A 115,343-nucleotide genomic window follows, 5' to 3' on the forward strand; every position below is an offset into this window, starting at 1 on the left:
ACCCAGAGGATCATTACAGCGCTGTTGCGACAATTGCAGGCCAAAGCAACATTTATTTAAGCACAGGCTCGGTGCTGCGTGCGGAGTCCGGCAAAGAATTGCTCCGAATCGTAGCGGATACGTGCGGACGGCATGACACCGTAGGTGGCTCCTGTTCTGCTCAAAGCAACACAGTGCGCTACTCGCACGACAAGTTGTCGATGCATAATTGCCGGGATACCTTTATGCTGCAGCTTGCACAGCACGATGGGGCATATACGAAGCGCGATTTAGCACCGAATATTAACTTTTTCATGAATGTACCGGTTACAGCGGAGGGAGGATTGAAGTTCGATGATGGCGTCTCTGGACCTGGCTGCTACGTTGAAGTTCAGTCGCTGGGAAGCTCCATGGTGCTAATCAGTAACTGTCCGCAGCTTAACAATCCTTGCAATGCCTACAATCCAACGCCGATTCAGGTGCTAATTTGGGATAAATAGAAATTTAAAGGGGTGTGGATACGATGTTTAAAAAAGTACTAATCGCTAATCGCGGTGCCATCGCTGTACGCATAGAGCGCACACTGCGCAAGCTCGGAGTGGCATCGGTTGCTGTTTATACGGGAGCAGACCAAGATAGCCTGCATGTGGATGGAGCGGATGAAGCTGTTCTAATCGGCGAAGGGCCGGCGAAGGAAAGCTATTTGAATACAGAGTTGATTCTGAAAACAGCGCTGGAAACCGGTGCTGAAGCGATTCATCCCGGTTATGGTTTTCTTAGTGAGAACGCGGATTTTGCCCGTGCATGTCGCGATCAGGGGATTGTGTTCATCGGACCTACACCGGAACAAATGGAGATGTTCGGGCTTAAACACTCGGCGCGCGAAATCGCGGAAAAGGCTGGTGTCCCAATGCTGCCGGGAACACCACTCATCACAGAGCTTGAAACTGCGCTTTCAGAAGCTGCGCGGATTGGTTATCCGGTTATTCTCAAAAGCACAGCAGGAGGCGGCGGCATTGGCATGCGCGTCTGTGCGGATGAGGCGGCATTGAGAGCCGCTTACGATGGCGTGCGCCATTTGGCCGAGACGAATTTCAAAAACGGCGGCATGTTCCTTGAAAAATATATCGCCAGAGCACGCCATGTCGAGGTGCAAATTTTCGGCAACAACTTCGGAGAAGTCGTTACGCTTGGCGAGCGCGATTGTTCCATCCAACGCCGCAACCAGAAGGTTATTGAGGAGAGCCCGGCTCCGAATTTATCGGACGATGTGCGTGAGGCGATGTTTGCTTCGGCTAAGCGTCTGGCGGCTGAAGTCGGCTACCGCAGCGCAGGTACGGTGGAATATTTGTATGACCCGGAAACGTGCGAGTTTTACTTCTTGGAAGTAAACACGCGACTTCAGGTCGAGCACGGTGTAACGGAAGAAGTGCTGGGAGTTGATCTTGTCGAGTGGATGGTGCGTGAAGCGGCAAATGAGCTGACCGACATCCAATCGCTCATTCGCATGCCGATCGGTCACAGCATGCAAGCGCGGATATACGCGGAGGATTGCTTGCAGCAGTTCCGGCCGAGTGCGGGGCAGTTGGATCAGGCGGTATTTTCGGCTGGGGCGCGGAATGAAACATGGGTGAGGGACGGCTTAACGGTTACCACCTTATACGATCCGATGCTGGCTAAAATCATTGTCCACGGTACAGATCGTATGGACGCGATTCGGAAGCTGATCGAGGCATTGTCCGAGACGCGTATGTATGGAATTACAACGAATTTGCAATATTTGCAGGCGCTTCTGCAAGAGCAAGATTGCGTAGACGGCAACGTCTTCACGCAGCTATTAAATACATTTGCGCCTGTTGAAAAGGCATTGGAAGTCGTAGATGGCGGCATCCAAACTACGGTGCAGGACTTCCCTGGGCGCATCAGCCACTGGGATGTAGGCGTGCCGCCGTGCGGGCCGATGGACCCGTTCTCGTTCCGAATCGGCAACAAGCTGCTCGGCAACGCGGATGACGCTGCCGGACTTGAAATGACGCTGCGCGGAGGTTCTTACAAGTTCCGCAGCGATTTGTGGTTCTGCGTCACCGGCGCGGATATGCAGGCGGAGCTGGATGGGGAAGCCGTCGCGCTCTATAAGCCGGTATTCGCAGCTCGGGGGCAAGTGCTGAGTTTCGGTGAGGCCAAAGAAGGGATGCGGGCTTATCTATTGGTCAGCGGGGGCTTCGATATGCCGAAAATTCTCGGCAGCTCCTCGACCTTCACGCTGGGCGGCTTCGGTGGACACGGCGGTCGCGCGCTGCGCACAGGCGATGTGCTTGGTGTGAACGCGGGCGGCAGCCCTGTACAAGAAGCGGCTGAACTTGCTGTACAGCATCGTCCGCAAATGACACGGGAATGGACGATTGGCGTCATTCCTGGACCGCATTGCACAGGAGAATTCCTGCGCGCAGAGTACTTGGAGCAGTTGACGGAAACAAACTGGGAAGTGCATTTCAACTCTTCAAGAACAGGTGTTCGTTTGAAAGGGCCGGCTCCGCTTTGGACGCGTGAAGATGGGGGCGAAGCGGGACTTCATCCGTCCAATATTCACGATAATGCCTATGCGATCGGCACATTGGATTTGACGGGGGATATGCCAATCTTGCTGGGTCCGGATGGGCCGAGTCTCGGCGGTTTCGTTTGTCCGGTAACGACGGCTTCGGCTGAATTCTGGAAGCTTGGGCAACTGCACCCGGGTGATTCGATCCGGTTCCACCTGCTGACGCTTCAAGAAGCGGAGGCTTTGCGTGAGGGGCAGGAGGGGAATTTGCGAGCTATTGGCGAGGGGAATTTTGAGGAGCTAACCAGTGCGGCATTGCCTGCTGTTAATAAGGAGATTACGCCGGAGTATCCGCGACTTTTCCATGAAACAGCTCTTCGCAGATTCCCGATCACGATCCGCTGCTGCGGCGATCAAAATTTGCTCGTGGAATACGGAGAGCTTGAACTGGATTTGCTGCTGCGCTTCCAAGTACAGGCTTTGATGCAAGCGATTGTGGAGAGTGGCTCGATTCCGGTGCTGGATCTAACGCCAGGCATTCGCTCCTTGCAAATTCATATTGACCCGACCCGAATCACCGTGAGTGAAGCATGTGCAAAAGTTGTAGAAATAGACGCTGCTCTGCCTCCTCTTGAAGAATTCCGTGTGCCGTCACGCATAGTGCGCTTGCCGCTTTCATGGGACGATCCGGCGACTCAGCTGGCCATTCAACGTTACCAACAAGGAGTTCGGCCCGATGCTCCGTGGTGTCCGAGCAACCTTGAATTCATCCAGCGTATTAATGGATTAGATTCGATTGATGATGTGAAAAAGATTGTTTTTGATGCCAATTACTTGGTACTTGGCTTAGGGGATGTCTACCTGGGTGCTCCTGTAGCCACACCGGTTGACCCGCGTCACCGCCTAGTAACGACGAAATATAATCCGGCACGCACGTGGACGCCTGAAAATGCGGTTGGTATTGGTGGAGCCTACATGTGTGTGTATGGAATGGAAGGCCCTGGCGGCTATCAATTCGTCGGACGTACGATTCAAATGTGGAATCGCCTGCGTTCGACGGAGAGCTTTAAGGCTGGTAAGCCTTGGCTGCTGAGATTTTTTGACCAAATTCAGTTTTATGAAGTGAGTGCTGAGGAACTTCTCCAGCTTCGTGAAGATTTCCCGCGTGGCCGTTATGAAGCGGATATTCAGGAGACGACTTTTGATTTAGGCGAATATTTGCAATTCCTGAGTTCTATTGAAGAAAGTGCAGCAACGTTCCGGGAGCAGCAGCAAATCGCGTTCAACGAAGAGCGGGAGAGTTGGAAGGCGAAAGGCTTGGCGGAGTACGTATCTGAGCAGGAAACGGCAAGTGAACAACCCGAGGATGAACTGCCGGCAGGCACAGTCGCTGTTCGTGGAATTATGCCTGGATCGGTGTGGAAAGTGCTTGTTTCACCAGGTGAGCAAGTGAAGAAGGGGGATCAATTAGCCATTCTCGAGAGTATGAAAATGGAATTCCCGCAGCACGCTCCTTGCGACGGTTATGTCTCGATGATTCAAGTGAAGCCGGGCGATCAAGTTCATGCCGGTCAGCTTATTCTTGGAATTGCCCAATCTGCTTAAGGAGAGGTGTTTGTAGATGACAAAGATTAGGGAGAATGACGTTGATACGGAGCTTCCTCTAGAACTTACAATTTCTTGGCTTCGGGATAAATATGGTAAAGGGGAATTGACTCCGCATGAAGTCATGGCGGCTATTGTACAGCGCGCAGCGGACGACGCGGGCATGAATCTTTGGATTACGCCGCCTTCTGTGGCGCTCATTCAACCCTATTTGGATGCGCTGGCTGAGCGGAATCCAGCGGATGCGCCGCTGTGGGGGATTCCTTTTGCGATCAAGGATAACATTGATCTAGCGGGGGTGCCGACGACGGCGGGCTGCGAGGAGTATGCTTATACGCCCTCGGAGCACGCAGGCGTCGTGGAAAGACTGATTGCCGCGGGAGCAATTCCAGTCGGCAAAACGAATTTGGATCAGTTCGCGACAGGGCTTGTCGGCGCACGAAGCCCTTACGGCGACGCGCACAATGCGCTGCGTCCCGAATTGATCAGCGGCGGCTCGAGCTCAGGCTCCGCCGTCGCTGTAGCCCGCGGCCAAGCGGCTTTCTCGCTTGGCACGGACACCGCAGGCTCAGGCCGCGTGCCGGCTGCGCTGAACAGGCTGGTTGGCTATAAGCCGAGTCTCGGCGCTTGGCCAACCAAAGGGGTCGTACCTGCCTGTGCGAGTTTAGACTGTGTAACCGTCTTTGCGCACAGTTTGGATGACGCACTCGCTGTAGACAGCGTTGCGCGTGGCCTTCACGCGGAAGATCCGTGGTCGCGCAGCGTGAGGCGAGATGAGACTGAACTTCCGCAGACGCTGCTGCTTCCGGATGGTCCGCTCGGGTTCTACGGTCCATATGCCGCGGAGTATGAAGCGGCATGGGGAAGAGCCGTGGAACAATTACAAGAGCTGAATCTCCCTATTGCGTACGTAGATGTAACGATGTTCGCCCAAGCGGCGGCGATTCTATACGAAGGGCCTTGGGTAGCTGAGCGTTGGGCGGCTTTAGGCGGTTTTATTGAGGCCAACCCGGGGATCGCTTACCCTGTGACGGAGAAGATCCTTCGCTCCGGCTCAGCAGCGGAGTATGACGCAGCTTCAGTGTTTCAAGCGATGCATAAGCTGCAGCGCTTCAAGTTGGAAGCCCGCAAGCTGCTGCAGGGTGCGGTGCTTGTTATGCCTACCTGCGGGGGCACATGGACCCGCGAGCAGGTGCTCGCTGACCCGATTCAGACGAATCGGGAGATGGGCCGCTACACCAATCATTGCAATCTGCTGGATTGGTGTGCGGTTGCAGTGCCGGCGGGCGATGCGGCTCCGCTGACGCCTTTTGGCATTACCCTCTTCGGGGTGGCCGAAGAGGAGCACTTGATCTGCGGCGCAGCCGAGCTGATCTTGGCAGGGGCGAGCGCGGTAAGCGAGGCTGCTAGCGCGAGCGAAGGCGCATCGTTGTTTGCCGATGCGGGAGCAAATGCAGCGGTAGCGCAGGCGACGACGCTCGTCGCGGTCTGCGGCTTACACATGCGCGGCTACCCGCTGGAGAAGCAGATGCGAGGCTGTGGAGCGCGGTTCATCCGTGAGGATGAAACCGCGGCGAAGTACAGCCTCGTGAAGCTGCCGACCACGCCGGCGAAGCCGGGGCTCGTGAAGCGGGAGCAGGGCGGCGCAGCGATCGCCCTGGAGGTTTGGGAAATGCCGCTGGAGGCGTTCGGCGGCTTTGTGGCGGCGATCCCGGCTCCGCTCGGGATCGGTAAGGTTGAGCTCCGGGACGGCACGGAGGTCCCGGGCTTTGTTTGTGAGGCTTACGCGGCCGCGGGCGCGGAAGATGTGACGGCGCTTGGCGGGTGGCGCCAAGTAGTGCCGCTGCAAAGCTGATAACGATGTTTTATATCGTTACAGCATAACGTCATCTCAGCAACTGTTGGCTAACGGACTGAGTGGGCTTTATTTGCTGCTTTTGGGTAAGGTTCAGGCATCTAACGGACTCGGGTGACGTTATTGGCTGTGAAGTTGCCTAAAACAGCAGTAAAATGTATAAATAACGTCATCTCAGTCCGATAGCCCCTCAATTATCGCTGAAATGAGCAGAATAACGGCTGCTGAGTCCGTTACGAACGGTGGCTACTTGGATGTTGGTGGTTGAGCGGCTATTGGTGGGTTTATGGATCTTTAACTAGCTTGCTACTATAGATGGAGTCAGTCCGTGCTACTGCGGCGGTTGGTTTATCTTGTGTGATCAGCAACTGTTGGCTAACAGATTAAGTGGGCTTTATTTGCTACGTTTGGGTAAGGTTGGCGCGATAGATAACGATGTTTTACATCGTTACGGCGTGCACTTGGCGCGCTCCGCGTGCGATAGTGATGAAAAACAACGTTACAGAAGCAAAAAAACCCCTTCATGCGAGGGGGTTTTTTGTCGTAGCGGCAGGTCTTATCTACCTTAATCGTGATCGCTTTCTTTATTGCTTGGAGAGTTCATATATTCATTAGGGTTAGTTATTAATTAAGTTGACACTTAATTAAGTGTGTGCTAAATTATTGGTATGATTGATAAAGCCATCCAAGCGATAACGGAACCAAGGCGCCGAGATATTTTACATCTTGTCCGTGATGAGGAGCTGACCTCTAGCGCCATTGCTTCGCATTTTGACATTTCAGCACCGGCAATTTCACAGCATCTTAAGGTTCTTGAAGAGGCTGGACTCGTCGTTGTTCGACGGGCAGGCACCAAACGATTCTATGGCATTAGGAGGGAAGGATTCGCCGAGTTGATGCAATACATTGAGAGCTTCTGGGACGATAGTTTATTGCGCCTGAAAGAAGCTGCAGAAGAGGAGGAAAGAAGAAAACATGGAAACAACGAGCAGTAGTGAGATGATTAAGAAGGAAATTTTTATTGCATGCCGCCCGGAGACCTTGTTCTCGTTTTTTACGGATCCGGATAAATTAGTTCGTTGGATGGGACGCAACGTACTGCTTGATCCGAGCATTGGGGGCAAATTTAGAATCGATTTGAACGGTACTGATATTGCAATAGGTGAGTACAAAGAGATTACCCCCAACGAAAAAGTCGTCATGACATGGGGGTGGGAACGCTCCAAGGCAGTCCCTCCGGGTTCAAGCACTGTCGAATTTAAGTTAACACCTAAAGATAATGGCACTCTGTTAGAGTTCATTCACTACGATCTGCCTGCAACGGAAATTGCAGATCATGTAAAAGGTTGGTCGCATTTTCTGCTACGTATTCAGATGGTGGCCGAGGGCGATGAAGCGGGGGAAGTCCCGTCATCTGAACACGCTTAATGATAGGTGCATTAGAGGCGCGCATGACTATGCGCGCTTTTCGTATTTAATGAGGGGAGATAACCTAGCTCAGGTGACCCTCCCTCTTTTTCATAGTCAAATCGCTCATTCTATCTAGTGGTTATTTCAGCGAATCGCGTGTGCTTATCCCACGCTTCACCCAGCAATTCGTTAAGCTCCCCTCATACCTTTCTTCCCGCGCTGCGTCCATTATTCCTTCTGTTATTCCTCCTGTCATTCCTTCCTCATTTAGTCTCGCCCTTGACCACTCATTCCATCCTCCCGCGCCCCTATGCCATGCCGCCTTCCATCACGCTCCACACCCATCCGCTTTTTCCTCCCTCTTTTTCAAGCGCTATTCACACCTAATACCCACTTATCCACAAAATTACCCACAGTATCAACATGTCCACAAATCATACTGTGCATAAGGCTTCGTGCATTCTGTGCACATATCCACAGGACAAGTTATCCACATGGGAGTATGTACTCAGATCCTATATATATGATACTATTTGGTATGCGTAAGGGGCTGTCAGGTTACATTAATAACCAAATGTGAAGGGATAGGTGGGGCGTCAATGAAGAAGATTTTCAGCATCTATCGGACGGATCTAATTAACTTATGGAGGGTGCCTACAGGCCTGCTCCTTATGGTGGCGCTTGCCATATTGCCGTCTGTGTATGCCTGGATTAACCTAGAGGCGATGTGGGACCCTTATTCCAATACATCGGGGATCAAAATCGCAGTGACAAGCAACGATCAAGGAGCGAAAATTGAGGATAAAACCATTAACATCGGAAACGAGGTTGTGGATAATCTGAAAGAAAATCATACGCTGGGCTGGACCTTTGTGGATGAAGCAACGGCGTTGAATGGTGTAGAACGCGGGGATTATTATGCGAGCTTAATTATTCCCAAGGACTTCTCACAGAAAATTACGAGTATTGTGGATGGCACGATGGAAAAGCCCGAAATCGTCTATACCGTGAATGAGAAAATCAATGCGGTTGCGCCCAAAATTACAAGCAAAGGCGCGTCCAGTGTCTCTCAGCAGATCAGTGAGAATTTTATCAAAACGGTGAGTAACTCGATTTTGACCCGGATGAAGGAGATCGGCATCGATTTTGAGAAGGAGCTGCCGACGATTCGCAATATGGAAGCGAAGATTTTGGAACTGGAAAATCGGCTGCCTGAAATCGAGACGATGGGTGGAAAGGCGCTGGAGTTAGAGCAGAAGCTGCCCGAACTAAAAGAGAAGGGGCGGAAAATCGTCCAACTCGAAGAGAAAATTCCGGACATTAACCGCGCGGCGGATACTGTTTTGAAGATTGAAGAGCGCTGGCCGAAGATTCAGGCGGTTGCGCAGGAAGTGCTGCTTATTCAGCAGAAGCTGCCCGAGATTCAGAAAGCTGCCAGCCGGGTAGCGGAGCTGGACCAGAATTTCGGCAAAGTGGAAGAGGTGCTGAATACAGCCATTGATAAATCTCGCAAAGCCGATGAGATCGTTAGCGCTGCGCTGGACACGCTGCCGAAAATCGACTCGATTGCGACACAGGGAGCGGCTTTCGCTGATGCGCTCACGAATTTTTTACAAAAAAATGAGGCGGCATTCCAGACATTAATCCCTGTGGTAAAGCAGAACCTGACCCTGCTGCAACAAACGGCGGACGCTGTCACGCAGCTTACGGGAATGCTGCAGGACGTCAATATCGACCCGCAAAAAGCGCTGGCGGCTATAGGCTTTTTGTCAGAACGCCTCACGTCCGGCGCGGCAGTGCTGGATAACACAATCGATGTGTTCACGCGTTTGAATGCGAATTTGCCGAACAACCCGTTTGCGGATACCATCTCGCGGTTAACGGCTCTTCGAACGAATATGGCTAACCAAATTCAAGCCTTGAATAAGCTGCAAACGGCCATCGGACGCGGTGAAAAGCCGGCAAAAGACATCGTGAATAATTTGAACACGTTGTCCAAAGAGGCAAGTAGCGCGCTGGGCAGTATTCTCGCCAGATACGATTCGGAGATCGTGCCGAATATGACGAAAGCCTTTGGGCAAATACTGTCCGTCGCCCAGAATGCAGGAAGTGCGCTTCAAACATTGAAGACTCAGCTGCCTAATATCAAAGGGATTTTGACGGATGCGCAAAACGGCATCCATTTTGCCCAGACGCAGCTGGATACCCTGCAAAAGGAACTTCCGGATATCCGGGCGAAGGTGCACGAAGCGTCATCGACGCTTCAAAGCAAACTGGATGCGTTCACCACTGGCATCAATGAGGCGGCTCCGTTCATTCGCAACGACCTGCCGCGCGTAGAGCAAAAGCTGCACACGGCAGCGGATTTTATACGCAACGACTTGCCTGCGGCGGAGGAAGAAATCCGCAAAGTGGCGGATCTGTACCAGACGAAGCTGCCCGAAGTGGAAGATGCCGTCCATCTGGCAGCTAATCTTGTGCGCAGCGATCTGCCGGCATTCGAAGAGGCTGTCCACAAGGCAGCGGACCAGATTCGCAAAGTTCAAGGAAGCGGCAGCGTCGATGAGGTTCTCCGTTTGCTTCAGAATGACATTCAGAAGCAAAGCGATTTTCTCTCTAATCCGGTGCTGATCAAAGAGGATAAGAGATTTCCCATTCCGAACTATGGATCGGCGATGTCACCTTTTTACACAACGCTTTCGTTGTGGGTAGGCGCTATGCTGCTTGTGTCTCTGATGAGAGTAGATGTGGATAACTTGGATGGTTCCTACAAGACGCATCATATCTATTTTGGACGGATGATGATCTTCTTGACCGTCGGATTATTTCAAGCGCTGATTGTCACCCTTGGGGATATTTTTATATTGGGTACATATGTTGTGGATAAGATTTGGTTTGTTATTTTTGCGTTGTTAATAAGCGTTGTGTTTATAACCATCACGTACACTTTGGTCTCTGTTTTTGGCAACATCGGCAAAGGCATCGCTATTATTTTTCTGGTGCTGCAATTCTCCAGCTCGGGAGGGACGTTCCCGGTGAGCACGGCTTCGCCTTTTTTTCAAAAGCTGAATCCGTTCGTACCGTTTACTTATGCGGTTGGGGTGATGCGCGAGGCTGTGGGGGGGATGCTGTTATGGGTGGTGCTGAAGGATGTCATCTGTCTGTGCGTATTCATCGTGGTTTGTTATGTGGTGGCATTAGCTCTGAAAAAACCGCTTAGCGGGTATACGAAACGTGTAGCTGAAAAGGCGAAGATGACGAAATTGATCTCTTAAAAATATTTCCTTGATCCGTGAAGGTGCTCCCTGTTATTCTGATGCGTGTGTTAAGCGCTGTGATATATGGTGGAGTACGGTTTACAAAGTGGAGAAACGGAAAGAATGGATAGCAAGAGACACGAGAACCTGAGGCGATGCCTTGGGTTTTTGTTATGTCAAAATGGAACGAGTATTGCGAAGGATCTCTTTCATAGGAACGGAATCGACAGGGAGAACGGGAAGGGAATACAGTCACGTAGAACTTAGCCTTTAGTCTAGGTTTTATCAAGACTTTTGGCTAACAAAAGACAGTACCTTAGAGCGTTTAGATAAAAAAGCTTCTCCTTTATCATTGAGATAACGTTAAGGAGAGCGAGGAATTGGAGTGAGATTAACATCGTGGTGGTCCTATTGCTTGGCCTGCAGCGCATTGTTGCTGATCCCGTTGGTGGGTCTTATCTATGTTCAGCTGAATCAAGCTGGTGGAATGGCTTACAACCTGGTGACCGATTTGGATCGGCAAATCCCCTTCGTGAAAGCTTTTGTCGTACCTTATCTATCGTGGTATGGCTTTCTGCTTGTCGGATTTCTGTACTTGGCTTTCAAAGATCGTCGTAATTATTATAGAACGCTAATGGAATTTCTGATAGGATTGCTGATTTGTTATGGCATATATGCCATTTATCAAACGACGGTTCCTCGGCCGGAGCTAACTGGCAGCGACCCTCTGCTGCGGCTGGTGGCGTGGGTGTACCGATCGGATCAACCTTTTAACTGCTTCCCAAGCACTCATGTACTGACTTCTTATCTCATGATGAGAGCCTACCTGCGTACGACTCGAGTCGCGACGCGCTACAAAATCATCGTAACCGCTGTATCGCTGCTCATCATCGTCTCCACACAGTTCGTGAAACAGCATGTCCTGCTCGATATTGTAGGAGCTGTTCTTGTGGCGGAAGGTGTTGTTTATGCCATGGATCGCGTGCGAAGAAGCTGGTTGGCGGAGTCGCGCATCAAAGTCAAAGTACGGACACAGCAAAGCAATCTCGAAGGAGGATTAAGGCGATGAAACGCAGAGAGAAATTATTGATTTTGACAGGCAGTTTAGGGGATGGACATAATAAAGCGGCTCAGGCGATCCTTGAGGCTACGAGATTGCATAGGCCTAATGTAGATGTGAAGGTGGTCGACTTTTTGGAGTGGACGCATCCTTACTTGCATGGGGTGGGCAAATACTGCTATATGCAGTGGGTGAAAAGCCTGCCGTCCGTTTATGGCTTCTTGTACCGTAAGACGCGTGATGATAATACTTTTTCCCATATGTTTAAAAAGATGAAATCATTCAGCACGGATCGGATGCTGTCGCTGCTGGATGAGGAGGAGCCGACAGAGGTCGTGTGCACGTTCCCTGGGGCTGCGGCGGCGATGTCGTACTTAAAATGCAATGGATTCACAACGGTGCCAACCGTTACGGTCATGACCGATTATACGGATCATAGCTATTGGATTCATCCGGGAACGGATCGTTATCTGGTCGGCGCTGACCATGTGAAGCAAGCGCTGCTTCGATACGGTGTTCCGGAAGAGCATGTTATGGTTACGGGGATTCCGATTCGGAAGCCATTCACACAGGTGTATGATCGGGCGGAGCTGCGAGATCGGCATGGTTTGGATCGCGAGATGCCGACCGTGCTAGTCATGGGCGGCGGGCATGGCTTGATCGGCAAGCAGTTCAAGTCCGTGCTGCAGTCGGATGAGCTGGCGGAGCCGGTGCAGTTCGTTTTTGTCTGCGGGCGCAATGAGAAGCTCAAACAGCTCCTCGAAGAGGAGCTTGGAGGCGAGAAAACGCGGCATCGCGTGAAGGTGACAGGTTTCGTGGACCATGTCCATGAGCTGATGGCTTTATCGGACCTGATCATCACGAAGCCGGGAGGTCTCACCATCTCGGAAGCGATGGCGTTGGAGCTTCCCATGATGTTGTATAAGCCGATTCCTGGCCAAGAGCAGGAGAACGCCGCGTACTTGGTCAGCTTGGGGGCTGCGATCGAAGTGAAAAATGCACTGGAGCTGAAAAGCCAGCTGCTGGAAGTGATCGCGAATCAATCGCTCTTATCGAAGCTGAAAGAAAACGTGAAGCAGAGTCAACAGCATCAGGATGCTCAGCATATGCTTCGCGCTATTTTTGAGACCCGCCATCATTTCGTCCCGATGGCTGACGACATGCGATTGGCCTATGCCAACGGCTAAAATGGCGGGTGCCTCCCTCTTTTTACCCTTCAAAAACGCCTCTTTTTCGCTAAAAAATGCACGATTTCATAACTTGTCAAGCTTGGTGTCAATAAGTGCTTAATGTACTTGAAAATCTACTTCTGGATGATTTGTTCAGATGCTTTGCTTGACAATTTATCTTTTGTAAAGGTGTTTGGCTTGCAGCTTCTATTTGTCCTCATGCATGGTGACGATGATGTCCTGTGCGTAGTTGCCGAAGCTTTTGCCGAATAAGGTGATGCCTCCGCAGTTGGATGAGCTCTCTAAGGATGCGATGCGGAACTGAATATCCTTGCCGAAGGCGACGGATAGGTCTTGAATCGCGGTATCGGATATTTTGGTTCCGTCCAGGTAGGAGCCGGTAGGACTGACCGTGATGACTTTGAGCAGGCCGTGCTGCGTGTTGCTGCTGCTCCACCAATCAGGCGTCAAGACGCCGCGTTGGGAGCCGAAATCGCCCGGGCTCGTCCAGTTTCCGAGAGGGACGTCGTTGATGTAGAACGAGATATCGGAAGGCCAGTTCTCGTTGAATCCCGGCGCTTCGGAGCAAATTTCAAAAGAAATTTCCAGTGTGCGCAGCTTCTGATTGCTATGAAGGAAGTTTGGAATGCGGTATTCCACATGGCCGCTGGCAAACCATAGAATCCCTGCATGAACATGACCTGGATCTGCAAAATAACGCGGATCATCCAAGACGCCGATCAGCTGGGTCGGAGACGCAAGCCCGCAGGTTGGCTTCACCTCGAAGGAGGTGTATTGGCCGATCGGGATGGCAATTGTATTCGTCGGAAGGTCGAACGGCTTCTTCGGTTTGAACTGTAGGACGGCTTGATCGATTTTCAAGTGGCATATTTTCTGAGTGCCGCGAACACCAGTTGTGTTCTCGGAGGTGATGATGCCGGCTAGCTCAAGCTTCTGAATATGTTTGGTTACAATCGCGGAAGAAATATCAAGTTTCTGTGAGAGTTGTTTGATGTTGAGTGGCTCCTGCCCGAGCAGCTCGATCATTTTCACGCGCGTTTCGGAGGAGAAGCATTCGAGAAAAGCCATATTTTTGGTAGAGACTTCAATTTGCATAAAAGGAACCTCAATCTTTAATGTTTTAGTCAATTGTATAACTTGTAGGTTAATTTAACAAGTTGACATGGGATTATTTCGGAAGTTTGTTATGAACGACGTGGTGAGGCAAGCGGGAAGTGGGGCGCAGGAGGGCGAGTAACGCGTTGCTGCTCTATATTGCACAATGTGCAACATAGAGCGAGCATATTGCGGTAAGAGCAGGCTTTCATTGTATAAAGTGCAATGAAGAAGCTGGAAAAGCGCTGAAAAGTGGCATTTTGGGGTTAAATGGTTGCACAAAGTGCAACGTAGACAGTAGCTGTAGCGGGTAGAGCCCCAAATGGTTGTACTAAGTGCAGCATAGACAGCCGCGCAACCAGTACAGCCCGAAATGGTTGCATAATGTGCAACGTAGGCTGTATTACTCCAAGCAGCTGGCGTTGGGAGAAGCGAGCAGCAGTAGGTGCAAGTTGAAGCTTTTCTTCAACTGCCGAACTACGCAATGCAGCTCTATATTGCACAATGTGCAACATAGAGCGAGCATATTGCGGTAAGAGCAGGACTACATTGTATAAAGTGCAATGAAGAAGCTGGAAATGCGCGGAAAAGTGGCGTTTTGGGGTTATATGGTTGCACAAAGTGCAACATAGCTAACCGCGGCAGAGGGTGCTGCAAGAAATGGTTGCATAAAGTGCATCGTAGGCTGTATTACTCGAGGCAGCTGGCGTTGGGAGAAGCGAGCAGCAGTAGGTGTAAGTTGAAGCTTCTCCTCAACTGCCGAACTACGTAATGCAGCTCTATATTGCACAATGTGCAGTATAGAGCGAGCATATTGCGGAAAGAGCTAACTTTCATTGTACAAAGTGCAATGAAGAAGCTGGAAATGCGCTGAAAAGTGGCATTTTGGGGTTGAATGGTTGCACAAAGTGCAACGTAGCTAACCGCGGCAATGGGTACAGCCCGAAATGTTTGTACTAAGTGCAACATAGACAGCCGCAGCAATGGGTACAGCCCGAAATGATTGCAGTCCCCTAAAGCAAATGTTGCCAAGCTTCCGGCTGCAGCTCATACTGCCGAACGACAGTTCCACGTCCGATTGGGCGGAGTATGTCCTTGGCAGCTAGGCTATGGAGCTGCTTGCGCGCAGTGCGGAAATTGAGCCCGCACTGCGCAATGAGATCCTTAGGTCGGATGGGTCTACCTAGTCGAATAGCCAGCTGAATCACCTCTTTTTCATCCGGAGAAAGAGAAGGGGGCGGGGCACTACGAAGCAGATGAGGACCCACCACCAGCTGGAGCAGCATTCGACAAACTTCCGGGCGGTGCTGGACATCATCTAAAGAAAAATGGATCATTTTCCACCCCATCCCGGTCAAGAAAGTATCCCGATTAAGCGAATAGCTGAATCCCTCACGGTCCATGTCCTTAATGTGACTTTGAAAACCGTCGCACTCAACCCCGAAGCGGCCGTGCGGCGGGAGAAAAGCAAAGTCGAGGAACTGTGACTTACGGTTCCAATCGTAAATTTCGTATTCCGGATGCAGGTCGTCAAAGTTGCCGAATAAGGGCCACCATACGTTTTGGAGCAGTAGCTTCTCCGCGTATTTGTGTCCTCTAAGTAGACGTCCTTTTCGCTCGCCGATCCGATGTGTAAGATGGTCATCCAAGAATCTCTGATGCGCTTGTTCAAATTCCGACATAATAACAGCCTCCTCCTACCTCCTTAAAATAAAAAAACGCCCCGGAGCCTGGCGGCTCAAGGACGTTCTTCGTCATTTCATACTATAGCATCTTCAGCGAAGATGAGGTACTCCAACTTCAGTCAGCCTATTTTCAAACTCCTACTTCGACTTTGACACAAGACTCCCGTTCAATCAATTCGCCGTAAATGGAAATTTTGGATGGCACGCCGCCTTTTTCGATTCTGCGGAGCAGCAAATCAACGGCCTCAAAGGCAAGCTGCTCCCGCTGCACATGAATGGTCGTGAGGCGGGGCCGGACCATCTGCGCGGCTTCAATATCGTCAAAGCCGACGACAGACATCGCGTCCGGCACGTGAAAGCCTCTGGCGGTCAGATGCTGAATCAGCGAAATGGCAAGCCGGTCGTTGGCGCAAAACCATGCGGTTGGCCAAGGGGATTGGCCGCTCATTGCCTCCAGGAACGAAGCTAATTCATCATCAGGAGAAGCGGCCTTATTAGGTCCAATGAGACAGAAGCTCCTATCGATCGCTAGTCCCGCATCGGACATGGCATTTGTGAATCCGAACCAGCGCTCACGGAAGCTTTTGGACATGCTGCCCGCCCCAATGAAACCGATTTGCCGGTGACCTTTTTGGATCAGATGGCTGACGATGCTGCAGGCGCCTTCCGCATTCGCTGTCACAACGGAATCCAGCTGCAATCCGTCGTAGCAATGATCCACGGTGACCAGCGGAGTCTCCAATTCCCTGAGTTTGCTGACATACGCTGGGGTGAAGACGCCAATGAGGAGGATGCCGGAAAACGCAAACTCATGATAGAGATCGGGGAGAATCAACAGTCGCTCCATATCTTTCGTTACCCCGCTAATGATAGCGGTATAGCCGTTTTCCTTGGCTCTTTTTTCAATGGACCAGAACACTTCGTAGTAGAAATTTTTATCGTTCTGGACAGATTCAGGGAATAAGACGAGCAGGTGATTCTGCTTCTTCCTCGCCTTGGATTCCGTCCGGTACTTAAGCTGCTGGGCGGCTTCAAATACACGGGAACGTAGCTCTTCGCTAACGCCGGGCTTGTGATTAAGGGCTAAGGAGACAGCGTTTTTGGAAATGCCGAGCAGATTGGCAATGTCTTGCATGGAGTTTTTGGCGTTCATTTAGCTCAATACTCCTTTAAGCAAAAGTGAATAATTTATAAATTGTAAAGCTTTATAGGTGTGGTTGTAAAGGTTTTATAACTTATTTTGTAACTTTACAAAAATTCGTCGTCAATTCTCTCTGTCAATGAACTTTTCGAGCATTTCCAACTTCTCAGAAGTAAATGGTCCAGAATTGTCGAGATAGAGAATGGAGGCTGGATCAACCGGCCATCGGATCTCACTACGACTTAGGGAGGGGCTGAATTGTTCCCAGTTATCCAATTTCCAAACGTCTAAAGCCGAGCCTCTCCCGCTAATGCGTGAGTGATAGGCTTCCTCAGATGGAAGGTAGACGTAAACAGCCTTAACTGCGACATTCTCCGTGCTTGCGTTGATTGTGGAAAGTTCTTGGTCCAGCCACAACGGATCGTTGATCTCGCGGGTAAATGGTCCGATGACGATGGCGTCCAAGCCTAAGGTCAAATTCTCCAGCGCGGCGTTCATGGTGATGCGGTATCCGAGATCTCGGCAGTGCTGTTTATAAAAAGGGGAGTCCCGATCCTCGGGATCTTTCCCAGCTAGTGACATCAGCGCTACCGCAGCGGGCCGAAGCAAAGTGTCCATGTCTAGAAAGGCGCCCCCGCGCTTACTGGCATATGCTTTGGCTAGCGTTGTTTTGCCTGCTCCAGCAGGACCTATGAAAAAGATGAGTTTACGCATGTTAACCTCCAATATGAAACCTGTGACAGCGAAATAGTTACGATTATTGTAACATAACAGGGATATTCCTTTACTTTTTCATCCAATTTTCAGGTTTTATTAAGGTTTTATTAAGGTTTACGTCATATTTGCTTCATAATTGAGTAGTAACCTATATAGAAAGAGAGAGGGTTAATACCATACTGGAAGGATAGATAGAGATGTCCGGAACCCAAGAAAAGACGTTACATTCGGGTAACAATACCATATCGCCATTCCAATCGAATGACAAAGAATCTACCGCGTATTGGCCAACGACAGGCTGGAGAACGAGCACGCCGGAAGCGCAAGGGATGTTCTCAGGTACGCTAGCTAAGACAGTTGAAATGTTCAGCAGTCAACAGGTATGCAGCATCGCAGTCGTTCGAAACGGCCATTTAGTTGCAGAAGCTTATAATAGTTGTACGCAAGATGATATACCTCAAGATGTGAAGTCCGTCACCAAAAGTGTAACATCAGCACTAGTTGGTATTGCTTTAGCTGAACGGAAGCTGATCAGTTTGGATCAAAAGGTTCGCGATTTTTTCCCTGAACTTGCCAATGACCCTTTGAAGTCCAAAATGACAATTAGACATTTGCTGAGCATGACATCCGGCCTGAATTGGGATAATACGAATGAAATCTCCTCAACCGAGATGATGTATTCATCCGATTGGGTACAGTACATTCTGGATCGTCCTGGATATGCAGAGCCAGGTACCCTGTTTAATTATAGCAATGGTGACGCGCATTTGTTGTCGGCTATAATGCACAAAGCAACGGGGCAATCGTTGTTCGATTATGCCCAGTCACGTTTATTCGATCCTCTTGGCATTACAAACGTGAGCTGGAATTCTGATGGAAAAGATCGCTCCATTGGCGCATGGGCAATGGCTTTAACGCTGAGAGATATGGCTAAGTTTGGCTACCTGTATTTGAAACAAGGCCAATGGGAAGATCAAACGATTATCCCACCAAACTGGATTCGCGATTCCCTGCAAAAGCGAGTAACGCTGAATTACAGCAATGGTACGCAGGGAGGCTACGGACTGCTATGGTGGTCCAAGACGCTGCCCAAAGGAATCGTCAAAGGAAGTAAAAAACAATACGACATGTTCTATGCCTCAGGTTCAAGTGGAAGACGCATTTTTGTTGTCCCTGAGCTGCAGCTGATCGTGGCATTAACCGCTAACTCCCCTGATCCGAATATGCCCGAAAATCTGCTGACTCATGTGCTGCAAGCCATTCGTTCTGATAAGGCTCTTCCGGATAATCAGGAGAACTTTGCCAAGCTGGAGCAAGCTGTGCAAGCTTTTAAAGAAGTAACTGAATAGAACAGGGAATAAGGAAGAAGCTGCCGCGGCGGCTTCTTTTTCTTTGTCCGAGGGTTGAGGTTGGGTTAAAAAACCATCCGTTTTGGCATCCGCTGCCGCTCTTGATGGTTTTTTTGGCACGTTTATGAGATAGTTGGAGGAAAGTGAACGGAAAGGGAGTTATTTAGTGGCATTAAGAAGTTTTACGGATTATCAATTAAGTGAGGATATCGTCCGGGCGTTGCAGAGCTTAGGTTATGAGCAGCCGACGGACGTACAGCACGAAGTGATTCCCATCGCGCTTCAGGAGAAGGATCTCACGGTGAAGTCGCGTACGGGAAGCGGGAAGACGGCGGCTTTCGGGATCCCGATTTGTGAGCTCGTAGAATGGGAGGAGAATCGGCCGCAGGCGCTAATTCTAACACCGACGCGAGAACTCGCGGACCAGGTGAAGCAGGATATTACGAACATTGGGCGGTTCAAACGGATTAAAGCGGTAGCACTATACGGCAAACAGCCCTTTGCCAAACAGAAGCTGGAGCTTCACCAGAAGTGCCATGTCGTTGTAGGTACACCGGGACGTGTGCTGGATCATATTCAGAAGGGCACACTGGATTTGGAGAAGGTCAAGATGCTCGTCATCGATGAAGCGGATGAGATGCTGCGGATGGGCTTCATTGAGCAGGTGGGAGCGATCATCGATGAGGTTCCGACGGACCGAATGACGATGCTGTTCTCAGCGACACTCCCTCAAGACGTGGAACAATTATGTCATCAATATATGCAGAGCCCGATAGATATTGAAATTCAAACTCCGGAAGCGGCGAAGGTTCAGATTGAACACGCGCTGATTACGATGAAAGAAACAGAGAAATTTAATGTGCTTAAGGATGTCTTCGTGACGGAAAATCCTGAGAATTGCATCATTTTCTGCAGGACGCAAGAACATGTGGATGATGTCTTCCGAGAGTTGGATCTTCTTGAATATCCGTGTGACAAAATTCATGGAGGCATGGTGCAGGATGACCGCTTCTTGGTTATGAACGCATTCAAAAGAGGCGAGTTCCGTTTCCTGGTGGCAACGGATGTTGCGGCGCGGGGGATTGATGTGGAGGATATTACTCACGTCATTAACTATGACCTGCCGCTAGAGAAGGAAAGTTATGTCCATCGGATCGGAAGAACCGGACGAGCAGGCAAAACGGGCAAAGCCATCACATTCGTGACTCCGAACGAGATGAAATTTATCCCCGAGATCGAAGATTACCTTGGATTCGAGATCCCGCGCAGAGATGCTCCCACGGAGGAAGAAGTTGCCCAGGGATTGCCGGCCTTTGAGCGGAAAATGCAAGCGACGCCGGTTATCAAGCGAGATAGAAGCGACCAATTGAACAAAGGGATCATGAAGCTCTATTTTAACGGCGGGAAAAAGAAAAAGATTAGAGCGGTGGACTTCGTCGGGACGTTAGCCAAAATTGAAGGCGTGAGTGCAGAAGATATCGGCATCATTACGATTCAAGACAACGTTTCGTATGTGGATATTCTGAACGGCAAAGGTCCGATGGTGCTCAAGGTCATGAAGAACACAACGATCAAGGGGAAACTCCTGAAAGTGCATGAAGCAAATAAGTAAGGGGAGAATATCCGGTAAGCCAACATCACGGCTTAGCGGATTTTTTTTGTCCATCAGAGGGGAACCAGTGTTTAGTGAAGGTTAAAATTTTACTCAAACGAGTAAATTATTTGACTTACCCGACCTGTCCTCCGCAAGGTAGACTATAGGAAACACAACACATGGGGTGAATAATCATATGGCCAACAATACACATACACATTCGAGCACCCTTTCCAATGCGAAAGTGAAACGGAGAAGTTCGACTGCGCAAATACGTGAGGACCTGATCGGATATGCCTTCGTTGCACCAATGGTACTCGGACTATTTGTCTTTACTTTATTTCCAATTATTGCATCCTTCTTCCTCAGCTTCACGGATTGGAACTTTGTTGCCGGTTTTTCGAAAGTGAAATTTCTCGGCTTAGATAACTTTATCAAGCTTGTGCACGATTCCGTTTTCTTACTATCCCTGAAGAACAACATGATTTTGATGATTGTCGTTCCCTTAACACTCATCATTTCTCTTCTTCTAGCGGTTGTTATCGATAAAAAAATCTATTTGAAAGATTTCTTCAAAGTTATTTATTTTATCCCTTATATTTCGAGCGTTGTTGCTGTAGCTATCGTTTTTCAGGTGTTATTTCACCCGACGTATGGTCCAATCAATCAAATCTTGATGGATCTAGGCTTTGCGAATCCGCCGAAATGGCTTGCTGACCCGGATGTTGCCTTGTATTGTGTAATGGGGCTTATGATTTGGATCAGTATCGGATATAACATGATTATTTTCATGGCTGGATTGCAGTCCATTCCTAAAGATCTATATGAAGCAGCGGATATTGACGGGGCTTCCAAGTTTAGACAGCTGATGAGCATCACTGTGCCTCTTTTATCGCCAACAACTTTCTTCCTGCTAGTAACGGGGATTATCGGTACCTTTAAAGCGTTTGACGTTATTTCCGTCCTCACAGGCGGCGGACCTGCAAACTCCACGACCGTAGTGGTTTATCGTCTATACGAAACAGCCTTTGTTAACCTGCAATCCGGTTATGCCTCCGCTATGGCAATTGTACTTCTGTTGCTTGTGCTTCTGATTACACTTGTACAATGGCTAGGACAACGTAGATGGGTGAACTACTAAGAGAAGGAGGAATACCACGATGGACAAGAATCAAAAGTTGAAAAAAATAGTTCTTACATTACTAATGCTTGTCGTTGGCATACTATTTATGTCGCCGTTCCTATGGATGATCTCCGCTTCCATGAAGCCGGAAGCCGACGTGTTCGCTTATCCGATTCAGTGGATCCCTCAGCATTGGAATGTCATTGAAAATTATAAAACGGTTTGGGAAACAAAATTTTCGTTGTACTATTGGAACTCCATTAAGGTTTCAGTATTAACAACAGCGTTATCCGTCTTACTTTCTTCTATGGCTGCCTATGCCTTCTCGAAGATCAAATTTCGCGGTCGCAACGCGCTCTTCGTGCTCATTTTAGCGATCTATATGATCCCGAGCCAAGCCATTCTCGTTCCGCAATTCTTGCTTTTCCGTTGGATCGGGTTGTTCGACAGTCACTTTGGTTTGATTCTATTAGGTTCATTCTCTGTTCTCGGAACCTTCATGCTTCGTCAGTTCTATCTCGGTATTCACGATGAGTATATGGAGTCAGCGCGGATTGACGGTGCGGGACACCTCAGAATTTTCTGGTCGATTTGTACACCGCTTGTGCGCCCGGCTATTGCTACGTATGCGATTCTGCGTTTCATCTGGACTTGGAACGACTATCAGAATCCGTTGATTTTCCTAAGAACAAAAGACCTGTTCACGCTTCCGTTAGGTATCCGGTCTTTCGCAGACTTGAACGGTGAGTTCTACTCGCTAATCATGGCTGCATCGGTATCGGCCATCGTTCCACTGCTGATCATCTTCATCATTGGACAAAAGCAGGTTATCGAAGGAATTTCGATGGGCGGCGTGAAGGGTTAATCCAAAAAGTCAAAATAAGAGTGCATGAGGTTAAAATAGTGCCTCGTGCGCTCCACTGAAGTTTGTTACGATCGGTCATGTAAAGGTTTTCACACAAAACAAAGCTCACTTGGAGGGGTTCCTATGAAAAAGAGTTTACTAGTATTAAGCGGTGTGCTTGCTATCAGTGCTGCACTTGCAGGCTGCGGTAATAAAGCAGAAAAACCTGCTGCAGATAGCGGTGCTGCGGGTGGAACGAAAGCTCCTGTTACGATTAAAGTGCAAGGTTGGTACACAGAAGCGCAAGGGAACTGGAATGCAACGGTTGATGCTTACAATAAGACACACCCGAACGTAAAAGTTGTCTATGAAAGCATGTCCGAGAAAGGCGATTCCCAAGAAGGGATGAAAAAACTTGACCTTCTAGCTGCTTCAGGCGAGCAAATGGACGTTGTGATGTATTCCAGCGCATCCGATTTCGCTCAACGTGTAGGCGCAGGAATCTTGGAGCCGCTTGATGATTATTTGAAAAAAGATAACATTGTTGTAAAAGATGAGTACAAGCTTGATCCGATTGTAAATGGTAAATATTATGCACTGCCAGGTAAAATGATTGAATGGTTCGTCCTCTTGAACAAGGACAAATTGGATGAAGCTAAGCTTCCTGTTCCAACAGAATGGACATGGGATCAATATGCGGAATACGCTAAGAAGCTGACCAAAGGTGAAGGTGCTTCAAAAGCTTACGGTTCCTACTTCCATAACTGGAAAGATTACGCGCTGCTTGGTTTGAACAATGACATGGAGAACCCGTACTTGGTGAAATCCGATGGTACGCAAAACATCGACAACCCGAAAGTTCGCTACTCCCTTGACCTCAGAAATAAAATGGAGAACGTAGATAAAACGTCCGTACCATACTTCGAAGTTGTATCGCAAAAAATGGCTTACCGTGATGTGTTCTACGGCGGTAAAACAGCTATGCTGGCAACTGGTAACTGGATGGTTGGCGAGCTTTCCCTGAATGCGAAATTCAAAACGGTTTTTGCTCCATATCCAAAGTTTGACGCTAAAGATCCAAACGGTTTGACAGAAGTAGGCGCTGACTTCATGGGTGTTGCTGCGAACTCCAAAAACAAACAAGCGGCTTATGATTTCGTGAAATGGTACACAACAGAAGGTATTCAAACACAAGGTCTCTTCTTCTCCGCATGGAAAAAAGCCGATGTTGAGAAAAACGTTGACGCGATTCTGAAAAGCGGTAAACCAGAACAAGTCGCTATGATCGATAAACAATCCTTGCTTGCTACGTTGAAAGTTAACAAAGCTACCAAACTGGTTGTTCCTCCAACTTACGCGCTGCAACAAGAAAAAGAATACCTAACGCAAGTTGAGTTGTTCTTGACAGGCAAACAAGATTTGGAGAAAACCATCCAAACAGCAAAAACAAAAATTGAAGATATCCGTAAGAGCAACGCGAAGTAAGAAGTAACGAATCGCGCAAGATTATTGCTATAATGAAAAGAGGAGGCCTTAGGCTCCTCTTTTTCCCATTTCCAAGGTGCATTCGAAAGGCAGGAGAACGCAGTGCCAGGTTGGCTTCGCAGGTTATCTTTACGCAATAAATTGGTGCTGACGATTCTGATTTGTCTCGTTCTGCCATCGGTTGTTTCCATGAATGTCTCCAGCCTGTTTACAAGAGATGCGGTAAGAACGCAGGTGACAGACTCTTCGCGCGAATCGATGCGGATTGTGAGTCAAATTGTGAATGCCCAGATCAAAAATATGATTTATGTGATGAATTTCATCCAATTTGATGAGGAATTGCAGCCGTCTATCCGGGAATTAGGCAGAGCGAATGAGACAACGGATAAGGGGGATGTGCTGCAATACAAGCAGACGATAGCGAAAAGAATGTCAACGGTGATTGATTCCTTCGGTAATCTGAGCGTGACGGTGTTGCTGCCCAATAAGGAGTACGTTGCCTCCTATACGACTTTTGCTTTTAATCCGACGGATTTTATGAAAAAAAGCTGGTTTAGCGCCGTTGAACAAGTTTCCGGCTACAATGTATTGTGGATCGGGGCTGAGCCCAATTACAGTGAATCCACGAATCAGCCTTATTTGCTGTCGGCAGCCAAACCGCTCCGCAAGAACGATATCACCTATGGGTACGTGATTGTTGGTCTGGAGCTTCGCTTGCTGCAGGACCTTTTCAATCAATATCAAAATAATGAATCTATGGTAATCATTGATGAACAAGGACGCATTCTGGTCGATAAAGATTCCACGACGATCGGTACGAAATTCCCTTATTATGATCAGCTGCCCAAGGAGGATGGCTCTTCTTTTGTGAAGGTGGCGGGAGAAGATTATATTCTGCTCAGCAGTCATGTAACGCCGGAGTGGCAGCTTGTGAATATGAGTCCCTATAAAACAGCGGCACAGAAGATTGAGTCATTTCGAAAAACAGATTTTCTTATTCAACTATTTTTTCTGGTCTTATTTGCCGTTACTTTACTATATATGGTGCGCACGCTCACAAAACCGATTGCGCGGCTTGTCCAAACGGTTGTCCGGATTGAATCTGGTCAACTCGGCGAACGCTCCAACATTACCGGTGTGGATGAAGTGGGCCGGCTGGGGTATGTGTTCGACCGCATGATTGACCGTATTGAGCTGATGCTCGAGGAAAACCGCCGCGAGCAGGAACTTAAGCGCATGGCGGAGCTGGCGATGCTGCAGGCGCAAATTAATCCGCATTTTCTGTTTAATGTGCTGAACTCCATCCGTTTGAAAATCATGATGAAAGGGGATTCCGAGAACGCGGAATTGATCTCCTCCCTATCGTCGCTCCTGCGGATGACCATTAATCGAAATAACGAGTATATTCCGCTGCATGAAGAAATTGAGATCATCGAACATTACGTTCGTCTGTTGAATTCCAGGCACGGAGATCGAGTGAACCTTCGTATTTCGGCGGCTTCCGATACGCTGCTCATTGAGATCCCTCGGTTTCTGCTGCAACCACTCATCGAGAATGCCTACATTCACGGGCTAAAAAGCAAACCTGGAGAAATCACGATTGCCTCCAGAATCTGTGAGGATGGACGGCTTCAGCTCGAAGTCAGAGATTCGGGCGTCGGCATGACAACGGAACGTTTGGAAGAGCTTCGCACACATCTTGTGACACGGCCGACGAAGCATCACCATGCTTCGCGAAGCCCGTCCTTATCCGGTATCGGTTTACAAAATGTATTAGAGCGCCTTCGCATCATCTACGGTCATCGTTTCGATTATGAAATCGCAAGCGGGCCAGATCAGGGAACGCAGATTGTTCTGCGCTTTCCGCAGCAGGCAGGAAAGGAGGGCTAAGCATGTATACAGTCATGATTGTCGATGATGATTTACCTGTGCTTGAATTTTTGAGTTCAGCGATCAAATGGGAGGAATTGGGGTTTCGATTGACAGGAGCCTTTGAAAATCCTCTGGACGCCCTGGAAGCGGGACGGCGGGCCAAAACCGATGTACTGATCAGCGATATCGGCATGCCGGAAATGAATGGACTGGATTTAATCCGCTCTCTCCGTGAGGTGGATCCTCATGTGAAGGCGGTCATTCTCTCCTGCCATGATGATTTTCACTATGCGCAAAAAGCGATGAAGCTTTCGGTGAGCGAATATATCCTGAAAGAAACGATGAATATAAGCAATATTTCGGAGGTGCTTGGCAGACTGAAGGAGCAGCTGGATGCCGAGGATCACGTGCTGTCCAAAAGCCGCAAGCTCGAGAAGGAGGCCGCGCTGCACCGCAGCTCGTCCAAGCGTCATTTTATCCGAAGTACGGTCAATGAGCCGTTGTTTGATTCGGAGGAGTGGAGCCAGCAAGCGGAAGGTTTCGGCCTGCGTCTTGGGCAGCACGGGGTGCTGCCGGTTTTCGGGTATGCCAACCGGGCGAAGGAGGCGAATCAGCGCTTCCAATCCAGGGATTTATTCGACTATACCATTCAAAACATCATAGAAGAGCTGCTCGTCGATCAGAAAGAAATCACGTTGTTCACGTATGATACGGGCGAAATTGTATTGCTGTTCCCGCAATATGGCAGCATGCATGTCAATAACGGCCAGAAGGTCGAGCAGACGCTGCGGCATTTGCAGAGCTGTTTGCAGCAATACGCGAAAGTAGCGTTCTCTTTCATTACGGGAAGTCCAGCCAAGGATGTGCGCTCGTTGAAGGAGCAGCTGAAGCGGATGGTAGAAGGGCGGAGCTCGCGGTTCTACTTGCCGGAAAGCTCCGTCATGAAACTGGAGCATATTCGGGAAGGCTTCGGTGACGGGGGATTGCTGCTGGCCGAGTATGCCCAGACGCTGGATGAGTTTCGAAGCGTAGTGTTCGATGAGCGATCCGATTTGATCGATATGTATGTCTCGAAGTGGATCGATTTCATCCAGTACCATCGGTTTCGTCCCATGGAAGTGAAAGAATGGCTTCTCAAGATGATTCTTGATGTGCGTATGCGGCTTAAATCGCTGCAGCATTACCAGTCGACGTTTTCATCCGAGCTCTTGCATCATGATGTGCATGAACTGTCGTCTGTACGTGAGCTGGAATTGTGGCTGAAGGATTATCTGCAGCAGGCGATTCAATGGGCAGGGCAGGTGTACCGTGAGTCGCACAACCGCGAGATTATCGAGTGTCAGCGGTTCGTCTATAATCATTTGCATATGAAAATATCGCTCGAGGACGCGGCGGCGCATCTGCACCTTCATCCGAGTTATTTGAGCCGACTTTTCAAGAAGGAAACCGGGGAGAACTTCGTGGAGTATGTGACGCGGATGAAGATGGAGAAAGCGAAAGAGCTTTTGGAAATCACGGATAAAACCGTGGAACAAATCGCCGACATGCTCGGCTACGAGAACAAAAACTATTTCGGGAAGCTGTTCAAGGCGCATACGGGGACTGTGCCGAATGCATTCCGTGGGCAGACCAAGGGAGCTCAGCCTTAACCAGCTAACATACAAAACCTGACGGATTAGACGCCGTTAGGTTTTTTTGTTATATAGCCAACCCCCACCTCACACAACGCACCGTATAGCCAATCACCACCTCTCCGGCCAAAAACAAATTTAAAAAACTAGCGAGAATCTCGCTAAGCCTTCACTGAGGGAACTGGAGTCCGCTATTTGGAGGAAAACGAGATGTTTCCTTTCCGAGGGGAACTGTGGGGTCTTATCCGGCCTCCATGGCACGTTTTTTGGTTGAAATCGCCAAAATAAAGGACCGTAGTTCCCCCAGCAGGTGGGGAAGGTGTTTTTTCGGTGAAATAGCGGCCTGTAGTAGTTCCCAATTAAGCAGGCGGGAGAACGATCCAGTGCTGGCAAGACTACCATTTGGCAGAAAACAAACAAGCATAGAGAACGTTAAAGTATTTGTCATCTTACACAAATTTCCTTAACTTTACAAAAAAAATGCACTATCCCTTTTTGAACCATGGTAAAATTAGGGGCGGTACAAGGCTTGTCACATAGATGATAAGGGAGGAATTTGTAATGGGTAAGAGAGCGGGATGGAAAGCAAAAGCGGTAAAAGCGGCGCTGGCTTTAACAGTAGCGCTACCTCTACAAGTGCTGGCTACAAGCAGCTGGCAGGCAGTAATGGCGGAAGGGCCAAGTGATCCGGCACCATTCATTGAAGCGAAAGTAGTCAACGAAAATGCAGGAAAGAAAGTCCTGTTCGACAACACGCATGAACAAACGGCTGGTGCGGCGGACTGGGTCATCGACGGCGCTTTTTCAGATTTTGGAAACGCGTTAGCGAATAATGGCTACTACGTCAAAGAATTGCGTAAAACAACACCCATCACACTTAGCGATTTGAGCGGTTATGACGTTTTTGTCGTAGCAGAGTCTAATGTACCTTATAAAACGAGTGAGCAGGCGGCTCTGGCGCAGTATGTGCAGGGCGGCGGAAGTATCTTCTTCATCGGCGATCACTACAATGCGGACCGCAACAAGAACCGTTGGGACGGTTCGGAAGTATTCAACGGCTATCGTCGTGGCGCGTGGACGAATCCAGTCAGCGGCATGAGCGCTGAAGAAAGCGCCTCATCAGCTATGCAGGATGTAGCTAGCTCAGACTGGTTAGCTACGCAATTCGGCTTGCGTTTCCGTTACAACGCTTTAGGTGATATAAATGCGAACCAAATCGTGTCGCCACAGCAGTCGTTCGGTATAACCACAGGTGTATCGAGCGTAGCGATGCATGCGGGTTCAACGCTGGCGATCATCGACCCGACTAGGGCCAAAGGAATCGCGTACTTGCCGCAAACGAATGAGGCTTGGGCAAGTGCAGTCGATCAAGGTGTTTATAACGGTGGGGGCGTGGCGGAAGGCCCTTTTGTCGCAATAGCCAAGTCAGGTGCAGGCAAAGCCGGATTCATCGGCGATTCTTCACCGGTGGAGGATGCGACGCCGAAGTATTTGCGTGAAGATACAGGCGCGAAGAAGACGACGTATGACGGATTCAAAGAAGTGGACGACGGCGTCCTGCTTGTGAATATGGTGAATTGGCTGGCGAAAAAAGAAAGCTACACAAGCTTCTCGGAAGTAAGCGGCTTGCAGTTGGATCAGCCGACGGCGCTGCTGCCTTTTGAGACGCCGGCTAATTCTACAGAGCCGCAGCCGGAGCCTTGGGCGGCGCCGAACGCCGGCTACAAATGGTATGACCGCAGCACGTTCAAAGCGGGCTCCTATGGTGGTCCTGCTGCGACAGCAAGCGCAGCTTACAGCTTCGTGCATCAAGCAACGCTGCCGAATGCCGTGGACTTCCCTCTGCGAGTTGTCGTAGACAACCTGCCACCGTCTACAACGGTTACGGGGTTCAACGTTGGGATTTATTTGGTTAGCGGCGGCACGCAAATTGCAATGGTTCAAAATGCCGACGGCACATGGCCTACCGCATATGGATATAGTACACAGTTCAGCGTGACCTCGGATATCAACGGTCATGCGACGAAGGATTTGATGGTTCGCGTGAAGCCGGGTACGACGGCTGCGGCGAATTTACGCCTGCGTCAAGCTTCTACGAACCTGAAAACCGAGAGCGTTACCCTGGGCAATGTACCTGCGGAGTCTTTGCCCGAAGAGGAAAACCCGATCCCGGCGAAGATCAATATCTCCGATGCTCGGAGCGAAGCAGCCGGCACATTGGTAACGGTGGAGGGTGTTGTAACGACGGAGCCGGGCGCTTTTGGCGGTCAGGCATTCTACCTGCAGGATGAAACAGGCGGAATCTACGTGTTCCAGAGTCTGAGCGGCTTTCATCAGGGAGATAAAGTGAAGGTTACAGCATCTACGGCTCTATTCAATACTGAGCTGGAGTTAGCGGATCCAGTTGCTATCGAAAAAACAGGTGTAGCGGCATTACCGACGCCAATAGCTGCAGCAGCAGTAACCAATGACAATCAAGGACAATTGCTCGAGCTTAGTGATGTTACCGTGAGCAATATCATCAGCGCTACGCCGGCAGGTTCTTTTGAATTTGATGCTGTAAAAGGTCCCGTGAGCAATCACATTCGTGTTGATGTAAGAACTGGTTTGACCCTGAGTTCATTCCCTTACCAATCGGGACAAACGGTGAACATCAAGGGTGTTGCGGCCATTTTTAAAGGCGTATTCCAATTGAAACCAAGAGGTTTAGGCGACTTCACGGTTGCAGCGGATACAACAGCGCCTGTTACGACTGCATCCTTGTCAGGCTCAGCGAATAGTGAAGGCTGGTATAAAGAAGATGTGACCGTATCTTTGTCGGCGGTAGATGATACGGCTGGTGCTTTGACAACGAAGATCAGCTTGAATGGCAGTGCTGCGGTTCCTTATGAGGCGCCAGTCGTGATTCAAACAGAAGGTACGAATACAATTGCTTACTCCTCGACAGATGCGGCTGGGAATGAGGAAGCTGTAAAATCCTTGCAGGTGAAGCTGGATAAAACGGCTCCGACGGCCGTATTAACGCAGTCAGGTCATGCGGTTGGGGACGTAACGACTGCTGATACGTTAACATTTGTGTTAGCTGGTACAGATACACTTTCAGGTGTAGTTGAGCAGGCGTTGACATTGGATGGCGCTGCAATCAGCAGCGGTCAATCCATTGCAGCAGGCAGTTTAACGCAAGGTACGCACACAGTAGGTTACCGCGTTGTCGATGCAGCGGGTAATGTAACACAAGCGACTGTACCGTTTAATGTGAGCGCGAAAGTAACGTTTAGCCAAGCGACGCTTTCGGCGAATGTGACTTCGCTCAAACCGGGCGAAACAACAGCTACGCAAGTAGCGGGTGTGTTAAGCAACGGTGCGGCTGCTGATCTTAGTGGTGCTGCGATTGTATATAGCACAAGCAATGGAGCTGTAGCGACTATTGATGCGCAAGGTAAAGTTAGCGCGGTGGCAGAAGGTACGGCACAGGTAACAGCCGCTGTTACGTTAAATGGAACAACGGTGCATACAGGCGCTGTAACTATCACGGTTGTGAAGCCATTGTCCTTAGGTGCGCCAGGGAAGCCTGTGTTGTCGGACAATAGCGGCCAAGCAACCGGCTTGAAAGACGGTAACTACACGGTGACAATGAACATGTGGTGGGGCAATAACGGCTCCGTGTTCAAATTGTACGAAAATGGCGTGCTCATTCAGACGCAATCGCTGACAGATGCATCTCCGGCCGCTCAAACGGCTAAAGTAGAAGTAAAAGGCAAAGCTAATGGCACTTATACGTATACAAGTGAACTTATTAATTCTTTTGGAACAACATCAAGCGCTCCGTTGGTTGTGAAGATTACGGATGCAGCACCCGGCAAGCCGGTCCTTTCCCAAGATAACTGGGATGGAGACGGCAATTACAAGGTATCGATGAACATGTGGTGGGGAACGAATGCCACGGAGTATCGTTTGTACGAAAATGGTGTATTAATCGAAACGAAGGCGTTAAACGCAGCTTCGCCTAGCGCTCAAAGCGCGGTGAGCACGATCACGGGTCGCGCTGTCGGCGTGTACGAATATCGTTGCGAATTGGTTAACGCGGGTGGCGTTACTTCCAGCGATAAGCTAATTGTGAACGTGACGAAGTAAGGAGTTACCCAGATAGAGCCTTTAACACCTCAGGGTGTTGGGGGCTCTTTTGTTCTTTTACTGCGTGCGGAGAACCTAACTGCAAAAAGTACATTAAATTTGCCCGTTTTGGCTAAAGAGGTGGAAGAATAGCGAAATTAGATGCATTTTTTACACGTTTTCTTCTAAAAAATCTAGAACTCGCCGAATTACTTGTACGTTTTACATGATTTTAGCATCATCAGCTAGTCCAGATAATCCAAAATCCCGCGAACAAGGGCATATTGAACGATTTTGCCATTGGGGGTGCGGCTGATCGGCTGCAGCCAACCTTTTTGGCATAGCGATTGGAGCAGTCTGATGGCCGTTCGATGATTGATCTCGAAATGCAATTCAACATCTTTGGGGCGAAGAGGTCGTGCTAACTGATGGAGTAGGCGGAGGACCTCTTTTTCAGCCAGATGGGCTCGATGAACAGGAGAGGGGGCCGACTGGTAACGGCTGAGCAGCATGCGAAGTAAGGTCATGCATAACTCGGGCCGATGAGCCACGTCATCGTAAGCGAACGAGATGACACGGAAGCCAAGTGCGTGGAGAAAGGTTTCGCGGTTCAGTTCTTCGCAGTAGCGCTTGCGATCCATATCTTGCACATGGGGGCCGTAGCCTTTGATTTCCCACATGAATTTGAGCTCGCCGGGTAAATAAACGAAGTCGCCAAAGTAAGAGCGTCCTCTCCAATCTAGCACTTCATACTCCGGGTGCAAATGATCGAAATGTCCGTGCATCGGGAACCACACGTTTTGCAGGAACAAAGTTTCCGCATGCAGATGCCCGCGCTCGAGTCTCCCCTTGCGTTCTAATGACCTTCGAGCGGCGTGGGAGGCAAGAAATGACTGATGTTTTTCATGAAAAAGGAAAGAATTTATATTGCGGTCTCCTGTTCGTAATCATAAAAAAACGCCCCTGATTCACCATAAAGATGAATAGGGACGTTCTTCGTCGCATTAGCTCTTATTATAGCGGAAGGGCAGTGCTCTGGCTATTGCTTTTCACACTAGACAAAATTAAGACGCAATGTTAGCTTAATTGAACTACTAAATGAAAGTTGTGATCAAAATGTCCAACCAACTGGCTTCCCAAGCTGGCATGTCCACAGGCCGCTACAGCCGATTATGGATCGTGCTCGTGCTCGGATCCCTAGCGTCCTTCGGGCCGCTCTCGCTGGATATGTACCTGCCGGCACTGCCGAATCTGGCCGGCGATCTCCATACCAGCACCTCACTCGCGCAAATGAGCCTCACCGCCTGCATGCTGGGTCTGTCTATCGGCCAGCTCATCGCAGGATCTGTCAGCGATGTGCGCGGTAGACGCACGCCGCTGCTGATCGGATTGATCCTCTATGCGATCTCTTCGATTCTGTGCATGTTTGCGCCGTCCATCGGCGTGTTCCTAGGCTTGCGATTCGTGCAAGGCTTGGCGGGCGCCGCCGGGATCGTCATTTCCCGCGCAATCGTGCGCGACATGTACGAAGGCGTGGAGCTGACGAAGTTTATTGCGCTGCTGATGCTGGTGAATGGGGCTGCGCCCATCCTTGCGCCGATTGCAGGCGGGCAGATTCTGCAGTTCACTTCATGGCGCGGCGTGTTCCTCGTTCTAGGTGCGATTGGCGTGCTGATGCTGCTAGCTGCAACATGGGGGCTGAAGGAAACGCATCCGCCGGATCGCCGTTCCAAGGGCGGCCTCGCCAACACGCTGCGAACGTTCCGAGGGCTCCTCACAAACCGCATGTTCATGGGCTATGCGCTGACACAAGGGCTCGTCTTTGCCGGCATGTTCGCCTATATTTCCGGCTCGCCGTTCGTGCTGCAGGAGATTTACGGCGTTTCTCCGCAAATATTCAGCGTTTGCTTCGCCGTGAACGGGCTTGGCGTCATCCTTGCCGGTCAAGTGACGGGCAAGCTCGCAGGCAAAGTAAGCGATCACCGCTTGCTGGCAGGTGGGCTGGCCATGGCTGCTTTTGGCGGCCTGCTGCTTCTCGTTGCCGTTCTCATCGGGACGGGGCTTCCGGCCATCCTTGTCGCCTTTTTCTTCATCGTTTCCAGCGTAGGGCCTGTCTCCGTAGCCACTTCCTCGCTTGCTCTGCAAAGTCAAGGGAAAACGGCGGGGAGTGCAGCGGCGCTGCTGGGACTGCTTTCTTTTATCATCGGGGGGCTGGTTGCTCCGCTTGTTGGTCTTGGCGGCAGCCAGACTGCAGTACCGCTAGGCATCATCATTGCTTGCATGGAGATAGGGGCAATTCTTTGTTTCATAGGAATGACAAGGGGCGGAAAGACAGCGTAAACTTTTTGACGGAATGAGATGTGACTTCAAATTTTTTTCACAATTGTCCTGTATACTGAAGCAAATTAGACCAATTCATGAAAAAGGTGGAGTTACAGGATGAAGCTTATTCACAAGAAAGTGCTGGTCAGTACGCTCGCAGCAGGACTACTCATTGGCGGTGGCCTCGCGCTTCAGCATAACCAGGTATTCGCAGATGAGACGAGTACGGTAACGCCTGCACCTCAGAAGGACAAATTCAAGGATAACCATCATAAAGATTTTCGTGGAGGTTCAAATAACCAAGGTCATGGGCCGGCCAAAGGCGGTTTTGAATTCGGTAAAGGAGGAGCTTTCGATTTTGCTGCCATTCTTGGGATTGATCAGACTGTGTTGAAGGATGAGATCAAACAAGGGAAAACACTGGTACAAATCGCTCAAGAGAAAGCGAATCTGACGGAAGAAGCACTTCTGGCCAAATTGACGGAAGCTGAGACTAAGAAGATTGATGATGCAGTCACAGCCGGAAAATTGAAGCAAGAGCAGGCCGATAAAATGAAATCGGGTCTGGCGGATCGCTTGAAAAAAATGGTGGAGTCCAAACCGCATATCATGGATTTCAAAGGCGTACAACCGCGTGGAGGCATGATGCCAGGTGGGATGTTCGGAAATTCCGCAGAAATCGCAACGATCCTGGGGATCACGGAAGACGAGCTTGCTGCGCAGCGCAAAGCAGGGAAGTCTCTGGCTGAAATCGCCCAAGATAAAGGCATCACAGAGGATCAACTGATCGCGAAGCTGAAAGATAATTTAACAGATGAGCTCAAAAGCTTCGTTGAACGCAAAGGCGGAGTACCCCCGAAGAAACCGGGTACTGGTCATGAAGGCTTTAAATTCAAAGGAAAACCAGGTCATCCGGCAGCACCAGAACCATCAGCAACACCAGAGCCACCAGCAACACCACAATAAATGCAAGAAAGGTTGCCTCTATCGATCTCTGTGACCGATGGGGCAACCTTTTTATACGTTTAAATCCCCGTCTTCAAACGGTTTCGCCATTTAACTAACAGGATTCCCGCCAGCACAGCGCACACACCAATTATCGCATAAATCAAAAATTTCTCTACCCACATGAATATCGCCTGCCACTGTTCACCGAACAGGTATCCGATTCCAAAGAAAACAACGACCCATAAGGCAGAACCTGTGAAAGCATACATTGCAAAAACCCGGAATGGAATGCGAATGATGCCTACAAAGTAGAAAATAAACTGCCTGATCCCGGGTAAAAAGAAGCTGAAAAGCAGCACTTTATTGCCAAACTTTTCGTAGTAGCTCCGTGTCTTGTCCAAATGGCTGGGCTTCAGGAACAGCAGTTTGCCAAAACGCTCGATAATCGGCATCCCCAGCTTGTACCCAATCCAATAGGTAATCGACATACCGATGATCGAACCGACCCAGGCGGAGATCATCGCCGGCGCCCATCTCAGCACCCCTTTATAAGATAAATACCCTGTATAGGTCATGGTTGTATTGCCGGGAGGGATCGGAAGCGCGATGACGTCAAGCGGCAGCCCGAGCAGCAGGACCAAGTAACCGTATTGGGCAAATAGTTGTTCGATTAACCCTAGAAATTTCACTGTGAGTTCGCTCCTTCATTCTCATGCTCTAATAGAGGACACGCCATAGATAAAAGGTAGCATAAGCCTCCCAGCCTTTCCAGTTTTCAGCAAGCTGGCGAATTTGGGGGAGTGTCGGCTTCTCGTCTAAGCCAAGCACATGCTTCAGCGCGTTATGCAAACCGACATCCGCAATCGGGAAAGCGGCGGCGTTGCGCAAACAGCGCATAAGGACATAATTGGCCGTCCAAGGGCCGATGCCACGAATGCTCAGCAGTTCTTTCTCGATAGCCGCAAAATCGTTCATCTCCAGCAGCTGTTCCTTGGCCAGCCGGCCTTCGGCCATCATCTGGGCAACGCCGATTAAGTACTCGGCCTTTTTACCCGTGAATTGCAGTGCAGTCAAGGCTTCCGGTGCAAGCCCGGCAATCCGCTCAGGCGCAGGGAACGCCCAATACGTTCGTCCTTGCCAGTCCAGCCGGGTACCGAAGGCTTCCACGAGGCGTCTTTTGAGTGTATAGGCAAAAGTAAGGTTGATTTGCTGTCCCATAATCCCCCAGCTCATCGCTTCGAACAGATCCGGAATTCCCAGCAGGCGAAGCCCGCAAAAATCCTTAGTGACTTGGCCGAGTAGAGGATCGTGTCCAGCCAGCTCATAGAACGGAGCAAGGTCTGTGCTGAGATCAAACCACTCCCACACATAACGGGCGACATTTTCAAGAAGAGCTGGAGTTACAGAGGTATCGGCGCTGGATAGAATACGAATGCGAAGCTGTAAGTTATCCTCACTGTGTACAGCGATCAGCACACGGTTATCCCCAACGAGAAGCAGCTTATAAATATCTGAGTTATCCACATGGAATAAGCATTCATTGGTGGAGCGGGTCAAATAGCCAAGATTTTGCTCATATTGAAAAGGTTCAGGCAGTGGCAGTGTGAAAGAGCTTGTCTGCTCGCTCCATGTAAGAAGGGAAGGGTCAAAAGACGGCATAAGTCATTTCTCCTATAATCGGTTAGTTGGACTAGCTCTATTATCGCTGAAGGCGGCTTTCGTAATCTTGCTTTCTCATCTCGCGTCCCTTACAAGAGAGGACCCGTTTGGGTATACTGAGCTAGTAGAGGGAAGGCACGGGAGGAGCGAAGCCATGCAAGACAGGTATTGGCAAGCTATTATTGGAAATGATGCGAGTTACGATGGCACATTTTATTATGCGGTCACGACAACAGGTATCTTCTGCAGGCCATCCTGCAAATCGAGGGTGCCGAAGCGGGAAAATGTCCGGGTATTTCCTGATCGTCAGACAGCGGTTGCGGAACATTTCCGCCCTTGTAAAAGATGCCGGCCTGATGGCATTCGGCTGCCGGATGAAGAGTGGGTCGACCTAATAGCCGACTATATCAAGGAAAGTTATACCGAGCCGATTACGCTTTCGGTATTAGCCGAGCAATTCTATGCCAGCGTTTATCATTTGCAAAGGACATTCAAACGCTTGAAGGGCGTTACGCCTCTCACTTATCTTCAACAACAACGAATTGAAGCAGCTAAGAAGCTTTTAATAGAAACAGATAAGCCTGTGAATGCCATCGGTGCGCTGGTCGGCGTTGCGAATGCCGCTCATTTTGCCACTGTATTTCAGAAAAAGACGGGTGTCACGCCATCGGAATTTCGTCAGTCTGGCACTACCATCTAACCATAACCGAGGAGGGTTCTTGGATGCAAACAATAGAAGCGAAGACAGCGGCTAAATCCATATATTGGAGCGTAGTTCGTTTATTGGATAATCACTTTTTGATCGCGGCAACGGAAGACGGTTTAATTTATTTGCAATATCAAACGGGAGATGCGGAGCGAGGTATCGTTGATGCAGAAGCGTGGTCCGAATTAACCAAATGGGCTAAACATCGTTTCCCTGATTATGGCTGGATGGAGAATAAGGCCGCATTAGAGCCTTATGTGCAGCAGTTGGAGGAGTATCTGCGAGGCTCACGCAAAACGTTCACATTGCCGCTGGATCTGCGCGGGACTGATTTTCAACAATCCGTGTGGCGCGCATTAAAAGAAATACCGCATGGTGAAACGGTCAGTTATTCACAGATGGCTCAGAAGCTGGATAAAGCTAGTGCAGTAAGAGCTGTCGGTACCGCTATTGGCGCTAATCCGGTTCTCATCGTGGTGCCGTGCCATCGCGTGGTCGGGAAAGATGGCGCGTTAACCGGATATCGCGGTGGATTGGTGAATAAAGAGAAACTGTTGGTTCTGGAAAAGGTCGGGTTGTAAGCAGCAGAAAAAGGAGGAGGAGTACGTATGCAGACTGAGGTGAACCACAAGTCAGCGAAGACGCTGCTCACGAAAGCCAGCGGCTTTCTCGAGGGATATTCGCATACGCTGAACCCTTATACGGGCTGCGCTTTTGCGTGCTCTTACTGTTACGTGAGACAGATGCCGGTGGCTCTGTTCCGCACGGAGGCTTGGGGCACCTGGGTCGATGTGAAGGCCAATGCCGCGGCTCTTCTGGAGAACGAGCTGGCCAAAGCGAAGCGAAAAGGCCCGGTCACGATCTTCATGTCGTCGGCGACGGACCCGTACCAGCCGAGCGAGTATAAGGAGCGGATCACCCGCTCGCTCCTGGAGGTGATGTCCGTGCAGCCGCCGGACTTCTTGTTCGTTCAGACCCGCAGCCCGCTGGTGAAGCGGGACGCGGATTTGTTAGCGCTGCTCGGCGACCGTGTCCGAGTCAGCATGACGGTTGAGACGGACCGCGAGGATGTCCGCCGAGCGTTCACCCCGTCCGCGCCGCCGATACCGGCGCGGCTGGGGGCACTGCGCGAGCTCGCGGCTCGCGGCATTCCCGTGCAGGCCACGATAGCGCCGGTGCTGCCGAGCTCGGAGCAGTTCGCCGAGCGGCTCGCGGGCATCGTGGAGCGGGTGTGCATCGACGATTACTTCATGGGCGATGGCAGTGGGGGCAAGCGCACGGCACGCATCGGCGTGCGCGCGATCTATGACGCGCAGGGGCTTTCGGACTGGTACAGTCCGGATGCGTACAAGCGCGTGCACGAACAGCTCCTGCGGCATTTTCCGCAGGAGCGTGTGTTGGTCAGCCAGCAGGGTTTCCTGCCTGGCTGACGTTAATCCGCTTGCGCCAGCAGGGGGGCGACCCCCGTTTGACTGCGCATGCGTTGTTTGAATTCTTTGGGCGAGCATTGATTATGCCGCTTGAACAGCTTGTAGAACTGCGCCATATTGAGGATGCCAACCTCAAAACTGACTTCCATCATGCTGAGGTCTCCTGTTAGCAGGAGACGCTCGGCTTTTTTAATGCGCTTGTAATTCACGTAATCCACGAAGGATATCCCCATCACTTTTTTGAAATACTTAATAAAGTAATGATAGCTTAAATTGAGCAAGGAGCAGACGTCTTCAACCGTAATTCGCTCGCCAAGATGATTGTCGATATAATCTAGCGCCGGGCGCAAGCGAGCGATGCCTGAATCCTCCGCAAGTGCGGACAGATCACGGTTGTCATTGCGTAACATAAGCAGCAGCAGGTTCTTGATCGCCGCGCTGATGGCAAGCTCGTAACCAATTTTGCGGGACTGTGACTCTTCGAAAATCTGAAGAATAAGGTCATAAGCGGCTTGCTTCACGGCCGGATTGCTCCGGAAAAGCTCGTTGAACTGCTCAAGCGGATGCGTCAGCTCCGAGAAACAATGCAGGTAAGGCATTGTACTCAGGTCAAAATGCTGCTTGAGATCAATTTGGAAAACGATCTGCCGCAAGGGGCCGGCGGAGTATTTGTACGTCCGATGGGGCTGGGAGGAGCCCAACACGATCACATCTCCTGCGGATAACACCGTAAGTTCATGTTTGGTTTGAATAGCCAGGAGGCCTTCCATGACGACCAGGAACTCAACCTGCTTATGCGAATGCCAAAGCCAAGGCGTTGGGACACCGAAGTGAGCGGAGTCGGAGCCTAGCTCCCATATTTTTAGGAAAAGCAGCGGGTTCTGATAAATAACTTCTTCATTGACAATTTCGGAGAAAGCACTATGTGCGGATTCCATGTTTTCGTATACCTCGCTATAGGGTAGGACATTTTTGAATATGTAAAACGACGTTACAGGTAAGGTTTATCAAGAGAAAGTATAACATTGTTTACTTGCCGAGGACACTATTGAATAATAAATAGGCACAATCTTGCCTTTCATTCCGGGAAGGGACGGACTATACTCACATTATGAATGAATACGTTATCTTGGAGGGAATAAGAAGATGAGTCAAAAGCTGAAAGTAACGGTTTGGAACGAGTACCGTCATGAAAAAGAAAGTGAAATTGTACGCGCCGCCTATCCGGACGGCATTCATACAGCAATTGGCGAAGGCATTAGCGGGAATGTAGATGTCACTTATGCGACTCTAGACGATGCTGAGCACGGTTTGACCGAAGAGGTTTTGAATAACACCGATGTTCTTATCTGGTGGGGACATAAAGCGCATGACCAAGTGCAAGACGAGATCGTAGAGCGCGTTCAAAAACGTGTATGGCAAGGTATGGGGCTAATCGTGCTTCACTCCGGACACTTCTCCAAAGTGTTCAAGAAGCTGATGGGCACATCCTGTGACCTCAAATGGCGTGAAGCAGACGAAAAAGAGCGTATTTGGGTTGTTGCGCCAGGCCATCCAATCGTGGAAGGCATTGGGGAGTACATCGATCTTGAAGCTGAGGAAATGTACGGAGAACACTTTGATATCCCGCAGCCGGATGAGTTAATCATGGTTTCGTGGTTCGAAGGTGGAGAAGTATTCCGCAGCGGTTGTACGTTTAATCGTGGAAACGGGAAAATTTTCTACTTCCGTCCAGGTCATGAGACTTACCGTACTTACTACAATGAGCAAATCCGCCGCGTAATCTCCAATGCGGTTCAGTGGGCTGCTCCGTCCACACGTGAGTATCCGAAATACGGCAATCATAAGCCGCTTGAAGAAATTAAAGCGAAGGTTAAAGCTTAAATATGAATCGGGGTGCCCACGAGGTCTTTTTGCAGACTCGCAGGGCACCTTTTTTTATTTCCAGAGTGGGATGTGAAAATAGATGATCAAGAATGTGACCGTTACAACAGAAAAAAGCAGCCCGGCCGCTCGATTCGTATGAAGCAGTCTCATAGCCGCGAACATGAAGAAGTAAAAGGCAATCGACCATATAAAGTTCCACCCATGATGGTAAGTGATTCGGTCGTAAGAATACCACAGATATTCAAGCGCCGAAAAACCGATTACCCACAGGAAATAGTAAATCACTTGGCGGCGTTTGGCCGCAGGAAAGAAAGTGAGATACAGCAGCGTTGTACTTGGGAGCAGCAGGAAAGTGTTAACAAGGTCGGCCGTTTTGTGGTTCAGCAACAAATCAGGGTGAAACGACCAGGTCAAGTACTCTCGACACAGGAAATTGTAAAGCAAATTGCAGAAAGAGACAAAAAGCATAACGTCGTAGTATTTATCCCACTGCTTATAGGCTCGTGAAACAATTGCAGCTATAACGAAAAGTAGATTCGTAATTAAAATCACGTACAAGGCCCCTAGTAATGAGTCGTTGATGTAGGGTTAGTTTCTGCAAGAGTGTAAATTTTTACACGTGCTGGGGGAAGCAGAACTAGAGGGCGTTATTTTGGCTGTAGCCATCCGTTTTCCTATTTTGAAGGAACTGGAGGGTCTTATTTCCCATCACCAAGCTGCTTTAATGCCATTATTGGTGAAATAAAGGCTCATAGTTCCTCTAGATGTGCCAAATAGCGGTTTCTGGAACAAATAGGGGCTCGTAGTTCCTCTGAGTTCTAAAATTCCCGCTATTTCAGCTGAGGGACGCTTCCTAAAGACAGCAACTTTTGAATAGGGCTATAGAGCACACTGAGCGGAGATTGATTATTGGTAAGTAACGCCGAATACTCCTGTTATTTTTACGAATTATATCATTTTTGTGTTATTAACTGGAATTACTACCGCTAATCCGGTTGAATCAGGTGGTTTTCGCTTGCTGCTGAAGAAATAGAGGTAGTTCTTCCAACTATTTCAATCCCCAGACAGGCGAGGCACGAAGTAACGGTAGATTTTCCAGTTATCTCAGCTGAGACACGTTGTTATGCTCATGCCCAGCTTATGTTCCAGCTCCTGCGCCTCCTTGTGCTCAAGCTTCCGCATCTCCTCGTGCTCAAGCTCCCATTCCCACTCCTGCTAACCTCATACTAGCATTCGCCATCGCTCGCATAACGCCCAGCAATAGCGATAAGCCGTCTAACACCATCCCGTAAATGCTCCTCATTCACGAAGGAATAGCTTAAACGGATCCAGGAGCTCATCTCCCTGAGCGGATCGCAGATCACGCCAGGTACGAAGGAGACCGATTGCCGGAGGCACTCCTTCAGCAGCTGCTCAACCGGGATATGGTCCGGAAGCTGGATCCATAGGTTGAAGCCACCCTGTGGGCTAACCCAGCGCCATCCGGTGGAGATTAGCTCCTGCTCTACAATTTCTTTTCGGATCTGCAGAGCAATGCGCAGTTTCTCCAAATGCTGCTGCATTCGAGGAGATTCGAAATAATGCAGGAACATTTTCTGATTGACGAGCGGTGTGCCGTTGTCAGCTAATGATTTGGCGGTGATGAGCGATTGGATGACATGCAGGCCTCCCATGACGGCGCAAATTCGCAGCCCAGGCGCGATATATTTGCTAAAACTGCGGAGATACACGACCCAACCTTCCGTGTCATAGGTCAGCATAGGCTGAGGAGGAGGTTGGTCCATGTACATCTCGTGAATAGCGTCATCTTCAATCAGCAGACAGCGATAGCGTTCAGCTAGTTCAACGAGCTGCTTGCGCTGTGCGGACGGAACCGTATACCCGGTAGGATTATGAAAGGTAGGATTCATATAAAACAGCCGTGGTTTATGCTTCTCCATAAGCTTCTCGAGTTTCACCAGATCATAGCCGTCCGGGTTGATCTCGACAGGAATAAACCGCGCCCCCTGCTGGCGGAAAATATCAAGCGCTGCACTATACGTCGGCCGCTCAACCAAGATCGGATCCATGGGGCGGATATAGATCCGGGAGATGAGGTCGATGGCCTGCTGACCGCCTGTGGTAATCAAAAGATCGCTTGCGGCGAGCTGGAGGTTATGATGCCGAACCATGTAACGGCAGAGATACTCACGAAGCTCCTCATCCCCTTGTGCGTTGGAGTAGGTGCCCATGAGCTTAGGATAAATGTCGAAAACCTTTTTCACATGTTCGGACAAAAAAAGATTCGGCAGCAAGTTGGGATCGATCAAAGCTTGCGAGAATTGGTATGTGACAGGGATTTGCTGGATTTCTGACAGCGAGTTTTTTAAAGCGCTGGACGTTGTGAATGAACGGCCTTTTTCCGCATGCTCCGTCGGGGATTGCTCCTCCGTCTTGCAAGGACTTACGTAATAACCGGATTTCTCTTTGACGTAAACTTTCTGATGCTGCTTCAGCAGCTGATAAGCACGAAAAACGGTCAGCCTATGCACCTGCAGCTCTTCGGCAAGACGCCGGATGGAGGGGAGCTTGTCATGGGCTTGCCACTCGCCGCGATCCATGCGGGTAACCATATACTCATAAGCTTGCCTGAAAAGCAGATTAGCTTCTTTTCCAGATGTTCCTGGCGTCTTCATCCGATTTTCCCCCTCTGTTTACTCTATGATACAACAATCATTAGAAAACTGTTCTAGTGTTACACATCTGATCTGTTGCTTACCTAGTATGATACATACCAAGAGGGGGAACAGTCATGATTATTTTTAATTATTTGCTTATCTGTCTAATTTTTGGCACGACATTTCTGGCGATTAAGGTCGGGGTGGATGCGTCAGCGCCGCCATTTTTTTCAGCAGGCTTGAGGTTTTTTATTGCAGGGATGCTTTTGTTCGGTTGGTTATTGTGGCGGAAAAAAGCGACCCTAGCTCTTTTATTTCGCAAAGAAATGCTGCTAACAGGCATCGGTCTTACATTTGGCACATTCTCAACTTTGTATTGGGCGGAGCAATATGTTTCTTCCGGGATTGCGGCCGTTTTATCGGCTACTGGACCGATTATGATTCTCATGCTCCAAACCTTCGTGTTGCGTCTGAAGACGACAATGCTCTCTGTATTTGGCTGCATACTCGGCTTTGCAGGTATTATCATCCTCTTGCTGCCACAACTTGCGGTATCCGCCAACATCATTTGGGTGATCGGGAGCGTGGCGATTCTGGTCGGAGAACTGTTCTATTGTATGGGAGCTCTATATTCCAAAAAGGTCATTCAGCAATTTCCTGAGGCATCGCCGATTGCGCTGAACGCGGCGCAGATGATATGCGGAGGGTTGCTGCTGCTGATTCTTTCATTTTTTACAGAACCTGTGGACGTTCACAGCTTATTTTCTCCAAAAGCAGCCGGCTCTCTACTGTATTTAATCGTGATTGGCTCTATGGTAGGACATAGTCTGTTCTATTGGTTAGTGGCCAAAACGAATCCGGTTTTTCCAGCGACATGGCTGTACATTTCTCCATTGATTGCCCTGGCGGTGGGGGTCGTGTTTTATGGTGAGAGCATCACTTGGGTCACAGCTGTAGGCGTGGTAACTGTTATTGCCGGGACGATTTGTGCGAATCTGGATAGCTTGAAACCATTGATGCAACGGCGAAAAACGGCGTGAGTGCGAAGAATGGTAAGTCAATTGCGTTCTGTTTCATATGAAACAACATTTATAGAAATAATAACCACAGGAGCACAGGGTTGAACGGAGGCAGCACAAGTTTGATGGAATGGAGCTAAGTGATGGGTCACATAACAGCGTTGATCAGTTCATATTTGCCTGTAGTCATTGCCTTGTTATGCTTGATTGCAGCTTGGTTTTTAGGGGATTGGAGAAACTGGAAGACCTATTATCCAACTATTCTTTTTGCCATCTGCGTGGATTTTCTCATTAGCCTTCTAAGCTATAATTTCTCGCTATGGGAATTTCATAAATCCGCGGTAACGCCTAACCATACCATCGCAGATTTTATGATTGCTTTTACTAATCTACCGTGCATTGTAATGGTGTACTTACACAAATATCCACTTAAGTCGCGTCCGCTGAGACAAGTGGTCTATATTGCCATTTGGTCGGCTGTATTTACCTGCATTGAAGGACTATTTCTGTTAATAAAAATGCTTACTTATCATAACAACTGGAATTTTTGGTGGTCAATTGCGGTTTGGGTTTTCATGTTCATTGGGCTGCGGTTGCATTTTACGAGGCCGTTATGGGCGTGGTTGCTGTGTTTAGTAGGTGTGGTTTTCTTGATTCTATATTTCCATATTCCGATTGCTAAAATGAAATAATGGCAGCGTGGCAGATGTCACGATTATACAACATCAATAGCAAAAAAGAAGGAGAATTCTTCATTCTCCTTCTCCAAAGGGTAAAACTAGACACTAATATCTAGATTCCCACCCAAGTTTGGTTGAACACTTTGTTGCATCATTTGTACCATTTGCTGAGCTTGTTGCGTGGATTGATCTTTAGCCATGCTAAGAACCCGTATTTGTACAGCTTGAGCTAAGCTGCCCTGAGCTACGGACATGGAAAGCGCAGGAACGTCCATGAGTCTCCTCCTTTATGATTGATGGGCTAACAAGTTATATATCGGAAAATGAGTGGAAATATCTTAGCTTATAGCAAGGATGAAAAATCCTTGCTTTTTTTATTTTATGGTGCTAATATTCAGGAATAAATATCACTTATGTTTTGTAAGTGACCACAAACTGAATAATTGAACCTTCGGGGCAGGGTGCAATTCCCTACCGGCGGTGAGGATACGTGTATATGTATCTCAAGCCCGCGACTCCCGGCCTGTTAGGCTGGGACTGACTTGGTGAGATTCCAGGGCCGACGGTTATAGTCCGGATGGGAGAAGGTGAAAAACAGCTTGTCAAAAACTCAGGTATTTGACAGGTCTGTTTGTCAATGCCCCCGCTGATCATGAAGCGGGGGCATTGTCTCTTTTCAGAGGGTTCAATTCAAAAATTCCTTAGGAGGTTTTTGAATTGGAAAATGTATTTAAGCTAGGAACAAAGCACGCGAATGTGGTTTCAGCGCGCTCAGGGGGCATTAGCGGAGTTTGGTATGTGGCGCTAGGTGCTACGCTTTGGGGGCTCGACCCGCTCTTTCGGATCTTGCTGTTAAAAAGCTTTTCTTCCGCGCAAATCGTATTTATTGAGCACTTGCTCCTTGCCTGCTACGCGCTGCCAATACTCGTGAAGTACCGGAAAACCTTGATTGGTAAGCTGTCACTAGGAGTCATCGGCGCGTTGCTGTTCATCTCTTGGGGCGGGTCGGCGATAGCAACGATTTTGTTTACAGCCGCATTCTCGCATGGTAATGCGAACGCGATTTTACTTTTACAGAAATTACAGCCCTTATTTGCTATTATTTTAGCTCGCGTGATGCTCAAAGAGACGCTGCCTTCTAAATTTTTTGCTTATATCGCGGTGGCGCTGCTAGGCACGTATTTGCTGACATTCGGCTTTTCGTCGCCAGAGATGGGCCTCAAAGATTTGGGCACCCTAAGCTGCTTATTTTCAATTCTTGCAGCCAGCTTATGGGGCGGATCGACGGTCATGGGCAAGTTCTTGCTGCAGAAAAAACTGGATTTCCCCATTGTTACTTCGCTGCGTTTCCTGCTTGCCATCCCATTGCTGACAGTCGTACTTGTGGCTAGCGGCGATGCTTGGCACGTAACCGGAACTAGCGGCGGCTTGATACTTATTACCGTTAACATGTTATTCCAGGCGTTTTTCCCGGGCTTGCTCTCCATGCTCCTCTATTATAAGGGGCTGTCCTCGACCAAGGCGTTTTTCGCCACGTTGGCGGAGCTTGCGTTCCCCGCGGTTGGCGTCTGCGTGAACTGGCTTGTCTTCGGGCAAAAGCTAACCGTAGGACAGCTCGCTGGCTTCATCGTTATTTGGCTCACCTTGTGGGTCATGAGCCGCAATCAAAGCAAATCGGCGGCATAAAAACTCAAGAAAGAGGCTCTCCCTCGGTCACATGATGACCATGGGAAGCCTCTTTTGTTTGCCTCTCGACGTTTTCGCCGACATCTCACGAAACCTTCGGGACCTTGAGTTTACTATCCATTTGCGCTGTTTCCCCAGGCTCAAGGTAAAAGGCAACCCCGCCTCGCTCATTCGCGGCGCGGACCGTCATACCGTGATGGTCCATGATCTGCTTCACGATGGCAAGACCAAGTCCGAACTGGCCGTCTCCGCCAGAACGGAAGGGCTCAAAGAGGCTGTCCGCGATCGCTTGATCGAGCGGCGGACCATCGTTGCTGATCTGCAGCCGCGAGAATCCGGCTGCAGCTTCCTTGTTATCGCCATGGGATGACGGCGTGAGGAGAATCCGGATACCGCTTTTAGCATAGCGGAGCTGATTGTCGAGCATGTTCTCCAAGGCGATTTTCCACTGATCGGGATCGCCATGCAAGGTAGCAGGGGGGAGTTCCATCTCCCACTCGATTTCAGGACGGCGATAGCGCAGCCGTTCAACCACGTCTTCAATGACCTCGTGCAGCTCGAAAGGGCGGAACGGCTTCTCGCGAGCGGTGACATAGTTCAGCTTGTTGAGCAGCAGCAGGTCGCGAATCCGCTTCTCGAGGCGCTCGCCTTCCTTCAGAATGACGCCTAAGCTTTCGCCTAAGGTCCCTTTCGGGAAAACGCCGTCGAGAATGGACTGGGCATAACTGCGGATCACCATGACCGGGGTCTTCAGTTCGTGAGAAGTATGCTGAAGGAAAAATTGCTGCGCGCGGTCCTGGCGCACGAGACGCTGCCGCATCGCTTCAATCGCTTTGGCCAGACGTCCTACTTCATCTTTGCGCCCGGTTTCAATCGGGTCATGCCAATCTCGTTCAGCCATACGCCCAACGTGCTGCTCCATCAGAACGAGCGGACGAGTGAAATACCGCGCGATGATCAGACAGGGCAGCCATGAAATCACGATGAGACCAACCATCATCAGCATAAGTCTGCCGAACATGGTCATGACTAGGTCATTGCGATAATTGCCCCAGGCATAGGAAACGATAAAGTTGGGTTGGCCCTGAACAACTTCTTTGCGAATCACGTAAAAGATACTTTTCTTATCAATGATGGTCGTATACTTGGCAACGGGCTGTTTTTGGGCAAAAGCATCCTGTTCCATGGCTTGCATGAACGGCTCTCCACTCGTGAAAGATTTGCTAAGGGCCAGTGATTCTTGGGTTCCGCTAATCGTAAAGTGCCGAATCGCCGGAGCGCTCAAGGTTGCTGTAAAGGGAGACATCACCTTCGTTGCAATAGAGGCTTCCAAGGGGATAGTAGGTATAGCGCTGCCCGTTTGTATGCTAGTCGTCTCCGGCATTGTTTCCGTTTCTGAGGCATCAGCATCAGGGATAGCCTGATTGATAGGTGTCAACGTTTTTACGTTCGTTATGATATCCGTTATTTGCGCGGTTGTACCCTTAGTTGCCAGCGTTAGGGTCGGTGCCGTCAACGTCGTAGCTTCCATGCGAAGCCCACTCTGCGTATCCAGTAAAATATCATACAGCTGCTCTGTAAAAAAACCTTTCAACGTCCAAGGCAGCAGAACGGCAAGCAGCGTAAAAATAAGCAGCGTCAAAGCCGCGAATGCTCCCCAAAGCTTCATGGCCAGCGGCCATTGTCCTAATCGAAGCGTCATGCTTTCACCATCCTGTACCCGTATCCATATACGGTTTCTAAACGCAGTTCCGGCAGCTTGCGGCGAAGTCTTCGTACCAAATCATCCACGACCCGGTCTGTTCCGAAGTAGTCGATTCCCCAAACAGCTTGGAGCACTTGTTCACGCTCTAGCACTTGCCCATGATGGCTCACCAAATATAGCAGCAGCTCAAATTCCTTGGAGGTCAGCTCCAGTTTGGTGCCATCCTCTGCAGTTACTGTGCGTGCTTGCTCATCGATCAAATAAGGAGCCACATTCAGCTTCGTGCGGCGTTCCAGCTGTGCAGGCATCAGGCCGGCAGGGTGTCCGCCGTACACGCGCTCCAGCAGCTTGCGAGTGCGAATGACAAGCTCGCGAGGTAAAAAAGGCTTGGCCAAGTAGTCATCGCTACCCATCTCCAGGCCAACGATTCGATCGATATCCGCATCTCGCGCCGATATGAAAATAACGGGCTGCGCCGGCTGATCCGCCTTAATCTCGCGCATAAGCTGATATCCGTCTACGCCGGGGAGCATGATATCGAGGACCCACAAGTCCGGCCGCTCCGATATGGCGGATCTTGCCGAGGTCCCGTCAGCGAACGAACGCACTTGCCACCCCTCTTTCTCCAAATAGGCGGCCAGTACGCCCCTGAGATGCTCTTCGTCTTCTACTAAATGAATGCGATACATGCAGATTTCTCCTTTTTTTTACTCAGCGATGGGGAAAAGGTGGAGCCGTTCGCAATTTTGCGTTCGGTCCACCGGAAAAGTCAATTTGCTTTTTATCTATAAAAAGTTAGTTAGATTCTTCTGCCTCTGTTGATTTCTCATCTGCTTTGGCAGCTTGTTCTTTCAATGTTTTTGCGAAGTTGCGCAGCGATTCCGTTTCTTTTTTGTAATCCGTGAGCAGCTCAGGCAACAGGCTTTGGATCGTAGCTGCATCGTCAGCTTCGACAGCTTCCGCTAGCTTTTGTTGGCGCTTGAACGCTTCGGATGATTCTGCTTTAATTATATCACCAGAGATAGCTGTTCCCTCAAGTGGAAGTGCTTGGATGGTCGCGGTAGCGTCCGCGCCGTCTTTGATAACGGTGAACTTCATTGCTTCTTTACTTGGGAGCAATTGAGCCGCTTCGCCGTCAGGTAAAGTTGGAGCCGGTTGAGCAGGATCGAGTTTGAACATTTTAGTTTCCAACGTACCTGGCGTAGCTGGCTGAATTGTAGCTGCGCTTTTGATCACCATTGTTTTGGCAAAAGCAGGCTTCGGCATCTCGCTTTCAGCTTGTTTCCGATCCTCTAACGCTTGTTTCCATGCAGTCAAGCTCTCCGGAGCATAGTTGCTGACCAATAGCTTCAAATAGTTACGCTCATGAGCTGGTTGCAGCAACAGGCTGCCTGAGACCGAGTGCAGCTGAACCGCGCTGGTTGCCATTACCGGTGTTGCTGATGTGATTGCAGTGCTTGCTTTCGTATCTGTTGTAGTCGTGTCAGCCGCTGATGCGCTGCCTACTGCTCCGAAAGCCATTGTTACCATAAAAGCTAGCAGACTAGCTTGACTTGCGCGACGTTTCCATTGTGTTTTCATTGTAGAAAACTCCTCTCGATTTTGGGGTATGTAGGTGAGGTGCCTCTCCCTTACAACCTAAATGTACCGTAAGATTATGGACATCCTATCGTAACATTGTGGGAAATTATGTGTTGGCTTGAATCACCTGAACTAAAAAATGTAGTAAACTGTATGCTGAAACAGAATAAACAGGGGAGTGTCTACATGAAAGAAGTGCTGTTAGGGCCTGTCGAAAGTTTCACCAAGCTGCCCGCAGAAGTTGTGTTCGATAAGAACTTGTATTGGTTAATTCAAGCTGAGGATCAAGCAACGTACAGGCTCGTCTCCAGCCGATGCCCGCATGCGGGAGCTATTGTGGAGGCTGAAAAAGGGGAATTCGTATGTTCGATGCATGGCTGGACATTCGATCTTCACTCAGGCGCGTGCCTGAATGTGCCGACCAAAAGCCTTACGGCCTATGACGTTACAGTCAAAGAAGGCCAGCTTATTGCGCATGTGTAAAAACAAAAGGACCTGCCTTATCCGTTGAACGGTTAGGCGGGTCCTGATTTTTTTATAAATTCAAATGCAGCTTACGTGTGTTCAGCATACCGTCCAAACCGGTAGGGTCTTGGCTGACTTTATATTGTACAAAAGCTTCCGCCGCCTCTGAAGTGCGAATGCGCAGCGGTTTCGGATCCATTTCCATCAGCTTCACCATGACTTCGGCGACCGATTCCGACGTTTGGGGCACCGAGTTCCGTTTGGAGAAGGCGTCCAAATATTGCGTGATGATCGGTTTATATTCATCTTCCAGAATGCCGCCGGTTTGTTGGACATGCCCAAGGACCGTCTGGTTAAAATTAGTTGCAATCGCGCCGGGCTCAAGCAGCGTAACATCAATGTTGAAGGTTGGCTTGTAGTACGTAGCTAAACTTTCTAATAAACCTTCAACGGCAAATTTAGCCGAGCAGTAGATTTCATTGAAAGGTTGTCCCACTAGACCGCCAACGCTTGTTGTGGCTACCAAATGTCCGGCGTCTGATTTACGCAAAAGCGGAAGTCCAGCGCGGATCGTATGCATAACCCCATACACATTCGTATCATAAACCCGATGAATATCTTCCATCGTCGCTTGTCCTAATGCTCTTAAAAAACCAAAACCAGCGTTGCAGAACAGGACGTCCATGTAACCGTGATTCCGGTCGATCACAGCAAAAGCTTTCTCCAGCGACTCAGGGCTTGTTACTTCCATCTCTATAAAATGAAGATTCGCACGGTGCCCATGCTGCTCTTGATCACGCTCTACATGGCGTGTTCCAGCATAAACCGTCCAGCCTAATTCTGCAAATTTCAGGGCGGTCGCTAACCCAATGCCAGAGGAGGCGCCGGTAATCGCGATAACTTTGCTTTTGCTCATCATTCACCACTCCAAATGTTAATGTAATAAACTGTTTAATAACTATACAGTATGTTAATTCAACAGAATAGTCAAGTCATTTAAAAAATCCCAACATGAGTAAGGTCGGGATCTTCGTGCTATAGCGGCAGCTTCTCCAATAGCTTTTTGAGCTGCGCAAGCTCATCTTCGGTATATGGCGTGAAGAGCTGTTCAATTTTGTTATTATACGCTTCCAAGATATCGTTTATCAGCTTATTTCCTTTGTCCGTTACTTGCAGCAACAGGCTTCTGCGGCTAGTAGGGTGAGGCTTGCGAATCACTAGCTCCTGCTCTTCTAATTTATCCAGCAGCTGGGTAATCGCTCCCCGAGTTAGGCCAAATTCATTGGCCATATCAACGGCGATGCAATCCGGATGCTTGCGAAGAAACTCTAACGCATACATCATGATCGGTGAAATGTGAAAATGGGGAAGCACTTGCGTCAAATAGGAGGAGAGGGCATTTTTAATTTCGCGAAATTTGTACGTGATGAGGAGATCTTGGTTCATGGTTCAGCCGCCCTTTTTGTTTAGTATCTATACATTATAGCAAGGTCATACTTGGGATCCAAGCAGCTGGAAGGAAAAAAAGAGACCCACAGCAACGGGCTGCAGGTCTTAAGTATATATATTTTAAAGGGGGGTTGAGACTTATTATAGGCCCAGTTCATTAAAAGCAGATGAAAAACACATTTCATTTTCATTACATTTTTTCTAATGATAAAATAGAGAGATCAAGGAAGGGCGGGGAACGCTTTTGAAGCATTATTCCATGCGATCACATTTGACGGTAACGTTTGCTATCATGGCAATGATTCCGGTTCTGATTCTTGGCACCTTTCAGGTTTATCAAATAACGCATATTACGCAGGAGTCCAATAGGAACCAGCAGCTGACGACCTACCGTCTGGGGGACGCTGTGCAGGATTATATGTACTATCACCGCAATGCGGTTGAAACGCTGGCGGCCACGATTTCAGCCTCGGATGCGGCCTTTCGGACGCGCGAGAGCTTGACGTTAAAGCTGCAATCGCTGCAGCAGAACTTGGCTGGTTTCTCAGGTATTTATGTGGTTGATCAAAATGGTTTCATTAAGGCTACGCATACCACGGCCAATGATTCGCTGATCGGTACAGATGTGAAAGATCGGGACTACACCAAACGGGTGCAGACCGCCCATAACACCATCATCTCTTCGCTTTTCATCGGACCGGAAGGGCTGAACCAGCCGGCTGTCGCCATCGCAGTACCCATTTATAAAGGTAATAAACAGCCTGATGGCTTTGTGCTCGCTGTGCTGGAGCTTACGCCCATCAAAGAGCTTGTGACGAAGTACGATTACGGAAAAGAAGCATATCCCGTGGTACTGGATCATGCTGGCAAGCCCATTTATCATCCGAATGAGGCGTTGACCGCAACGTTGGCGGATTTATCGCAGGAGCCAGTCGTTGCAGACGCACGGAGTCAGAAGCAAGGCGAAGGAACCTATGCATTAAGCAATTCCAAGCAAAAAGAACTGATTACTTACAAAGCCATCCCCGATATCGATTGGATCGTTTGGGTGAGCAAATCCAAAGCTGCGGTTAATGCCGCTTTTACAGAGTCGCTAAGTATTACGATCTTCCTCTTGGTGGTTACGCTTATTTTGACGGTGCTGCTCGGCAGTCTTTTGGCGAAAAGGTTGAATGGCACCATCCATGCTTTGGTTGGATACACCCAACGCCTGGCAGGAGGAACATTCGTAGAGCCGGACAGCAAGGTCGTTCCGCAAGGGGCGCCTCTGGAGCTGCAATTGCTGGCAGATGATTTCTTCAAGATGGCGGAGCAGATCAAAGAGAATCAAGGCGCGCTGCTGCAGCTCAACAGTGAGTTGGAGGACCGTGTCGAAGAGAGGACCCAGCGGCTGCAGGATGAGCATGCGACTTTGAATGCGGTGCTGGAGAGCATGTCCGATGCCGTCGTATTGATCGATATGGCGCATCAAGTGGTATATGCCAATCATCGGATGGCTGAAATTTTCGCTATTCCGATGCCTGAGCTGGCGATTATGCAGGAATCGGCGTTGTTTGATCGTATTGCGCTGCTGCTGCCTGAACGTCAGGATGAACTGGAGAAGTTGACGGCGGGGCCGAGGGTACAAGGGACTTTTACGGTAAAAAGTGGTCAGGGTAAAAAACGTTTTATGATGGTATCGGCTTTTCAGGTGGCTAGAGAAGGACGGGTTTTTGGCCGAGGTTATGTGTGGCGCGATATGACGAAGGAACATGAAATCGATGCTTTGAAAAATGATCTGATCTCACTCGCCTCCCATGAGTTCAAAACGCCCATCACCAGCATACGCGGCAGTGTAGAAACGCTGCTACGAGTCGATGCGAAGTGGGAAGAAAGCTTTAAGCAAGAGCTGCTAGAAGGCATTCACGAGGATATCGGGCGTATTCAGGACCTGATTGACGACTGGCTGGATATTTCCAAAATCGATTCCGGCGCAATGCGAATCAACCCGCTGCCGCTACGTGTGGAGGCCGTTGTCGAAAGCGCGATGCGAAGACTTCCACAGCAGGCAAACGACATGCATACGCAATTTGAGGTGAACGTGGCGGAGGATACGCCGCTAATCTATGTAGATAAACTGCGAATGGAGCAGGTGCTCGTGAACTTGTTCACCAATGCCGTTCGGTATAATACGCAGCACCCGATTATCCGAATTTCGGCTCATGCGGATGAGCATTTTGTCTATTTAGATGTGCAGGACAATGGCATTGGTATCGCTGCGGAGCACGTGGACAAACTATTTGACCGGTTCTACCGGGTGGATGTTTCTTCGAGAAGTCAATCCGGAGGGACAGGGCTGGGGCTGGCGATCTGCAAAGGCATCATGGATGCGCACGGCGGAGAAGTCCATGTGGCAAGCAAGCTTGGTGAGGGAAGCACATTTACTCTCTCCATACCGAGGTTTCTAGGGGAGGAGAACGGACATGAACAAGAAGAAAATCATGATCGTCGATGATGAACCGAAAATTGTGCGTTTCATTGCGGCGAATCTCAAATCATTGGATTTTGAAACCTTGACCTGCCAAAGCGGGGCGGAGGCGCTGGAAAAAGCCGAGGAGTTCGATCCGGATTTAATTTTGCTTGATCTGATGATGCCGGGCATGGACGGATTCGATGTGTTAAAAAGGCTGCGCTCCTACTCCAGCGTTCCGGTCATCATGCTGACCGCGCGCAGCAATGGAGCGGACAAAGTGCAGGGGCTTAACCTCGGGGCGGATGACTATTTGACCAAGCCATTCTCCTTAGACGAGCTCTTCGCGCGAGTGAATGCCGTGCTGCGGCGCATGGATGGCCGCATGGCACCGCCGGTCACCACGAGCGAGATCACGCTCGGCCCTGTGACCGCGAACCTCGCCCAGCGCCGTATTTGGCTGGGCGACACCGAGGTGAAGTTCACGGAGACCGAGTACAACTTATTTGCGCTGCTTTTGCAGCATGCGGGGAAAGTCATGACCCATGAGCAGCTGCTCAGCGAGGTTTGGGGAAGCGAGTACCGCGACGAGGTCGAGTACCTGCGGGTCACCATCGCCCGCATCCGCCAGAAGATCAAAAGCGCAGCGGAAGGCGCTGCTGCCGAGCTGATTGTAACCTACCCGGGGGTAGGTTATATGGCGAAGCAGGAGTGAACGCAGAAGCCCCCTTGTCTGATTGTTATCAGATGAGGGGGCTTTTTGTTTGATGTTGGTGAGGGAGGGAACTACGGTCCTCTATTTTGACGATTATGGAGGGGGTGGAGCCGGGAAGGGAACTACAGGGCCTTATTTGCACGGAATTTCTGGGTTTCCCTTCGAAAGGGTGCAAATAGCGGATCGTAGTTCCCTCTCAGCTCGAAACTGGGTGCTTTTCGAAGAAATAGCGCCCTGTAGTTCCCATCCGGGAGGCAGTTTCGGTTGAAGATGAGTACAGACGTGCCAGAAAAGTTGGCCGAGAGCGCACAAAAGGCTGTCTCACCTCGAGAAAAGTAGCTAAATACAGTCGAGACAGCCGAATAGGCCGTCTCGGGGGAAGAAAGTGTGAATGGTGCAGCGAAAGTTGGCCGAGAGCGTACAAAAGGCTGTCTCACCTCAAGAAAAGTAGCTAGATACGGTCGAGACAACCGAATAGGCCGTCTCAGGGGAAGAAAGTGTGGATGGTGCAGCAAAAGTTGGCCGAGAGTCTCACTCCGAAAGCAGTTGCACATCAAGCGGATAATCCGGCACCACGAAGTCGCGGACAGCGCCAGAGACGAGGTCTACCACGGTCATCCCGTTCCAACCAGTATCTGCATAAGTGACACCGCCGGTGAGGTAGGCGTAACGCCTATCCGCGCTCGCGGCGACCATTTGGTGCATCCGCTCCAGCGGGATTATCTTCTCGGCGTACGTCTCGACGTCGAGCACCGTCAAGTTAGGCTTGCCGGTTACGCTTCCCGCAGCGCCAATGCCGACGATGAGCAGCTGCTTACCATCCGCTGTCAGGGCCACACCCTCTTGGTGCGTGTTGCCTGTCAGCGGCTTCGTCTCGTACTTGCCGCTAGTTGGGTCAAGCACGACCAGGCCTCGCCCCTGATACGGCAGGAGCAGGCGGCCATCGGCACGAACCGCGGCGTAGTGCGGCTTCTCGAAGCCGCCTTTGCCGAAGAGAGCTACTTCCAGCGTGCGAGCTTTGAGCTGCAAAGGATCGACAGCGGTCACGGAGTAGGAATCGTGATCGATGCTGTAGACCTCCCGGCCGTCAAGGCTGATCACCACATCGAACGGCCGAACTCCAACTGCGACACTGCCAGTCATGGCGAGTTTCTCTGCATCCATGATCTCCAGTTGGCTTTTCATCCCTCTGCCACCACCAGTCACGTACACACCGACATAGACGAATTTGCCGTCAGGGGATACAGCAATTCCCATACCGCCAGGACGGTATTCACCATATTGAGGCTTGCCGATGGCGTCAGCTGCCTTATATGGTACTAACGCAACACGTTTGCGCTGCTGCGTATCCACGACAGCAACACCTTCCGCGGTGGATATATAGGCGCGATGGTTAGGACCTTCAGCAATGGCAAAAGGGGCCTTGCCAACCGTCAGCTTTTCGAATTGACCCGTGGCTGGATCAAGGAAAGACATATAATCACTCTTGGAGTGAGTTACGAGTAGGCTTGATTTCCCTTTTGACACAGGCGGTTCAGGAGCAGGCATTGTTGTAGGTGTTGTTGATGGTGCTGGTGCTGGTTCTTGCGTTTGTGTAGGAGTTGGCGTTGGCGTTGCAGTTGTCATCGCAACAGGCGCAGGACGCGAACTGTAGCCAACCATGAAAAGAACTAACGTCAGCATCGAGAATAACGCACGATTTTTGAAAAGCATATATCAATCACCTCATTGGAATGAATGGTAGAACAAAAGGAGCACCTCATTCAAGGTACTCCTTCCCAATACGCTTCATAAAAATTTATTTCGCTACAGTCAAACTTACTCCCGCAGCCGTAGCCCACTTGCCTTCTGGAGCGACAGTATAAGTCATACCCGGCACAAGCTGGCCGTTATTTAGCAGAGCGAAAGTACCTACAGCACCTTTACGTGTGGTAATCGTGTATTCTGCTGTCAGTACAGTACCGTCTGTACCCGTCAAAGTAACACGGCGTGAAACGAAGATTTCATCCTTTGGATCCTGGGAAAGGGCCACATTAATCGTTTTCGCATCCACTGCGGAAGCGGATTGAATCGTTAGCGGCGCGATGTCTTTCGCTGTAAATGTAGCATTTTTCAAAGTAGCCCAGTCCGCAGAAACTGTGTAAGTCACGCCCGGCTTCAACGTTTCGCCGTTAGGCAGAAGGAATTTAGGCGCTTGACGACCATCCGTTGCCTGTGTGAAAGGCAAATAGGTGGCCGTCATCGGTGCACCGCCCTCAGGCGTAATTTGCACCACACGGTTCCGCATCGAAGAAAGAATTTGATAGGTCATGCCATTGTATTGGTTTTTCTCATCCACGATAAAGGCACCTGGACGACCTTTGGCATAGGCTGCAATGACATAACCGTAGTCCGCTACGCCATCAGTCAAATGGGACTCGACCTCAAAAACGTCATTGGCCACTTGCTGCGTGGAATCCAAAGCAATTTTCTCTGTGCTCGCTGTAAAAGTGCCTGCAAGCTCACCTTTATATGTTAGTGTGTAGGTCGTGCCGGCTTTTTGTGTTGGAACTGGAACGATGTACGTTGAAGTGGAACCTGTTTTTAAACGTGGAACGTTGTTAATAGCCAAACCATTGTCAAAAACAAAGTTTTTGGACGCAGGTTCAAGTTCTAATTCTGCCGTAGGAATCGGTGCAGAGAAGGTGACTTGCAAGGTAATTGCGTTCAAAACCTCCAGCTTGGTCACATGGATAGGAGCTAATTGCTGCGCTTCGAAAATGAGTAGAGCGGCCTGACCACGTGTCACGGAGTTACCTGTCAATGATGAATAGCTCGGTAATTGCTGTACTGCGGCAGCATCAATTTTTAACACCTTCGCAATAACGTCTGCCAACTGCTCGGAAGAGATTGTAGAGCTGCCTTGGAAATGACCGTTAGCAGCAGAGATAGCTCCTACAGATTCAAGGGCAGCAGCGTAAGTGTAGAACCAATCTCCTTTTGTTACATCGCTAAATGTAGTTATTGCTGCTGTGTCCACGTTGACGTGTAAAGCGAGTGCGGCCATTTTGGCGATTTCAGCGCGAGTTACAGCCTGATCAGGAAGAAAGCTGTGATCCTCATATCCGGAAAGCACTTGTTGTTGAGCCAATTGTTCAATAGCAGCTTGTACTTTGGAAGAATTCGCGGCATCAGCGAAAGGGCTCGCGGCCAAAGCATTGAAAGGTAGAATTGCGGACAAGCCTACAGTTGCTGTAATGGTCAAAGCGGCGATTGCTTTTTTGTTGTTTTTCATCTATAACACTCCTATTCAATATAATGGCGTTGCTAGGTTTACATAGTTGCTTTTTGCTTCATGTCCAAGCGTCTGCATGGTACTTCTTGCGTCGTGCCTGCTTACAAGATCAAGCTTACACGTCAGAGCATTACAATCGAATAAAAAATCAGACCTGCACATTACAAAAACGTAAAAATCACATCACTACATGCCAAGCAAGCATAAAAAAGCCTCACCGCTCAAAGAAATGAGCAGCAAGGCTGTAATTAACGATTTGCGATTTAGGGACCGCATTAGATGTTTACATTCTGACATCCGTACGCTGCACAACGCTGTGCGAGGAGGACCCGGTAAGCCGCTCTGGGGAAAACACTTGCCGAACCGGCACAATGATCAGCACAGCAACCGCAGCTTTGATCGCGTCCCCGATGAGGAAGGGGTAACAAGCCGCTGCCATCGCTTTTGCAAACGTATAAGTCGGCACTTTGTACATCAACCACGGAACTCCGGCAAGGTAAAGAAGCAGAGAACCGAAAATCTCAAGCACGAGGAAGGCAGCTAGGTAGCCCATAAAGCCTTTCACACGAACACGCGGCAGGATCATACCTATCAGCATAGCGGAGAACGGCCAGATCATAATAAAACCACCCGTAGGTCCGAGCACGATGCCTAAACCGCCATTTCCATGAAGCAGAGGAAACCCGATTGCCGTCAGGATCACAACGAGAGCCATACTGAAGAAGCCGTAACGTGCTCCGAGCAAGCCGCCGGCAAGCATGACCGCTAGCGTTTGCAGAGTAATAGGGACAGGTGTAAAAGGTAGTGAGATGCTTGCAAAGCTGAATAAGACAAGAATTGCTGCAAAAAGTGCACTGAAAACAACGCCGCGCAAAGTGAGTTTCATATTGTCCATCGCTCCTGTTTCTGTTATTGTTTATGTATTGTCAACTTCAATTTATATCAATGGTTAACAATAAATCATTCAGATCATAGCATATCTTTTATGAAAGTGGAAGGACATTTTATATATGGCAAATCGAGAAATTGTGGCTTCTTTGCGGAATGCCTCCGTCGTCTATCGAACACAATCGGAAGAAGGGAGGCGGGTATGGTCGGACGTCTCTTTAGATATTTATAAGGGTGAATGGATGGTCGTCATCGGGCCGAATGGCAGCGGCAAAAGCACCTTAGCGAGCAGTTTACTGGGCTTAAGTCCCCTCTCAAGCGGTGAATTGATCCGCAATGAGTCTGGGCAAATTAGAGGCGTGCTTCAATTGCCGGATGCTCAGTTCGTAGGAGAAACGATTCAAGAGGAATTCGATTATCTGCCTGGTAAACAGGATTTAACAATAGAAGAACGCAAAGCATGGTATCTCCAAAGCTTGTCAGCTGTGGGTTTGTCGCTCCCGCTCGAACGAGCGCTTTCCACTTTATCCGGGGGGCAAAAGCAGTTGGTTAATTTGGCGGCTGCCCTTGCGGTTCAGCCTGAAATCTTGGTACTGGACGAACCAACGGCGATGCTGGATCCAGCGGCAAGACAAGGAGTCCGACAGGCTGTGCGCGAAGCCCATCTGCTAGGCACGACCATTGTATGGATTACGCATCGGCTGGAAGAAGTGGCGGATGCGACGCGTGTCATCGGGTTTGGTGACGGACGGATCACGTTTGATGGGGGACCCCGGGCTTTCTTTTATGGAGAGAGTGAAGATAAGTCGTTAGAGAGGTCGCCATGTACCGAGTTAGGTCTCGACTCGCCCTATGTGGTGAAGACAGCTTTCGGTTTGCTAAAGTACGGCTGTGAGCTTCGCCTGCTTCCCTTGGATATGGATGAGCTGGCAGAGGCGGTGGCAAATTCATGTCTATAGCCCTGCAAAATATTCAAATCAACGCCCCGGACGATCCCGGTCAGCAGCTGTTGAAAGATATCCGTTTTGAGCTTGCAGACGGCTCCGTTACAGTATTAATCGGACATTCAGGCTCGGGAAAATCGACGCTCCTTCAGGTCATGGCAGGTATTTTGGAGCCAGCTTCAGGCATTATTACACTTGATGACCAGCCTTTGTGGCATAAAAGAAAGGTAGACCAAGTGCATCTTTTGCGGCTGGGTTTGATTTTTCAATTCCCGGAGCAGCAGCTGTTCGCCAGCAGCATTCGCGGGGAATTCGCCTACTCGCTGCGCCCTTACCGGCTTGCGGCGGACGAGCGCGAGCACCGCATCCGCGCCGCTTGCGCCGACCTCGACCCCCGCGGCGTCTTCGCCCTGGAGCGCTCGCCGTTTGGCCTAAGCGGCGGCGAGCAGCGCCGGCTCGCGCTGGCGACAACCTTCGCCACGGCGCCGGATTGGCTCCTCATGGATGAGCCAACCGCCGGCCTCGAGGCGGCGGCCGTTCGCGAATTGCTGCGCATGATTCGCGAAAGGAAGCGTGGCGGCTACGTCATCGCCACGCACGACCTGGACACGTTCCTGCCGTTGGCAGACCGTGTCCTCGTGTTAGACCGCGGCGAGCTCGTCTTCGACGGGTCGCCGGCAGAGCTGTGCCGCGCGCCGGAGCTGCTCACGCGCGCGGGTGTCGGCCTCCCGAGCTGCGTGGAGGCCGCTCAAGCCCTTGCGCGACGCGGCATCGCCATCGCGCCGGATTTGCTCGCGCCGGAGCTGGCTGCGCCGGCGATCTTGCAGGCGCTGCGCGAGCGCAGCAGCGCAAGCCCGGGGCCGGCGCCGCAAGCGGCAGCGCCGAAGCCCGCGCGCGTTGCGCCAGCGGCGCCGCCGCAGGCCGCGTGGCTAGCGCGGGATCCGCGCGCGAAGTGGCTGCTCTACCTGCTGCTTGTCATCGGAACGATGCAGCTGCAGGTGTGGAGCGGCCTCGCGGCTTCTGCGCTGCTCTTGGGCCTCTCGTCCCTCGGGCTTCCGCGCGCCGCGATTCGCGGCAGTTGGAAGATCGCCGTCCCGTTCGTGATCTTCATGTTCCTCTCCATTGTGCTGGCCGGCTTGGAGTGGAGGACGGCCGACGGGCCATTCCCGCTTGGCTTCGCGTCAGAGCGCGCGTGGAGCGCGGGCTTCGTCCTCACGCGCTTGTTCCTGATCCTGATGGCCGGCTACTGGCTGGCCGTGTCTACGCCGTATGGTCAGCTTGTGCAGGGACTGAATTGGGCGCTGTCTTTTTTTCGCAAAATGAAGCTGCCGGTGGAGTCATTTGCTTTGGCAGTCTCGCTCTTGTTTCGGTTCATCCCGCTTATTTTGCGGGAGTGGCAGCGATTTTCGGCGATAGTGAGGGCCAGAGGCAAAGCAGCGATCAGACCCGGCATGGTACGCATGCGAGATATCCCGGCGCTGGTTGTACCGCTGCTCCTCGCCATGTTTCACAAAGCTGAGCAAATGACCGTAGCGATGGAAATGAAAAAAATCGATGGCAAGCAGCAGCTGCTGAAAAAAAGCACACTGAGCTGGCAGCCCAAGGACACGTTGATCGTTATTTGGAGCGTAGTTGTTTTTGGCGTGCTGATCGTTATGCGTTACTAATAGGGAGAGAGCAGCTCATTCTGGAGGAGCTGCTCTTTTTGTGCTTGGCGGCTGTAGATCGAGGGGGAATCTTGAGGATGCAAGCCCCGTATACTATACTTTGACTAAGAAACTCGGACGGCGGTGACAAGCATGAAATTTTCTGATTACACCATCTATGAGCAGCAAATGCTGCGTAAAGTGAAGCTCTGGGAAATACGTCAACAGAAGACCCCAAATTTGCTTGAAAAAGCCTCGAAATCCGTCTCCACAAACATCAATAAGCTCATCCCGGAAAAGGTGCACAAAACGATCACGGCCACCGTCAGAGGGATGTTTCAGACGACATTGTTCGGGATGAACTATATCCCTCAGAATGACCCGCTTGTAGGCGCTTCTCTAGCTGAAAGTGATGCGAAAGCAGAGGAACTGCTGTCGCTTTATAAAAAGATTGCGGCTGCCGAGGGAGCAGGTACGGGAGCGGGAGGGATTCTGCTCGGCCTGGCAGACTTCCCGATTTTGATCGGGATCAAGTTGAAATTTCTGTTCGAGCTTGCGCACGCTTATGGCTACTCCACGAAGGACTATAGAGAGCGTTTGTTTATCCTGTATGTGTTTCAAATTGCGTTCTCTAGTCCAGCGAAAAAACCTGCTCTATTAGACACGATCAAGAATTGGCACGAGGTCGCAAGCGGCTTTCCGCCGTCTGATGCCTATATGGATCAAGTGGATTGGCAGCAGCTGCAGCAGGAATATCGGGACACTATTGATTTCCGTAAAATGCTGCAGCTTGTCCCTGGCATTGGAGCTGTCGTAGGCGCATGGGCGAATTTTGGCCTGCTGGAAGAGTTGGGCGTGGCGGGCATGAACAGCTTTCGCTTGCGCCGGTTAGAGGATAAAACCAGGTTGGAGGCTGAGGGTGAGCAGTGAACGGGTGGATTCCCGTTGGAGAAAATCCAATGAAAGTGCGAATTTCCTTGCTAAAATGCTGGTTTGGTTGGATGAAATCCAATAGGTAGGGGGAAATTGGCATCCTGTGGGCTGTTGCGGCGTGCTTCGTTGGATTTCATCCAACGGAACGCGGAAATCCGGCCTCAAAAAGGAGTTCTCATTGGAATTTATCCAATGAGAAGAGGCGAGGCATCGCCAGCCCGCGGTCCAACTCCTTAGCCCCGCCATGCGCTCGCCACGCCGTTCAATGTCTTGGTCCGCCACGTGCCCGCCACGCGCTCTCGCCCTACGTCCCGCATCCCCTCGCCCCGCGCACTTATGCCGCTGCACCCGCCCCCCATACCACACAGCCTTTTTTGACCAAGCTAGGCAATGTTCCAGTGATTTTTAGGAAAGAGGCACATATACTAATGATGAGCCAAACCATGTGTACGCCCTGAACGAGTATGTGATTTTTTTCACATGACAACCCTGGATGGTTTGGTCGATCTTTTTCACCAACGATGGTAGAGAAAAAAGATGATGTAATCGGAGGAGAGGATTCAGATGAGTAGACCGAAGGTGGTTATTCTGGGAGCTGGGTACGGTGGGCTTGTAACGGCAATAAGGCTGCAGAAGCTGATCAAAGCAGATGAAGTGGCGGTCACGCTGGTGAACAAACACGACTATCACTACATGACGACACATCTGCATATGCCGGCAGCCGGCACTGATCATCATGAGAATGCGCGTGTAGCAATTAAGGATCTGATCGATGAGCGGAAAATTCATTTTATCAAAGCAACGGTTCAGCAGATCGTACCTGAGGAAAAAAAGGTGGTTCTGACGGACGAAGTCCTCACCTACGACTACTTGGTCGTGGGGCTTGGGAGTGAGACGGAAACCTTCGGCATTCCGGGATTGCGCGAGTATGCGATGACAATTAACAGCATTAACAGTGTTCGCTTCATTCGTCAGCATACACAGTATATGTTCGCTAAATATAAATTGGATTCCAAGCATAAGGAATATTTGACAATCGTTGTTGGAGGCGCTGGTTTTACAGGCACGGAGTTTGTTGGGGAGCTGGCTGACCGAATTCCTGATCTTTGCCACATGTTTGACGTCGATCCTTCCCTTGTTCAGATCATCAATATCGAAGCATCGCCTACTGCTTTGCCGCCAGGATTGCCGAATGACCTCGTGGAATACGGCATGGACGTGATGCGCCGCAAAGGGGTTCAATATAAATTATCTACCGCCATCAAGGCATGCGAGCCCGGCGGCGTGCTGTTGGGAGACGGCCAATTCATACCTGCCGGCACGGTCATTTGGTCGGGAGGTGTTCGTGGGAATTCCTTGCTGCAAGATGCGGGCTTCCACGTCCAACGCGGCAGGGTCAAAGTGGATGACTACTTGCGTTCCTTGCAGTTTCCCGATGTTTTTATTACGGGTGATTGCTCGATTGTCATGAGCCCGGAAGGCACGCCATACCCCGCCAATGCCCAAATCGCCGTCCAACAAGGTTGTAATACGGCAAAAAATTTATACTATTCACTGAGTGGAAAGCCATTACGACCTTTTGCCTACGATTACAAAGGCACGGTCGCCTCGCTTGGTCGCGGAGAAGCAATTGGTATCCTGAAGGTCAAAAAAGTGAAAGGCAGGCTGGCCGCATTCCTCAAAAAGATAATCGATGCCCGCTATTTATTTCTCATTGGCGGTATCCCACTCATCTTCAAAAAGATGATTTTTAAGCAAAAACAAGCCACAAGGAAGCGTCATGTGAGAAATTAATTTTGCTGAAATACCCGAAAATCTAATGAATCAGACAATAAGCTAGTAAAACAGAGATACTGAAAGGATTACATCATTGTAAGCGGATTATCAAATGAATGCGGGGAGGGAATAATCTTTTTTAAGATTATTCTCTCCTTTACTATGAGCCAATAAGAGAGTAGTATCAACTCGTACGTTAACAGTTGAATATTTCGCTTAATTTTCTAATTAGAAAAGCGGGGGAACCATAGGTTTCAACGGGGTGAGTAAGGTGTGTCTTGTCGCATGCGGCAGCTACCTTTAGGGCAGATTTCTCGCAGCCCGAACCCGTCAGCTAACCTCGTAAGCGGTCGTGAGAAAGGAGAACATGTGGCTAAGCACAAGGTCTATCCTTGTGTTTTTTTGCGCCTAAAAAAGGAAATCAAGCTGAAAACTAGGTTATTTGGAGGAATTTCACAGCATGACAAGTGACTCATTGAAAAAGATTGTATTCGGCAAACCGCTGAAATCAGCGGAGCTGGAATCTGAGAAAATGCAGGTATGGAAGGCTCTGCCCATCCTGTCTTCAGATGCCCTGTCTTCGGTAGCCTATGGCACGGAGCAAATTTTGCTAGAGCTTGCAACTGTTGGGGTTGCTGCTTTTGCTTTCTCATTGCCGATTGCAATCTCGATTATTGCTTTAATCATGCTTCTTGTTTTAAGTTATCGCCAAGTGATTGAGGCCTATCCAATGGGCGGCGGAGCTTACATGGTGGCCAAGGAAAATTTGGGCATGATGTCGGGAAGGCTCACCGGAGTTTCACTGCTGATTGATTACACGTTAACCGTTGCGGTTTCGATTTCAGCAGGCGTGCAGGCGATAACGTCGGCATTCCCGGTTACAGTGCCTTATATTGTCCCCATAGCCTTAGTGCTTGTCTGGTTGATGGTTTGGCTGAATTTGCGGGGCACTTCTGAATCCGGAACGGTGTTCGCGATTCCAACGTACTTTTTTATCCTGTGTATTTTACTGCTGATCGGCAAAGGGATCTTCGATATGCTGACAGGATCCATGAATATGCATGAATTCCAAGTTGTTCCCAGCTCGATGACGAGCTCATTGACTTTGTTTGTTATTCTAAAAGCCTTTTCATCCGGCTGCTCGGCCGTGACAGGGATTGAGGCGATATCCGATGCGGTGCCGCATTTCCGTACGCCATCTGTCAAGAATGCCAAGAGAACCCTGGCTTCGCTTGGTACACTATTGGCGATTGTCTTCGGGGGCGTCACCTTGCTGAGCTTGGGTTATGGAATTGCACCTGACCCGCATGGACATACTTCGGTCTTGTCGATGGTTACGGAGCAAGCGTTTGGCCGTGGCGTCATGTATTATGCCACACAGATTGGCACCATGCTGATTCTAGTATTGGCTGCGAATACGAGCTTCAACGGATTTCCTATTTTGGCATCCATTATGGCTCAGGATAAAAACTTTCCGCGCATGTTCTCGTATCGGGGAGATCGGTTGTCGTTTCACTACGGGATCGTAACGTTAGGTGTTTTGGCAAGTATCTTGCTCGTCATTTTCAAAGGAAAAACCGATGCACTTATTCCACTTTATGCGATTGGCGTCTTTTTATCTTTTACCCTTGCCCAAAGCGGTTTGGTCCGCAAGTGGTTCAGAGAACGTCCGGCTGGCTGGATCGGCAAGTTCGTTATTAATGGGTTAGGGGGAATCGTCTCCCTTGCCGTTCTTATTATTTTCTGTATTACCAAATTTAGTGAAGGCGCTTGGATTGTTATTATTGTGACGCCGCTATTGCTTTGGGGAATAACCAAAATCAGCAATCACTATGATGATGTAGCCAAACAACTGCGCATTGATATCACACAAGAACGCGTATGCGTGAAGGAACCTGTAATCATTGTACCTGTTGCGGGCATTCACCGCGTTGTAGCGCAGTCTTTGAACTATGCCAAATCTTTATCTCCCAATGTCATTGCTTTCTACGTCTCGTTTTCGGATGAGGATGAAGAAGCGATGCAGGAGAAGTGGGATAAGTGGGATCCGGGCGTTCGGCTTGTCGTGTTCAAATCCCGTTATCGGACCATTTTGAAGCCGCTGGCTGAGTTTATTGAAAGAGTCGATACCCATGTTTCGGAAAAGCAATCGATCATGGTGATCCTGCCCCAGTTCATGCCGAAAAAATGGTGGCACCGCCTGCTCCACAACCAGTCTGCCGCACGTATTCGCTCGAAGCTGCAAGCCGATAAAGATATCGTCGTTGCGACGGTGCCCTATCATTTGCATGAGTAGAGGTGTACAATAAAGGGGTAAACCGGATGTAGAAATGGAACAGAGGTGAACCTTTTATGGCAAAAAAGAAATGGTCAAACACTACCGCTGAACCTAGCGCGCAAGATAAACCTGCGACACTCAAAGATTTGCTGCGCCCTGATATCGTAGCGGGGCTGAAGGCTCAGGCTGATGCGATGAAAGCTGAGGAGCAGGCTCGCAAAGAGGCTGCCAGAGCTGAAGCAGAGGCTGCGCGCAAGGCGGAGGAGAAACGGCTGGAGAATGATTTCGGCCACTTGCTCGAGAAGAGCAAGCTGGATTGGAGAAAACACAAATGAGGAAGCGCTTGGTGTGCTTCCTTTTTCTTTCGGGTGCGTTGATAGCGCTTACAGGTTGTGGGGTGGAGAGAGGGCCGATGAAGCTTGCGGACGAACCGGCTGTGTCGGGAAGGCCGGATTCTGTTGTATCTGCAGCGCCGGTTGTGCAAGGCGCCGTCACTCCGGTGCCCACTTCGAAAGTAATACCGACAGACATATCAGCGCCAACTGACGCACCACTCTTACCTGCAAAGTTGCCTTCGCTTGCCCAGACCTTAGTGGAACGCTATCATAAGGCAGTTCCGGCAAAATGGGGCGAGAACATCCCCGGCGTGCGGACACATCTGGTGACGCAGGATAAGGTGATCGCCCTGACCTTTGACGCTTGCGGCGGCAAAGAAGGCAGCGGTTACGATGAGAAGTTAATCGATTATTTGATCAAGGAGCAAATTCCGGCGACCTTGTTTGTTAATGCGAGATGGCTTGCCGCGAATCCGGACATTTTTGCCAAGCTGGCGGCGAACCCGCTGTTTGAAATCGAAAACCATGGGACCGAGCATCGGCCGCTCTCTGTGAATGGCAGAGCCGCATATGGCATCGCAGGAACCAAAGATGTAAGCAATGTGATTCGCGAAGTAACGGAGAACGCCGATGAAATCGAGAAGCGGACGGGTAGGCGGCCGCTATTTTTCCGCTCAGGCACGGCCTTCTACGACGATATCGCCGTTGACATTGCCCACGACCTGGGTTTTCAGTTGGCGGGCTATAACGTACTTGGCGACGCTGGAGCTACATTTAACACGGAGCAGGTCTACCATGCGCTTACTAAGGCCCGGAGCGGTTCCATCATTTTGGCGCATATGAACCATCCGGAGAAAGACACGGCTGAAGGTGTCATGAAGGCGATACCTGTTATGCAGAAGGCGGGCTTTCGATTTGTTCATCTGTCAGCCTATCCCGTAGAGTGAAATAGATGGACTTCCTATCGTTAATCTGCGCTGTTCATCACCTTTTTTTCATCTCAAAAAACTCGCACTCATTCCGATCATAGTAAGCTAAATCAGCAACACGCGATTGCAAAACCACGGTTGTTTCGCTGAAACGAAGGACGATCGCATTCGAATCGACAATATGATCGTCTTTGAAAACACGGACAAAAACGCCTTTTTCCACAGCTTCCTGAAAATCGGAATCCGTCACTAATCGTTGGTTACCGGCCATACTCAGCATTCTCCTTGCATGTATAAAATAGTTCTTCAATTGTACCACAACGCGCCAACAATCTCCCGTTCTCCACGAACGCCTACTCTTCGCCCGGCATAGAATGTAGCACCAAAGAGTCTATTCCTTGTCATTGACGAAATGGACTCCCAAATGCTGCATAGGCAGAGAGGATGCGTGATCCCGATGGACATTCAATTACTACCGATTCATTGGGTATATCTAGTATTTATTGGTTTTATTCTTACGTTTTTAATTAAACGCAGAGACACCACGATGATTTGTGTGGTTGGGATTTTTGCGCTGGGCTTGCTGGCAACGGAAACCCTAAGCGGTTCAGTATCCGGGGTGTTCAACAGCTTTATTTATGCAACCAAAGAGTTGATGGGAACGATTATGATTATCTCGATCATCGTAGCGATGAGCCGTGTGCTGATTCGCACGGGCATCAATGAAACGATGGTTGCTCCATTAACTCATTTTCTAAGGACGCCGGCGCTTGCTTTCTGGGGCATCGGGATTATCATGATGGTAACTTCCTGGTTCTTCTGGCCGTCTCCCGGTGTTGCACTCATAGGGGCGGTATTGCTGCCTGTGGCGGTACGTGTGGGTTTACCTGCATTAGGTGCAGCTATGGCGATGAACTTGTTCGGACACGGGATCGCGCTGTCAGGGGACTACATTATTCAAGGGGCGCCCAAATTAACAGCGGATGCCGCCGGGTTGCCGGTAACCGCGGTGATGGAGGCAAGTGTGCCGCTTGTTATTGTCATGGGGCTTGTGACAACGGTAACCGCGTTCTGGATGATGCGGCGGGATATCAAAAATGGGACATGGCGCGACGGTCTTGTGACGAGCGGTAACGGGGACAAGGATTCGCTGCTCTCCTCCGAGCAAGATGCCAAGTCCAGTATGTCTTCAAAAATGAGAAAAACACTCGCGGTTATCATCCCTGTACTCTTCGCTTTAGATGTGATTGCGATGTTCGTCCTTAATCTGCAAGGTGGGGACGCGACCGCGCTTGTCGGTGGAACCGCCGTGTTCATTCTCATCGGCGTTACGCTGCTGGCTCATCGCAGCAAAGGACTGGAGCAAACGACTTCCTACCTCATCGAAGGCTTCGTCTTCGGGTTCAAAGTCTTCGGTCCCGTGATTCCAATCGCCGCGTTCTTTTATCTCGGCGACGCTGCTTTCACGGAGCTGTTCGGTAAAATACTGCCGGCAGGCTCGCACGGCATTGTGAACGACCTCGGCGTCGCGCTCGCAGGTGTCGTTCCGTTGAACGGCGCGGTCGGCGCCGTGACGCTCACTGTCGTGGGCGCGATTACCGGCCTCGACGGTTCCGGCTTCTCCGGCATCTCCCTCGCGGGCTCGATTGCGCAGCTCTTCGCAACCGCCATCGGTTCCGGTGCGGCGGTGCTGACCGCGCTCGGGCAAGTTGCCGCCATCTGGGTCGGCGGAGGTACGTTGATTCCGTGGGCGCTTATTCCGGCAGCGGCCATCTGTGGGGTTAGTCCGTTCGAGCTGGCGCGACGGAACCTCCTGCCTGTGCTGATCGGCCTGGCTGTAACGACAGTTGTCGCTATGTTTTTGGTGTAGATTGCAGCAAGGGCCTCCATTTGGGAAATGTCTTTAAGAGCAGCTTAATGACATTGTCCAGTTGGGGCTCTTTTTCTGCCTTTTGACACTGCTGAATTAGCCCAATTGGGAGATATCACAAGACTAGCGCAGATAGTATCTCCTAAAGCGGTTACAATGAACGCAGAACGAACGGGATCGGATTTGCCTATCCCTCATCGGAAGCAGTAAGCTTACATACAGATGACTACATGAATTTGGAGATGAGACGAATGGAAGCAAAGTTTTGTATGACATGTGGAGCTCCAATGGAGACGCGCGATGTGGATGGTACGATTAGAAGAGCTTGTACGGCGTGCAGCTTTGTACACTGGGGCAACTACAGTATTGGTGTAGGTGCACTCGTTACCAAGGATGAGAAAATATTGCTTGTACGCAGAGCGCAAGAGCCCGGCAAGGGGAGATGGACGAATCCCGGCGGCTATATTGAGCAGCATGAGCTGATCCAAGATACCATTGAGCGGGAAGTGATGGAGGAGTGCGGCATTACAGCCAAGGTCACTCGACTGGTCGCTGTGCGGGATTTGCCTAGAAACATTCATAATGTGTACATAGCTTTTGAATTGGATTATGTCAGCGGAGAGCCTGTGCCTGATGGGGTAGAGGTGGATGCGGCAGGCTTTTACAGCCTTCAGGAGATGGAATCGATGCCGGTAGCGGATTTCACGCGCTGGTTGATCGATGTTGCGCTGCATTCTACGACCGTTGGTCTCGTTGAAGATAAAGAGCCTATTGTAAAAATGGACGGGTACGGTTTGTACCGCATCCCCAAGGTCCAAGTATGACGAAGCCGATCGGTCTCCGGGGGCATCATCTGCTTTGTTTGTTAGGGTACCGGGGAATGGGATATTCCAAGGATTTCTGTGAAAATATGACGCATGTATACGAAACTCTGCGAGAACAGCCGGAGACGATCATTCGTGTCGTCCTTGGTCCCGATGATCTATGCGCAGCCTATCCGACGGATGAGGTGCCGCATTGCGAGAACAGAACGGTCTATGATCGCGATGCAGAAATCGTAGCCAAGCTTGGCTTGCAAGTGGAGATGGAGCTAAGTTGGTCGGAGATTTGCTCAAAAGTAGCGGGTTATGTGATGCCGGAGGACATTGGCCACCTGTGCGCCACATGCCGTTGGGAGCCTTATGGCGTATGTGCCGAAGGCGTGCGTTTGATTGGGGAGGGTGGCGAGCTGCCGCCAGTTTCTAGGAAATAAGTGGGCCACCGCCACCTAGAGTTAGAGGAACTACAGTCCTCTATTTTCCCAAAAGCGCTCATTTGGCATGGCAATGGGAACTACGGTCCGTTATTTTGCAGATTTTAGGCCAAATTCAAGCTTTTGCGGGCAAATAAAGCCCTGTAGTTCCCCTCCAGCTCTAAAAGCAGCAAGTTTCGCTGAAATAGCGTCCCTTAGTTCCCCCCACTATGCCACACAGCTCCAGCAGCCATAACACACAAAAAAGCGATACAAGAATCATTCTTGTATCGCTTTTTCTTTTAGGCCAATACGCTGATGTCCGAGCCCGTCTCCAGCTTCTCTGCCGGAGAAGACAACACATTCGCCACCATAAGCAGATCATCAACGGGGCGAAGGAAAGAGCGGAGCAAACGACTGTCCTTCATGTCGGGATCCAACCATTTATCGGCCTGCTCTTGATCAAGAATGGCAGGCATGCTGCCATGGTAAGGGGAGACCAACGGGTTCGCTTCTGTCATCAGCATCATGCAGGTGCGAAGCTCCTCCTCGCCGCTCGGCGCCCGCCATACATCGTATAAGCCCGCGATGCCGAAAGTGCCGCTGCGCATTTTGAATTTCACCCATTGGGTCTCTTTGCCCTCCGTTACACGGATATAGAACCCGCTGCAGGGAAGGATGCAACGCTGTTTTTTGATAATGCGCTCGAAGGCTGTGTTCGTAAAGATTGAATCACGCTCCCCGCAAACAGCATCTTTGGCCCAAAATGGCATAAGCCCCCAACGGAATTCATCCAGAAGACGCTCGCCCTTTCGATTGATCATGACAGCGGAAACCGACTCCGTCGGCACGACCTCATACCGATTAGCGGTATAGGACAGCAGGCGGTCGATACGAAATTGTTTCATGACATCATTGACGTCAGCAAGAATAGATACGGAATGACACATCATTATTCACCTCATTTGATTTTGGTTATTATTTTCCTATTTCACCAAAATCATGTATGCGAATATAAAAAAACTGAGAGCTTTACGCCCTCAGTTACCCCGTGTATGGATCGGATAAATAGGTATGAATGCAATTTTTTCCATTTCTCTTAGCGATATATAAACACTCATCCACCTGTTGAAACCAGGCTTTCTTCATTGTGTTGCGGTTATAAGGCGCGAGTCCTATGCTCATCGTCAACGGCCGCCCTGGCATCTCCGGGATTTCGGTTTCACGGATGATCTGCATGAAGGATTCGCATACTGCAAGTACTTCCTCGTGGGTCTTGCCTACAAACAGCACGGCAAATTCCTCGCCACCGTACCTGAACGACATATCGTCTGGCCCCAGCATATCTTTGAGCAACCCGCCAATCGTTTTGAGTACAACGTCCCCGACCCAGTGTCCGTAAGTGTCATTGATTTTTTTGAAATTATCGATATCCATCAGGGCAAGCTCCAACGGCGTATCATAGGGCATATGCGAAATGAGATGGTCCGTATGCTCTTGAAAGGAGCGATGGTTGAACAACTCCGTTAGTGCATCTACCTTGGAAAGCCGGTCAATCATGACGTTGCGAATGAGCAGATCCTGCTCACGCAGAGTGGAAGCTCCAAGCTGTGCATGCAGCGTACGGCCTTTCCTCATAATGGCGAAGCAGACAAGTGCTGTAGCGGATAGAACGGTGAGTGTAACGATAAGTTCAGAAGGCGTAATGAGATAACCTTTGTACACCTGACTAAGTACTAAGGCGGTTAAACTTGCAAGACCTAAACTATAAGCGAAAATAATATACTTCTTTTGAAAATAAACAGAGGATAAAATAATCGGAATGCTAATTAATTCGTAAGAGCTCATCAGCTCAGGGATACACATAATATAGATACAAACCATGGTCATGGTCCATATAATCATGATAAAATCACTGTATCTTTTGAGCAAATGAATGGCCAGATAACCGGCGCCCATGAGGGCAAGCTGCAAGCCAGTCGGAATGACTTGAAATTGCAGGAAGCTATGAAGCCATTGGGTAGGCTGTCCATAGATATCAAAGAGAAAACCGATCATAGCTGCTACTTCATAGATGAGCAAGATCCACCATAGAAGATGGATGAGTTTTCGGTTCCAAATATGATCGTTTTCCGGAAGTTGTTCCATCAGAAAAAGGCCACTTTCCTTTCGTGCTAGCAAATAGTGGAAATATTTTTTGTGCCTTGTGAGACCATTGTAAAGAATAACCACCCGATTAGGCAAGCGATGAAAATTATTAATAGAAACACCAGGAGGGCTATGGCAGCTCAAGGTTATATACACGCATGGGAACATTATAAAGACGAGCTCGTTTTGCTGGATAAAAAGCTGGAGCTTCTCTATAAACGTCGGCAGAAGCTTACCCCCGATCCGCAGACGGATTCGTTTCGCGGGATGTTTGTGTCCGAAGATGAATTCATTCGTCTGATTGGCGAACAGGAGACAGACGAGGACCTCCTGGAGGAGGAACAGGTTCTCTTGGAGGACATTCATGAGATGGAAGCTTACATAGCCGGAAGGCTTGAAGAAAGCCGGAATACAGGCGTATTTCTGCCATTGTCGTATGCAGCCTCCGTGTTCGGGCTTTCCGCAATGGAGGAGCGCTTCGTCATGTTAGGGCTTGCGGTGGAATTAGACCGTAAATATGAACGTATCTTCGGTTTCTTGCAGGACGATCTGACCAGTAAGACGCCTAATATCTCTTTGGCGCTGCAAGTTGCATGCAGCAGTCCGGAGGACATGCGGGCTGCGCGAACAACTTTCATGGCTCCTGAAGGAAAGTTGGCGCGGTACATGCTGCAGCGCGAGGAGCAGGAAATCAGAGGCCAGTCGCTGCTCTCTAAGCCGCTGCTGCTGGACAAACGAATTATAGCCTTCCTGCTCGATTCCGGGGAGGTCGACCCGAAGCTAAAACCGGCGGTCGAGATGGTGTATCCGGACGACGAGCTGGCCCCCTTGCTCGTTCAAGAGGATTTTCAGCAGCGACTGCAGGGCTTCATTCGCGAGGAGCAGCAACTGCCGGCAGCTGAGCGCAAAAGGCTCGCATTCCACCTCTGGGGGAATGCGGGCGCAGGCAAGAAGCTGCAGGTCAAGCACTTCAGCAGCCATTTCAACAAGCCGCTGCTGATCGCTAGTCTTGCGGATGTGCTGCTGCACGCCGCAAGCTTTGAGGAGCAGGTGAGCGCCATCGTGCGCGAGGCGATCCTGCACCAAGCCGTGCTGTGCTTCACACGGCTGGAAGAGCTTTACCCCGAAGAGCCGGATCTTGCGGCGCAGCAGCGGCTCGGGCGGTTTCACGAGCTGCTCGACGGCTACGGCGGCATGATCTTTTTGTTAGCTGGCAAATACAGCCGGCTAAACTGGAAGCCCAAGGAGAGACTGCTCCTTGAGCATGAACTGCAAGTGCCGGACGAAGGCGGGCGCGAGCGCCTTTGGACGGTATTCGCGCGCGAGCTCGGAGTGAGCGCGGGGCTGGATGCCCGGGTGATGAGCGGAAAATTCCGCTTCACCCCGGGGCAAATTCATCGCGCGCTGACGCTTGCGCGTGGATACTCCGCCTGGCAGCGTGAGCCCCAGGCGGAAGCCAACCCGGCGGCGCTGCGCACCGATGCGCTCTATAAAGCGTGCTACCAGCAGGTGCAGCACAAGCTGGAGCGCAAGGCGACACGCATTGAGCCTCGCTATCAGTGGGCGGATATCATTCTCGCCCCTGAGCAGAAGGATCAGCTTCGCAATGCGTGCAATCAAGTCAAATACCGTGGCGTCGTGTACAACGACTGGGGATTCGAGAAGAAGCTGGCCTACGGCAAGGGGCTCAGCATGCTGTTCGCCGGGCCGCCGGGCACAGGGAAAACGATGTCTGCGCAAGTGGTGGCCGGCGACTTGCAGCTTGAGCTTTACAAAGTCGATCTGTCGCAAGTGATTAGCAAATATATCGGCGAGACGGAGAAAAATCTGCATGAGATTTTTGAAGAGGCGCAGCTTAGCAATGCCGTGCTGTTCTTCGATGAAACCGATGCCCTCTTCGGCAAACGGTCGGAAGTGAAAGATTCGCATGATAAATATGCCAACATTGAAACGGCCTACCTGTTGCAGAAGATGGAAGAGTATCAAGGCATCACGGTCCTCGCTACGAATCTATTAAATAATATTGATGAAGCGTTCCTGCGCCGGATCAACTACGTGATTAAATTTCCATTTCCCGATAGCGAGTATCGCGAGAAAATTTGGCAATCCATGTTCCCACCGGCGGCGCCTCTTAGCGATGATGTCGATTTCCGATATTTAGCGCAACGGTATGAAATTGCCGGAGGAAACATTAAGAATGTCGTCCTCTCGTCCGCCTTTCTTGCCGCAGAAGCGGGCGAACCGATTCGGATGCAGCATATTATTAAATCCATTCGCCATGAGCTTCAGAAGTCGGGTAAAATTTTGGCCAAACAGGAATGGGAAGATTATTAGAAATTAATATAACTTTCTATAGTCAGTCTAGCGATTTGCAATTATAATAGAAAAAGGTACACGATGTGACATATTCCCTACCATTTCAACACATTTCATAGGTATTTTGAGGCAGGAAGTGATTCCTATTGGTGATTATTCAGTCATTGCCGATGTAAGCGCATCTTTAGTAAAGCTGCTTAGAGAAAACATGACACCGGATCCCATTCCGCAACCGGAAATGATCGGGCTTGCTTCGCCTGTCGATAAAGGGGATTTCTACTTATCTCTTTATTTGTACAACGTTCGCGAGAGCGGGGATAACCGGCAGACCCACATGATTGCCCGTGGGACGACACAGATTCAATATCCTCCTATGGTGGTGGATCTCAGCTACTTGCTGACGGTGCATTCACCGGCTGAACTTCAATCCAGAGCGCTCGATGAGCATCGGATTTTGGGACGAGCCATGCAAGTGCTCTATGATCATTCTATTCTTAGAGGTTCAATGACCGTAGGAACGCTTGCTGAGAAAGACGAAGAAGTTCGCATCGTGATGGAGCCGCACAAAGGCGAAAGCATCCTGAATATGTGGAACTTTGCAGACACCCCGTACAGGCTTTCTGTCAGCTATACAGTGGGACCTGTCAATATTGATTCAACCCGCATCAAGACCACCAAAAGAGTTTCGGAAACCGATTTTCGCATACAAGGCTAGGGGGCAATGGTTGTGGAACATATTCGCGTATCACGATTGAAAACCCGTGTATCCTTAGTAGTCTGCGTAATCGATGGCATGACCTCACAAACTCCTCTTGGCAACAACACGACCACCGTATTTCTAGAAGGCACCCGTTCGAAAGCAATTAGTAAATCGAATGGTTCCTATATATTTAATGATTTACCGCCCGGTGAATACCGTCTTGTGGTAAGCAGCGAGCACTATTTTCAAGAACAGACTCTAATTACTATAGGAACCGACAATTTAATAGAGGTTGTTCAGTTAAAACCGCTGCCTTCCTATCCGTTTTCCCAAGGGGCTGGACTCATCCGTGCCATGCTTCAGGATGCGGATGGAGCTCCAGAGCGTAATGCCAGTTTGCAGGCCACGATTCTAACCGAAGAGTGCGCAAGGGCTCGCGTTATGGCAGAACAACTGGATAAGGGAGCGGAAGAGATAACACTAGGGGCATTTACAGGTGTTATTTCTGCAGGTGATACATACATACTTCGAGGACGAGGTGCTAAAGCCGCAGAGGAGATCATCCAGATTGCGGAAGTTGTCGAGCATCAGAAACGCTTTCGGTTGAAGAAAAAGCTGACTAAAGCGTTTGCTAGAGGCTCCCTTTTGCTGCCTGTCCAAGAAACACGAGTTACAGAACGCGGAGAGGCTGTGATTGCTTTTCGTGGCAATCGAGTTTCGGCTTTTCAGACAGCATTGGTCATTACATATGGTTCTAACAAGCATTTGACGAAGGAAGTTCTTGTAACGGAAGGAACGACCGCCAATCTTGGCGTTATTCGTCTGACCTAACCCTAATTAGTAGAATGGACACGTCCATCTTCTATACAAAAATGACAAGCAGAAAGGAGAGAACTGGTTTCACGTCTATGGCTGCGCAATTGATATGAATGCCATATTGACGGAACTGGGGAACAATGGCTGACTATTTATCACCTGGAGTCTATGTGGAAGAGTTTGACAGCGGTGCACAACCGCTTGAAGGTGCAAGCACAAGTACGGCCGGGTTTATAGGGCTTGCGCAAAGAGGGGAAATTGAAGGTGTCCCTCAATTGGTAACGAGCGTAGCTGATTTTCATCGTTTATTCGGCAGCTACTTGTCCGAGAACGAATTCGGTGAGTATCGCTTCCTTTCTTACGCTGTTGAGCATTTCTACTTAAACGGAGGTTCCCGCTGTTACGTTATGCGTGTAGCGCCAACCGATGCCAAAGTAGCAACGAACAAAGCGGAAAGCAACAAAGAATCCGCTGTTCTCCAAATTGCTTCCAAAAACCCTGGAACATGGGGCAACCAAGTTCGTATCGTTGTTGTGCCATCGAGCAAAGCCAAAACACAAATCTACGAAGTGCTCAGCGAAACGCAATACCGTGTGAAAAATAACGCTGGCTTTAACGTAGGCGACGTTGTTGCTTTCGAAGCGGCTGGCAAAAAGCAATACAGTAAAGTCATCGCATCCCAAGATAACATCATTGAGCTTGCTGTAGAACTGGAAGGCGATGTTGTAGACGCTGGTCTGCTTCCTGCTAAAGTTTTGACGACTTGCGAATTTACTTTGCATGTATTCTACGGCGATGAAGCTGAGACTTACGAGAAAGTATCCTTGAACATCTCAGCAGCTAATCATATTGAGAAAATCGTTTCCCGTTCCAACATCATTACGGTGAAGGATTTGACGGAGGGTAAAGATCTTGGCGCTGTCGCTCCTTTCGAGGTGCTTTCCGGCGAGGATGAATCCGTTGGGAAATTCCAAATCGCCCTGTCAGGCGGAAGCAACGGTTCCATCGCGCAAGTAACGCCTGATATCTTCATGGGTGTAGACCGTGGACCTGGTAAACGTACAGGAATCCAGTCTTTTATCGACAACGATGTTGTCAGCATCATGGCTATTCCTGGTGTAACGGAGCCTACCGTTCAGCTTTCTCTGGTTGCTCACTGTGAAAACCTAGGCAGCCGTTTCGCTGTTCTTGACATTCCGCGCGAGAAAACCAAAGTTGCCGACGTTATGACGCACCGCAACATTTTTGATAGTTCTTACGCAGCGATGTACAATCCATGGCTTCAAGTGTTCGATCCATTAGATAAAAGAAATATTTCCATCCCGCCATCAGGGTCTGTTATCGGTATTTACTCCCGTTCCGACCAAACGCGTGGCGTACAAAAAGCGCCTGCTAACGAAGTCGTTCGCGGTGCCGTTGGTCTGGACTGCCAATATAACAAAGGCGAGCAAGATATTTTGAACCCGCAAGGCGTTAACTTGATTCGTGCTTTTGCCGGACAAGGAATTCGCGTATGGGGTGCTCGTACAACGTCCTCTAACGGATTGTGGAAATATGTTAACGTTAGACGTTTGTTCATCTTTATTGAAGAGTCCATCAAGAATGGCACGAACTGGGTCGTTTTCGAACCGAATGATGAACAGCTTTGGGCTCGCGTACAACGTACCATCGATGCGTTCTTAACGCGTGTTTGGAGAGACGGCGCTTTAATGGGCGGAAGTCCGTCCGAGGCGTTCTACATTAACATTGGCCGCAGCACAATGACACAGGATGACATTGACAATGGCCGACTCATTTGTGTGATCGGGGTAGCACCGGTGAAACCTGCCGAGTTCGTGATCTTCCGTATTACTCAGAAAACAAGAGAAGAATAGTTGAAACGTTAGATATTTCTTACATTAGGAAAGGGGTATAACATGGCTGGCGAACGTAGGGATCCATACCGCAATTTTAGATTTAGAATTGAAGTAGAAGGAATTCAGCAAGCTGGATTCAGTGAAATCTCCGGATTTGACGCTTCCCTTTCGGTAATTGAATACCGTGAAGGCAATGAAACGATTACACCTCGGAAGCTTCCGGGGCTTGCAAAATACGGTAACATCTCACTGAAGTGGGGAGTTACTGACTCCATGGATATGTACAACTGGATGTCCGAGTCCATTCAAGGGAAAGTTTCCCGCAAAACGGTTACGATCATCGCGATCAACGAAGAAGGCGGCGACGTAGCCACTTGGCAGGTTATTGAAGCATGGCCGTCTAAGTACTCAGCACCAAGCTTCAAAGGTACAGGCAATGAAGTTGCCATTGAGAGCTTAGAGCTTGCTCATGAAGGTATGACACGTACGAAGTAACGATTGTTAGAGTAGGCGCCGGAGCAGCAGTCTCCGGTTCCTATCTCTTCTTTTTTTCAGCTTAAAGCATAAGGAGGAAACCATCATGGCTTTCAAAACAGAATACGAATTCGAACTGCCTAGAGGATATGTCGATGAGAATGGTAACCTGCACAAAAGAGGCGTTATGCGCTTAGCGACAGCTGCAGATGAAATCCTGCCTATGCGTGATCAACGCGTTCAGCAAAACCCCGGTTATCTGACTATTATCTTGTTAACGCGTGTCATTACGAACCTTGGCGATCTGCGTGCTATTGATACAAGAGTCGTTGAGAAATTTTTTACGGCTGATCTCGCATTTTTGCAAAATTTTTATCGTCAAATTAATGAAATGGAAGTGCCGAGAGTGCACACGAGTTGTCCGAAATGTGAGCATGAGTTCGATGTGGACGTGTCTTTTTTGGACGAGATGGCGGGGGCATAACCGGATATCCCATTGACAAGATCTATGAGGAAGCGGGCTTTATTGCTTACTATTTTCATTGGACGCATGATGAAATCATGTCAATGGAACACAAGGAGCGCCGAACGTGGTGTGAGGAAATTTCCCGCATCAACCGCAATTTGAATGACGAGGGTAAAAAGCAGCCTGACAATCCGTTTGATGTGTTCGGTAAGAGGTGAGTAACAAGTGAAAATATCCAAACCGCATAATGTTGGCAGCGCATTTCGATTTGTAGTAGAGCTTGACGGGCTGATCGTTGGAGGTTTCTCTGAAGTGACCGGCATGAAGTCGGAGACGGAGGTAAAGCCGTTATGGGAAGGTGGCGTCAATTCGCACCCCCACTACATGATCGAACATACGAAGTATCCGAACATTGTGCTCAAAAGAGGCATCACCAATTCCAGTGAACTGTGGGATTGGTACGATAGCGTTACTCAAGGCAAAATCAAACGAAAAAACGGCTCCATTATCCTGCATAATCAGGCGGGAACGGAGATGTGCCGTTGGAATTTCTTTGGGGCCTTTCCCGTGAAATGGAACGGACCGGATTTGAACGCCACCAGCGGAAGTGTAGCAATCGAGTCTATCGAGCTGGTACATGAAGGTTTGAAGACGATTTTTAAAAAGTAAAGAAGACGCAAGTTAACGCCACAACGCTTAGGGGGATTGTTTATGAAATCTCGACAATCAAATAAACCCCAGGTGAAGAGGAAAAAGGCCAAGAAAGCTATTTGGCAGACTTCGACGGCGAACAGCAGCTCCGCAGGTCGTACAGCAAGGGAATCCAATCAATTTGCGACAGGGATTGTTGGCAAATATGGTTTTTGGCGAAACAACTATTTAGGATTGCTAGCCCTTATTTTTAAACAAAATGGGAAACACACCCGCAAACAATTAGCGGCATTAACAGATCCGAGTGATCGAGCATGGGTTATCCAGTTGGAAATGCTTTTGCAAAGTTTGCAGCATCCGGAATCGGCACCGCTCATCACGAAGCAACAAACCATTCGTCAGATTGAGCAACTTATGACGAATGCCGGATATAAGGTTCCGGCAGCCCAAGCGTTATCGCACAGATCTTCAAGTCCATTGGATGCAACTACGGCTCATTTGCAAGATGAGCAGCCGACTGAGAAGCCGGTTAAGAAGAGAGGGCGCAAAAGCAAAAAGCAGCTCGAAACGAAGTCATCCGTTAACCATATAAATGATCCGCAAATGATCCCTGAATTTTCGCATGAGAAAAGGATCAAACCTGAATTAATTAATCACGTTAATAAAGGAAGCTTACCGTTAATCAACCGCTCGATTGGGCAGATTGCTGCTTCGATAGGGATGGTTGGCAGCAACCGGCGTCCGATGCCGGAACAGCAGTCGCAAGTGGTAAGCAGACATCAACATACAACTCAAAATATCAACATACAGCTTAAAAACATCCACCTTTCTCATAGAAATGTCTTCCATGAAAAAGGAGATCAGTCTGCAACTCGCACTGGTTTGAATAATGCAGCTAAGACCAGTCATATTAACGTGGCTAATCATGTAGAGGCTATTCAACAAACCTCGCGTTTACTCGAACAGTTTCAAGAGGGCAAGTCATCTGTGGGAGTTTTGGAAAAACAAGGTGCTGCTTCTTTTACTGTGCCGAGTGTAAGGGTAAGTTCGAGTGCAAATGGAAGTGTAAATGCAAGTAAAAATGCAAATACAAATGCAAATACAATTGCAAGTTCCGGTCAGCCTTCTGTTTTGCAGATAGCCAAACAATATTTAAATGGCGTAGTTCAGCCTCGGTTGGTCAGTAAGATGCAGCATCAGCAGGCATTTGAAGACGTGGCAACTACAAGCTTATCGGCATCGTTTCCAAAATCACTGCCAAAGCTTGGTGAAGGCCCCTTTTCGACAGGGACAGCACCGGCTACCGTACAATTTATCAATAGTTTGCTAGTAAGGAACGCTTCACAGGAGGCGGCAGCTGCGGCTTCAATAGATTCAATTCCGACATCTCGTGGAAGCGATGTGAGAGTGGAGCGCAAACCTGAGGCTTCAACATCCAAAGGTTTCCTGACAGCGAGTAAGGTTCCTGTTGCGATCAATGCGTCTCGCTTAACATCAACCATTCCCTTTGCTATGCACGCAACAGCTAATTTAACTGCAAGCGCTGAAGCTTGGGGAGGCGCGTCGAGTTCACAACGTGTGTGGCGAAAGCCACAAGGACAAGAGCAAGCACGGATGGATGCACAAGTTCAAGCGCAAGAGCAAACACGCATGCAGGAACGATTGGAGATGCAGGTGCTTGAACGCGAGAAAGTGCGGGTGCAGGAGCAAGAGCGGCAGGAACAGGAAAAACAACAACAGCTGCAACAACAAGAGCAAGATCAGGCTAAAGAACATGAGAGAGTGCTTGCCCAGCAGAGTGTAATTAATCAGCATGCCGCACAGCTTCAGGAGCAATTGCAGAGTTTGCAAGAGCAAATGAGTCAGGGGGATGAGGCTCAGAATCAGCAGAATCAGGCCGAAACCAATTGGCAAGTTAGCATAAGCGATCAAGAGCAGGGTGTTGTTCGGGATCATCGACTAGCGCAAGAGCAAGAGCGCGCGAGAGATCAACAGAGGTTGCAAGAGCAAGAGAGAACGCTAGATCAACAGAGGTTGCAAGAGCAAGAGAGAACACTAGAGCAGCAGAGAGTACAAGAGCAAGAGAGAACGCAAGAGCAGCAGGGAGTGCAAGAGCAAGAAAGAGCACAAGAGCAGCAGGGAGTGCAAGAGCAAGAAAGAGCACAAGAGCAGCAGAAAGCACAAGAGCAAGAAAAAGCTCAAGAGCAACAGAGAGCCGAAGAGTTAGAGAAAACACAAGAGCTACAAAGCGTGCAGGAGCAAGAGAAAGCTCGGAATTTAGTGCAAATTGATGTGCAAACGGAAGCTCTTCAGCAAGGAAACAGGCAGCGGTCTAAACAAGTGTTGAATCATGCAGATGATGATCCGACGGTTAGGCAGAGAAATAGTGAGTCAAGGAATGTCGGAGCAATTTTCAGGAATGGGAAGCTCACTGACGAAGTAAGCGCAGTTCACCAAATGGTACGCACAGCGGGCAAAATGGGACAGCGTTCCATAATGGAGCACCCCGAGCAGCCTATCGTTAATCATGAGATTGGACACAAGCTTATTCATAGAAAGCCCAGCGCCATGGAAAATGGTGCAGAAGCAGCTGTGAAAATCCAAAGCAATGAAAAAGTGCTGCAGCAGCTTCTCCATAAACAAAGACAGCAATCTTCTAATGATTCAATTGTTGGAAGTACATATACAAACCCTAATCTTTTGATTAGAGATAGATCAGATAGAATTGATTTTACCGCCATGACGACTCACAAACCGCGAATGTTGCGGGGGGAGAGCAATCAGCGGAAGCATGAGATGACTCATGTTGAGAACAGACAGCTGATTAGTCAACCAAGCCAAATGGGTAGGCCAATGGATTCGGTGAAACAAGTCGGGGGAAGTCGACCTAAAGCGGGGGATATTGTATCCTCAGGACAAGGTGTATACCAACCTTCAAACATAACTTCTGAGATATCTGCAAATATAGCTAAAAAGGCTGAAAACAGCGTAGCGAAATTGGGTTCAGCAAGTCCGCTTGACGGTTACCGTGCTAGTCTGCAAGCAAGTACGCGACTTCAGGAGGCAGAGCGCATTTTCCGCTCTCCAGCAAGTAATGAACGAAGCAGCGCCCATCTCGAACAGCATGTCGAAAACCAAGTGGCTGAGCGCGATGCTGATGTTGTGCAAAGCACCTTATCGCCTGTCAACTTAGCTTCTGAGATATCTGCAAAAATCGCAGAATCCAGTATCTCGAAAATAGGTTCCATGTTTACCGAGATGTCGGCAATCAATGATGGAAATAGATGGAATGGACGCATAGTCGATGAAAATCCTGAACGATCCGCTGAAGGTATTAGGTCAGGTCAGGCAAGAGGATCAAATACTTTCGGAAGGATTGTTGAAAGGATTTTCCGTAAACCGGCTGAGCAGCCAACCGATTCATCATTACCCCATGAACAAGCTGGACGCAGCCAATTAATAGTGGACTCAAGTGAAATAGGATCGAATGATTGGACTCAAAACGGCCGGTCTTCGGGAGATTTTGCAGCTGAGATTGCTTCCAAAATAACGGAGAACAGCTTGAAAAGCATGGGGCCAAGTCTTGCACCGGCAGCAGCGGCAATAGGGATACTGCGGAACAGGCAAGCAGATACAGTATTGGTACAGCAGTCACCGGTATCGGCTGTCCAAGCCATTTGGAGACAAAGAGAGGGACAGTCTTCTCTGGATAGAAAAATGGAACCGGAAAGCATTAGCCGTACAGTGTACGTTAAAGAATTTATAGAAACAGCAGCTACAGCTGCAAGCGACTCATCTCCTGGAATCGTTCGGAGAAGACCCTCCAGTGCCGCTAGAGAATTGGAAACTTCAGTTTCAATGGTAGGTAGAGCGACCAAAGGTTCACCGGATGAGCGAGCTTCAACTAGCCTAGGCCGAGTAGAGACGTTAGGCTCAAATCTGGTGGATGCAAGCAGATCAACCGAAGTGCATCGACTAATGGAAGCGGAGGCACGTGCGAAGCTTCAACTGCAGGCAGGGAGCGCAATGCAATCGCGGAAGCAGCCTGCCATGGGAGTTAGGCGCGGTGCGCAAGTGGAGCACATTCAGCGGCAAACCATAGCCGCTGAAAGCGAACGCGCGCTGCGCGCAAGATCTGGTTCGCTCAATCAGTCGGAAGCCGGCAGCTTCCTGTCTGATTCCGCAGAGCGAACCATCAGGGCCATGAGCGCGCTGGAAGAAGCGCGCGCTCAGGCGGAGCAGCCCGCTGCCGCTTCGCGGGCAGCGGCAAGAGCAGACGCGCGCACGCCCCGCGCGTCGATGGCTCGCCAGCCCGCCAGCATGACACCGCGTGTCATGCCGCTGCTGGCGAGCAGCGCAGGAGCGCGCATCGCTGCTCCTGCGGGAAACGCTGCGGCTTCGCCTGCCGCAGCGGTACACCTCCTGCCCGCCCACGGGACGGGCAGCTTCACACAGGCGGCTGCCCTAGGCAGAGCCGCCGCCAGCACCGGCGCCCCGCAAGCGGGCGGCGCGCCAAGCACCCTGCTGCCTAGCTTAGGCAGCATCGCATCTGCGAGGCAGGAGCACCTGGCCTCGCACCTGCCAACGCTGGAGCACAAGCAGGCTCCAGCGGCTCCTGTACCGAACAGCGCGTTGGCGGATGCCCCGCTGGAGATGGACTGGCTGCGCACCAAAGCGAGCGCAGACGAGGCCCAAACCCCGGCGGCGCCGGTTCCACAAGCGCCGCCGGAGCTGAGCAGCGAGCAGCTGCAGGAGCTCATAAAGCAGATTCCGCAGCTGGATGTCACGAAGATTGCGGATAAGGTATTCCGCGAAATCGAGAAAAGAATGAAGTTCGAACAGCAGCGGCGTGGACTTTAAATTTTAACCATAACAGTTTACATAGAAGAAGAGGAAAGGACTGACACCTGTGGCACTCAAGAAAGCAATGATTATCGTAGACAAGGGAAACAGCAAAGAGAATGTGCAAGTTTTGTTTAATCCGGGTGAGTATACACTTGATACGAGCAACAGCTATTCTTGGAATACGGTGCCGGGTCTGTCCATGCCTATCGGCCAATTCGTGAGCGGTGGGACGACCACGCTCTCCATGGATTTTTATTTTGACACCTACGAAAAAGGGACCGACGTCCGTGAATATACGAAGAAAATATCCGGTCTGTTAGATGTAGAGAAGGAACTGCATGCGCCTCCGATTTGCCGGTTTGTCTGGGGGTCTCTGGACTTCAAAGGCGTTGTCGAAAAGGTGAATCAACAATTCACCATGTTCCTCGATACGGGAGTGCCGGTTCGTGCCAAACTGAAGGTTACCTTTCGTTCTTGGCACACGAAGAAAGAGCAGCTGCAGACCATTCCCCGCCACTCGGCGGACCGAACGAAACAGAAGATGTTGAAGCAAGGGGAGCAGCTATGGATGATTGCCGCCCACGAATATGAAGATCCCAGCTTATGGCGGGAAATTGCCAAAGCCAATCAGATCGATAATCCGCTAAAAGTTGTAACGGGACGACGTATTGCAGTCCCAAGATTGGACTGATCCGATGGCGACTCTAAGCTTGGAATCCAGTACATTCACCTACGATGATTTAGCTAAGAAGTACAAAGAGTTTTTCGCGCCAGCTTATTTAATTACAGTTGATGGGGCGAAACTTTCTGATAATGTAGCCATATCCACGATACGCGTGGAAACTTCGATTGATGGAACGGCGGATTCTTTTTCATTCCGAATTACGAACGCTTATGATGTGACGAATAATGATTTTCAGTGGCTATCGGATTTTACATTAGGGAAAGCCATCGATATCAGTCTTGGTTATGTGGATAAATTCACACCGGTTTTTACTGGATTTATCACATCCGTCGTTGTTGATTTCCCAGAGGACGGCTCACCCGGTCTCATTGTACGAGGGATGGATTTCTCGTATTTGATGATGAAGGGGACGAAGTCCCGCTCGTGGAACAAAAAGAAATATAGCGATATTGTAGAGGAAATCGCCAAGACCTATGGTGCCAAAGTTCATGTTGATGCAACGACGACGGAATATCCGGTGATTGCGCAAAGCCAGATCAATGACTTTCATTTTATTCAAAATTTAGCTAATTTGGTCAACTATGATTTCTTCGTTGTAGGAAAGAACTTGTATTTCCGCAAGCCGTTAACCGAGATGTCGCCTGTAATGACGCTGGAAATGGGCAAAACGTTGAACAACTTAACCATCGACATGAATCTTGCCGAGCAGATCACCAGCGTGAAAGTACGGGCATGGGATAACAAAGAACTGAAAGTGATCGAAGGAGAGTCGGCCACCATTGCGAAGCTTGGCAGTAATTCCAAGACTGGCAAAGATATACTCGCAGCCAAAGGGGATTTCGTCGAGCATGTTTATACGAATGTTACCTCTGTGGAGGAGGCCAAAACGTATGCCAGTGCCTTGTTGAACAGACGAGCGATGAAGCTGATCAGTGGTTCAGGAGAATGTATCGGCATCCCGGAAATTAGGGCAGGACGGTATATCAAGCTTGGTGGTGTAGGCAAAAAGTTTGATCAGCCCTATTACGTGACCGGCGCTACGCACCTGATTAATGATGACGGTTATACGACGCGCTTTCAGATAGGAGGGAATGCAGTCTAATGTTTAAACTTCCCGATATCACCCTAGGCGGTGTTGCCAACTTCGCCTCCCAGAAAATCGGCGGTGTGATGGTCGCGGTTGTGACCAACAATAACGATCCCGATAAGCTTGGGCGGGTGAAGCTGAAGCTGCCCCTGCAAGAAACGGAAACCGAAACGGATTGGGTTCGCATTGCCACGATGATGGGCGGCAAGGAGATGGGCAGTCTTTTTATCCCGGAAGTGAATGACGAAGTGTTAGTCGCTTTCCATCTCGGGGAGCTGCGTCAGCCTTTCGTGATCGGCATGTTGTGGAATCCGAAGAACAAACCGCCGGCGCCGGCGGAGAAGAACGATCTGCGGATGATCAAATCGCGTTCAGGCCATGAACTATCTTTCAATGATAAAAGCGGTGACGAGAGCATCACGATCAAGACCAAAAAAGGCCAAATCATTGAGTTGAAGGATAAGGACGATAGCATTTCAATTGCCGATCAGAGCGGGAATAATAAGATTTTGATCAAAGGCGGATCGGCTAATGAGATTTCGGTTGTCAGCCAAACGTCCAAAATTACCCTTAACGCCAAAGGCGATGTAGCCATTGAAAGCTCAAAAGAAATCAAAATTAAATCAACGCAAATTAACATAGAAGCCTCCGCAACGATGGCTCTTAAAGCAGGGGCTACACTGGATTTGAAGTCAGACGGCATTATTAATATCAAAGGCAGTATGGTCAAAATCAACTAAACCAAGGAGCGTGGACGGATGTCGGAAGCATTTTTGGGGCGAGGCTGGAAATTCCCGATTCAAGTCGACCCTGCGACAGGGCGAATTCGGATGTCCGAATATGAGGAAGACATTGCTGAAGCGATCCGCGTTATTTTGGGCACCACCCAGGGAGAACGGGTGATGCGTCCGAGCTTTGGCTGCGGCGTGCAGGAGTTTATTTTTGGCTTAACGGACGATACCTCCCTGCATCTGCTGGAAAGCAATATCCAGGAGGCGATTCGCAATTGGGAGCCGAGGGTCCATGAGGTGGATGTGAAGGCTGTGCCGGAAGCGGATGATCCGGGTAAAGTCATGATTCGCATCTCGTATCTGGTGCGTACGACGAATAACTTGTTTAACCAAGTGTATCCTTTTTACTTATACGAAGGTTCGAAATAGAAAGAGGCAGCGGAAACGATGATCATACGTGCAAGAGAGGAGGTGGAGCTGAGCGATGCAACCTCCCAAAATTGACCCTAGAGATATACCGGATCTCATAGCGCAGATGAAGGAAATGGCGCCTTATTACACGCCGGAATGGCGCTTTACGCCTGAGAACCCGGACCCGGGTTCAGCGTTATTCCTTATGTTCGCGGACATGTTTCAAGACAACATCAAACGTTTGAACCGGGTGCCTACGAAAAACCTCATTGCGTTCCTCAACATGTTCGATGTCACACTGCTTCCGGCAAGACCAGCCAGCAGTTATTTAACTTTTGCGCTCAACGAGGGAACGAAAGAGTCTGTGTTTATATCGGCCGGAACGCAGGTTGCTGCTTCAGTAGAAGGCAGTAATATTTTGTATGAAACCGCCCGCAGCACACTGTTGACGCCTGCCCTGCTGACGGATGCTTACGTGACAAGCCGTAAACAGGATAAGATTATTCGCATAGCGGAGGAATTTTTGACCGCCTCCCGGCAAGGTTTGGCAGCCCCGACAAAGCTTTTCCGGCTGCAGGGCGACAACTTGCAGGAGCATGCCATCTTTTTGGAGCATAACGCTCTCTTCACCTTGTCCAGCACGGCGGAGATTGAAATTGAATTCCGCAACTCCAAACGGCGGTTCGAAGAGCTGGCGTTAGCCAGCCAACTGGCTGACCCACAATTCACCGAGTGGTTGTATGCCACAGCGGATGGATGGATGCCTTTTGACCAAGTAAAAGCCAAAGGCAATCGGGTCATCCTTTCGAAAGCGCACGAGGGAGAACTTGGCCTGAAGGAAGTAAACGGAAGAGAAGGCCGATGGATTCAATGTCGGTTGAAGCCTCTTCTGCCTGGCGGGAAAACATTGGCGGACAGCCAACTGTCCATGGACCATATTTCGTTCAAAACCGATTATGTCGATTCGCTTGAACAAGGCGGCATTCAGCCAGATCTCATGTTTTACAATGATATTGCTGCGGATCCGAGCGGTTTCTATCCATTTGGTGATCAGTTTGCGTTGTATGGCAGTTTTTACATCGGCAGCCAGGAAGTGTTCACGAAAAAAGACGGCGATATAAAGCTGAGCTTTGGACTGCAAGCCATTGAGAACCGATTTGGAGCGGAGCCGACGGAAAATATCGATTGGAAATTGGTAATGAAAAAGTCCAAATTCGATAAGCCGCCTGTCGTCCATATTACGCTGCTGCAGGTCGCTTGGGAGTATTGGAATGGTACCACTTGGGTGCGTCTTGAGGTGGGAAAAGAAGCGGAGAAGCTGTTTTATTACCCGAAGGAGCAGAAAGTGCGTAAAGACATTCGCTTCCGCTGTCCGCTTGACCTAGAAGCTACTTATGTGAACGGCAACGAGAACCATTGGATTAGAGCAAGGATTTTACATATCGAAAATGCGTACGTGGCGCAGGCGCTTTACTTATCCCCGTGGATCGATGAGGTCTCTATGACCTATGAATACGAGGATCGTCTTTATCCTGCTGAGCGTTGTTTGGCGCTGAATAATACGGTATTTGAAGATCGAACGCGGCACAGCAAGCAGCTCGAAGGGGGCTTTGAGCCATTTCAGCCGCTAGAGGGCAGCCATCCAGCTCTGCATCTATGTTTTGATTCGCCGCCTGTCAAAGGGCCGATTTCGCTGTATGTTTCGGTGAAACAGCAGCGGTTTGCTGAGCAGGATTTGCCATTGTTAGAGTGGGAATATTTGCGTGCTGGCTTAATGCCCGGACACGCTTCAGAGTGGGTCCCACTAAAGGTGATCGACGATACGAACGGTTTGACGCAGAGTGGTACGGTGCAGTTCGTAGGTCCATCTGATTTTGCTGGTGAATCTTTGTTCGGCCGAGAGGGATTCTGGATTCGTGCCGTGAATCGAGACGATAAATACGATGATCTAACAGGACGGATACAGATTCCAACGCTACATGGACTCTACATGAACACCGTTCAGGTGCTCCAACAGGAGACGATTATCGGAGAAGTTCCTGAAGCCAAAGGGTTGGAAGAATTGGAATACCAGCTGAGCCGTACCGGCATCGTTTCGGAAGAAGTCTGGGTCGATGAGACGGAATTTGTAACGGAAGAAGAGATTGCTGAGTACGAAAGAGCTGGCTTGCCACAGATGGAAATTAGCCGAGATTCGGAGGGCAATTTGCTGCAGTTGTGGGTTCGCTGGGTGGCCGTAAGTCAAATGGCCGATTCAGGAAATAAGGATCGCCACTACATGATCGATCGTACGTTTGGCCGGATTCGTGTCGGCGACGGTGTTCATGGCATGCACCCTCCAAAAGGCGGATTGGCGCAGCTCAAAGTGACGTATCAAGTGACTTCGGGGCAAATAGGCAACGTAGGAGCACGTGAAATTAATCAGATGCAGGATTCAATCGCATTTGTCGGCGAAGTGTATAATCCGGAGCCGGCCTCTGGCGGCTGCCAAGCCGAGAAGCTGGAGTCGGCCCTGCAGCGCGGTCCTGAGATGCTGAAGCATAGAAACCGTGCGGTCTCAGCCAAAGATTACGAGTGGCTTGCGCGCGAAGCGTATCCGAACATTGCCAAAGTGAGCTGTATCGCCAATCGAAATGCTTATATGCAAAAAGAGATCGGCGCGATGACACTTGTCATCTTGCCAAAAGAAGGCCAACAGGGAAGCCTTGCGTTTCCTGTGCTTAAGAAACAAGTTGAGCGTTACATTATCGAGCGAGCATCGAGTCTCGTTGCTTTCCCGGAGCGACTCCAAGTGATTGAGCCGGTGTATATGGAAATTTCCGTTTCGGCCATCGTGGCTGTTGAAGGCATGGATGCCGTCGTTACGACGGAAATACAGGCAATGGATAAGCTGAATCGCTTCTTGGACCCATTGACGGGGAACTTCGACGGCAAAGGTTGGGCCATCGGTCAGCAAATTCATCCATCTGTATTTTATGCGCTGCTGAAGACGATTCGAACGATCAGCCATGTAGAGAAGCTCTACATGACGGTTTATAAGCTGGAGGACGGCGAGCGCGTCGAGCTGGATGTGAACCGACTCCCGGCGCTCCCGCACGGCATTATTGTGAGCGGCAAGCATAAGGTGGTCGTGAACGCTTTGTAATAGGATGATTAAAGGAGGTGAGCACAAGTGCTGCCAATCCCTAATTTGGATGACCGAATGTTTGAACAGATGGTGATGGAAGCGCGGAAGTCGATTCCCAAGCTGTTTCCCGAGTGGACGGATGAGAATGAACATGACCCTGGGATTACGCTGCTGGAGTTGATGTCATGGATGACCGAGATGCAGCAGTATTACTTAAACCGCGTTACGGAGAAGAATGAGCGGAAGTTTCTGAAGCTGCTCGGCATTCGTCCGCGCGAAGCGGTGTCGGCTGTTTGTCATGTGGCATTTTCCAACGTGGATCAGCCGCTTGTGCTTCCGAAGGGAACGCCGCTGAAAGCGATGGATCAGCGCTTCGAGACGGCTCGCACGGTACAGCTTGTGCCTTCGACGCTGGAGAAGGTGCTGGTGCGCACAGAGACGGCGGCTGGCGATTTTACATCCAATAATCAGGCGAAGATTGCTTATTATGCCTTTGGATCAGATGCGATCAAAGGAGCACATCTGTATCTTGGGTTCGATCGGGCGCTGCCGGTGGAAACAGAGGTTTCCTTGGCTTTTCAGCTATACGACCGCTATCCGGTCCGTGTGAGTCATCGGGAAGATGAGGCGGCAGCACCCATCATATCATCCGCAAAGGTCGGATGGACGTTCGCTGGAGCAGGACAAATTGCGGGACAGGGTCAGCGTGGACAAAGCGAGAGCTGGCTGCCGGTGGAAGCGGTAAGCGATACGACGGTTCACCTGTCACAGAGCGGTGAAGTGCGTTTCCGCATCACTTCCGAGATGACGCCCATGGCGCTTTATCCAGCTGACGACCGCAGCCGCTACTGGATCTGCTGTACACTGGAGGAGGACGGTTATGAGCTTCCGCCCAAAATTGAGAAGATAAGCCTGAACAGCGTGCAGGCGGCAGAGCAGGAAACTTTCAGTGAAGTGACGGCATTTAGCAGTACGGGAGAACCTGATCAATGGTTCGAGGTCAGCTCTTACCTCGCCTTTGGCGGGCTGCACACGGTGCAAGTACAGAATGAGCAGGGCCGTTGGCGCGACTGGCATATCGTCGCTGAGCTTGCGGACTACGGACCGGAGGATCTCGTCTGTCAGCTGCTGCAGGATTCGGCCCGCCGTACAACCCGTCTGCGCTTCGGCGACGGGGTGAACGGCAGCATCCCGCCGCAAGGTGCGCAGCGGGTGCGGCTTATTGCCTACACGGCCGAGTTCGACTACGGCCGTTATATTGGAGGCAGCAAAGGTCTGCCGGGGCAGACCTTTGAGGTCGCTCGCGGCCGCACGTTCAAGCCCAGCAGCATGCTGCTGCAGGTAGGGTATTGGCCGCGTGGGGGAGGCAGCGTCGTGTGGGACGACTGGCAGTCCGTGGATGACTTCGATAATTCGAAGTCCACGGACCGCCATTACGTCTACGACGCTGAAGCCGGAACGATCCGCTTCGGTAATAACGAAGCGGGGCTTGTCCCGCCCAAGTCGGCGGAACCGAATATTCGGTTCCTGGCGCTGCAAGCGGGCGGGGGTGAGCGGGGCAACGTGAAGGACGGCCTCGTGACCGGCTTCACGGAAGAGCACGGCGTGAGCGTGACGAATCCGTTCCCGGCGCGGGGCGGCCTGGAAGCGGAGACGCTCACGCAGGCCAAGCTGCGCGTCCGGCGCGAGCTGGACACGCCGACAAGAGCGGTGACCGGCGAGGACTACGAGCGCATCGCCAAAGCGACGCCGGGTCTGCGCGTCGCGCGGGTGAAGGCGATCCCGCTGTACAAGCCGGGCATGCGGGATTATCCCAAAGTCAAAGCGCCGGCGCAGATGACCGTCGCGGTCGTGCCTTATAGCGAGAGCGATAAGCCGAAAGCGGGCAAGGGCTTTCTGCAAACGATCAAAGGGCATCTGGATCGACACCGGCTTCTGACGACGGAGCTTCACGTGATTCCGGCGGAATATATTAAAATCACCGTTCACGCCGTGGTTGTGATGGAGCCGAAGTACAAAAACGAGCAGCGCCGCATTACCCAAGAGCTGAGACAACTGCTTCAGCCGATGGATCACGGTCAGGGCTCGGAGGGCTGGCGTTTCGGCCGGACGGTGTACAAAGGCGATATATACGGCGTTATTTCCCGGATCAAAGGTGTCGTGTATGTGCAGGATCTTTGGCTGGATGCTGAAGGCACCGGTTTTCAAAAGGATGGCGCCGGCGATATTCACATCCCTCCTTATGCGTTGGTCTACTCCGGTAATCACGAGGTGGAGACGATTAGCCAGACGGATTTATAGCTGCTGCAAGGAGCGCTTTGTTGGTAACGCATGTTACATGAGATGAGCACGTATACGTGCATATGTATGTGTATGAGCAGTACGGGCGGACGCTGAGAGGGAACTATGATCCCTTATTTTTGCGATTTACTGCGAAATGTGCTGGTTAGCGGAACTACGGGGTCTTATTTGCACCCAAGGTGGGTTAAATACAGCAGCAGCGTACAAATAGCGGCCTGTAGTTCCCTTTGTTGGCGGAACGGGTCCTGAATGAGTGGAATAGCGTACCCTAGTTCCCTTTCACACCGTGTACGGAGGCTTAAGGTAGTGCATGGTTGAAGTAACACAGTGTACATGGTAACGGGGTTCAGGGATACGACAGAAAAGAGGTGACGGACGATGCAGGATGGTCAAACGTTTTTTTCATTGAACAAACCGCTCGATTGGGAGCAGGGCTATGAAGCCAACATCGACATGCAGGAGAAAGGCTTTTCGATTCGGCAAACAGAGAAGTACAGCATTCATCGCATCGTTCGCACAGACGAGTTGGAAGGCATACACCCGATTCATGAAATGACGGTTGGCGCTGGAAGGAAGCTAATTCTGCTGGACGAGGCCTCGAATGTGTGGATCTACGATGATCAAAGCCGCCATCTCGAGTCATTATTTCGGCACGGGCATGGGCTGTTCAGCCATCAGGCCAAGCTGGCTTCCATGGCGGACCTTCTGGTCATTGCAGACAGTGAGCAAGCAACGGAAAGAAGGATTGCTGTGTATTCCCTCTCCAATGGTCAGACCATGTGGGCTGTTGATGCGTGGCAGGGGCTAGAGCTTTATCCGCTCTCAGTCAATTCCAAATTAGCGACGAAACATACGTTTTATACGACAGTCCCTTTGGATATTGCGGTTGGTATGAATGGAAGTCCGGAAGTTCCTAAGGGCGGTAGGATTGGCATCCTTCAGTGGAGCTCGGCCGGCGAGGTTGTGCGCGTATATGAGCATGACATGCACCGCATGGAAGAGGCGGTTGAACTTACTGCACTGAAGGGGCGCTATTTCACTGCTGCGGCAGACGGCACTTTGGCTTTATTGGATGCGCACCTCAGAACCGTTACGGTATTCCATGAAGATGGCCGGGAGCCGCTGCATTTTAAACTGGAGCAGGAAGGGCGCTTTGCTGGCATTTCCATTGATACGAATCATAATCTCTATATAGGGGACAGCGGATACGCACAACTAGAGGGAGTTACCGAGCGGTTTATTCTCAAATATCGCGGAAACGGCGAGTTTTTCGATAAAGTTACGAACTTCCGTGGCCGAGTTGATACGTTAGTGCACGACAGCCGGAATCGGCTGTATGTGTTTGACCGAATTAGCGGTCAGATTAGCTTGCTTGATCTTCGGGCCCGGACGATGCTGCTTGAGGGGACTCAACTGCCGGAGGCGGTTTATTTCTCGGGAGACCTGGACACGACAGAAACCGAAACACAGTGGCACAAAATACGACTGGAAGCCGATATTCCGGAGGAGACGCAGGTTCGCTTTTCCTATTTTGCCTCAGATGAAAGTGAAGGGTTGGTAGATGGCGACTACGTAAATTATACAAGCTACTTGACGGATCCGGGGATTGGGGTGCGCGAAAAGCTCGCAGCTACCCGCGATTTGTGGTCAGAGCCGATTCTCAATCCGAAAGATGCGCTGCTGAATGCGAGGGGCCGTTATCTCTGGTTCAAAATGGAATTGATCGGCAGCGAGCAAAAGTCGCCGTACATTCGCAAGCTGCGCGTTTACTACCCAAGAACGTCGTTGATTGACTATCTGCCGCCGATCTATCAGCAGGATGAGGAGCATAGCCCGTTTCTGGAACGTTTTCTGGCGATGTTCAGCACGTTTTTTGATGATATGGAGGATAAAATCGACCATATTTCCGCTCATTTTGACCCGGATGCGGTAACGGGCACTTATCTCGAATGGCTGGGCCGATGGCTGGCGATCACCGATCATGAAGCATGGGGCGAGAAGAAGCTGAGGGAATTGATGAAGCAGGCGCCAGAATTGTATAAATTACGCGGCACTCGCGAGGGTTTGATTAACATGCTGAAGATTTATACGGGCACGGAACCCTTTTTGCTGGAATATTTTCAATTCAAGCAGATGCAGGAGACCTCGGAACTGCGGCAGCTTTTTGCCCAATTATACGGGGATAATCCTTACTGCTTCTGCATTATGCTGAAGCCTGAAGTGGTGCGCACCGACGCACAGCGGCTCACGATCGAGCAAATCATTGAAGATCAAAAGCCTGCCTATACCGAAGGCAAACTGATCGTGCTGCAACCGTGGATGTACGCGGATATGCATACGTATCTGGGAATTAACACTTACTTATCTGAGCCTACGTTATTAACGCTCGACCAGCGTTCCTCGATGCCTTACAACACGGTGCTGATCGATGTGGATCGCGATAAACGCATGGATATACATACCAGGTTGGAACTGGATTCCGAAATCGAATAAACGAAATGAGCCTTGGAAGGTGAGGGGATACTTATGAAAAAAACACGCTATTACCCGTTTGAGCGCAATCGGTATTTCTATGGAAAGCTGCTGACGGTCAGGGATTTTGAGTCCGAGCAAAAGTATTTCAATGACAAGCGAAGAATGATGAATCGTCTCCTTCATGGGTCTGGTGTGCTAACGGGCCTGCAAGTCGTCGCTGTGGATGAGAAGTCGGTTTCGGTTGAAATGGGAGCCGCTATTGATGCGCTAGGCCGGGAAATTGTCGTCCCTTCCCCCATGACATTGAAGCTTTCGATGATGGATGGGTTCAGCAACAACGAATACGCGAAGAACGTATACCTCTGCATAGCTTATGATGAAAAGGAAAAAGAGCCCGTTCACGCCGTAGCCAATTCCTCCGTTCGTTCGGATGAAATTAATGATTATAACCGCGTGCTTGAGAGCTACCGGCTATTTATTCGTGAGGATGCGCCGGAACCTTCGAAGCTGCCTTTGGCGAATTTGACGGACCAAACGATTGTGCTCTACCAGGACGCGCATGTGCGTGTACTTCAAACGACACCTCGCTACGTGAATCCGGGTCAGTTGTTTGAGATGAAGCTGCGTTTTGAGAAGACGTTGCGCGTAGGGCGGATTTCTTTCCAATATGAGCTGGCAGCTGATCGTGTTGAAGCGATTGACGGCAATTCGATCTTGTTTGAAGAGCCGCAGGATGTGCAAGAGAGTGAGTACGAAATGACCGTGCTTCTGCGGGCGGATAGCAGCGTAGGTGTGAAGGCGACGGTCGGTGTGCAGGCGAGCACGGCTGCCTTGAAGCTGGACGATAAGCAGCTTGAACTGCAGGCGCAATCCGTCGGCGAAATTCAAATTATCGGTGATGCCGTTCGTGAACGCTTGATGACGGATTTTGTGAAACAATCGTTGGAAGCCTCCTTGGAAGCTCCATCGGAGCCTTGTATTTATTTGGCCAAAATCTGCCTCATTCAAGTGGGACCGACTTATGTCATTGAGAGTGTGGAGCAAGTACCGTTTGGCGAGTATGTGTACAATTCATCGGTCATGTACCGACTTGCCAGAACAAGCGAATACCGCGATGAAACGACAGGCCAGTTTGTAACGAAGTCCAAAGTGAAAACATTGGCACCGGGGCAGCCGCCGGAATTTAAAGTTAATTTCAATAAAGCGATTAGTGAGCTTTCGTTTGATTTGGGGATTCCGGCTGGTGGCGGAAGCGGTATTGCCGGCATCGTGAGCGGTGTCGTGGACATTCCGGTGGAGCCGTTCACGAAGATTGCGGTGTCGCCGTTCGGGAAAGCGACGAAAAGCTTTTTCTCCGGCGAGATCGTGCACGGACTTGGTGAGGGCAACGTTTTGATCATCACGAGCTTGGAAGAGAGCAGTGCGGATGCCTTCTCCGACATCCTGTCCAGCGGGGAGCGCGTGTATGGTGGAGCATCCGATGTGTTCAAAGGCACGGAGTTTGAGCCGGACACGCCGGAAGTGAAGATCGGCACGATCGCCTATCCGCAGAAGGGCACCTTCCGGATCGGTGTGAAGGTGCAGCAAACGTCCGAGCCGTCAAATGTGCGCGTGCGCTGGTGGGCGTACAGCGCTGAGATGGCGGGTGCGGTATCCGCTTCAGCGGGGAGTGACTCGCTGGACCAGGCACTGTCCGCGATGCGGGAAGCGGCTTCGGCGGGGAGCGGTACGGAGTAATGGAATAATGAGACAAGGACCTCTTGGGGTCCTTGTTTTTTTTAGGAGTAACTGCAACTATGGCGCCTCAGTGGAAATAGATGGAAAGCCTACCGCTAATCCGTGCTGCAAAGTGGCTGTGAGCAAAATAACTGCAGAATCTCCATCTTAATCGCCAATTGCTACGTGAAACTTGCTAGATTTGGCGATATCAGCGGTAGAATTTCCAGTTAATTGGGTAAAAGTGGATTATTTGCAGAAATTAACAGGAGTAATCGGCGTTAAGCGCAAGTAATTCATCTACTCCTATGCCCGAGCAGCGCTCGTCTATGACACCTCAGCCGTAATTGATAACCTTGATCGATCTAAGCAGAAACAGACCTCGCAGTACCCTGAGCACCAGCCGCATGATTGGCTTTATCCCCTTCACGCACCCTACCAAACACAAAGTAAAACACAGCCCAAATCACAAACGACAAGCCGGCAAGCACTAGACTAATATTGCTAAAAATAAAGCCGGAGGAATAACGGTACAGCGGATTCCAGCTCGCAAAACTGCCAAGATCAACGGCTTTGCTGTAGACGCCAATTGCGATGCCTTGCGCAATGAAGTTGATCATGGCGAGCATGCCCATGCCGACGCCAACCTGCTCCGCCTGCAACGTTCTGGACACGGAGTTGGAAACGGCGATGACCAGGAAGGATTGCCCCACGTTGCCGAGAATCAGGAAACCGGCAATAAGCAGCGGAGAGCCGCCGGTGAAAGTGGAGAGCAGCAGGAAGCAGCCCACTAATAAAATAGCGGCCAAATAAGCGACAAAGGAGTTGCCTCTGGCATCCGCAAGTTTCCCGCCTTTGCGCCCGAATATAGCCGCTGCAGCGGCGGCCGGGATCATCATGCAGCCGATCCAAATGGAAGGCAGCTTGTGAACGTTGGCGAACAGCAGTGGGCTAAGCACGTAAAGGGAGCAGCAGGTGCCGTTCACAAGGAAGGAAATTGTAAGCCCGAGTGTGTACTTGGCATTCCTAAATAGCTTCGGAGCAATAAAAGGCTCAGCCGCCTTGTTGATCCGAACAAGGAATAAGGCCAAAGCGAGCAACGCGCCGAGAGCAAGCCATAATCCTTTGGATACGCTCATCAAAAGCAAAGCAATGGCAGCGGCGAGGATGATCCCGCCAAGCCAATCAAAAGAGCCGCCGCTCCCAGGCAGCTCCTCGCGCAAATAGCGGCGGTACAAAGGGAGTACCGCCAGAACCAGCAGCGGCACCGCGAACAGCCACCGCCAATGGACGGTGCTGATGATCAAAGCCGCTACCACAGGGCCCAGCGCGTTGCCGAAGGCGAGTCCAACGGCTGTCATGCCAAGCGCGGCGCCCCGGCGCTCGGGAGCGAAATACCGCAGCGGGATGATCATCGCAATGGCGGGAATGACGGCGGCTCCTGCAGCCTGCAGGCAGCGGCCGATGAGTGCCATCGCGAAGGTTTGCGACGCGAGCCCGATCAATGAGCCGGCAGCAAACAGGAGGAGCCCGAAGGTGACGATGCTCTTCAGCGTGTAGCGGTCGGCCAGCTTGCCGTAAGTGACAGCGCCGATCGCGTAGATGAGTATATAAGCGGAGGACAGCCAGCTTACTTGGGAGAGGCTGAGCGAGAATTGCTCGCTGATTTTCGGTAGGGCGATATTGAACATGATGCCGGTCATCATGGAAATCGTTAAAGTGAACATGAGAACACGCATTAATTTGTTGCTGTTTGGCTGTGTTCCGGCTGCAAGAACAGATGTTGTTGCTGGAGCTGCGCTAATCATAGGGAAGACCACGTCCTTTTCCTTTTAAAATGACTGTCAGTACTGACTGACATATAGGGGGTAAAAAAACTAGGGCTGCAATGCCCTAGTAAACACTCTTACACTCTCAAGTACGAATGGTTCTAACCTGATACTGGAGTAATTCGTCTGGCTGTCAAGATCATTCATGAACGCGCCGAACTGCATCATCATGAAGGAGAAGGCGTGAAGCTCCGGGTTATCGGGGATTATTTTGCCTTGTTCCGCCATCGTGGTGAAATAATCAGTTAGGAATTCCAGTAGTTGCTGTGGATGTTTTTGGGTGCGCTCACGGAATCCCGGCAGTTGTCCGTCTTCTTTGAGCGAGATCTGAATCATTTTCCGATTGCGGTTCATAATCTCGTGATAGGTCTTTGTAATGAGCAGCAGGTCGGTCTCAAGCTCCCATACCAGCTTTTCGGCGAACAACTTCTTCATTTCCTCCGCATAATGATAGCGGTCATAAGCCGCTTCAAGCAGCTTCTGCTTACTGCCGAAATGGCGGAATAACGTCTTCTCGCTGAGGCCTGCCGCGGTGGCAATCTCGAGCGTGGTTACCCCGTTATAGCCCTTTTCGGCAATCAAATTGAGCGCGGATAAAAGCAGTCGATCACTGCTGCCAATCTTGCTGCTGGTGCTGTTCATGGCAATCCCTCTTCCGAAACAATGTCAGTACTCACTGACATTTATCTTAAGGGACGTCGATGAGAAAGTCAACCAAAGAATCCAATGAGCAGAATACCCAGTGTGATGAGAATGGAGCAGGTGATTCGCTTCTTGCCTTGTTTTTCTTTGAGGACGACAATGCCTAAGATGGTGGCGAAAACCGTGCCGATCTCTCGAATCGGTGAGATATGGGCAACGGGTGCATATTTCATGGCGAATAAAAACAACAAATAGGACCCCGGATTCAATATGGCTCCAAGCAAAATAATGCGGGTGTTCAGCTTCCATTCAAGCCGCAGCTGCTTGGAAGCGATGACGATCGGCGTCAGCGCAGCAACGAATCCGATATTCGTCACTTCGAGCAAGGAAATGGCCGAAACATGCTGCAAATTTAGCTTATCGACGAAGACGTAGCAGGTCGTGCATAAGCCTACGCACAGAGCCATTAGGAAAGGCTTAATATTCCTGCAAGATGCAGTTCCCGACCTTTTACCCACGAAGATGCCACTGAGTGCAAGGAAGCCAGCAACCATAAAGAGCAGCCCGAGCCAGCCGTAGATGGATAATGACTCTCTAAGGAACAAAACCCCTACAATAGGGATTAATAAGGTGCTGGTACCGCGCATGATCGGGTAGATTTGAGACAAATCACCCATATTGTAGGTGCGTGCCAAGAGCAGCGCATAAACGCTCTGAAAAGCTGCTGACAAGAGCAGAAGCCCGTAAGAAGATAAGGATAAAGGATGAAGCCATAATTCTCTGATCAAAAAAGGAAGCAAAACCACGGTGGTCACCATAATGATTGACCAGAGGAAGACACTTTTATTGTTGCTGCTTTTGGTGAATAAGCTCCAAATGGCATGGGTTAAGCCGGAAGCTATGACAAGTAAGATTGATACGATAACCAAGCCATCATCTCCAAACAAAATCGGTAAAATTATTCGCCTGGCGTATGCTCAGCTTGCTCGCTCACAACCGTGCCATCGGCTAGTCGCAGCCAGGTTTCGAAATTGCGCTCCCCTTGGCGAAGCCGGATCATCCGCGCGCCGCGGGGAAATCCCTCTTTGCCGTACGTGTTATACCCGGTGGCACGGCCATAGCAAAGCTCAATGCCATGCAAATTGCCCCGATAATCATTGACATGGTCGTGGCCGCAGAAGGTGCCGATGACATCGCCCATTTCCACCATGGCTGCAAAGAGGCCGGAGTTAACAGGTGCGCAGCACACAGGTTCATGCTTGCTGCCATAACAGATTTCTGTGTCCCAGACTTGCTTATACTCCGGAAGCGGGATATGGAAGAAAGCCAGTGCAGGCAAGGCATGCTCAGCATTTTCTGCTTGCAGCTTTCTCGAAGTGTCTACGTACCAACCGATTTGGCTGCTGCGAATCCAATCGTATCCTTGAATATGCGGCACGGGGGATTGGTTGCCCGAGTCAAAAAAATACAGTGCAGCAGCATCTTCTCCGTCAGCACCTTGAATGGATAACGCGTAGTTGCCGGTTCCATGAATATCACGCGGGCCGCGCTGTGTCACGGTATGCGATTGTTCCAACACGGCTTGCATGAGGTCTTCACGCGTAATGATCGTTTCCGTATCGTGGTTGCCGAATACAACCGCCCAAGGGATTCCGCGTGTTTCTACGGCGTGGACGGCTTCCCGAAACGCATCCAGCGGCTGTTCGCATCCGGGTTCGCCGGGAGTCACGTATCCGGTGTAGATAACGTCGCCTGTAAATACAACCAGATCAGGCTTCTCTGCATCCAGCACATCTTCCATCAGTTTCCGTGTCTTCTGATCGAGGGGGCCGCCATCGATCCAATGTAAATCTGTAAATTGAGTAATCGTAAAGGTCTGATCTTCACGAAAGAGCAGTTGATGCTGCATAAGTGTATTCCTCCATATTTTTTTATGTGAGTGTTGTTTTCGTGTGGTTTTTTATTAAAATGTTGTTGTTTGTTGACAATTGTATAACCGGCGCTCTGGAACTGTCAATGAGAAATTTACAAATCATTTACTTTTCATTCCATCAATCGAATCCATTCAGATCAATCGTCTTCTGGCATCGCGTTGACAGGCTAACCTCCGGCTTATACACTAGATGAAAACAACATGAAACATCACGATATTGCTATCATCGGTCATAGGCAGGAGGTTATTTATGTCATTAACATTCGAGGATCGCAGGATGAAGATCCTGAATCATTTGGAGTTGGAAGGAAAAGTACAGGTTCTTCATTTGTCTGAGCTCCTCAGCGTTTCGACCGAAACAGTCCGGAGGGACTTGGATCGTTTGGAGAAGGAAGGCAAACTTCGCAAAGTGTACGGCGGCGCAGTCAAAATGCGCATGGAGCTTGTCGAGCCGCCTTTTCTGAGACGGACGCAAATGATGAAGAAAGAGAAAGCGGCGATTGGCAAGGCGGCTGCTTCCATCGTGCAGGACGGGGAAACGATCATGCTCGATAACAGTACGACAACGCTCGAGATTTTGCCTTACTTGAAGGATCATACGAATGTTACCTTGATCACGCACTCTGTCCCTGTCCTTAATTTGGCGATGGAGACTTTTGGCGGCCGAATTATTTTCTTGGGCGGAGAAGTCAGTCTGGAACTCAAAGCGGCCACGGGCTCCCTTACGGATCAGATGTTGGATCAATTTAAGGTGAACAAAGCGTTCATCTCGGTTGGCGGTATTTCACTTGCCGATGGGATTACCGACTTTCATTTGGCCGAAGCGGTCATTTCACGAAAAATGATGCAGCGGGCGGAGGAGGCGATTCTGGTGGCAGACCATTCCAAATTCGGCATGTCGACTTTCGCCCGAGTGGCCAAGCTGGATGAAATCTCGATGCTGATCACGGACTCAGGCTGTCCGAAAGAATGGATCGACACCATCGAAGCGTTGGGCATTGAAGTGTTGATTGGCGAATAACCCCGAGCCATTTCATAATCGCTACTGAACCGCTTGCATATAGCGGGGAGGTGGCGATTTTTCCTTTGTTTTTCAGGGAATTCTCATAAAATGAAGATGCTACAAAAAGAGGCGACGACCTTTCTTAAGAAAACAATATGACTGAAAAATAAGCGATATACGGCTTCCACCTTTACCATGTATGCTTCATTCACAGGCTAATCCGCATATGGCATTAGCGCCAAATGATCAATAATCATCCAGGGGAGTGTTTCTATGAAAAGAAATAAAGCATTCAAAGTGCTTCCTGTACTTGCCTCCGCGCTCGTACTATCCTTAGTAGCAGCTTGCGGCAATTCAGGTACAACCAAAGAAGCAAACGGAAGCGCATCGCCGGCTACAACGGCATCCGTTTCTAAAGATCCTGTGAAAGTAACGTTATGGACACCGATGAATCCCAACGCGAAAGCGGTTGTCAAAAGCTTGAACGAACTTCCTATGGTCCAGGAATGGGCGAAAAAGACGAATGTGTTGTTTGACTTCCAGCATTCCTCCGGAAACACGCCGCAGGATGACGTTCAGCAGTACGGCGTAATGGTTGCTTCTAATAATTTGCCGGATTCGATGCTTTGGAACTGGAATAGCGTGCAGGGTGGAACCGCTAAAATGTTCAAAGACGGCACGATCATTAAACTCAATGACTTAATTGAGAAAAATGCCCCGAATTTGAAAAAAATCTTGGATGCCAATCCGCAAATTGCCAAGCAAATTAAAGCGGACAACGGCGATATTTACGCGCTGCCCCACTTAAAGGTCGGCGAATACGGCCAATACAAGACGTTTAGCGGTATGGTGATTCGCCAAGATTGGCTTGAGGAGCTTGGTTTGCAAGCGCCGGAAACGGTCGACGAGTGGGAAGCGGTGCTAAGAGCTTTCAAAGAGAAGAAAGGCGTGATTCCTTTCACTCTGAACAAAAGCTATCCGCTTTCCTTCGCTGACTTCGCAGGTGCCTATGGTGTTGCGGGCATGTCGACGATTGCCAATGCAAGCTCTTTCTATATCGATGGAGGCAAAGTGAAATTCGGTCCTACCCAGCCGGAGTTTAAGCAATATTTAACGACGATGCAAAAATGGTACAAAGAAGGTCTGATCGATCCAGACTTCGCTTCGAATGATACGAAGACGATGGATGCCAAAATTACCTCCGGTAAGGCGGGCGCATTCTATGGCTTCATCGGCGGCAGCATCGGGACCTACACACCGGCGCTTCAGAAAACGGATCCGAAAGCGAAGCTGGCGGCTGTGCAGTATCCGGTTCTGAAAAAAGGCGACGAGCCGAAGTTCGTGCAAGCGTCATGGGAATATGACAATATCGGAACGGTCATTACAAGTTCCAATAAACATGCGGCAGAAACGGTCAAAGCCATCGACTATTTGTACAGCGACGAAGGGGCCATGCTCAAAAACTTTGGCATAGAAGGCCAAACGTATACAAAAGCTGATGGTCAGCCGAAGTATACAGACTTGATTTTGAAAAATCCGGACAACCTGCCGATTTCCCAAGCGATGGCCAAATATTTTATCGCCAACTACGGCTTCTCCGGTTTGGATGATGACCGTTACAACGATCAGTACTACCAATTGCAAGCACAGAAAGACGCAGTGAAGCTGTATGCCAAATATGCGAACAACGCGTATAAAGTCATGCTTCCGCCAGTTGTTCTCTCGACCGATGAAGCAAAAGAGTCTGCGAAGATTCTGAATGATGTCAGCACACTGCTGACTGAACAAATCACGAAAGTCGTGATGGGCACTGTGAAAGTAGAAGACTACGATAAAACGATGGAGCAAGTAAAAAAGATGAACATTGACCGTGCGGTTGAGATTTACCAAGCGGCGACGGATCGTTATAACAAACGTTAATATAAGGCTGGAGTACGGGGAGCTCAGCCTCCCCTTTTTAATACATCAATAAGGAAGTGAGAACATGGCGAATTCCATTCGGGGTCTACTCGACGACATTAGAAAAAATCGCGCAATCTACCTGATGGTATTGCCGGTTGCGCTGTACTTCTTCATTTTTAAATATTTCCCGATGTACGGAGCGGTCATCGCTTTCAAGGATTTTAGCCCGGCGAAAGGGATCTGGGGCAGTGATTGGGTCGGCTTTGCACATTTCAAAGATTTCTTTCAAAGCTATTATTTTGTTCGCGTGCTGCGCAATACGTTCTTAATCAGCTTCTATAATCTGATTTTCGGCTTCCCGGCACCGATTATTCTCGCCATTTTGCTCAATGAAATTCGCCAGAAGATGTTCAAGTCCATCGTACAGACGATTTCCTATTTGCCGCATTTTATTTCCATTGTCGTTATCTCTGGATTGATTATAGATTTTACAAACCGCGGCGGCATTGTGAATTCGATCATTATGTTCTTTGGCGGTCAGGATTCAGCACTCATGAATAATGCGGAGAACTTCCGTACCATTTTCGTTTCCACATCGATTTGGCAAGAACTGGGCTGGTCATCCATTATTTATTTGGCTGCGCTTAGCGGGATTAACCCCGAGCTGTACGAAGCTGTTCGTGTTGACGGGGCGGGAAGGTTCCGCCAAATCTGGAGCGTAACGCTGCCAGGGCTCATCCCGACGATCATGATCCTGCTCATTCTTCGGATCGGCGGCTTGATGGAGGTCGGCTTTGAGAAGATTGTCCTGCTTTATAATCCGAATACGTATGAAACGGCGGATGTGATCTCATCTTTTGTTTACAGAGAAGGGCTTGCCCAAGGGAATGATTACAGCTATACGACGGCTGTGGGGCTGTTCCAATCGATGATTAACTTTGCCTTGCTTATTAGCGCTAACAGCATATCCCGCCGATTCTCGGGCAGCCGGTTGTGGTAGCCTAATCTTACGACGCCGGCTTTTCTTACGAAAAGGTCTCAGGAGGTAACGAACGATGAAACTAAGCGCAACTGAGCGTCTATTCGATATCGGTAATGCGATTCTTATGATCTTATTAATTATTTGCACTGTGTACCCGTTCTACTATGTGTTCATGGCCTCTATCAGCGACTCAAACTTGCTAATTCAGCATACGGGGCTGCTTCTTAAGCCGTTAGGTTTTAACTTAAGCGCCTTCGAGAAGGTAATTGCGAATCCAAACATTTTGAGCGGGTATGGGAATACACTTTTAATTTTGATTCTAGGTACGGCGGTTAATCTATTTTTTACAACACTAGGCGCTTATGCCCTGTCCAGAAAGTTTGCTTTGCGTAAATTCCTGATGATCAGCATTGTGTTCACGATGTATTTCAGCGGGGGGTTGATCCCGACATATTTGCTAATCAACAATTACCTGCACATGGGCAACAGCTATCTGGCGCTGATCGTGCCAGTAGCCATATCCACGTGGAACTTAATTATTATGCGGACTTCGTTTGAAGCCATTCCGGAAGGGTTGATGGAATCGGCGAAGATTGATGGCGCAGGCGAGTGGCGCATTTTGTTCCAGATCGTGGTTCCTCTGTCCATGCCGGTTATTGCCGTCATGGTGCTCTACTACGGTGTTGCGCACTGGAATTCCTGGTTTAACGCCATGCTGTTCCTTCATGATCGGGAGAAATTCCCGCTGCAGTTGATTCTTCGCGAGATTCTCGTCCAGAACAGCACGGATTCGATGACCACAGGTACGGGGAACGCGAACGATACGCAAGCGATTGGAGAAAGCATTAAATATGCAACAATCATGGTTGCGACGTTACCGATCCTCATTGCTTATCCATTTTTACAAAAATATTTCGTAAAAGGTGTTATGGTCGGAGCGATTAAAGAATAATACAACCAGAACCTGTTCTCTTTTTGGATGTTCGAAAAGAGGGCGGGCTATTTGGGTTTTCGGCTTAAGGGCAGGAAAACAATAAAAAATGATGATGCTGCAAGAATCGTAGATGTACATTGGGGGAAGAAGATGGGATAATGCGCATACAGCATGAGTAGGGGAGGGGCTTCTTTCATGAAGCGGAGCGTATTTCTTTTTTGGCTTTATTCGAACTTAACCATACTTTGTATCCCCATTGTCATCACGATGTTGGTACTGTTTCAATCGCAGCATTTGTTGAACTCAGAGGTCATCCGCTCCAATAAAGCACTGTTGAACCAGGTGAAGCAATCTCTGGATAATCAATTTAAGGATATTAAACGGATGGGTCTGCAGCTCTCTCTGGACCCGAAAGTGATTAAATATGTGAATCAAACGGAATTCAACAGCTCGCAAGTGAAAATCGACACGCTCGACCTCATCACATCTCTTCGTTCCTATGCGGCGTCCAACGGGGATATCAACGATTTGTATGTGTATATGAAAAAGCAGCATTTCGGTGTGACCACCTCGACGATGAATCAAGACGATCTTCTGTTCCAATTGCTTCACGAGCCTAATAAAGGGATTACCTTTAAAAAGTGGAGCGACAGCATGGAAAAGATCTACTTCGGTAATTTTCTGCAATTAGCCGAAGATGACATGGTGTATATGCAGTCTCTGCCTATTCAGAATGCGGATGAAGCACCGGCGACGCTTGTGGTCATGCTCAATGCGGAGCGTCTGAAATCAGCCATCTCCAACATTCAGCTAGCCCAGGCCGGCATTGTGCTGATTCTGGACTCCAGCAACAAGCCGATTATGATCGCTGGTGAGCCGGGACATGTTTCCGATCTTGATTTGGCGCAGATTTCGTCCTCAGCAGAAGGTTCGTTTAGCCAGCAATGGGACAAGGAAGAAGTAACGGTTTCTTACGTTTCCTCCGTCGAAAATGAGTGGAAATATGTCTCGATCGTGCCTACAAAAATATACGCGGCGAAAGTCAGCCAATTGCGCAGCTGGATTTATGCAGGCTTATTCCTGTGTATTTTCGTCGGCGGTCCGATGTCCATTTGGTTGACGCGAAGGCACTATATGCCGATTCGCCGCATGGTGGACTTGGTGTCTCCCAAGGTTAAATCGAACATGCAAGACAGCAAAGACGAGTTTCTGCTGCTGCAATCTTTCATGTCGGAAAATGCCGCCTTCCAGGATACGGCGAATACGACCATTCGGAAGCAGCAAGACGTGCTGCGCAGTCACTTTCTGGCGCGGCTCCTCAAAGGTAGAGTTGAGAGCGGCTCAGCCCTCGCGCAATCAATGGCCTCGTTTGACCTGCGGTTTGAGACGAACCGTTTCGCGGTCTTGCTTTTTCATATCGGCGATTACTCCGCTTTGTTCAATGACAACAGCTCACGGGATGCGGAATCCAAGCTGCAATATGTGTACTACATTGTGACAAACATTACGGAGGAACTGCTTGGCCGCAAGCATACGGTGTTTACGACCGAAGTGGACGGCATGATTGCCTTCCTCGTTAATATCCAACATGAGGATGAAGCTCAGGCGAAGCAGGATTTAATCGACGCTGCACAAGTGGCGCAGGAAGTTATTCAGGGGAAATTTTACATCCAGCTGACGATTGGCATCAGTGACATTCATCCGACGCTGACTGGAATTCCGCACGGGTTTGATGAGGCGCTAGAGGCGCTAGAGTACAAATTCGTCATTGGCCCGAGCCAAATCATTCCGTTTGACCGGATTAAACGGCCGAAGAATGAGCTGTATTATCCGCTCGATATGGAGCGTCAGCTCATCAATCATATCCGCACGGGGCAATACGAGGAGGCCATGGAGGCGGTCAGCGAGCTGATTGTCACGAATGTGTCAGACGGTACGCTGTCGCTGCAGCTGGGCAAGCTTCTTATGTTCGAACTGATCGGTACGATTCTGAAAGCGATAGAGCATCTGGATCAGGGACCGAATGAGCTGGCCGTGGAGAAGCATGCGTTAATTAAACAATTGACCCAGTGTGAATCATTTGCGGAAATTGAAGATGAAATTTATAAATTTTTGAAAACCGTCTGCGATTATGTGGACTCCAAGAAGAAAAGCCATAATACGAATCTGAAGGATCATGTGCTGAGTTATATCGACGAGCATTTGGCAGATATGGATCTGAGTCTGACTTCGCTGTCGTTAAAATTCGAAGTGAATGCGCCCTACTTGTCACGCTTCATCAAAGAGCAGTCGGGTGAAACCTTCATTGATTACGTCAACAAGCAGCGCGTCCAATTGGCGAAGAAATTAATGATGGACACGGATGACACGATTACGGATATTACCCAGAAAGTCGGGTTCTCGAACAGCAATACTTTTATTCGCGTGTTCAAACGGTATGAGGGGATTACACCAGGGCAGTTTAGAAAAGGCGATCAGCTATGATCGTCTTGTTTCTATTGGATAAAATGAAGAAATTGGCAAATACTAACCGCATGGTAAACGGGCGGGAGGGAGAAGCATGGAATTGCCACAAGATTCATTCCAAATCTCTACAGAGATTAAGACGAATATGCGTAAGCTTTTCGATTGCTTCCATTCTTCCGACGATATTCGCACCAGGGAATTTCGCCTGCAGGGCGTTCAAGGTGCGATTCTTTATCTTAACGCTGCCACCAATCGGGACAAGCTGCAGTCGGATGTTTTGAGGCCTTTGCTCGAATCCAAAGAGGGGCTTCTGGAGGACATTCTTCCCATCCTTGATATCGAAATCGTCACCGATTTGGAAATGGCGGCTGCGGGAATGCTGCAGGGGAAATGCGCGATTCTGCTTGATCAGCGAGTGGACATCATTCTGGCTGATGTCAGCGCCAGTATTGAACGCAGCATCGCGGAATCGCAGAATGAACAAGTCATTCGCGGTTCCCATGAAGGCTTTGTCGATGACGCAGAAGTTAATGTGCAGTTGATTCACAGACGGCTCAAGAATCCGAATCTGATTGAGCGGGACTTCACCTTAGGTGCGCAAAGCCCGACGGTCGTTAAGCTGTTATATATGAGCGAGCTTGCAGATCTCCGTGTAGTTGACGAAGTGATTGCCAAACTTCTGATTAATGAAGATGAGTATATTAAATCACCAGGCCAGATTTTGAATCGTCTGGAGAACAGTTGGTGGTCACCTTTTCCGCAAATGTTGTACACCGAAAGACCCGACACCACCGTTTCCCATCTGATGGAGGGTAGAGTCATCCTGCTGGTAGATGGCAGTTCGTTTGCGGTCGTTCTTCCGGTAACGTTTTTTATGTTTTTTCAAATTGCAGACGATTTCAATGTCCGGTGGTGGAACGGGACTTTTTTTCGCTTTCTCCGGTTTATTAGCGTCATGATCGGTTTGGCCCTTCCTTCGGTTTATATTGCCATCGTCTCGAATCATTTCGAAGTGCTGCCGATTGATTTGCTTTTTTCCTTGAAGGCTTCTTTAGAAAATATTCCTTTCAATCCCCTCATTGAAGCACTGTTTATGATTACTGTGCTCGAACTGCTGCGAGAAGCGGCGATCCGGCTTCCGAAGTCTATTGCGTCTACCCTTTCCATTGTCGGCGGTTTGGTTATTGGCAGTGAAGTGGTCAACGCCGGATTAGTGTCCACAACGATGATCGTCGTTATTTCATTGACCGCCGTTGCTTCTTTCAGTCTTCCATCTCATGAAATGCGCCTCGCGGTTCGGTTGGTCAGCTTCCCGATCATGATCGCTTCTTTGCTGCTTGGCTTTGCCGGGATAGCCTTCAGCTTTTCACTGTTGTTCATGCATTTAAGTAAGCTTGAAACGTACGGGGTCCCTTACTTTTACCCATTTACGCCATTCCAACCGCGTAGAATCTTGACTACGCTCGTACAGCTCCCCAAGCGAATCTTTCGCAGGAAAGCTTCGGATAGGAGGGTGTCATGAGCAGAATGCAATTATTTGCTTTCATCCTGCAAACTCAGGTAGGCATCGGCGTGTTGTCTTTCCCTTATGTCTTGCATCAAGCTGCCGGTGAAGACGGCTGGATTTCCGTCATACTAGCAGGGGGATGCGTCAATGTGCTTCTAATCATTTATGCCGCTCTGTGCCAACGATTTCCAAAGAAAAACTTCTATGAGTTTATGCCGCTTATTCTAGGCAAATGGCTGGGGAATGTGGTCAACGCCTTTTACACCTTCCATTTTCTATTTCTTTCCTGTCTGATTTTGCTGATGGAAATGATGTTTGTCGAGCTCTGGATATTGCCGTTTACGAATCCATGGCTCGTTATTGCAGCCAACTTTGTCATATTGATCTATTTTGCTAAAGAACGATTGGCCATCATTGCGCGTTATCACACGATGGTTACCTTTCTGCTCATCTTAATGGTGGCGATGATGCTTACCAGCTTTTATACAATGGATTATCGCTATCTGCTGCCTATCGGACAGAAGGGCTGGACAGCCATCATGGCGGGAGTGAAAAGTTCCGTGATCACTTTCCTCGGTTTTGAGCTTTTCTTGGTGCTTTCCTCCGATGTGCAATCCAAAGAGAAGGGTATATTGGCCCCTGTACTGTGGGCGAACACGATGGCGACCTTGTTCTTTTTGGTTGTCGTTCTGCTGTGCTTCCTGAATTTCAGTCCCGAGTCGATTCCCTTCATCCCGCAGCCTGTTCCTTACTTTTTGAACGGGATTTCCTTGCCTTTTCTGGAACGGATGGATTTGATTTTCCTTTCCGTCTGGTTGGTCAAAGTGACCGCATCGCTCATTAGCTACATGTATGCCGCAGGCAAAGGGTTCGGATATTGGTTTCATAACAATGAACACAGAAAAGCTATTTATTATCTGGTTCCCTTAGTCTGTTTGGTCGGTTTCGCGTGGCGTTCGGAAAAAAGGATTGCCCTCTTACAGAAGGTTACGGAATTCGAGAGCTTCATCGCGATCGGCCTACCCGTTCTACTCTTGTTGTTTGTTTGGCTAAAAGGCAAAAAAGGGGGACAGCAGCTGTGATTCGCTTAGCTCTATTCTGGCTGATCGTTGGTTTGTTGTTGTCAGGGTGCAGTTATCATTCCGATTTGAAAAATTTGCAGCTTATTTATGCAACCTCTCTGGATACGAACGAGAAAAATGAAATCGTCACCACCGTCACGATCCAATCTCCCGGAGGCAAGGAAAGAACCGTGCCCATTCATGAGGTATTGACGGCAACAGGTCCGACGCTGCAAGAATCCTTGTATAAAAAAATCGGCCTGCAAATTGCAGGGCCCATCGGCACTTCCAAAAATCAAGTTATGCTCATCTGCGATAAATTGGCGAAATCGGATATTCTGAATCTTCTGGACGCCACATTCCGCAACTCTAACGATCCTATGCTAGCCAAAGTGGCTATCGTCCACGGTGAAGCGGCGAACTTGATTCGCTTGAACCGTATCGGGTCCGCGACATCCGGAGAGTACTTGCGCAAAATCATTAAAAGCGCCCAGTATGAAACGGTCATTCCGTTTGTAACTGTGCATTCCATTTACCCTCTTCTTCATGATCGGGGAAAAGATGGTGTCATTCCAATTCTAAGGAGAGAAAACGCCAAAGATGGCGAAACGGACAAAGATAAAGCTGTCATCGAAGGGGTAGGGCTTCTTAGTAAGAGAAAGTATACGGGATATCTGCTCACTCCTGAGCAATCTTCCTTGTTCCTTTTGATGAACGGCAAGAAAGCAGAAGTCTGTATCGTCACGAGAAAGGTGGAAGAAACGAAGGGCAAAAACGATGTGTCGCAGCACGTATCGCTGAACATCATCCAGTCGAGCCGCAGCAAAAAGGTTGCGGTTAGTTCATCCGGACAAGTTCAGGTTCAATTGCATCTGAAGTTGAAAGCGATCATCACCGAACATGCCAAAAACAATCGTATTGACAAGCAGCTTATTGAGCAGTTAAACAAACGATTTTCTGAGCTGCTCACACAAGAGGCGCAAGGGATCTGCAAGCAGCTCCAGAAGGCGCATTCCGATGCACTGGGCATCGGAAGGGATATGATCGCTTTCCATCCGAAGGAGTGGAAAGAGCTTGATTGGGATCAAACATACCCCGAAGTGGATTTCAAAGTTTCGGTCAGTATGGATATTGTTTCTCATGGCATTATTAACTAGTTCGTCGAATGATGTCTCGGCTTGAATTCGCTCGGTGACTGGCCGGTCCAACGTCGGAATTGGCGGGAGAAGTGACTGGCCGAGTGGAAACCCAGCTTCTCCGCTATGTCCGTCATCGGCAGATGGGTCGTAACGAGCAGTTCTTTGGCCAGCTTCAGCTTCTGCTGACTGACATACTGGCGGGGGGAAAGGCCGTACACCTTAGAGAACAGCTTGCTGCATTGGCTGCGGCTTAGGTTCATCTCCTTGGCGATCCCCGCTACTGTCGCTTCTTCGCATAGACCGAGCGCGAGCTTCTCTTCAATCATGTGTGCGATATCGGCGGTGAAAAGCGAAGGATCTTTCTCGGCAGCGGTTCCTTGTCCGCGAGAGGAGCCGTGTTCACGAAAAAGCTGGAGCACAACGTGTATGATGAGCAGCGTATACGACTGTAGGAGCAGCTTATCCTCGAAACGCAAAGATGAGGGCTCGGCATCAGTGTGGTTGCGCTGCATTACACCCTCCAGTTCGCCGACGTAGAAGCGGAGCTTGCTTTGTTCCGCTTCTTTGTGCCGGATGAGCCGATAGGGTGCCTGGGAGAGCAGGCTGCGAATCTCGGGGTCATCGAGATCGAAATGTACATTAAAGAAACCGTAATCCGCCTGAGTGGTGTTGGAGGATTGATGCCTGACGCCGGACTTGATCAGCAGCCAGTCTCCTGCTTGCATCGTCACCCTATCACGGTTAATTTCATGCGCGACTTCACCTTCCACGCAGTACAGCAGCTCGAACAAATGGTGATGATGTCTGGGGTAATGCCACCCTGGAGGCTTCAAGCCAAAATGGCAGCCGATCACCTGAAGCGTATTGATAATATTAGGGAATCGATACAAATCCTCCAACTGTTGTTCCATCCGCCATTCCTCCCATTAGTCCTCTTAGTTGTTCCATCATACCACGCCATTTGGCACATTTGGTATAGAAAATGATCCATTTGGCGATGGAGATTCACGATCCTTTCAGCGAAGATGAGAGTAGGTAAATTTATAAAAATATCCGACAGCACTCATCATCCGGAGGGATCATTGTGGCCATTTTACATGCCAGAGATAAACAATTTTTTTTAGATGGGGAACCCTTTCAAATTTTGTCCGGAGCCATCCATTATTTCCGTGTAGTCCCTGAGTATTGGGAAGATCGGCTCCTGAAGCTTAAAGCGTGCGGCTTTAATACTGTAGAGACTTATGTACCCTGGAATTTGCATGAGCCGCAGGAAAATGCCTATAACTTTGAAGGCATTGCGGACCTTGAGCGATTCATCACACTCGCAGGCGAGCTAGGACTTCACGTGATCGTTCGGCCAAGTCCTTACATCTGTGCGGAGTGGGAATTCGGCGGGTTGCCGGCTTGGCTGCTGCAATACACGTATATGAAGCTTCGCTGCATGGATGCTACATATTTGATGAAAGTAGATCGTTATTATGATGAATTAATTCCTAGGTTAACCCGGTTACAAAGCACCAATGGCGGACCGATCATTGCGATGCAAATCGAAAATGAGTATGGCAGCTACGGCAACGACACGGCATACCTTACGTATTTACGTGATGGTCTGATGAAGCGCGGCGTTGATGTTTTGTTATTTACATCGGATGGTCCGGAAGACGGGATGCTTCAAGGAGGGACGGTTCCCGGCACGCTTGCGACCGTTAACTTCGGCTCCAGACCAGAGGAAGCGTTCGAGAAGTTTCGTGAATACCGTGCGGATGAGCCGCTCATGTGCATGGAGTATTGGAACGGTTGGTTCGATCACTGGCTGAAGCCGCACCACACGCGAGATGCGGGTGAGGTCGCGGATGTCTTTGATCGCATGCTGCGCGCAGGGGCCTCTGTGAATTTCTACATGTTCCATGGCGGAACGAACTTTGGCTTCTACAACGGAGCGAACTTTGGGGAGAAGTACGAGGCGACGATTACCAGCTATGACTACGATTCACCTCTTTCAGAGTGCGGAGATGAAACGGAGAAATTTCGTGCCGTCCGCAGCGTGATTGCTCGCTATCTCGAGATGGATGAAAAAGAGTTCCCTGCATTCCCGGCGCCTATTCCGAAGAAAAGCTACGGCCGCGTAGCCTTA

92 protein-coding genes and 2 riboswitches (2 of these 94 running past the window's edge) are annotated in these 115,343 nt (G+C 49.8%); of the genes, 64 read left to right on the forward strand and 28 right to left on the reverse strand.

Annotation, left to right across the window (positions count from 1 at the left end):
• The 8 genes from RQP52_RS16495 to RQP52_RS16530 all read left to right on the forward strand — a co-directional run.
• On the forward strand, positions 1 to 479 hold the 3' portion of the coding sequence (locus tag RQP52_RS16495; RefSeq protein WP_315952897.1) for an urea amidolyase associated protein UAAP2. The gene continues 172 nt to the left of window position 1, outside the view; the window shows 479 of its 651 coding nt (coding positions 173–651); its start codon lies beyond the left edge, outside the window; its stop codon occupies positions 477 to 479.
• A 23-nt stretch (positions 480 to 502) separates the two neighbouring features.
• Complete coding sequence (gene uca, locus RQP52_RS16500) at positions 503 to 4,123, forward strand: urea carboxylase (protein WP_315952898.1); 3,621 nt, start codon at positions 503 to 505, stop codon at positions 4,121 to 4,123.
• Between the two features lie 16 nt (positions 4,124 to 4,139).
• The gene (atzF, locus tag RQP52_RS16505; RefSeq protein WP_315952899.1) at positions 4,140 to 5,978 is read left to right on the forward strand and encodes an allophanate hydrolase; all 1,839 of its coding nucleotides are present in this window, start codon (positions 4,140 to 4,142) and stop codon (positions 5,976 to 5,978) included.
• A gap of 668 nt (positions 5,979 to 6,646) precedes the next feature.
• Positions 6,647 to 6,973, forward strand: coding sequence for an ArsR/SmtB family transcription factor (locus RQP52_RS16510; protein WP_157324123.1), 327 nt, complete (start codon positions 6,647 to 6,649; stop codon positions 6,971 to 6,973).
• Positions 6,954 to 7,406 carry an SRPBCC family protein gene (locus RQP52_RS16515; protein ID WP_315952900.1) on the forward strand — a complete coding sequence of 151 codons (453 nt, stop codon included), beginning with the start codon at positions 6,954 to 6,956 and terminating at the stop codon, positions 7,404 to 7,406. Before RQP52_RS16510 ends, RQP52_RS16515 begins: the two co-directional genes overlap by 20 nt.
• Positions 7,407 to 7,987: 581 nt before the next feature.
• A complete protein-coding gene (locus RQP52_RS16520) occupies positions 7,988 to 10,663 on the forward strand; it encodes a YhgE/Pip domain-containing protein (RefSeq protein ID WP_315952901.1) in 2,676 nt (891 codons plus the stop codon).
• Between the two features lie 367 nt (positions 10,664 to 11,030).
• Positions 11,031 to 11,714: a phosphatase PAP2 family protein gene (locus RQP52_RS16525; RefSeq protein ID WP_315952902.1), complete on the forward strand. Its 684-nt coding sequence runs from the start codon at positions 11,031 to 11,033 to the stop codon at positions 11,712 to 11,714.
• Positions 11,711 to 12,892 (forward strand): MGDG synthase family glycosyltransferase, encoded by a 1,182-nt coding sequence (locus RQP52_RS16530; protein ID WP_315952903.1) that lies wholly within the window; start codon positions 11,711 to 11,713, stop codon positions 12,890 to 12,892. Before RQP52_RS16525 ends, RQP52_RS16530 begins: the two co-directional genes overlap by 4 nt.
• A gap of 189 nt (positions 12,893 to 13,081) precedes the next feature.
• Here RQP52_RS16530 and RQP52_RS16535 read toward each other — a convergent pair whose 3' ends face one another.
• The 4 genes from RQP52_RS16535 to RQP52_RS16550 all read right to left on the reverse strand — a co-directional run bounded on the left by RQP52_RS16535 (position 13,082) and on the right by RQP52_RS16550 (position 17,530).
• Positions 13,082 to 13,990, reverse strand: coding sequence for an ArsR/SmtB family transcription factor (locus tag RQP52_RS16535; protein ID WP_315952904.1), 909 nt, complete (start codon positions 13,988 to 13,990; stop codon positions 13,082 to 13,084).
• Positions 13,991 to 15,003: 1,013 nt separating this feature from the next.
• Entirely contained in the window at positions 15,004 to 15,672 is a 669-nt protein-coding gene (locus RQP52_RS16540) for a hypothetical protein (protein ID WP_315952905.1), read from the reverse strand.
• A gap of 133 nt (positions 15,673 to 15,805) precedes the next feature.
• The gene (locus RQP52_RS16545) at positions 15,806 to 16,828 is read right to left on the reverse strand and encodes a LacI family DNA-binding transcriptional regulator (RefSeq protein ID WP_315952906.1); all 1,023 of its coding nucleotides are present in this window, start codon (positions 16,826 to 16,828) and stop codon (positions 15,806 to 15,808) included.
• 111 nt (positions 16,829 to 16,939) lie between these two features.
• A complete protein-coding gene (locus tag RQP52_RS16550; protein WP_315952907.1) occupies positions 16,940 to 17,530 on the reverse strand; it encodes an AAA family ATPase in 591 nt (196 codons plus the stop codon).
• 200 nt (positions 17,531 to 17,730) lie between these two features.
• On the opposite strand from RQP52_RS16550, the gene RQP52_RS16555 reads away from it, so the two are divergent.
• From RQP52_RS16555 to RQP52_RS16585, 7 genes are all read left to right on the forward strand, one after another.
• Positions 17,731 to 18,882 (forward strand): serine hydrolase domain-containing protein, encoded by a 1,152-nt coding sequence (locus RQP52_RS16555; RefSeq protein WP_315952908.1) that lies wholly within the window; start codon positions 17,731 to 17,733, stop codon positions 18,880 to 18,882.
• Positions 18,883 to 19,048: 166 nt separating this feature from the next.
• Positions 19,049 to 20,494, forward strand: a complete 1,446-nt coding sequence (locus RQP52_RS16560; RefSeq protein ID WP_315952909.1) for a DEAD/DEAH box helicase — start codon at positions 19,049 to 19,051, stop codon at positions 20,492 to 20,494.
• A gap of 178 nt (positions 20,495 to 20,672) precedes the next feature.
• Entirely contained in the window at positions 20,673 to 21,617 is a 945-nt protein-coding gene (locus RQP52_RS16565; RefSeq protein ID WP_315952910.1) for a carbohydrate ABC transporter permease, read from the forward strand.
• A gap of 19 nt (positions 21,618 to 21,636) precedes the next feature.
• Entirely contained in the window at positions 21,637 to 22,464 is an 828-nt protein-coding gene (locus tag RQP52_RS16570; RefSeq protein ID WP_315952911.1) for a carbohydrate ABC transporter permease, read from the forward strand.
• 123 nt (positions 22,465 to 22,587) lie between these two features.
• Positions 22,588 to 23,928 (forward strand): ABC transporter substrate-binding protein, encoded by a 1,341-nt coding sequence (locus RQP52_RS16575; protein WP_315952912.1) that lies wholly within the window; start codon positions 22,588 to 22,590, stop codon positions 23,926 to 23,928.
• Between the two features lie 102 nt (positions 23,929 to 24,030).
• Positions 24,031 to 25,818 carry a cache domain-containing sensor histidine kinase gene (locus RQP52_RS16580; RefSeq protein WP_315952913.1) on the forward strand — a complete coding sequence of 596 codons (1,788 nt, stop codon included), beginning with the start codon at positions 24,031 to 24,033 and terminating at the stop codon, positions 25,816 to 25,818.
• A 2-nt stretch (positions 25,819 to 25,820) separates the two neighbouring features.
• Positions 25,821 to 27,449 carry a helix-turn-helix domain-containing protein gene (locus tag RQP52_RS16585; RefSeq protein ID WP_315952914.1) on the forward strand — a complete coding sequence of 543 codons (1,629 nt, stop codon included), beginning with the start codon at positions 25,821 to 25,823 and terminating at the stop codon, positions 27,447 to 27,449.
• Positions 27,450 to 27,672: 223 nt separating this feature from the next.
• On the opposite strand, the gene RQP52_RS16590 is transcribed toward RQP52_RS16585, so the two are convergent.
• Positions 27,673 to 27,879: a hypothetical protein gene (locus tag RQP52_RS16590; RefSeq protein ID WP_315952915.1), complete on the reverse strand. Its 207-nt coding sequence runs from the start codon at positions 27,877 to 27,879 to the stop codon at positions 27,673 to 27,675.
• Between the two features lie 113 nt (positions 27,880 to 27,992).
• Here RQP52_RS16590 and RQP52_RS16595 point away from each other — a divergent pair, with 113 nt between their 5' ends.
• Complete coding sequence (locus RQP52_RS16595) at positions 27,993 to 31,565, forward strand: OmpL47-type beta-barrel domain-containing protein (RefSeq protein ID WP_315952916.1); 3,573 nt, start codon at positions 27,993 to 27,995, stop codon at positions 31,563 to 31,565.
• A gap of 224 nt (positions 31,566 to 31,789) precedes the next feature.
• Here the strand turns inward: RQP52_RS16595 and RQP52_RS16600 are convergent, their stop codons facing one another.
• Positions 31,790 to 32,341 (reverse strand): hypothetical protein, encoded by a 552-nt coding sequence (locus tag RQP52_RS16600; protein ID WP_315952917.1) that lies wholly within the window; start codon positions 32,339 to 32,341, stop codon positions 31,790 to 31,792.
• Positions 32,342 to 32,660: 319 nt separating this feature from the next.
• Between RQP52_RS16600 and RQP52_RS16605 the strand changes: the two genes are divergently transcribed.
• The gene (locus RQP52_RS16605; RefSeq protein ID WP_315953117.1) at positions 32,661 to 33,884 is read left to right on the forward strand and encodes a multidrug effflux MFS transporter; all 1,224 of its coding nucleotides are present in this window, start codon (positions 32,661 to 32,663) and stop codon (positions 33,882 to 33,884) included.
• Positions 33,885 to 33,983: 99 nt separating this feature from the next.
• Positions 33,984 to 34,832, forward strand: a complete 849-nt coding sequence (locus RQP52_RS16610) for a hypothetical protein (protein WP_315952918.1) — start codon at positions 33,984 to 33,986, stop codon at positions 34,830 to 34,832.
• A 59-nt stretch (positions 34,833 to 34,891) separates the two neighbouring features.
• Here RQP52_RS16610 and RQP52_RS16615 read toward each other — a convergent pair whose 3' ends face one another.
• Positions 34,892 to 35,503 (reverse strand): DedA family protein, encoded by a 612-nt coding sequence (locus RQP52_RS16615; protein WP_315952919.1) that lies wholly within the window; start codon positions 35,501 to 35,503, stop codon positions 34,892 to 34,894.
• Positions 35,504 to 35,531: 28 nt separating this feature from the next.
• Positions 35,532 to 36,473 (reverse strand): DNA-3-methyladenine glycosylase family protein, encoded by a 942-nt coding sequence (locus RQP52_RS16620; RefSeq protein WP_315952920.1) that lies wholly within the window; start codon positions 36,471 to 36,473, stop codon positions 35,532 to 35,534.
• A gap of 154 nt (positions 36,474 to 36,627) precedes the next feature.
• Here RQP52_RS16620 and RQP52_RS16625 point away from each other — a divergent pair, with 154 nt between their 5' ends.
• Genes RQP52_RS16625 through RQP52_RS16635 form a run of 3 tightly spaced genes read left to right on the forward strand, consistent with a single transcriptional unit; the run spans position 36,628 to position 38,609 of the window.
• Positions 36,628 to 37,173: a bifunctional transcriptional activator/DNA repair enzyme AdaA gene (locus RQP52_RS16625; RefSeq protein WP_315952921.1), complete on the forward strand. Its 546-nt coding sequence runs from the start codon at positions 36,628 to 36,630 to the stop codon at positions 37,171 to 37,173.
• A gap of 23 nt (positions 37,174 to 37,196) precedes the next feature.
• Positions 37,197 to 37,760 (forward strand): methylated-DNA--[protein]-cysteine S-methyltransferase, encoded by a 564-nt coding sequence (locus RQP52_RS16630; protein WP_315952922.1) that lies wholly within the window; start codon positions 37,197 to 37,199, stop codon positions 37,758 to 37,760.
• A 27-nt stretch (positions 37,761 to 37,787) separates the two neighbouring features.
• Positions 37,788 to 38,609: an SPL family radical SAM protein gene (locus RQP52_RS16635; RefSeq protein ID WP_315952923.1), complete on the forward strand. Its 822-nt coding sequence runs from the start codon at positions 37,788 to 37,790 to the stop codon at positions 38,607 to 38,609.
• 2 nt (positions 38,610 to 38,611) lie between these two features.
• Here the strand turns inward: RQP52_RS16635 and RQP52_RS16640 are convergent, their stop codons facing one another.
• Positions 38,612 to 39,547, reverse strand: a complete 936-nt coding sequence (locus tag RQP52_RS16640) for a helix-turn-helix domain-containing protein (RefSeq protein ID WP_315952924.1) — start codon at positions 39,545 to 39,547, stop codon at positions 38,612 to 38,614.
• Between the two features lie 208 nt (positions 39,548 to 39,755).
• Here RQP52_RS16640 and RQP52_RS16645 point away from each other — a divergent pair, with 208 nt between their 5' ends.
• Positions 39,756 to 40,493, forward strand: coding sequence for a ThuA domain-containing protein (locus RQP52_RS16645; protein WP_315952925.1), 738 nt, complete (start codon positions 39,756 to 39,758; stop codon positions 40,491 to 40,493).
• A 54-nt stretch (positions 40,494 to 40,547) separates the two neighbouring features.
• Here the strand turns inward: RQP52_RS16645 and RQP52_RS16650 are convergent, their stop codons facing one another.
• Both RQP52_RS16650 and RQP52_RS16655 read right to left on the reverse strand, forming a co-directional pair.
• Positions 40,548 to 41,048 carry a CBO0543 family protein gene (locus RQP52_RS16650; RefSeq protein WP_315952926.1) on the reverse strand — a complete coding sequence of 167 codons (501 nt, stop codon included), beginning with the start codon at positions 41,046 to 41,048 and terminating at the stop codon, positions 40,548 to 40,550.
• Positions 41,049 to 41,722: 674 nt separating this feature from the next.
• On the reverse strand, positions 41,723 to 43,171 hold the full coding sequence (locus RQP52_RS16655; RefSeq protein ID WP_315952927.1) for an aminotransferase-like domain-containing protein: 1,449 nt from the start codon (positions 43,169 to 43,171) through the stop codon (positions 41,723 to 41,725).
• A 116-nt stretch (positions 43,172 to 43,287) separates the two neighbouring features.
• Here RQP52_RS16655 and RQP52_RS16660 point away from each other — a divergent pair, with 116 nt between their 5' ends.
• A complete protein-coding gene (locus tag RQP52_RS16660; protein ID WP_315952928.1) occupies positions 43,288 to 44,193 on the forward strand; it encodes a DMT family transporter in 906 nt (301 codons plus the stop codon).
• A gap of 122 nt (positions 44,194 to 44,315) precedes the next feature.
• Positions 44,316 to 44,864, forward strand: a complete 549-nt coding sequence (locus RQP52_RS16665; RefSeq protein ID WP_315952929.1) for a CBO0543 family protein — start codon at positions 44,316 to 44,318, stop codon at positions 44,862 to 44,864.
• Between the two features lie 86 nt (positions 44,865 to 44,950).
• On the opposite strand, the gene RQP52_RS16670 is transcribed toward RQP52_RS16665, so the two are convergent.
• The gene (locus RQP52_RS16670) at positions 44,951 to 45,127 is read right to left on the reverse strand and encodes a YjfB family protein (protein WP_315952930.1); all 177 of its coding nucleotides are present in this window, start codon (positions 45,125 to 45,127) and stop codon (positions 44,951 to 44,953) included.
• A gap of 168 nt (positions 45,128 to 45,295) precedes the next feature.
• Positions 45,296 to 45,445, forward strand: a riboswitch (FMN riboswitch).
• Between the two features lie 163 nt (positions 45,446 to 45,608).
• Between RQP52_RS16670 and RQP52_RS16675 the strand changes: the two genes are divergently transcribed.
• A complete protein-coding gene (locus tag RQP52_RS16675) occupies positions 45,609 to 46,538 on the forward strand; it encodes a DMT family transporter (RefSeq protein WP_315953118.1) in 930 nt (309 codons plus the stop codon).
• An 85-nt stretch (positions 46,539 to 46,623) separates the two neighbouring features.
• On the opposite strand, the gene RQP52_RS16680 is transcribed toward RQP52_RS16675, so the two are convergent.
• From RQP52_RS16680 to RQP52_RS16690, 3 genes are all read right to left on the reverse strand, one after another.
• Positions 46,624 to 48,240, reverse strand: coding sequence for a HAMP domain-containing sensor histidine kinase (locus tag RQP52_RS16680; RefSeq protein WP_315952931.1), 1,617 nt, complete (start codon positions 48,238 to 48,240; stop codon positions 46,624 to 46,626).
• Positions 48,237 to 48,932: a response regulator transcription factor gene (locus RQP52_RS16685; protein ID WP_315952932.1), complete on the reverse strand. Its 696-nt coding sequence runs from the start codon at positions 48,930 to 48,932 to the stop codon at positions 48,237 to 48,239. Before RQP52_RS16685 ends, RQP52_RS16680 begins: the two co-directional genes overlap by 4 nt.
• 106 nt (positions 48,933 to 49,038) lie before the next feature.
• Positions 49,039 to 49,824, reverse strand: a complete 786-nt coding sequence (locus RQP52_RS16690; protein ID WP_315952933.1) for a hypothetical protein — start codon at positions 49,822 to 49,824, stop codon at positions 49,039 to 49,041.
• A gap of 186 nt (positions 49,825 to 50,010) precedes the next feature.
• Between RQP52_RS16690 and RQP52_RS16695 the strand changes: the two genes are divergently transcribed.
• Entirely contained in the window at positions 50,011 to 50,307 is a 297-nt protein-coding gene (locus tag RQP52_RS16695) for a Rieske (2Fe-2S) protein (RefSeq protein WP_127456847.1), read from the forward strand.
• A gap of 52 nt (positions 50,308 to 50,359) precedes the next feature.
• Here the strand turns inward: RQP52_RS16695 and RQP52_RS16700 are convergent, their stop codons facing one another.
• Both RQP52_RS16700 and RQP52_RS16705 read right to left on the reverse strand, forming a co-directional pair.
• The gene (locus RQP52_RS16700; RefSeq protein WP_315952934.1) at positions 50,360 to 51,205 is read right to left on the reverse strand and encodes an SDR family oxidoreductase; all 846 of its coding nucleotides are present in this window, start codon (positions 51,203 to 51,205) and stop codon (positions 50,360 to 50,362) included.
• A 119-nt stretch (positions 51,206 to 51,324) separates the two neighbouring features.
• Positions 51,325 to 51,735: a MarR family winged helix-turn-helix transcriptional regulator gene (locus tag RQP52_RS16705; protein ID WP_315952935.1), complete on the reverse strand. Its 411-nt coding sequence runs from the start codon at positions 51,733 to 51,735 to the stop codon at positions 51,325 to 51,327.
• 262 nt (positions 51,736 to 51,997) lie between these two features.
• Here RQP52_RS16705 and RQP52_RS16710 point away from each other — a divergent pair, with 262 nt between their 5' ends.
• Together RQP52_RS16710 and RQP52_RS16715 are read left to right on the forward strand one after the other, a co-directional pair.
• On the forward strand, positions 51,998 to 54,232 hold the full coding sequence (locus RQP52_RS16710) for an ATP-binding protein (protein ID WP_315952936.1): 2,235 nt from the start codon (positions 51,998 to 52,000) through the stop codon (positions 54,230 to 54,232).
• On the forward strand, positions 54,201 to 54,902 hold the full coding sequence (locus RQP52_RS16715) for a response regulator transcription factor (RefSeq protein ID WP_315952937.1): 702 nt from the start codon (positions 54,201 to 54,203) through the stop codon (positions 54,900 to 54,902). Before RQP52_RS16710 ends, RQP52_RS16715 begins: the two co-directional genes overlap by 32 nt.
• Positions 54,903 to 55,433: 531 nt before the next feature.
• Here the strand turns inward: RQP52_RS16715 and RQP52_RS16720 are convergent.
• The 3 genes from RQP52_RS16720 to RQP52_RS16730 form a co-directional block, all read right to left on the reverse strand.
• The gene (locus tag RQP52_RS16720) at positions 55,434 to 56,615 is read right to left on the reverse strand and encodes a YncE family protein (RefSeq protein WP_315952938.1); all 1,182 of its coding nucleotides are present in this window, start codon (positions 56,613 to 56,615) and stop codon (positions 55,434 to 55,436) included.
• 85 nt (positions 56,616 to 56,700) lie between these two features.
• Positions 56,701 to 58,176, reverse strand: a complete 1,476-nt coding sequence (locus RQP52_RS16725; protein ID WP_315952939.1) for an S-layer homology domain-containing protein — start codon at positions 58,174 to 58,176, stop codon at positions 56,701 to 56,703.
• A 283-nt stretch (positions 58,177 to 58,459) separates the two neighbouring features.
• Positions 58,460 to 59,062, reverse strand: a complete 603-nt coding sequence (locus RQP52_RS16730; protein ID WP_315952940.1) for a biotin transporter BioY — start codon at positions 59,060 to 59,062, stop codon at positions 58,460 to 58,462.
• Positions 59,063 to 59,186: 124 nt separating this feature from the next.
• Between RQP52_RS16730 and RQP52_RS16735 the strand changes: the two genes are divergently transcribed.
• The 7 genes from RQP52_RS16735 to RQP52_RS16765 all read left to right on the forward strand — a co-directional run bounded on the left by RQP52_RS16735 (position 59,187) and on the right by RQP52_RS16765 (position 67,923).
• Positions 59,187 to 60,023 (forward strand): ATP-binding cassette domain-containing protein, encoded by an 837-nt coding sequence (locus RQP52_RS16735; RefSeq protein WP_315952941.1) that lies wholly within the window; start codon positions 59,187 to 59,189, stop codon positions 60,021 to 60,023.
• Positions 60,014 to 61,675: an ATP-binding cassette domain-containing protein gene (locus tag RQP52_RS16740; protein WP_315952942.1), complete on the forward strand. Its 1,662-nt coding sequence runs from the start codon at positions 60,014 to 60,016 to the stop codon at positions 61,673 to 61,675. Before RQP52_RS16735 ends, RQP52_RS16740 begins: the two co-directional genes overlap by 10 nt.
• A 132-nt stretch (positions 61,676 to 61,807) precedes the next feature.
• Complete coding sequence (locus RQP52_RS16745; protein ID WP_315952943.1) at positions 61,808 to 62,584, forward strand: EcsC family protein; 777 nt, start codon at positions 61,808 to 61,810, stop codon at positions 62,582 to 62,584.
• A gap of 567 nt (positions 62,585 to 63,151) precedes the next feature.
• Positions 63,152 to 64,381 carry an NAD(P)/FAD-dependent oxidoreductase gene (locus tag RQP52_RS16750; RefSeq protein ID WP_315952944.1) on the forward strand — a complete coding sequence of 410 codons (1,230 nt, stop codon included), beginning with the start codon at positions 63,152 to 63,154 and terminating at the stop codon, positions 64,379 to 64,381.
• 185 nt (positions 64,382 to 64,566) lie between these two features.
• A riboswitch (cyclic di-AMP (ydaO/yuaA leader) is annotated at positions 64,567 to 64,727 on the forward strand.
• A gap of 96 nt (positions 64,728 to 64,823) precedes the next feature.
• Positions 64,824 to 66,659: an APC family permease gene (locus RQP52_RS16755; protein ID WP_315952945.1), complete on the forward strand. Its 1,836-nt coding sequence runs from the start codon at positions 64,824 to 64,826 to the stop codon at positions 66,657 to 66,659.
• A gap of 56 nt (positions 66,660 to 66,715) precedes the next feature.
• Positions 66,716 to 66,976, forward strand: a complete 261-nt coding sequence (locus tag RQP52_RS16760) for a YqkE family protein (protein ID WP_315952946.1) — start codon at positions 66,716 to 66,718, stop codon at positions 66,974 to 66,976.
• The gene (locus RQP52_RS16765) at positions 66,973 to 67,923 is read left to right on the forward strand and encodes a polysaccharide deacetylase family protein (protein ID WP_315952947.1); all 951 of its coding nucleotides are present in this window, start codon (positions 66,973 to 66,975) and stop codon (positions 67,921 to 67,923) included. Before RQP52_RS16760 ends, RQP52_RS16765 begins: the two co-directional genes overlap by 4 nt.
• A gap of 37 nt (positions 67,924 to 67,960) precedes the next feature.
• Here RQP52_RS16765 and RQP52_RS16770 read toward each other — a convergent pair whose 3' ends face one another.
• On the reverse strand, positions 67,961 to 68,176 hold the full coding sequence (locus tag RQP52_RS16770; RefSeq protein ID WP_157324031.1) for a hypothetical protein: 216 nt from the start codon (positions 68,174 to 68,176) through the stop codon (positions 67,961 to 67,963).
• Between the two features lie 186 nt (positions 68,177 to 68,362).
• Between RQP52_RS16770 and RQP52_RS16775 the strand changes: the two genes are divergently transcribed.
• The 3 genes from RQP52_RS16775 (at position 68,363) to RQP52_RS16785 (ending at position 71,027) form a co-directional block, all read left to right on the forward strand.
• Positions 68,363 to 69,775: a hypothetical protein gene (locus RQP52_RS16775; protein ID WP_315952948.1), complete on the forward strand. Its 1,413-nt coding sequence runs from the start codon at positions 68,363 to 68,365 to the stop codon at positions 69,773 to 69,775.
• A 251-nt stretch (positions 69,776 to 70,026) separates the two neighbouring features.
• A complete protein-coding gene (locus tag RQP52_RS16780) occupies positions 70,027 to 70,599 on the forward strand; it encodes an NUDIX hydrolase (RefSeq protein ID WP_315952949.1) in 573 nt (190 codons plus the stop codon).
• Positions 70,596 to 71,027 (forward strand): DUF1284 domain-containing protein, encoded by a 432-nt coding sequence (locus RQP52_RS16785; RefSeq protein WP_315952950.1) that lies wholly within the window; start codon positions 70,596 to 70,598, stop codon positions 71,025 to 71,027. The genes RQP52_RS16780 and RQP52_RS16785 overlap by 4 nt, the downstream gene beginning before the upstream one ends.
• A 281-nt stretch (positions 71,028 to 71,308) precedes the next feature.
• On the opposite strand, the gene RQP52_RS16790 is transcribed toward RQP52_RS16785, so the two are convergent.
• Complete coding sequence (locus tag RQP52_RS16790) at positions 71,309 to 71,956, reverse strand: SOS response-associated peptidase (RefSeq protein ID WP_315952951.1); 648 nt, start codon at positions 71,954 to 71,956, stop codon at positions 71,309 to 71,311.
• A gap of 94 nt (positions 71,957 to 72,050) precedes the next feature.
• Entirely contained in the window at positions 72,051 to 73,154 is a 1,104-nt protein-coding gene (locus RQP52_RS16795) for a GGDEF domain-containing protein (RefSeq protein ID WP_315952952.1), read from the reverse strand.
• Positions 73,155 to 73,190: 36 nt separating this feature from the next.
• Between RQP52_RS16795 and RQP52_RS16800 the strand changes: the two genes are divergently transcribed.
• The 17 genes from RQP52_RS16800 (at position 73,191) to RQP52_RS16880 (ending at position 97,832) form a co-directional block, all read left to right on the forward strand.
• Positions 73,191 to 75,488 (forward strand): ATP-binding protein, encoded by a 2,298-nt coding sequence (locus tag RQP52_RS16800; RefSeq protein WP_315952953.1) that lies wholly within the window; start codon positions 73,191 to 73,193, stop codon positions 75,486 to 75,488.
• 118 nt (positions 75,489 to 75,606) lie between these two features.
• Positions 75,607 to 76,185, forward strand: a complete 579-nt coding sequence (locus RQP52_RS16805; protein WP_246069387.1) for a DUF4255 domain-containing protein — start codon at positions 75,607 to 75,609, stop codon at positions 76,183 to 76,185.
• A gap of 12 nt (positions 76,186 to 76,197) precedes the next feature.
• Positions 76,198 to 77,001, forward strand: a complete 804-nt coding sequence (locus RQP52_RS16810; protein ID WP_315952954.1) for a peptidase associated/transthyretin-like domain-containing protein — start codon at positions 76,198 to 76,200, stop codon at positions 76,999 to 77,001.
• A 125-nt stretch (positions 77,002 to 77,126) separates the two neighbouring features.
• Complete coding sequence (locus tag RQP52_RS16815) at positions 77,127 to 78,860, forward strand: phage tail sheath family protein (protein WP_315952955.1); 1,734 nt, start codon at positions 77,127 to 77,129, stop codon at positions 78,858 to 78,860.
• Between the two features lie 42 nt (positions 78,861 to 78,902).
• Positions 78,903 to 79,337 carry a phage tail protein gene (locus RQP52_RS16820; RefSeq protein WP_127458508.1) on the forward strand — a complete coding sequence of 145 codons (435 nt, stop codon included), beginning with the start codon at positions 78,903 to 78,905 and terminating at the stop codon, positions 79,335 to 79,337.
• A gap of 85 nt (positions 79,338 to 79,422) precedes the next feature.
• Positions 79,423 to 79,800 (forward strand): phage tail assembly protein, encoded by a 378-nt coding sequence (locus tag RQP52_RS16825; protein ID WP_127458507.1) that lies wholly within the window; start codon positions 79,423 to 79,425, stop codon positions 79,798 to 79,800.
• Positions 79,801 to 79,820: 20 nt separating this feature from the next.
• Positions 79,821 to 80,000 carry a DUF6760 family protein gene (locus tag RQP52_RS16830; RefSeq protein ID WP_315953119.1) on the forward strand — a complete coding sequence of 60 codons (180 nt, stop codon included), beginning with the start codon at positions 79,821 to 79,823 and terminating at the stop codon, positions 79,998 to 80,000.
• A 7-nt stretch (positions 80,001 to 80,007) separates the two neighbouring features.
• Positions 80,008 to 80,451: a phage tail protein gene (locus RQP52_RS16835; protein WP_127458505.1), complete on the forward strand. Its 444-nt coding sequence runs from the start codon at positions 80,008 to 80,010 to the stop codon at positions 80,449 to 80,451.
• Between the two features lie 42 nt (positions 80,452 to 80,493).
• Positions 80,494 to 85,293, forward strand: coding sequence for a coiled-coil domain-containing protein (locus tag RQP52_RS16840; protein ID WP_315952956.1), 4,800 nt, complete (start codon positions 80,494 to 80,496; stop codon positions 85,291 to 85,293).
• 49 nt (positions 85,294 to 85,342) lie between these two features.
• Positions 85,343 to 85,969, forward strand: coding sequence for a CIS tube protein (locus tag RQP52_RS16845; protein WP_174806852.1), 627 nt, complete (start codon positions 85,343 to 85,345; stop codon positions 85,967 to 85,969).
• Between the two features lie 4 nt (positions 85,970 to 85,973).
• Positions 85,974 to 87,065 (forward strand): phage late control D family protein, encoded by a 1,092-nt coding sequence (locus RQP52_RS16850; RefSeq protein ID WP_315952957.1) that lies wholly within the window; start codon positions 85,974 to 85,976, stop codon positions 87,063 to 87,065.
• Positions 87,065 to 87,790 carry a phage baseplate assembly protein V gene (locus RQP52_RS16855; protein WP_127458140.1) on the forward strand — a complete coding sequence of 242 codons (726 nt, stop codon included), beginning with the start codon at positions 87,065 to 87,067 and terminating at the stop codon, positions 87,788 to 87,790. The genes RQP52_RS16850 and RQP52_RS16855 overlap by 1 nt, the downstream gene beginning before the upstream one ends.
• 18 nt (positions 87,791 to 87,808) lie before the next feature.
• Positions 87,809 to 88,210: a GPW/gp25 family protein gene (locus RQP52_RS16860; protein WP_079410475.1), complete on the forward strand. Its 402-nt coding sequence runs from the start codon at positions 87,809 to 87,811 to the stop codon at positions 88,208 to 88,210.
• Positions 88,211 to 88,265: 55 nt separating this feature from the next.
• On the forward strand, positions 88,266 to 91,337 hold the full coding sequence (locus tag RQP52_RS16865; protein ID WP_315952958.1) for a baseplate J/gp47 family protein: 3,072 nt from the start codon (positions 88,266 to 88,268) through the stop codon (positions 91,335 to 91,337).
• Between the two features lie 27 nt (positions 91,338 to 91,364).
• On the forward strand, positions 91,365 to 93,620 hold the full coding sequence (locus RQP52_RS16870; RefSeq protein WP_315952959.1) for a putative baseplate assembly protein: 2,256 nt from the start codon (positions 91,365 to 91,367) through the stop codon (positions 93,618 to 93,620).
• Positions 93,621 to 93,998: 378 nt separating this feature from the next.
• Positions 93,999 to 96,113: a phage tail protein gene (locus tag RQP52_RS16875; protein ID WP_315952960.1), complete on the forward strand. Its 2,115-nt coding sequence runs from the start codon at positions 93,999 to 94,001 to the stop codon at positions 96,111 to 96,113.
• 33 nt (positions 96,114 to 96,146) lie between these two features.
• Entirely contained in the window at positions 96,147 to 97,832 is a 1,686-nt protein-coding gene (locus RQP52_RS16880) for a hypothetical protein (protein WP_315952961.1), read from the forward strand.
• A gap of 344 nt (positions 97,833 to 98,176) precedes the next feature.
• Here RQP52_RS16880 and RQP52_RS16885 read toward each other — a convergent pair whose 3' ends face one another.
• From RQP52_RS16885 to RQP52_RS16900, 4 genes are all read right to left on the reverse strand, one after another.
• On the reverse strand, positions 98,177 to 99,619 hold the full coding sequence (locus RQP52_RS16885; RefSeq protein ID WP_315952962.1) for an MFS transporter: 1,443 nt from the start codon (positions 99,617 to 99,619) through the stop codon (positions 98,177 to 98,179).
• 69 nt (positions 99,620 to 99,688) lie between these two features.
• Positions 99,689 to 100,282 (reverse strand): TetR/AcrR family transcriptional regulator, encoded by a 594-nt coding sequence (locus RQP52_RS16890; RefSeq protein WP_315952963.1) that lies wholly within the window; start codon positions 100,280 to 100,282, stop codon positions 99,689 to 99,691.
• Positions 100,283 to 100,350: 68 nt separating this feature from the next.
• Positions 100,351 to 101,211 (reverse strand): EamA family transporter, encoded by an 861-nt coding sequence (locus RQP52_RS16895; protein WP_315952964.1) that lies wholly within the window; start codon positions 101,209 to 101,211, stop codon positions 100,351 to 100,353.
• Between the two features lie 29 nt (positions 101,212 to 101,240).
• Positions 101,241 to 102,191: a metallophosphoesterase family protein gene (locus RQP52_RS16900; protein ID WP_315952965.1), complete on the reverse strand. Its 951-nt coding sequence runs from the start codon at positions 102,189 to 102,191 to the stop codon at positions 101,241 to 101,243.
• A 274-nt stretch (positions 102,192 to 102,465) separates the two neighbouring features.
• Between RQP52_RS16900 and RQP52_RS16905 the strand changes: the two genes are divergently transcribed.
• From RQP52_RS16905 to RQP52_RS16940, 8 genes are all read left to right on the forward strand, one after another.
• On the forward strand, positions 102,466 to 103,236 hold the full coding sequence (locus RQP52_RS16905) for a DeoR/GlpR family DNA-binding transcription regulator (RefSeq protein ID WP_315952966.1): 771 nt from the start codon (positions 102,466 to 102,468) through the stop codon (positions 103,234 to 103,236).
• 255 nt (positions 103,237 to 103,491) lie between these two features.
• Positions 103,492 to 105,138: a type 2 periplasmic-binding domain-containing protein gene (locus RQP52_RS16910; protein WP_315952967.1), complete on the forward strand. Its 1,647-nt coding sequence runs from the start codon at positions 103,492 to 103,494 to the stop codon at positions 105,136 to 105,138.
• Between the two features lie 64 nt (positions 105,139 to 105,202).
• Positions 105,203 to 106,120 carry an ABC transporter permease gene (locus RQP52_RS16915; RefSeq protein WP_127458127.1) on the forward strand — a complete coding sequence of 306 codons (918 nt, stop codon included), beginning with the start codon at positions 105,203 to 105,205 and terminating at the stop codon, positions 106,118 to 106,120.
• 55 nt (positions 106,121 to 106,175) lie between these two features.
• On the forward strand, positions 106,176 to 107,054 hold the full coding sequence (locus RQP52_RS16920) for a carbohydrate ABC transporter permease (protein ID WP_315952968.1): 879 nt from the start codon (positions 106,176 to 106,178) through the stop codon (positions 107,052 to 107,054).
• Between the two features lie 177 nt (positions 107,055 to 107,231).
• A complete protein-coding gene (locus RQP52_RS16925) occupies positions 107,232 to 109,520 on the forward strand; it encodes a helix-turn-helix domain-containing protein (RefSeq protein WP_315952969.1) in 2,289 nt (762 codons plus the stop codon).
• A 76-nt stretch (positions 109,521 to 109,596) separates the two neighbouring features.
• Complete coding sequence (locus tag RQP52_RS16930; protein ID WP_315952970.1) at positions 109,597 to 111,024, forward strand: spore germination protein; 1,428 nt, start codon at positions 109,597 to 109,599, stop codon at positions 111,022 to 111,024.
• Positions 111,021 to 112,091: a GerAB/ArcD/ProY family transporter gene (locus RQP52_RS16935; protein WP_315952971.1), complete on the forward strand. Its 1,071-nt coding sequence runs from the start codon at positions 111,021 to 111,023 to the stop codon at positions 112,089 to 112,091. The genes RQP52_RS16930 and RQP52_RS16935 overlap by 4 nt, the downstream gene beginning before the upstream one ends.
• Complete coding sequence (locus tag RQP52_RS16940; RefSeq protein WP_315952972.1) at positions 112,088 to 113,227, forward strand: Ger(x)C family spore germination protein; 1,140 nt, start codon at positions 112,088 to 112,090, stop codon at positions 113,225 to 113,227. Before RQP52_RS16935 ends, RQP52_RS16940 begins: the two co-directional genes overlap by 4 nt.
• Here the strand turns inward: RQP52_RS16940 and RQP52_RS16945 are convergent.
• Complete coding sequence (locus RQP52_RS16945; RefSeq protein WP_315952973.1) at positions 113,224 to 114,120, reverse strand: AraC family transcriptional regulator; 897 nt, start codon at positions 114,118 to 114,120, stop codon at positions 113,224 to 113,226. The two genes, RQP52_RS16940 and RQP52_RS16945, sit on opposite strands and share 4 nt — an antisense overlap.
• A gap of 173 nt (positions 114,121 to 114,293) precedes the next feature.
• Between RQP52_RS16945 and RQP52_RS16950 the strand changes: the two genes are divergently transcribed.
• On the forward strand, positions 114,294 to 115,343 hold the 5' portion of the coding sequence (locus RQP52_RS16950; protein WP_379173910.1) for a glycoside hydrolase family 35 protein. 726 nt of this gene lie beyond the right edge of the window; 1,050 of the gene's 1,776 nt are visible here — the first part of the coding sequence; the start codon lies at positions 114,294 to 114,296; the stop codon falls past the right edge of the window.

Origin of the sequence: Paenibacillus violae, from assembly GCF_032461945.1 — a bacterium.
Classification (GTDB): domain Bacteria; phylum Bacillota; class Bacilli; order Paenibacillales; family NBRC-103111; genus Paenibacillus_E; species Paenibacillus_E violae.

What these genes read in the sequence shown, in the direction of transcription:
- uca (WP_315952898.1), top strand. Translation starts at nt 503, where the DNA reads ATGTTTAAAAAAGTACTAATCGCTAATCGCGGTGCCATCGCTGTACGC.
- atzF (WP_315952899.1), top strand. Translation starts at nt 4,140, where the DNA reads ATGACAAAGATTAGGGAGAATGACGTTGATACGGAGCTTCCTCTAGAA.
- RQP52_RS16510 (WP_157324123.1), top strand. Translation starts at nt 6,647, where the DNA reads ATGATTGATAAAGCCATCCAAGCGATAACGGAACCAAGGCGCCGAGAT.
- RQP52_RS16515 (WP_315952900.1), top strand. Translation starts at nt 6,954, where the DNA reads ATGGAAACAACGAGCAGTAGTGAGATGATTAAGAAGGAAATTTTTATT.
- RQP52_RS16520 (WP_315952901.1), top strand. Translation starts at nt 7,988, where the DNA reads ATGAAGAAGATTTTCAGCATCTATCGGACGGATCTAATTAACTTATGG.
- RQP52_RS16530 (WP_315952903.1), top strand. Translation starts at nt 11,711, where the DNA reads ATGAAACGCAGAGAGAAATTATTGATTTTGACAGGCAGTTTAGGGGAT.
- RQP52_RS16535 (WP_315952904.1), bottom strand. Translation starts at nt 13,990, where the DNA reads ATGCAAATTGAAGTCTCTACCAAAAATATGGCTTTTCTCGAATGCTTC.
- RQP52_RS16540 (WP_315952905.1), bottom strand. Translation starts at nt 15,672, where the DNA reads ATGTCGGAATTTGAACAAGCGCATCAGAGATTCTTGGATGACCATCTT.
- RQP52_RS16545 (WP_315952906.1), bottom strand. Translation starts at nt 16,828, where the DNA reads ATGAACGCCAAAAACTCCATGCAAGACATTGCCAATCTGCTCGGCATT.
- RQP52_RS16550 (WP_315952907.1), bottom strand. Translation starts at nt 17,530, where the DNA reads ATGCGTAAACTCATCTTTTTCATAGGTCCTGCTGGAGCAGGCAAAACA.
- RQP52_RS16555 (WP_315952908.1), top strand. Translation starts at nt 17,731, where the DNA reads ATGTCCGGAACCCAAGAAAAGACGTTACATTCGGGTAACAATACCATA.
- RQP52_RS16565 (WP_315952910.1), top strand. Translation starts at nt 20,673, where the DNA reads ATGGCCAACAATACACATACACATTCGAGCACCCTTTCCAATGCGAAA.
- RQP52_RS16570 (WP_315952911.1), top strand. Translation starts at nt 21,637, where the DNA reads ATGGACAAGAATCAAAAGTTGAAAAAAATAGTTCTTACATTACTAATG.
- RQP52_RS16575 (WP_315952912.1), top strand. Translation starts at nt 22,588, where the DNA reads ATGAAAAAGAGTTTACTAGTATTAAGCGGTGTGCTTGCTATCAGTGCT.
- RQP52_RS16585 (WP_315952914.1), top strand. Translation starts at nt 25,821, where the DNA reads ATGTATACAGTCATGATTGTCGATGATGATTTACCTGTGCTTGAATTT.
- RQP52_RS16590 (WP_315952915.1), bottom strand. Translation starts at nt 27,879, where the DNA reads ATGACAAATACTTTAACGTTCTCTATGCTTGTTTGTTTTCTGCCAAAT.
- RQP52_RS16595 (WP_315952916.1), top strand. Translation starts at nt 27,993, where the DNA reads ATGGGTAAGAGAGCGGGATGGAAAGCAAAAGCGGTAAAAGCGGCGCTG.
- RQP52_RS16605 (WP_315953117.1), top strand. Translation starts at nt 32,661, where the DNA reads ATGTCCAACCAACTGGCTTCCCAAGCTGGCATGTCCACAGGCCGCTAC.
- RQP52_RS16610 (WP_315952918.1), top strand. Translation starts at nt 33,984, where the DNA reads ATGAAGCTTATTCACAAGAAAGTGCTGGTCAGTACGCTCGCAGCAGGA.
- RQP52_RS16620 (WP_315952920.1), bottom strand. Translation starts at nt 36,473, where the DNA reads ATGCCGTCTTTTGACCCTTCCCTTCTTACATGGAGCGAGCAGACAAGC.
- RQP52_RS16625 (WP_315952921.1), top strand. Translation starts at nt 36,628, where the DNA reads ATGCAAGACAGGTATTGGCAAGCTATTATTGGAAATGATGCGAGTTAC.
- RQP52_RS16630 (WP_315952922.1), top strand. Translation starts at nt 37,197, where the DNA reads ATGCAAACAATAGAAGCGAAGACAGCGGCTAAATCCATATATTGGAGC.
- RQP52_RS16635 (WP_315952923.1), top strand. Translation starts at nt 37,788, where the DNA reads ATGCAGACTGAGGTGAACCACAAGTCAGCGAAGACGCTGCTCACGAAA.
- RQP52_RS16640 (WP_315952924.1), bottom strand. Translation starts at nt 39,547, where the DNA reads ATGGAATCCGCACATAGTGCTTTCTCCGAAATTGTCAATGAAGAAGTT.
- RQP52_RS16645 (WP_315952925.1), top strand. Translation starts at nt 39,756, where the DNA reads ATGAGTCAAAAGCTGAAAGTAACGGTTTGGAACGAGTACCGTCATGAA.
- RQP52_RS16655 (WP_315952927.1), bottom strand. Translation starts at nt 43,171, where the DNA reads ATGAAGACGCCAGGAACATCTGGAAAAGAAGCTAATCTGCTTTTCAGG.
- RQP52_RS16660 (WP_315952928.1), top strand. Translation starts at nt 43,288, where the DNA reads ATGATTATTTTTAATTATTTGCTTATCTGTCTAATTTTTGGCACGACA.
- RQP52_RS16665 (WP_315952929.1), top strand. Translation starts at nt 44,316, where the DNA reads ATGGGTCACATAACAGCGTTGATCAGTTCATATTTGCCTGTAGTCATT.
- RQP52_RS16670 (WP_315952930.1), bottom strand. Translation starts at nt 45,127, where the DNA reads ATGGACGTTCCTGCGCTTTCCATGTCCGTAGCTCAGGGCAGCTTAGCT.
- RQP52_RS16680 (WP_315952931.1), bottom strand. Translation starts at nt 48,240, where the DNA reads ATGACGCTTCGATTAGGACAATGGCCGCTGGCCATGAAGCTTTGGGGA.
- RQP52_RS16685 (WP_315952932.1), bottom strand. Translation starts at nt 48,932, where the DNA reads ATGTATCGCATTCATTTAGTAGAAGACGAAGAGCATCTCAGGGGCGTA.
- RQP52_RS16690 (WP_315952933.1), bottom strand. Translation starts at nt 49,824, where the DNA reads ATGAAAACACAATGGAAACGTCGCGCAAGTCAAGCTAGTCTGCTAGCT.
- RQP52_RS16695 (WP_127456847.1), top strand. Translation starts at nt 50,011, where the DNA reads ATGAAAGAAGTGCTGTTAGGGCCTGTCGAAAGTTTCACCAAGCTGCCC.
- RQP52_RS16700 (WP_315952934.1), bottom strand. Translation starts at nt 51,205, where the DNA reads ATGAGCAAAAGCAAAGTTATCGCGATTACCGGCGCCTCCTCTGGCATT.
- RQP52_RS16705 (WP_315952935.1), bottom strand. Translation starts at nt 51,735, where the DNA reads ATGAACCAAGATCTCCTCATCACGTACAAATTTCGCGAAATTAAAAAT.
- RQP52_RS16710 (WP_315952936.1), top strand. Translation starts at nt 51,998, where the DNA reads ATGCGATCACATTTGACGGTAACGTTTGCTATCATGGCAATGATTCCG.
- RQP52_RS16715 (WP_315952937.1), top strand. Translation starts at nt 54,201, where the DNA reads ATGAACAAGAAGAAAATCATGATCGTCGATGATGAACCGAAAATTGTG.
- RQP52_RS16720 (WP_315952938.1), bottom strand. Translation starts at nt 56,615, where the DNA reads ATGCTTTTCAAAAATCGTGCGTTATTCTCGATGCTGACGTTAGTTCTT.
- RQP52_RS16725 (WP_315952939.1), bottom strand. Translation starts at nt 58,176, where the DNA reads ATGAAAAACAACAAAAAAGCAATCGCCGCTTTGACCATTACAGCAACT.
- RQP52_RS16730 (WP_315952940.1), bottom strand. Translation starts at nt 59,062, where the DNA reads ATGAAACTCACTTTGCGCGGCGTTGTTTTCAGTGCACTTTTTGCAGCA.
- RQP52_RS16735 (WP_315952941.1), top strand. Translation starts at nt 59,187, where the DNA reads ATGGCAAATCGAGAAATTGTGGCTTCTTTGCGGAATGCCTCCGTCGTC.
- RQP52_RS16740 (WP_315952942.1), top strand. Translation starts at nt 60,014, where the DNA reads ATGTCTATAGCCCTGCAAAATATTCAAATCAACGCCCCGGACGATCCC.
- RQP52_RS16745 (WP_315952943.1), top strand. Translation starts at nt 61,808, where the DNA reads ATGAAATTTTCTGATTACACCATCTATGAGCAGCAAATGCTGCGTAAA.
- RQP52_RS16750 (WP_315952944.1), top strand. Translation starts at nt 63,152, where the DNA reads ATGAGTAGACCGAAGGTGGTTATTCTGGGAGCTGGGTACGGTGGGCTT.
- RQP52_RS16755 (WP_315952945.1), top strand. Translation starts at nt 64,824, where the DNA reads ATGACAAGTGACTCATTGAAAAAGATTGTATTCGGCAAACCGCTGAAA.
- RQP52_RS16760 (WP_315952946.1), top strand. Translation starts at nt 66,716, where the DNA reads ATGGCAAAAAAGAAATGGTCAAACACTACCGCTGAACCTAGCGCGCAA.
- RQP52_RS16765 (WP_315952947.1), top strand. Translation starts at nt 66,973, where the DNA reads ATGAGGAAGCGCTTGGTGTGCTTCCTTTTTCTTTCGGGTGCGTTGATA.
- RQP52_RS16770 (WP_157324031.1), bottom strand. Translation starts at nt 68,176, where the DNA reads ATGGCCGGTAACCAACGATTAGTGACGGATTCCGATTTTCAGGAAGCT.
- RQP52_RS16775 (WP_315952948.1), top strand. Translation starts at nt 68,363, where the DNA reads ATGGACATTCAATTACTACCGATTCATTGGGTATATCTAGTATTTATT.
- RQP52_RS16780 (WP_315952949.1), top strand. Translation starts at nt 70,027, where the DNA reads ATGGAAGCAAAGTTTTGTATGACATGTGGAGCTCCAATGGAGACGCGC.
- RQP52_RS16785 (WP_315952950.1), top strand. Translation starts at nt 70,596, where the DNA reads ATGACGAAGCCGATCGGTCTCCGGGGGCATCATCTGCTTTGTTTGTTA.
- RQP52_RS16790 (WP_315952951.1), bottom strand. Translation starts at nt 71,956, where the DNA reads ATGTGTCATTCCGTATCTATTCTTGCTGACGTCAATGATGTCATGAAA.
- RQP52_RS16795 (WP_315952952.1), bottom strand. Translation starts at nt 73,154, where the DNA reads ATGGAACAACTTCCGGAAAACGATCATATTTGGAACCGAAAACTCATC.
- RQP52_RS16815 (WP_315952955.1), top strand. Translation starts at nt 77,127, where the DNA reads ATGGCTGACTATTTATCACCTGGAGTCTATGTGGAAGAGTTTGACAGC.
- RQP52_RS16820 (WP_127458508.1), top strand. Translation starts at nt 78,903, where the DNA reads ATGGCTGGCGAACGTAGGGATCCATACCGCAATTTTAGATTTAGAATT.
- RQP52_RS16825 (WP_127458507.1), top strand. Translation starts at nt 79,423, where the DNA reads ATGGCTTTCAAAACAGAATACGAATTCGAACTGCCTAGAGGATATGTC.
- RQP52_RS16840 (WP_315952956.1), top strand. Translation starts at nt 80,494, where the DNA reads ATGAAATCTCGACAATCAAATAAACCCCAGGTGAAGAGGAAAAAGGCC.
- RQP52_RS16850 (WP_315952957.1), top strand. Translation starts at nt 85,974, where the DNA reads ATGGCGACTCTAAGCTTGGAATCCAGTACATTCACCTACGATGATTTA.
- RQP52_RS16855 (WP_127458140.1), top strand. Translation starts at nt 87,065, where the DNA reads ATGTTTAAACTTCCCGATATCACCCTAGGCGGTGTTGCCAACTTCGCC.
- RQP52_RS16860 (WP_079410475.1), top strand. Translation starts at nt 87,809, where the DNA reads ATGTCGGAAGCATTTTTGGGGCGAGGCTGGAAATTCCCGATTCAAGTC.
- RQP52_RS16865 (WP_315952958.1), top strand. Translation starts at nt 88,266, where the DNA reads ATGCAACCTCCCAAAATTGACCCTAGAGATATACCGGATCTCATAGCG.
- RQP52_RS16875 (WP_315952960.1), top strand. Translation starts at nt 93,999, where the DNA reads ATGCAGGATGGTCAAACGTTTTTTTCATTGAACAAACCGCTCGATTGG.
- RQP52_RS16880 (WP_315952961.1), top strand. Translation starts at nt 96,147, where the DNA reads ATGAAAAAAACACGCTATTACCCGTTTGAGCGCAATCGGTATTTCTAT.
- RQP52_RS16885 (WP_315952962.1), bottom strand. Translation starts at nt 99,619, where the DNA reads ATGATTAGCGCAGCTCCAGCAACAACATCTGTTCTTGCAGCCGGAACA.
- RQP52_RS16890 (WP_315952963.1), bottom strand. Translation starts at nt 100,282, where the DNA reads ATGAACAGCACCAGCAGCAAGATTGGCAGCAGTGATCGACTGCTTTTA.
- RQP52_RS16900 (WP_315952965.1), bottom strand. Translation starts at nt 102,191, where the DNA reads ATGCAGCATCAACTGCTCTTTCGTGAAGATCAGACCTTTACGATTACT.
- RQP52_RS16905 (WP_315952966.1), top strand. Translation starts at nt 102,466, where the DNA reads ATGTCATTAACATTCGAGGATCGCAGGATGAAGATCCTGAATCATTTG.
- RQP52_RS16910 (WP_315952967.1), top strand. Translation starts at nt 103,492, where the DNA reads ATGAAAAGAAATAAAGCATTCAAAGTGCTTCCTGTACTTGCCTCCGCG.
- RQP52_RS16915 (WP_127458127.1), top strand. Translation starts at nt 105,203, where the DNA reads ATGGCGAATTCCATTCGGGGTCTACTCGACGACATTAGAAAAAATCGC.
- RQP52_RS16920 (WP_315952968.1), top strand. Translation starts at nt 106,176, where the DNA reads ATGAAACTAAGCGCAACTGAGCGTCTATTCGATATCGGTAATGCGATT.
- RQP52_RS16925 (WP_315952969.1), top strand. Translation starts at nt 107,232, where the DNA reads ATGAAGCGGAGCGTATTTCTTTTTTGGCTTTATTCGAACTTAACCATA.
- RQP52_RS16930 (WP_315952970.1), top strand. Translation starts at nt 109,597, where the DNA reads ATGGAATTGCCACAAGATTCATTCCAAATCTCTACAGAGATTAAGACG.
- RQP52_RS16935 (WP_315952971.1), top strand. Translation starts at nt 111,021, where the DNA reads ATGAGCAGAATGCAATTATTTGCTTTCATCCTGCAAACTCAGGTAGGC.
- RQP52_RS16945 (WP_315952973.1), bottom strand. Translation starts at nt 114,120, where the DNA reads ATGGAACAACAGTTGGAGGATTTGTATCGATTCCCTAATATTATCAAT.